We start from the raw sequence: 111313 nt of genomic DNA on the forward strand, positions 1-111313 counted from the left end.
CAATTTCCTGATGTTTCACAGCTAAGATGGTTTCAAGCATACTGGCGATTCTCCCTTTCTGACGCGATAGATTCATAGTACTCTTTGGTCCTGCCGGATTGAATGGCCTCGCGGACCTGCATGACACCGTCTTCCAGCGTTTCAGCTCTACCAGCCACATACAGCCCGGCTGCTGCATTCAACGTAACGATCGATGCCGCTGTTTCCCCCGCCCGGTTATAAAGGACGGCTTTAATGATGGCGGCACTTTCCTCAGTTTCTGTAATTTGAATGTCTTCAATGTTTCCTCTGGCCATCCCGAAGTCTTCCGGTTTGACTGTAAAGCGGCGGATGTTCCCGTCCTTCATTTCCACAAGATCGGTTTCCCCGGTAATCGTAATTTCGTCTAGACCGTCACGGCCGGTGGCGAGCAGGACGTGTTCGGAACCCAGCTTATAAAGGGTTTCAGCCATTTTCTCGGCATACGCTGTGTCATAAATCCCGATCAGCTGACGTCTTGCATTGGCCGGATTGGACATCGGTCCAAGCAGATTGAACACCGTACGGAACCCAAGCTCCTGACGTGCTGGACCGGCATGCTTCATAGCCTGATGATAAAGAGGAGCAAACATGAAGGTCATTCCCTTTTCCTCCAAGGCTTTCGCTCCCTGCTCCGGTGTCGTATCAATCGGAACACCGAGAGATTCCAGAACATCGGCGCTTCCACTTTTCGAGGAAACTTTCCGATTGCCATGCTTGGCGACCTTCACGCCCATACTGGCTAGAACGAGTGATACCGCCGTCGAAATATTGAAAGTGGATGCACCATCGCCGCCGGTCCCGCACGTATCTACGAGGGAAGCATCGTCCACATCCATCCTTGTCATGTTCTCTCGCATGGCGCGGACGAACCCGGTCATCTCCTCGACGGTTTCCCCGCGGTAGCTCATGACACTCAGTATACTCATCAACTGTCCGGTTGTGGCTCCTCCATTCATGATCGTGTTCATCGTTTCAAAGGCTTCCTGCTCGCTCATGGACTCTCCGGCTACAACCCGGCTCAACGTTTGTTTCATCTCGTCTCCACTCCTTCTCGGCTCGAAAATACCTGCTCTGCTAACTCGATCGTTCTCTTCAAGGCGCTGGCTTTGTTCAGTGTTTCCTGATATTCAGCTTCAGGATCGGAATCGGCAACCACACCGGCTCCGGCCTGAATATATAAATTTTTATTCGTTAAAGTCATTGTACGGATGGTAATGCAGGAATCGATATTCCCATCAAACCCAAGGTAAAGGATGCCGCCGCCGTAAAGATTACGCGGTGTAGGCTCCAGTTCACGAAGGATCTGCATGGCCCTGACCTTCGGTGCTCCGGATAACGTTCCGGCCGGGAAGGAGGAAATAAGGGCATCGATCGGTGAAACCCCTTCCTTCAACTGCCCCGTCACCTTACTGATGATATGCATCACCTTCGAGAAACGCCCGATCGTCATATACTCACGAACGTCCACACTTCCGAATTCAGCGACACGGCCGATATCGTTTCTGGCAAGATCGACGAGCATTCTGTGCTCGGCCAGTTCTTTTTCATCTGCAAGGAGTTCCTCTGCCAGCTGGTCATCTTCCTCCTGAGTCTGCCCGCGCTTCCTTGTTCCGGCAATGGGATGGATTTCAAGCTGCCCGTTCTGTACTTCAAGCAGCCGCTCCGGCGAACTTCCGATCACTTCGACATCCTCCATATTCAAGTAGAACATATAAGGAGATGGGTTCACTTTCCGCAGCACCCGGTAAAGCTCGAAGCCTGTACGGTCTGTAATGGTGTGGAAGCGCTGGGATAAAACAGCCTGGAAAACATCCCCGGCCCGGATGTACTCTTTGATCGTTTCCACATCCTGCCTGAATTTTTCCGGCTCATAGTTGCTGGAAAGGACGAGTTCCTGCTCTTCTCCCGATTCCTCCCCAAGCATCAAATCTTCCAAATCGCTGCCTTTTCTCAAACGACTTGTAATCTCCTTGATGCGTGCCTTCGTCGTATTATAAACTTCACGCGAAGTCTCTGGGTCGTCGACTCTTCCGAACGAAAGAATCGTCGTTTCTTTCGTTTTATGATGGTAGGCGATCAAGGTCTGGCAGAACAGCAGGTGGTAGCGGGCAAGATTCAGGTCATCCTGTTCCGCCGGTTCCACCGGTTCGAAATCTGAAATGGCATCGTAGCTGATGTAACCGACTCCGCCTCCTTTAAATGGAAGATCGATTTCCGGCTGCTTCACCTCCAGATCGCGCACCACTTTTTCATAAGCGGCCTTGAAGGTCTCTTCGTATGCTGTTGTCTCCAGACGGTAATCTTCAATAAGAAACCGGCCGCTTTTCTCTTTCACCTGGACCATGGGATCGAGTCCAATGAATGAAAAATTCGACCACGGGGATTCCGGGTCCTGGCTTTCAAGCATAAAGACAGCTTCATCTTTCAATGCATGAAACATATGAATGGGTGTAATCGTATCTGTAAAAAAGGATTGACTGATGGGAATGGTGCGGTACGCTTCCGCATCGGTTTGAAATGTTTCGTAAGTGGTCATTCGCTCACCTCTCCATAAAGGGTTTATGGAGAACGAGACGTTGAGGAATGAAAAAATGAGTGGATGAAATAAAGGGGTTCGGCCAGGCAACCAACCAGCTCCGTACGTCCAGCGGTTCCTCGCTCTTACTCGGCTCTGCTCTGCTCATCCTATTCCTCAACTCAACTCATTCTCTTCTCAACTAACTTTGTATTCATTTATAAAATACTTTCTCACAGTCTATAAAATTCAGATAATAAAGTCAACCGAAGAATTTCCAGCAACTCTATTTCCACCTTAACAAACCGCTGCGGTTCTTCAAAGCTATCTGTTTATAATATAAGAAACGCTGAACGGCTCCAGGAAAAGCACACCACAAAAAAAAACGGGATTTCTTTTGAACGCATCCGCAGCCAGTGACGTCTTATATACAGGCGGGAAGAGAGGAATGATTATGGAAGCCAACGATTTGACACGTGCCAGGAATGGAGACGAAGAAAGTCTTGCCCGGCTCCTGAAAGAACACTACTCCTTTGTGATGAAATATGTATGGAAAATGTGCGGCGATGAACAGCTGGCCTATGACGTCACCCAGGACACGCTCATGAAAGCCATCCAGAAGATTGACCAGTACCGGGGAACGTCCAAATTCTCCACGTGGCTGATCCGCATCGCTACCCATACGTATATCGATACACGACGAAAACAACAGAGAAACGAAAAACTGGAGCAGCAGGAAAAGGAACGACTAAAACTGCAGACCCCGCAGCAGCTTCCAGAAGAATGGTTGGACGTTCAGGAGGCTCTCTGGAACCTTGATGAAAAATACCGGATCCCCGTCCTCTTGAAACATTACTATGGGTTTGAATACAAGGAAATCGCTGACATGACGAAATCCAGAACCGGAACGGTGAAATCACGGGTGCATTATGGTATGGAGAAGCTGCGAAAGGAGTTGAATGAACATGGATGACAAGAAGAACCTTTCTCTTGAGGAAAAGCTGAAGCAGGGGTTCCAGCAGATGGATCAGCAGCTGGACACGGACGAACCCCCCCTCCTGTATTTCGAAACGCTTGTGAGAGAGGAAAGGAAAGCATGGCATGAGAGGCTGTGGAAGGAATTGATGCTGTTATGGACGGCCGCTCTTTTGATGATCACTGGGCTCGCACTCAGTTTTTATTTCGTACCGGCCCTGTTCATCATCATTCAAGGAACAGCCGCTGCCGTGCTGCTTGGGTATGTTTGGAAGGAGAAAAGAGAAATGGTGATGATCGATAAATGAAGCATTATGGACCTGAAGAAATCCCTGTCTGGGGGTGGGGAATCATTGCCGCCATCCTGATCACCCAGAGCACCCTGTTGTTCATCCAGGCAAAAAAACGCGGACGGACCCCCTGGCTGTGGGGCCTTGTCGGACTGATTCAATTCCCTTTCCCAACCATCGTATTCATCATCCTGTGCAAAACAATCTGGAAGGATCCAACAGCATGAAGATGATCCTCATTGCGGCAGGTACAGCCGCACAACTGGCAGCTTACGCTCTTATCCTGTTTGTGTCCATCTGGACGGGAATCGCTCTTCTACTCATCTCTTATGCAGCTTTCACACTCGTAATCATAAAGCTGTGGAAGGAAGCCAAGGAAGAAAAAAAGGAGGAACACTGGAATGATTATCGTGACTACTGAATTTGTTCCTGGATATGACGTTCAGGAAGTGAAAGGATTTGTGCGTGGCAGTACAGTCCAGTCGAAAAACGTGGGAAAAGATATTCTGGCGGGATTAAAGAATCTTGTCGGGGGAGAAATTAAAGATTATACAAGTATGATGGACAGCGCCCGTCAGCAGGCCATCGGACGATTGATTCAACATGCAGAGGAGAAAGGGGCTGATGCTGTCATTGCCGTCCGCCTGGAAACGTCCTCTATTACGAGTGCCGCTTCTGAAATCATCGCCTACGGAACAGCGGTCACCCTTGCAGAAAGGAGTCCACAATGACAGCGGGGGTTCTCCACATGCTCACGGACAACCTCCCTGTTCTCCTCCCGCTGATGGCTGTCCAGTTGATTTTAATGGTAACCGCGCTCATCAGCCTGGCAGGAACAAAAGAAACACGCGGCCCGAAGTGGATGTGGGTGCTGCTGATTATTTTTGTCAATACGCTCGGGCCTGTCGCCTACTTTATTTTCGGAAGGAGTGAGGAAGGATGATGCAGGTGAACAACCTCACGAAATCGTTCGGCCGGCACCCTGTTGTGGACGACGTATCCTTTCAGTTGGAAAAAGGCAGATGCATGGCTCTTCTCGGTCCGAACGGCGCAGGGAAAACGACCACCCTGCGTCTCATAGCCGGACTGCTCATTCCTGATTCCGGAACGATACACCTTGAAGGAACACCCGGGGATATCCGCGCTCACATCGGCTACCTGCCTCAGCATCCTCAATTTCATGGATGGATGACAGGACGGGAATTCCTGTTATATGCCGCCCGTCTTGCCGGCCTCTCCAAGCAGGAGGCAGGGCAACAGGCGGATAAGACGCTGGACCGGTTGGGGATGAAAGAGTTTCAGAACAAAAGAATCGCCCGGTACTCCGGAGGGATGAAGCAGCGCCTCGGCATCGCACAGGCGGTTATACACACCCCCGGCGTTCTCCTGCTTGATGAACCGGTATCTGCCTTAGATCCAATCGGGCGCCGGGAAGTTCTGGAACTGATGGAAGAGCTGAAACAGGAAACCCTCCTGCTCTACTCCACCCATATCCTAAACGACGCTGAAGAAGTGAGTGATGAAATTCTACTGATGCATCAAGGAAAGATGATTGAATCTGGGTCGATTAATGATGTGAAATCCCGCCATCCTATGGAAAAACTAACCCTCCAGTTTTCGATGGACACCGAAAATTGGAAGGATTATGTGAGCGCATGGCCCGAGGTCAATCGTGTGGAATGGCATAAACAGACCCTTCACCTCTATGTGTCGGACAGTGGGATGGTCAGGAAGAAAGTCCTGGAGGAAGCCTCACGAAACGAATGGCCGCTTGTCCACTTCGAAGTCGGACGGCCGACATTGGAAGATTTATTTATAAAGGCGGTGAAAAATCATGCAGTGGATCACCATCTATAAGAAGGAATGGCTTGAAATGATCAGGAATTACAAATGGATTTGGGTGCCTCTTGTCTTTATTCTCTTCTGTATCCTTGACCCCTTGTCCACCTATTATCTCCCGGTGATTATTGAAGCTGCCGGAGGTCTTCCGGAAGGGGCGGTCTTTGACCTGCCCACCCCTCCCCCTTCCGAGGTGTTCATGATGAGCATTTCTCAGCTGAACACGCTGGGTATCCTCGTCCTTGCACTCATCACGATGGGCACAATCTCCGGAGAGAAAAAATCAGGGGTGGCGGAGCTGATCCTCGTGAAACCGGTCTCTTACTTTTCTTACCTGACGGCGAAGTGGGCGGCTGCTTCCACACTGTTGATCCTCTCTGCTGCCATCGGCCTGACAGCGAGCTGGTATTACGTCCAGCTCCTTTTTGGAGATGTGTTCTTTACGGCCGCAGCCGGAGTGATCTTTTTCTACAGCTTGTGGATTTTATTTCTTACGAGCATCAGTCTTTTTATGAATGCCTGGTCACGTATCCCCGGCCTCGTCCTGTTTTTCACACTGGCAGCCCTCATGACCATGAGCCTGGTCACCAGTCTGTTTTCCAAGTACCTCGCCTGGAGTCCCGCACGGCTGTCCTCCTACCTTCGTTCTCTTCTCATTACGGGAAAAGTGCCTGCGGATTTATGGTACACCAGTCTCGTCACAGCCGCGCTTACCATCCTTCTCCTTTATGCAGGAACGAAACGTTTGAAGAAAAGCACCAGACTCTCCTGAATGTCAAAATTTACGGATCAAAAGGAAGAAGAGTTGTACTCCCACCCAATAGGGTATAGACTATTGTCAATAAAACTATTGGATTGTCTAAAGGAGAGATTTGCATGAAGCCGACTGCACTGATTACCGGAGCTTCCGGGGGAATCGGGTATGAACTTTCCCTGCTTTTCGCGAAGGCTGGTTATAACTTGATCGTTGTAGCAAGATCTGAAGATAAACTCGAGGAGCTGCGAAATGAATTGGACGGCCACCCCGTTACCATTCTTCCGCAGGATCTGTCAGAACCCGGGGCCGCCCAAATTGTTTACGACAAAGTCAAAGAACTCGGCTTGAACGTCACCGTGCTCGTGAACAATGCAGGGTTCGGCCTGAACGGCCTGTTTGAGGAGCTTCCGCTGTTAGACCAGCAGAAAATGCTGCAAGTCAACGTCAATGCACTCACAGAGCTCACCCACCTGTTTCTGCCGGAAATCAAAGCGGCACGATTCCGCTCCATTCCAAAAGGCATCCTGAATATCGCCAGCACTGCGGCGTTTCAGCCCGGGCCGAAAATGGCCGTATATTATGCATCCAAAGCCTACGTCCTTTCCTTCTCCGAAGCTCTTGTGGAGGAACTGAGGGACACGAACGTCACTATCTCGACGCTGTGCCCGGGCGCAACAGAAACCAACTTCTTCAAGACAGCTCAGGCAGAGCATACGAAGCTGGTCAAGCAGACGATGACACCGGAAGCTGTTGCTAAATCAGGGTTTGTCGGCTTTGTTAAAGGCCGCCGTGTCATCATTCCCGGGCCGGCCAACCAGACGATGGCTTATGCGGCGAAACTGCTTCCTCGTTCCTGGGCTGCAAAAGCCGCTCATTATATGGATCAATAATTCTTATGTCCCAGACCTTTCCTCCTGCCGCCATCTCCTTTATACTTGATATATTGGAAGAAAATTCTTAAACAGGGGGCAGAGGTATGAAGAAATGGATCTTATCCACCGTCCTTCTTCTGCTCGCAGCTGCCGGCACAGGCTGGTATTTGATGAGCACACAGGCTGAAGCAATGACAGAACAAGAAGTCAAGGAAGCCGTAGAAGAATCCGCTGAAGAAGCGGATGAAAAGCTTCAGACCTATGAGGAAGAAGGTAAAAATCCATTCGGTCATGAAAAAAGCCAAAGCGAACTGACAGATTCCGATTATCAAAGCTACATCCACTCCATGTCCCACCAGAAAGTGAAAGCCGATAAAAAGTGGGGATTTACAACTATCCACCCGGAACGTATTGAGTGGCTGCTTGAGGGACTGGATCAGACCACGCTTACTCATAGACAGACATATGAAGAGATCCTGACGAAATGGCACGCAGGTGATTTCTCAACGGCTGATGAGGACCATAACCGGATCTGGACGCTTCAGAACGGGAACGTCGGCAAAGCCACAGGTGTGCTCTCTCCTCAGGAAGAAGCCCAATTCATGCAGAAACGAAAAAACTGACCCCGTCTCCGGGGTCAGTTTTTTACATTTCTTCGGCTGCTTTACGAAAACCATAGAACGAGCGGTAGCCTGAATGAGAATAGTAGCCTTCCGAGCTTTCTGTAGCCAGCATGTCCACGCGGGCGTTCGGATAGCATTCATGGGCGGTTCTTACAAGCTGTTCGGCAATTCCCTGCTTGCGGCAGGATTCCTTAACGAGGAGTTCACAGATGTACAAAGTGGTCGTCCCGTCGGTCAATCCTCTCAAATAACCGACGAGTTCTCCAGATTCATCCACGGCCACGAGGGCAGGTTCCGAATTGATCCAGGCGCACAGCGTTTCTTCATTATGCTGCACAAGCCCCTCCCATCCTTCTTGTTGATTCAACTGATGAACACTATCAAAGTCTTGTTCGCGAAACGAGCGGATTTGAATGGATTCCATCGTTTCCTCCCTTTCTTTTCCAAGTTTTCTCCTGTTAAGTTTCCCAGTCTGTCTATGATGAAGCCTGATCTCTTTACTCTATTATACGATACAATTCCCTATTCGTTTCATTCTATGTGTCTTTTTTCCGTCAATGATGAGAGAAAAGTATGATAAAATAAGAACGATTGTTTTCTTATCGACACAAGGAGTGGAATGACTATGAAACGTTGGTTGATGCTGACAGGATTATTTTTTCTGGCTGCCTGTTCCTCACAAAATTTATCCTATGAAGATTTAACCGCTGCTTATCCCGAGGACTTCGCAGATCCTATCCAGAACCTTTCTGAAACACAGCAGGAAAACCTTGGCCTGCCTTCTGATATGCCTTTTGAAGTGACCATGGTGGAATCCTCTGTTGGAGAAAATGAAGCCGAGGTAACCTATACATCCGATACCGAGCAGAAAGCTGTCGTTACGACCTTATACAGTCCCGGAAACATCCTGCAGGAATCCGAACTGCAGGTACCATTGGATTCCGGAGCGCTGGCAGGCGTACTGGAAAAAGAGACACATGTGTTTGTGGAATGGTATGAAGGAGAAGAAGATATCATCTATCAGGTTGAATATTACGGCCCTGCTGAAGAGCGTTCGGAAAAAGCTGTGGAAATCGCCAATCATCTATAAAAGCTGCCGGGAAACCTTCCCCGCAGCTTTTTTATGTGGTCACAGACTGCCGTATTCATTGAACTTTTTCCAGTTTCTTAAACATCCGGCTGATCGGCCTTGGTGCCTTCAGGTTATCGAAGAAAACAAGGTACGTGTTCTTCTTTTCATCAATGGATTGAATAGTCCCGATGCCGAACACGGGATGATGGACACGTGTTCCTTTTTCAAACCCTTTTTGAGGAGCCTCTTGTTTTAAATGGTGAGAGGCCCGGATGTAATCCTCCGCTTCTTCTATAAGGGCTGGATCCAGGTCCCCGACACGCTCATATAAATCTTCGTTCACCTCAAAGATGAAGCGGGACGGATATTTTTTCTGCCCTCCATTTTGAAAGCCCTCCGACTCCGTCATATACAACGCCTTTTCGGCACGGGTAACGGCGACATAGGCAAGTCTCCGCTCTTCTTCAAGCCCACGCTCCTTCCGCTGACGGATGGTCCGCACACTTGGCATGACCCCTTCTGTCATGCCGATCACAAAAACATAGGGGAATTCCAGACCTTTGGCAGTATGGATCGTCATTAGTTTGATCGTATCCGTACGCTCTTCTCTGTCGTGATCGGTATACAAAGAAATCATCTGCAGGTACTCATCCAAATCGATATCTTCTCCGAGCGTCTGTTCATACTGGACGATGGAGTGAAGCAGTTCGGCCAGATTATCCAGGCGTTCCTGGTCCCCGTCTTCGCGGCGGTAGGCTTCATACCCCGTCTTCTGCATCGCTTCCTGCAGCAGTTCCGACACGTTCAATTCTTTCTTCCTCTCCTTGAGTTCCTCCATGGCACCAATGAATGCTTTGGCCCCTGTCCGCTGAAGCTGCTCATGATCCGCGTATTTTTTCAAGGTCTCATAATAAGAAAGCCTCTCTGCCTCTGCCCTCTGACGGATAAAGGCCATCCGTTTTTTACCGATCTGCCTTTTCGGCACATTGATCAGTCTTGAAAACGATAAGTCATCTCCTGCAGCGATCATTTTCAGATGAGCGAGCGCATCCTTGATCTCCATCCGGTCAAAAAATTTAAAACCTCCGAAAATAGTATACTCCAGGTTTTCCGCCATAAGTTCCTGCTCCACATAACGCGATAAATAACCTGCTCTGTATAAAACAGCCACATCACTGAGCCGCGCCTGCTTTTCCTCAACAAGACTTTGAATCTGCTGAACAATCCATTTCGCTTCCTGTATGTCGTTTTTTCCGTGGTAATGGACCGCTTTGACTCCAGGCGGGTGGACAGGAAGCATATCCTTATCCACACGGAAGTAGTTATTTTTAATCAGCGCATTGCCAAGGGAGAGGATTTCAGGGGTGGAACGGTAATTTTCCTTCAGAAAGACTGTCTGTGCCCCCGGGAAAAATTCGTCGAACTCGACCATATACTTCGGATCCGCCCCCCGCCATTCATAGATCGTCTGATCGGGGTCACCAACAACGAACAGGTTCTCATGTTCCTGTGCGAGCATGCGTACAAGTTCGAACTGCTTCAGACTGCTGTCCTGGAATTCATCGACCTGGATGTAATACAGACGGTCCTGCCATTTGGACAGTACATCCGGATATTGTTCAAAAAGGACAAAGACGAAATTCAGCAGGTCATCGAAATCCAGGCCGTACACGCGTTTTTGTTTTTTCAAATAGTGTTGTAGAATCTGCCCGTCCAGGTCACCGGATTCATCAGCCGCAGGCATGCCGCCGCGCATGATCATCTGTTGGACATAATGGGTATTTCCTTTCAATATTCCGATCTTGTCCAGAAGGCGCTTGAAGGTTTTCTCATTCATCTTCAACCCCATATCTTCAAATATCTCCCGCAGCAGTGTTTTCTGGTCTTCGACGTCTAAAATGGAGAAATTTTTCGGATAGAAGAGACGATGGATATCCTCTCGGAGCACACGGACGCAGAAGCCGTGATAAGTCGTAATGAATCCTGTATCCTGTTCGCCGCCGATCAGGCGCTTCACCCTTCTCCTCATTTCATGAGCTGCCTTATTCGTAAAGGTTACAGATAATACATGGGCCGGATCCACGCCCAGTTCATTGACGATAAACGCATACCGGTGCGTCAGTGCTCTCGTTTTCCCCGAACCTGCACCGGCCACGACGCGGATGTATCCTTCCGTAGAAACGACAGCCTCCTGCTGAGCTTCGTTCAATCCTTCCATCAGTTTTTCCATAGTGATTCACCTTCCAAGAACATTTGTTTGTATTATAGCACACTGAATCGGTTTGAAGCCTCAGTGGAACGGATATGGACCTGTGGAAGGAGAGGAAATTATGACCAGCGATATCACCCCTTTATTTGAAGAAAAGATCGTTCAGGACAACCACTTTAAAAACCGCTATGTGGTCGCACCGATGACAAGAGTCAGCGCGGCCAATAACGGGACAGCCAATGAGCGGATGAAGCAGTATTATGAGCGCTATGCTAAAGGTGGATTCGGAGCAGTCATCAGCGAGGGCATCTACCCGGACCGTACCTACTCCCAGGGATACTCAAACCAGCCGGGGCTTGCCGACGAACAGCACCGGGACGCCTGGAAGCCAATCGTCCGGGGCGTTCATCAGCATGGATCCCTGTTCATTGCTCAAATCATGCACGCAGGTGCCCAGTCGCAGGGAAACGCCTACACGGACCAAACCATCGCCCCTTCAGCTGTGGCCCCTAAAAATGATCAGCTGCCTTTTTACGGTGGGAAAGGCCCGTTCCCTACCCCGAAAGCAGCCACTCATGCGGAACTGGAAGAAATCAAGCAGTCCTTCGCACACTCTGCACGACTGGCTAAGGAAGCAGGGTTTGACGGCGTAGAGCTCCACGGAGCCAATGGTTACCTGCTGGATCAGTTCATGACCGATTATTTCAACCAGAGAGAAGATCAGTACGGAGGAACAACGACCAACCGGATGCGGTATATTCTTGAAGTCATCAAGGAAGTCAGGCGGGAAGTCGGCCATGATTACCTTCTCGGCATTCGGATTTCGCAGGGGAAAGCCTCCGATGGCGAACACCGCTGGGCTCTTGGTGAAACAGATGCTAAAACCATCTTCGGTAAACTCGGTGAATCTCCGATCGATTTCATCCATGTAACAGATAAAGACGGAACAGCCTCCAGCTTCGGAGAGGGTTCCCTTTCCATGGCTGCCGCTGCGAAGATGTTCAGTGGTCTTCCTGTCATTGCCAACGGCGGTCTTCATGAGACAGACAAAGCCCTGCAGCTGTTGAGCAGCGAAGAGGCTGATTTCATCAGTCTCGGTACAGCAGCGCTCCAAAATCCGGATGCACCGAACCGCATCCGTAACGGTCAGCATCTGGACCCCTTCGATTTTTCATCCATCATGCTGCCACAGGCGGAAATTAAGGATCACGAATTGAAAAAAGAAGTACGGAGATGAAAAAGGGGCGCATGTCTCATGCGCCTTAGCTTGTAGAGAAACCTAGTTTCTCTACAAGCTTTTTTTCTTTCCGCTGAATGTCCACATCAAACAGGAACAGTTCCGGCAGGGTACAAATACTTCCAGAACCCGAAGAAGACCACTTCCTTACTTCCGCTTATTTAAAAAGTAGTCTGCGGCTTGAGGAAGGTTTTTGAACGTCCGCACACCGGACAGACTGATCCGGTTCTGTGTGAACTGCATCACCACCTGTGGACGCATCCCAGCAAGAACCACTTCAATACCAAGCAGCTGGAGGCTGACAATCAAGTCTCTAAGCAGGTGCACCCATTCATCTTCTACGGACACGATTCCAGAAAATTGAACAGCCAGACGATTGATCCGCTGGTTTTGACAAAGCTCCGGCACACGGGTCAGGAGGACCTCCTTCTGCTCTTCCCTGAGGATCGGCTGCAGGGGAAGCAGGGCAAAGCCATCAGCCACTTTTACGATGTTCGCCGTCATTTCCTCAATGATGTGGATCAGCTGTTTCTCCCTGTAATAGGATTGGGTCCTGTCAAAAATCCTGGTTAGATTGTAGCCCTTCCCTTCATATGTAAATGGTCGGGTATGAACCTTGAATACATACTCCTCCCCCTGCCAATGCATCGGATAATCATCTACAATCAAAGGCCTTTGTTCTTTCGTTGAATTTGTCACCACCCGCCTCTCCGGATCGATATCCGGAAAGAGTGTGTGAAGGGACTCCCCCGCTGCTTGATTTCCCTGAAGACCAAACAATTCAATAAATGCCGGATTGACATAGGTAATGATATACTGATCATCAGAAATCAATACCCCTTCATCAAGAAGATCCATGGCCGCCTGTAAAATCATACATAAGCCTCCTCATTATATTTGGCTGGAATGAACGGTCTTAAAACAAAAAAGAGTGCGCCATCAGGTTCTGTTTGAACAATGATGACGCACTCTTTTTTATGCTTTTTCCATTTTGTCAGGCGTAGATATGATAGCAACGTGCTTTAAGTTTCCTATAGTATCAAATTCAATTTCCAGGCAGTCTCCCGGTTTCACAAAACCGATCAGTCGTTCTTTCAACACGTACAATTCATTCTGAAACTCTGAATCCTCTACAAGGATTGCGTATGAACCTTCGTATCGATCGAGTCTGTACTGATTCACCTACTCAAACCCTTTCTACTTGGAATTCTCTATAGAGACATTCCTTCCCTGTCTTCTGTCTCTTTTGAAGTATCATTCCCTTTGCACCCTATGACTAAACATGTCGAATTTACGGTGAACTGGACTGAAGAATTCAAACGTGGTAAACTAAAGACTAACGACCGTTAGTTTGTAGTCAGGAAGGATGATTGGATGACAAAAGAAACAATCAGGCAGGAAAGTTTACGCCTTTTCGCCAGACATGGCTATGAGAACACGTCGTTGACGATGATCGCCGATGCTGTCGGGATTAAAAAACCGTCTCTTTATAATCACTTTGACAATAAGGATGCCATCTTCCTCGATGTGCTTTATCACGTCGGAGATTTGGAAAAGGAACGGATCATGCAGCAAGCTCCACAACTGAAGGGAATGACGGTGAAAGCGCAGCTTCACCAGTTCTACCGGTTTTATTTAGAACGCATGGCCCATTCCACAGAAGGGCTTTTTTTTAAGCGTGTCACCTTCTTCCCACCTGAAAAGTTTACGGCTGAAATCAAAGAGGTATTCCTTATGGTGGAAGATCAAATGACCGCTGTCATTCAGCCGATCATGGAAAAAGGAATAGCGGAGAAGAAAATCCGCCCTCTTTCTACAGATACGCTGACTTCTGCTTTTTATACGTTAATTGACGGTCTGTTCTTGGAAGAAAACTACTATGATCAGGATGTGTTCGAACAGCGCCAGCTCAGCAGCTGGGAAATTTTCTGGCTCGGCATCCAGACACAACATCAGGAGGGATCGTAAAATGCCATGGGTCTATTTGTTTGTCGGCGCCTTGTTTGAGATCGCCTGGGCGGTCGGCTTGAAACTGTCCGAGGGCTTTACCGAGCCTCTATACTCCACCATCACCGTCGTCTGCATCATCATCAGCTTCGCTTTGTTTACAATGGCATTAAAAAGCCTGGATGTAGGCACAGGCTACGCCATATTCACCGGGGTGGGGGCTGTAGGAACAGCGCTGGTCGGTATGATTTTTCTCGGCGATGCCGGTGGTATCGGGAAGATATTCTTCATCGTTCTGTTGATTACGGGAATTATCGGATTGAAAATGACAGATTCCGCTTCATCAAGTCAGGCACAGGAGGGATAACATGGCTTGGATTTTCTTAATTCTCGCAGGAACAGGGGAAATGACTTCCATGTTCTTTTTAAAATTGTCGGATGGGTTTAAAAAGAAGCTGCCGACACTGGGTGCCGCCATTGCGATGAGCGGCAGTCTTTATTTCCTCTCCTTGTCTTTGAATGACCTTCCGATCGGCACGGCTTATGCGATCTGGACAGGAATCGGATCGGCAGGAACCGTTCTGCTGGGCATCCTCTTTTTTAATGAGAAAGCAACACCGAAACGGCTGTTGTTTATTGCCTGTATCCTTACCGGTATCATCGGTTTGAAATTGGTTTCATAATATCCATCAGAACCTTGTGTTCTTTTCAAAGAATGCTTACAATAAAAGAAGCAGGATGCTGCAGTATACCGACATTTTCTGCAGTGATGGAGGAATAGAAAGATGCGTAGAGTGTTAATGGCTGTCATGGTAATCATTGTGCTTGGTTTCAGTTATGTAGGATACACCAATATAGATCCTGAAGTAGATGCCAATCCTGAAATATCACAGGAAACGAAACAATATTAAAAAGCCTTTCCGCTTTGAAGCGGAAAGGCTTTTATTTTTATTTTCGGGGAAGATCCACGTTCAGATCTTCTGCCCACGTTTCTTCAAGGTATTGGTCACGCCCGGAATTTCCTCGGTAGTAGTCATAGCGGAGCTTGTTTTTCTTGTAATAATCCTGATGATATTCTTCCGCCCGGTAAAATGTCTCTGCTTCCACAATGCGTGTTACGATGTCCTCATCGAACCGTCCGGACTGTTCGAGTTCTCTGCGGGACTGTTCAGCCGTCTGTCTCTGCTCGTCATTAAGATAAAACACCGCTGATGTATATTGATACCCGCGGTCTACAAACTGACCTTCATCATCCGTCGGATTGATCTGCCTCCAGAAAACATCAAGGATCTGCGCATAGGAAATCACATCAGGGTCGAAATAAACTTGCACCGCTTCAATGTGGCCGGTCCCCCCGGCAGACACTTCTTCATAAGTCGGATTTTCCACATCTCCACCGGTATAGCCGGAGACGACACTATGGACGCCCTTCAATTTTTCAAACGGTGGCTCCATACACCAGAAACACCCTCCAGCCAGCACAGCTGTTTCGTACCCTTCCGGAATTTCTGATGCAGCCACTTCCTCACTCTCATAATTCCGCTCTGTTACATAGGAGTAAATCTCAGGGACAGCAAATGCTGCGCCTATAAGCAGAACGATGATGCCGGCCGTCCATATCCTTTTTTTCTTCACACAGAGGCCTCCCTTGTCGTGTTGAATTTCTTTAAGCATACCACGGAATAAAAATTCCAGACAGAATTCTGCTGTCTTTACTCTTCGTCCTCCAAGGTGAGCCCCTCCACATACTTGCGGTTCATCATCCGGTCGATTTTCCTGTATTCCTTCGACTTGAAAATGATATCAAAATCGTAATCTTCCGGGTAAAGCTCTTCGGCCGGGATATGCAGTTTCAACCGTTTATGATTGTACGTCTGCTTCTCCCCCTTCACTTGAACTACATAATTACCTCTTGCATCCGGGCCTGTGTAGACGATACCGGCCGCATCTGAATCAGGGACCTGCACATTATCGCCCATTTTGAAAGAAGGCGGCTGTTTGCTGTCGTTACGCTTCCGGTTCTTCTTATACCGGTTGCCGGCCACCTGACTGGCATAAGAGGAATGTTTGCGCTGTTCTTCCTCCAGCTTATAGGATGCCTCTTCCTTGTAGGTGATCTGATGAGCGTGGTTAAGAATATCCGGATGCAGTCCGAGCTTATAAGCGATGTCGAACGCCTGGCTCTCGCCGGCTGTACCCGTCTGCAGCTGATACGTCGGCTTCAACGTTTCCAGATCAAATGCCATCGCACCGTTGATGAACCCATCCTTTTCCTTCGCATAAGCTTTCATTTCACTATAATGAGTCGTAGCCAGAATATCCGATCCTTTGGCAGCCAGCTGATCCAGGATGGCTGTTGCAAGCCCCATCCCCTCTCCAGGTTCTGTACCGGATCCTATTTCGTCTAATAACAACAGCGAATGGTCGTTCGCTTTTTGTAAAATGTCAATCAAGTTCGTCAAACGTGAGCTGAACGTACTCAAATTCTCCTCAATGCTCTGACCGTCCCCAATGTCCACATAAATCGACTGGTATAACGGAAGAAGACTTCCCGGCTCTGCGGGAATGTGAAGTCCTGTCTGGGCCATCAGGCAGAACAAGCCGACGGTTTTCAATGTAACCGTCTTTCCGCCGGTATTGGGACCTGTAATAAGCAGCGCCTGTTCCCCTTCATTCATGTGAAGGGTCAGGGGCACCGCCTTCTCTCCGAGCATCGGATGCCGGCCCTGATTGATTTTCAACTCGTGATCGGTAAATACCGGTGTATGAGCCCCCGTCAGACGACTGTATTTGGCCTTCGCGAATAAAACATCATACTGATGCATCGTCTCGACTGCTATGGAGAGATCCTGTTCATGCTCCAGCACCGCTCCAGTCAACGTATATAAAATCTGTTCGACTTCCTGCTCCTCACTGAACGTCAATAGCTGCCGTTCTTCCTGAAGGCGGGTCACTTCTTCCGGTTCAACAAAGAGAGTGGCTCCAGACGCCGATTGATCCAGCACGGTTCCTTTCATTTTTGAGCGCTGCTCCCTTTTCACCGGCAGTGTCCACCGGCCGCCTTTATCCATGGGACGTGCCTCCTGCATGATGGACGCATACTTTTTAGCCAGGCTGTTCATTCGTTCCTTGATTTCCTCTGTTTTCTTCTCTCTTTTTCTCCTGATCTTTGCGAGCTCCTTTGAAGCATGGTCGTCGACCTGCGCATGGCGGATTGCTGAGGCGATATTTTCTTCAAGACTGGTCAGCTCCGTCATGGATTCTGCATAGAAAGCAATCCTCGGAGCGATCAGCTGCTGCCCCTTCATAAACCGCTTCAGTTTCGTACAATGATCCAGGAAAGAAAGCAGAACCATCAGCTGTCTCGGTTGAAGGTAGAGGCCTTTCTGCGCCTGCTCCAGCATTCCCTGAATGTCAGCGAGCGTATGGAGCGGGACACGGCTCTGGGTGGCGAGGATGGCTTTGGCTTCTTCTACTTCCTCGTGCATCAGTTCCAGTCGTTTTCGATCTTGAATCGGTCTTGATTCAATAATGGTCTGTTTTCCCAGTTCTGTATGGGCATGCTCAGCTGTACGGTTCAAAATTTCATGATATTCCAATACTTGGAAAGTTTGTTCGTTCAATGTGATTCCTCCTATATTTATCCATATAAAAAGCCCGCGGCAAGCTGAAATAAGCTCATCGCGGACTTTTGTGTGAACGTCGTCTGTTCCACGGGATACAAAAAAGCTGTGACTGAAAAGCAGCCACAGCTTCAAAGACGTATCTGTCCAGGCTATGCTTATGCTTGTTCTTAACTGTTCCTAAAAAGGCGGCACTTAAACAAGCATGCAACCGTGCACACTTTTTACACCTGATTAGAAACGTATCCAGTTCATGGATTAGTTAAGAACAACCACACTCATACATCATTCTCCTTTGTTATAAGGATCGTTCTGCGTGGAACAGACGATTCATCCTTTTTAATATAGGAGATTCGCGTTCATTTGTCAACGGAAAAGACATCCTGCAGTTTCCGTTCGGATGTCGGGGCGGTTTCTGCTCCGAGCGATCTACGGATGATTTTCATCGCATTATCGTTCCCTTCACGCGATTCCGAGGCCGAGAGATTCGAAGGAACCCACAGCTCATAATCCCTCATATACGCATCGTTCGCTGTAAACAGAACACAAATGTCTCCGGCGACTCCTGATAAAATCAACCGGCTCACTTCAAGCTGATTCAAAAGAATCTCCAACTGCGTCCCGAAAAAACCGGAATGCTTCGGTTTAATGATGAAGAAGTCATCCTCTTCCGGTTGCGTAAGCTCCACCAGCGGCTCTCCCCTGGACTGGCGGCATGTATCTATGATGTCGGAGGCGTTGTCCTGCCACAGACCGAAGTTGTCATTCACATAAATGACAGGAATCCCCTGCTCCTTCATTTCTTGCTTGAAGCTCTGCAGATCTTCAGCCGCAGGAAGAGCATACTCCAACAGGTCCTTTCCCCCGTCAAAATCCAATGTATTCATCATATCAATAATAAGAAGGGCCGTGGACGATTTCATGTTTAATCTCCCCGGTATTCTTCCGGCCCTGCAGGAATCTGGCGCTTATGGGCCGTCTGTTTATGTCTGTCTTTCAGCTGTTTCTCATCTTCGGGATCGATTTTCTCCCCGCGCAGATAAGCGTCAATCGTATCATAGGACATGCCGAGCTCATCTTCGTCCGTCTGCCCTTCCCACAACTCTGCACTCGGTTTTTTCTCAATAACGGAGGAAGGCACATCCAGCGCTCCCGCCATTTCCCGGACTTCTTCTTTTCTCAGGTTAATCAACGGTACGAGGTCAACGCCACCATCCCCGTACTTGGTAAAGTAGCCTGTATAATCCTCTGCGGCATTATCCGTTCCAACAACAAGATAATTGTAGTTGTTTCCAACGGCATACAGTGTACTCATGCGGAGGCGCGCCTTCAGGTTCGCTCCACCCAGCTGCGATTTATCCTCCTTCCAGTCCTCTTTCTCCTCAATCTGTCCTTTTACTGCCTGATACGTCGTTTCATAGGCGTCCGTCAGATTGATACCGATGTAATCAAGGTCCGCCCCTTCTACAACGGCCAGCGCATCCGTCTGTTCCTCCATCTCTTTGTTGATCGGCAGCAGGACACCAAGCGACTGTTCAGGGAATGCCTTTTTAACAAGGTAGGAGACGACAGCTGAATCAATTCCGCCGCTGATCCCGACAAGGGCTCCATCTGCCCCTGCTTCTTCGACTTTATCCTGCAGCCACCGGACTAAATAGTCAATACGTTCTTCCATCGTAAAAACTCCCTTCAAAATGTCATCTAACCCTCTTCTTCCTTTTACTTCCTTTTTATAAACCTGCTCTATAAACAAATGACTTTTCATTTTTAAAAAAGTAGGCAATAATGGAGACTAGTGATCCTCTTCAAGGAGTGAAAGATATGATACAAAATGAACAACACGTACTCGTGATCTTCCCCCACCCGGATGATGAAGCATTCGGCGTGTCCGGAACGATCTCCACTTATATAAATCAGGGCACACCATTAACCTACGCCTGCCTCACACTTGGGGAAATGGGAAGAAACCTCGGCCGTCCCACGTTCGCCACGAGGGAATCACTGCCTGACATCCGGCGCAGAGAGCTTGTCAAAGCGGCTGAAGCTATGGGCATCGAAGATCTCCGTATGATGGGGCTCCGGGATAAAACACTGGAATTCGAAGACGATACAGAGATGAAAAATATGGTCAGCCAGCTCATCGACGAGTTGAACCCATCCCTTGTCATCAGTTTTTATCCAGGATATGCCGTCCATCCCGATCATGAAGCGACAGCGCGCGCCGTTGTCCGGGCGCTGCGCGACATCGATGAAGACAAACGCCCGAAGTTCCACGCTGTTGCCTTCGCCAATGATACAGAGGAAAACCTGGGGAGTCCGGACGTGATTAACGACATCCGCGGTGTCCAGGAACAGAAAATGAATGCCATGCGCGCCCATATCTCCCAGACAGCTGCTATGCTGGAAATGCTTGAAGAAGGCATCAAGGTCAACGATCCGGAAGCTCTTAAATGGGTGACCGAAGAGAAATTTTATACGTATGACTGGTCCAGCGATCAGGTCACCTAAAACATAAAAGTTCTGCTCCATGGAGCAGGACTTTTTTTGTAGTTCGAACGATCCAAATCATTCTTACACTGGCAGATTTTCACCGATCTGTCTAAATTCAGGACTCCATGACCATGATGGAAATGATATTCTATAAAAAGGGTCAACATAAAGGAGATGATTTTTTGAAGAACGCAGCCATTTTAGTGACAGCCCTTATACTTACGATTTTTTTAACGGCCTGTGCTGATTCGGAGAACAGCGGAAGTGAAGACCAGGCCGCTCCCATACCTGAAGTTGAAGTGCTGCTCGAACAGCAGCCCTATCCAGTCAATGAACCCGTCGATATCCGCGCAGAAGTGACACAGGGAGAGGAGCCTGTCACTGATGCCTCTTATGTTAAGTTTGAAATCTGGAATACAGAGGAAGGGCAGGAAGACTCGGTAACGAAAGAAGCCGAACATACAGAAGACGGCATTTACGAGCTGTCCTATACGTTTGAACAGGAAGGCTCCTACCAGGTGATTGCTCATACGCAAGTCGATGATCTGCATACGATGCCCCAAAAAGAAGTACAGGTCGGCCATGGACAAGAGGGACAGGCCATGGATATGGAATCCAGCAAGTTCATGGTTCATTTGATGACAGAAGAAACATTCGCTGCCGGAAGTGAATCCATGCTTACGGCCCATATCAATCATATGGAGGAACCGTTCACAGAAGGTAAGGTGAAATACCTCATTACACCAGAAGCAGGTGGTGAGGAAACCGAAGTCACGGCTGAAGAAAAACAGCCGGGGGAATACCAAGGATCCTACACGTTCGAGGAAGCAGGAAACTATACAGTCACCGTCGTTTATGAACAGGAAGAGAAAGACCTTCAAGGTGAAAAACAGCAGACCATAGAAGTAATCGAATAAAAAAAGGACCACCGGGCTGCCCGGTGGTCCTTTCATTATTATACGTCCGTATTTTGAAGCTTTTTCTTCTTCGCCATTTTTTCGCGCTCGTTTTTGTTCAAGAATTTCTTACGAAGACGAACGTTCTCTGGAGTAACCTCACAGTATTCGTCATCATCAAGATACTCAATCGCTTCTTCGAGCGTCATTTGACGGGTTTTCTTGATTGTATTCGTCGTGTCTTTGTTCGCAGAACGAATGTTGGTCAAGTGTTTTTCTTTCGTGATGTTGACCGTCAAGTCGTTCTCACGGTTGTGCTCTCCGACAATCATACCTTCGTACACTTCTGTACCCGGTTCCACGAAGATGGTACCGCGGTCCTCAAGGTTCATGATGCCGTACGTGGAAGCTTTCCCTTTATCAAGAGACACAAGGACACCTTCACGACGTCCGCCGACCTGGCCTTTTACAAGGGGCGCATAGCCATCAAAAGTATGGTTCAAAATTCCATATCCGCGTGTCTGCGTCATGAATTCTGTCGCATAGCCAATAAGACCACGAGATGGTACAAGGAATTCAAGACGCACTTGTCCATTACCATCATTGACCATGTCCTGCATTTCACCTTTACGGTAACCGATGGATTCCATAACGGCACCCTGGTACTCTTCCGGTGTATCGATTTGAACACGCTCGACAGGCTCACAAGTCTGACCGTCGATTTCCTTCAGAATAACCTTAGGCTTGGAAAGCTGAAGTTCATAACCTTCCCGACGCATATTTTCCACAAGGATGGAAAGGTGAAGTTCACCACGTCCTGATACTGTGAAGGCATCAGGGGAATCTGTAGGGTCGACGCGCAGACTGACATCTGTTTCCAGCTGTGTCATCAAACGCTCTTCAATTTGACGGGAAGTTACATATTTACCTTCACGACCGGCAAAAGGACTATTGTTGACAAGGAATGTCATCTGCAGGGTCGGTTCATCAATACGAGGGATTTCCATCGCATCCTGGTGTTCAGGCAGACAGACCGTTTCCCCGACGTTAATATCCTCAAGACCGGACAGGGCAATGATGTCACCCGCTTTGGCTTCTTCGATTTCGACACGCTTCAAGCCTATGAAACCGAATAGTTTGGAAATACGGAAGTTCTTCACTGAACCGTCCTTCTTCATCAAGGAAACCTGCTGACCGACTTTAATTTGACCATTGAAGACACGTCCGACACCAATACGGCCGAGGTAGTCGTTATAGTCAAGCAGAGTCACCTGGAATTGAAGCGGATCATCTTTCGTATCGTGCGGAGCAGGGATGTTGTTCATGATCAGCTTAAAGATCGGATCCATCGTTTCCTGCTGGTCTTCAGGCTCATCGCCGGATGTACCGTTAAGAGCAGACGCATAAACGACTGGGAATTCAAGCTGTTCGTCATCCGCTCCAAGCTCGATGAACAGATCCAGTACTTCATCGACGACTTCGTCAGGGCGGGCGTTCGGACGGTCGATTTTGTTAAGAACAACGACTGGTGTCAGTTTCTGTTCCAGCGCTTTTTTCAAAACAAATCGAGTTTGTGGCATACACCCTTCGTACGCATCGACAACGAGAAGAACGCCGTCTACCATTTTAAGGATACGTTCTACTTCTCCACCAAAGTCGGCGTGACCTGGTGTATCTAAAATATTAATACGGGCATCGTTATAATTGATCGCGGTATTCTTAGCAAGAATCGTAATGCCGCGTTCTTTTTCCAAATCGTTAGAGTCCATAGCGCGCTCATCGACATGCTCGTTATCGCGGAAAGTTCCGGAATAGTGAAGCATCTGGTCAACCAGCGTTGTTTTACCGTGGTCAACGTGTGCGATGATGGCTATATTACGAATATCATCTCTGTGTTGCATGAAGCACACACCTCTTTCGTATCGCAAATATTATTCAACCGTTCTATTATAACACAACTGCTTTAGGATCGATACCAGATTTACTTAGAGTTAACGATAGACAGCTGGCTGGTTTTGCACCTTCCCGGCAGAATCACTTCTATTCCCCATTGCACCACAGATATGGAAACAAGTAAAATAAAATCAATTGGTCCAGGTTCCTTCGAAAAAGAACCGGATACACAGCAGCCAGAAATTAGGTGTCCATCATGAAAACAAGCCGGGACGGGGAATGGCTCAACGTCATCATCCCCTTTAAATGGGACGGTTTAACAATCGAAAAGATCCTGACAAAACAATGGCATGTACCGAGGAAACTGATGCATCGTTTCCGTTCCCAGAATGAGGTGATGCTGAACAACACCTTTCCTCATTACAAAACGACGAATGTCCACTCCGGGGATCACCTCCGCCTCCGGCTTTTCGGACCGGAGCCTTTAGAGGTAACTCCATCGTCCATGTCGATCGACCCCGTTTTTGAGGATGATCATCTGCTTGTCATCAATAAACCGGCCGGTGTGTTCACACACCCGAACCGGCCGGATGAACACGATACCCTTGTCAACGGAGCCGCCGGATATTTCCAAAGACAAGGTATACCCTCTACTCCGAAGTATGTCCACCGGCTCGACCGGGATACATCCGGAGCCATATTATTTGCCAAGCATGCACTGGCTACAGCGATGCTCGGAAAAGAAATCCAGGAAAGGAAGATCAAACGCTCCTACCTGGCCTGGGTTCACGGCAGACTTCTCCCGGAGCAGGGGACGATCATTAAACCGATCGGCAAAGATCCAGAACATACCGTAAAACGAATGGTCTCCGGGGACGGCCGGTATGCAGAGACGCATTATACCGTGTTAAGCTATGATGCCGGTCAGGACTGCTCCCTCGTTATGCTGCAGTTGGAGACAGGAAGGACACATCAAATCCGTGTGCACTTGAGCTCGATCGGATATCCATTGATCGGGGATACGCTGTACGGGGGAAAAGGGAATATCCACTATAAACAGGCTCTTCATGCAGCCAGGCTGACATTCGTCCATCCTTTTACTGAGGAAACGATTCATTGTTATGCACCGCCCGCCCCATCGTCCACGTTATTTACCAAAGCTCATATTGATTTGCTGAAACAGATAAAAAACCGCTCCTGATTCCAGGAGCGGTTTCAGCTTGTAGAGAAACCCCTGTTTCTTTACAAGCTTTTTTCTTTCTTACCGCCAGGAGCGAAAGCCCCCTTCCCTTTCCGCGGACGAGCGCCCGAGCTTCCTCGCAACACCCACGCTCGGCGATCTCGGACCACTCGTTCATCCGCAGGAGTGGAAGGGGCACCGCTTCTTGGGAGTTCTCTAACATCGAACAAGACTCTCCTTCACCCAGATCGCCCTTGTTGGATGGAGAACAGTCTTTTCCGTATTCCGGCAGGCAGCCATCATCAGCGCTTGTTCTTTCCCTTCTTTTCCACGCAGGCGGCCATAGCGCAACTCATGCCGTTCTTTGGAATCTGCGAACCTGCATAGGGTCCAGTCTTTCTCCTCTATATTCTAACGTCGACACGTGGAGCGTTCGGTGGTGATGCCTGCGTGAAAAGCACGGGCCGAAGATCCACTTGGGCAGACGATCTTCCTGACCAAGTCAGCTGAGGACGTGCCCGCGGCATTCATCCACCGATAAGCGGAATGTGTCACTTTACATGACAAATGGACAACTCTAACTGGTTGACACAGGCTTTTTCTTCAGCCAAAACCCGCTCCTGATTCCAGGAGCGGGTTTTGGCTCAACAAAGTTCCCGATGATTCCCTCTTCCGTCGATGGCCAACAGTATTTCATTCTTGCCTCCACCCCGGATGAGCTGATCGCTGGTAACGTCTGCGTCAGCTATCCAACGGTAGGCGGAACGTGGCTCTCTGTGAAAGTAAGGGGGTCTTGTTATAACCGTTTGTTTGGCACAAGGTGCGTTCAGCGTCTTTTATTTCTGTTCAATAGACTGATAAATGCTGTCGTACTTCCGGGCGCACTCCAGATCGAGTTCTGTCAGGCCCCCGGCATTCCAGGAGGTCAGTTTCAACGTCACCATCTTATAATCGATGCTGATGAACGGATGGTGCTGGATTTCCTCAGCATACTCCGCAATCAAATTGACAAAACGGACGCCTGTTAAAAAATCCTGGAATCGATAGCGTTTCGTAATGAATTTCTCATCGGTCAGCTTCCATCCATCCAGCTCAGCCACTCTCTCCAACTTGGCTTCTTCCGGAATACGCGTTTCATCCATCCTTATTCCTCCATTGATGATTCACTGTATTTCATAAATGCATCCAGATCGGCTGTGCATAATTCCACGGCATGTTCCCAGAACTCTCTTTCCTCGAGATTGACACCGAGATGTTTCCAGGCCAGTTCCTCTACCGGCATCTTCCCTGTATCCCTCAGCAGCGCTGTGTAACGCTCTTCAAATTCAGGTCCGGTCTCCAATGCCTTCGCATAGATTCCCGCGCTGAACAGATAGCCGAAGGTGTATGGGAAGTTGTAAAACGGAACATCGGTGATGTGGAAATGAAGCTTGGATGCCCAGAACGTCGGATCATACTCTTCCAGCGTTTCCATATAGGCTTCCTTCTGTGCTTCCACCATCAATTCATTGAGACGTTCCTGAGGTACGATTCCCCTTCTCCGTTCTTCGTAAAACCGTGTTTCAAACAGGAAACGGGCATGGATATTCATAAAGAAAGCCACACTGCTCTGTACTTTTTCCTCGAGAAGCGTCATCTTCTCTTCCTTCGTGGACGCTTCTTTCACGGCGGCATCGGCTACGATCATTTCCGCAAACGTAGAGGCTGTTTCAGCTACGTTCATCGCATAGCCCTGATTCAATACAGGAAGGTCATTCATGACATGCTGATGATAGGCATGACCAAGTTCATGAGCCAGTGTGGCGACACTGGAGGGGCTGCCGGAGTAGGTCATGAAAATTCTTGTTTCTTCACTATCCGGAAAGCTGGTGCAGAATCCACCCGGCTGCTTCCCAGGACGGTCCTCAGCCTCTATCCAGCCTTTCTCAAATGCCATCTCAGCAAAATCGGCCATTTTAGGGCTGAACTTCCTGAACTGCTCGATAATAAAGGAGGCCCCCTCCTGAAAGCTCTTTGTACTATCCGTCTTTCCGACAGGAGCTTCCACATCATAAAAACGAAGCTGGTCCACACCCAGAAGTTCTGCTTTTCTTCTCATATATGGAATGTAGGCCTGCTTATAATCGGTGATGACGTTCCACATGGTCTCAAGCGTCGCGGCACTCATCCGGTTGTAGTCGAGTGGCTCCTTAAGGACATTCTCCCACCCTCTATGCTTATAAGTTTGAAGGCGGAACCCAGATAAATGATTCAATGTTTCACTGAATACGTCCGCTTCGTTCTGCCACGCCTTCTGCAATTGATCAAAAGCTTCCTTGCGGACAGAACGGTCGGGGGAATCCAATTTATTGGAGGCCTGCCCAACCGATAAGGACCTGCCTTCCACTTTGACAGACAATTTAGCAACAAGCCGGTCATACATGAGCTCCCATGCGTCGTAGCCATCAACACTAAGGTCATTGATTAACGATTCCCGTGACGCATCCAGCTTATCTGCAGCCTTCTGTCTCCGCTCATCAAGCACGAAGGACAGTTCCTTCAGCGATGGCTGCTGTAGAAGTGAAGTCCAGATTTCATCATCAATGGTGATGAACGTCTCATCGAGCTGAACCAGCACATTATTCAGACGGGCTCCCAGTTCACTCCTCTTCGCCAGCCATTGACCAGCTCCAGTATCGTTCACATCCTGAGCCTGCAGACAGCTCGTAAAGGCACTGAATTCTTCAAGCTCTTTCACAGCCACCTGAAGAGCCTCTATCATGTGATGTAATGGTTCCGTTTCATCTGTACTGGACGGCGGCACAAAGGATGGAATAAGCGATTCAAGCTCCTCCAGATGAACCTCCAGCTGCTGGACATAGTTTTTTAATTCACTGGAATGGCTGCCGCCTTGAAAAAGACTGTCCAGATTCCACGTCATTGCATAGGTAGACATAAGCGTTTCCTCTCCCATCTATTATGGATTGCTTCTCCCATTATATCAGAGGTGCAAACTCCCTTTACGTGATGACACATAAAAATCACCGACATGAAAAAGTTACATTTTTGTAATATAAATGAAACCTTTTTGACTATTCAATCGTCATATAGAGTAGAACAAAAAAATACATAGGAAGATGACATTTATATCTTTAAGGAGCGATGACATTGAAAAAACGTATGGAATACGACCGAACAGAAATCGTGAGTGTAGCCGGAGGTTCCGTTTTTCTCACTCTTGTCCTTTATCTGGCCATCTATGTCATGTGATTTACAACGAGCGCCTCTCTCCCCTCAGGAGAAGGTGCTTTTTAGTTCCTTTGATTAGAAGTCCAGCCTCCACCTCATTATAATAAGAAGAAGAAAGAAACATGGAGGAGGAAATATTTTGTTTGAAAACCATCGCGGATGGCAGAACATGCTCCAAAAAGATCAGATATCTTTTGGACTGACGATACCGATTGAAAATTACGATAAAGAGACACCGCTCATGGACGATCAAGTCCAGAAGGCGCAGATGGCAGAAGAACTCGGTTTTCACTGTCTATGGCTGCAGGACGTCCTTCTTGAAGATCCAACGTTTGAAGACCCTGCAACCGGGCAGATCTTTGACAGCCTGATCTACTTAACCTACCTGGCCTCCCACACCCAGTCCATCAATCTCGGGACAGCCGCATTGGTCATGCCGCTCCGCCACCCTTTACGGACAGCAAAGGAGCTGGCAAGCATTGAACGCTTGTTTCCCGGACGTCTCATGGCCGGCCTATCCTCTGGAGACCGGCGGAAGGACTTTGAAGGATTGAACATCCCTATCATGGAGCGCGGGGCATGGTTCAGAGAAGCCTACGATTTCTTTGCGAAGGCCTTATATGAAGAGTACCCGGAAGCCTTCTCCTCTTTCGGCAAGCTTGATAAAGCCAACCTCGTTCCTAAGCCGCCGAACCGGATTCCTGTTTTTATGACAGGCTATTGTCAGCAGACGCTCGACTGGATTGCTGAACACGGAGATGGGTGGATGTTTTATCCTCAGCGTCCAGAACAGCAGAAACAGACGATTGACATGTACAGGGAAAAAGTGAGAGGCTTCCACGGCGATGTTTTCCGTCCTTTTTTCATGCCTCTTCCTGTCATTCTTTCTGAAAACCCTGAAGCCCCTGTCGAAAAAATTCCGGCCGGCTATCAAACCGGACGCGAAGGTTTAAAGGATATTATCGAACAGTACCGTTCCGCTGGTGTGAACCATATGATGTTCGGCCTTTCCAAAAACAAACGACCGACAACTGAGGTAATGCAGGAAATTGGCGAAGATATCCTGCCCTATTTCAAATGACACGGAAAGGAATGATGATATGAAACCGGAGATTATGCTTCTCGGCACTTTTCATATGGCTGTGGAGCCGGAAATGATCCATAAGCATAGAGATGAACTTTCTTCCCTGACCGCTTCCTTGAAAGAATGGAAACCGACAAAGATCGCGGTGGAAAAGTCTTTTTTCCTTGAAGAAGAACTCAACAAAAGGCTGGGGCAGTTCCTAACGGGAGAGCAGGCACCTGCGTACGATGAAGTGGAACAGATCGCTTTCCCACTTGCTGCCTCCCTTGGACAGAATCACCTCTATCCTGTTGACGAGATTGTGGATATGTCCACCCCTTCCCTTGAGCAGGTATTCTCCTGGGCGGGAGAGCATCAACCGGAGCTTCTCAAGGATATTCTTTCCATACAGCAGGATGTAAAGCAGATGGAGGATAAACAAACACTGGCCGGCTATTTCCGTTACATTAATCACGAGGGTTACAAAGAACAACTGCAGCGCGTCTATATGAAGTTGACCCGTGTCGGGGAGCGCCAGCACCAAATTGGTGTCCACTGGCTCAAACAGTGGCACCACCGCGACTTAGCCATGGCCGCCAACATCCTCCGCACAGCTGCACCCGGGGACCGTGTCCTTGTTCTCGTCGGTGCCGATCACCTTCATCTGGTGGAACAGTTTCTCCAGGAAAGCGGCGATGTGATCATCCAGGACGTCGTCCCCTACCTTCCAGAAAAAAAGAACGTTTGACCCCCTTTGTTCTGCGGGAAAGAAAAAACCCTGAACTCCAATGGAGTTCAGGGTTTCCTTATTTTTAATCCGTATCTTTATCTTCAAGAGCCTCGAGGGCGGAACGCTTTTTCTTTTTCTTACGGTTTTTCCAGCGCTTAATGTGAATGGTGGATGGCTCATAGTCGTCAGACTCACGAATATCCGTATTGGACGCCTTCATAAACGACCAGGCGAGCAGGAACATGATGATAATGAGCGGGAAACCACCGACGATACTTGCTGTCTGCAGCGTATCCAGTCCACCGAGGAACATGAGAGCGAGCGGCATGATACATAACGCGAACGCCCAGAATAAACGGTTCCAGCGGAGCGGTTCACCTTCTACACTTCTCTGTGTCACAGACGCAAGAATGTAGGAGGAAGAATCAAAGGTCGTGGCAAGGAAAATGATAGCCAGGACCGTAAAGATCAAGACAATGAAATCAGCCAGCGGCAGCTGGTTCATAATTTCAATAATGGTTGCCGGTGCCCCGTTATCGTTCATAAAGGCAATGGCATCAAATTGACCTGAAATCTGCAGGTAAAGTCCGAAATTCCCCATAATTCCGAAGAAAAGGACACATCCGATTGTTCCGTAAACCATCGTCCCGAGGATCATTTGACGGATGGTACGTCCTCTGGAAATACGGGCAACAAATAAACCGACAAACGGAGCGTACACGAGCCACCATGCCCAGTAGAACACGGTCCAGTATTCAGGGAAGCTCGTCTTCTCAAACTGGCCGAGGTTCCCGAACGGCTCCATCCATGTAGCCATGCGGAAGAAGTTATCTGCAAGAAGTCCGAGAGATGTGAACGTCGTTTCACTCATAAAACGGGTCGGACCGAAGATGAAAATAAACGCAAGCAGGAAGATGGACAACCATAAGTTCACATCACTAAGGATTTTAATCCCGCGTTTCAAGCCGGAATAGGCACTGATTGCGAAAATCAACGTACAAAGCAGCATAATCCCACTTTTCAGACCGAGCGTTACAGGGATGCCTGTTAAATCATTGACCCCCTGTGCAATCATCGGTGTTCCGAGCGCAAGCGTCGTTCCCGCCCCGCCTAGAAGTCCGAACATAAACAGGACATCAATAATTGTACCGACCGGGCCGTCCACCGTATCACCAAGGACCGGACGTACGGCTTCAGATACTTTCAACACCGGCTTTTTGCGTACATAATAGAAATAGGCAATCGGCAGTGCCGGCAGCGTGTAAATCGCCCAGGCGATAGGTCCCCAGTGGAACATGCCGTAAGTAGAAGCCCACTTGATGGCTTCCTTCGACTCCGGCTCTACGCCGAAAGGAGGTCCCTGATAATAATACGCCCATTCAATGACTGCCCAGTAAAGAATACTGGAACCGATCCCGGCAGCGAAAAGCATCGCAGCCCAGGAGAATGTACTGAATTCAGGTTTTTCTCCTTCATCTCCGAGTTTGATGGCTCCATTTTTACTGAAAGCGACATAGATTAAAAAAGCAAAAATGACAAATCCAAGAACCATATAAAGAACGCCGAAATTCTCTGTCATAAATGTATTGGCTTGAGACACCACTTCTTTCCCTGCCTCAGGGAAAACAATTAACGGAATGGTAACTCCGAGCAGTAATATTAAGGCCCCAATAAACGTAGGCCAGTCAATAAGCTTCATTTTCAAGTGACATACATCCTTTCCTATACCTTCGTTAAGTAGTTTGAACTGCAAGGGTTAAAACATGCAATGCGGGGGATAAATCAGAGGATTAAGTACTTCGTACAGAATGAATTGTACCAATTGTATAGACAGAAGGCAAATCTAGATGTAAATCTAATACCCCATCCCGGGTAGAATATTCCTATTCAACAGATTTTCCGCCGGCATTCGACCAGAATGGACACTTGACTGGATGAGGAAAGGAGGAAGAAAATGGACGGATTGAAGAAGGGAGTGGAAAAATGGTTCGGTCCCTTGCTTTCACCCCTGTGGACAGCCATTCCTATTGAAGTATGGCTGCTATTAAAAAAACCCCCGTTTTCGGGGGTTGAAGTGACGATGGTGATCATGGGCATTCTTTTTTTGGTGTTCGCAGGGGCTGTAGAAACAGCCGCTGAAGAACCCAGGTCCCGCGTCTTCGGCTTTCTATACCTGCTGGCAGCCGTCTTCTTTGCTGCGGCAGGTCTTTACCGCTGGCTCTTCTAAATTATATAAAGAACAACCACGGGAGAATCATCGGGATCATAATGATGATCGTTACAATCAGCCACGCACTGGGATTATCGCTTGTCACCTGTTTGCGGTAGGACATGGCCCAAGCTGTGAGGAGCAGGACCGTCATCATCATACTCCGCAGATGAAGGTCTCCGTCTTTATTATTCATAAATATGTACACGCCGCCTTCGACAATGATCAATATTCCGACTAAGATGTTAAAAATATGGGTGAACCAGCTATTCATCCGTCTGACTCCTTCCACTTATGGTTGCCTGTATCCTTTCCAAGTATAGTACAACCTTATTCTTTTAGGAAGAATACCATGGAAGGGGGACGAAGAAACGCCGCCTCAGTGTTTACAATTGATTGATCAGTCCCTCCAGCTGCGGAGTGATTTCAAGCCGCTCATGATCATTCTGCAGCACGTGCCAGAAATCTTTGTAAAAATAGGCTTCCAGCACGACCTCACGGGCACTGGATATGCGGAGTGCCCCCAGCACCTGTGCCCCTTTTTTCTCTCCTGCACTTGACGGACACTTCTTCATTGCTTTGAAAAACGACCGTATGTCTTCATCCGTGTCCATTTGGTAGGATGACCGTTCTCCATCCAAGTCATAATAAGTAAGCGTCATCGGACGTTGGTAATCGCTCCATGAGTGGTGGGTAATATCATCCTGTTCAAAAGATAAAGGGCTGAAAAAAAACGTGTGGTGTATGTACCAGGTCGACAACACAAGAAAGGCAGCCAGTACTGCTGACGTCAATAATTTTTTCTTCACACATGCCATCCTTCCTGATTATTTCTTTGTATAGACAGGACCTGTTATTTTTTCCGCCAGGATTTCTTTCTCTACCTCTCTATACGACATGGAAGGGAAAAACGTTTCATAAATCTCAACGTTCCCTTCCTTATCAGATGATTGTCAAATTAAAAAGGTATCGAGCGAATTTTGCAAAAACATGGTTTGCTTCGGGATTTATTTCCTCTACAATATAAAGAAACAATGAAAGGGGACCAGGCATGACGTCTACCAACCAGCACATCCAGCACCACACAGAAAAAAACCAAAACAAAGCGCGGCTTCTCATCAGTTGTACAGATCAACCGGGTATAGTGGCTGCCATTTCCACATTCCTTCATGAACACGGAGCGAATATCGTGGAGTCCAATCAATACACAACACACCCGGATGAGGGGACATTTTTCATACGCATCGAATTTGCCGCTTCGGATATGAAAGAAAAGGAAGAAACGTTCCAGGAAGGGTTCAAGGAAATTGCTGCCCAATTCCATATGAAATGGCGGCTGACATTTTTATATAAACTCAAGAACATGGCCATCTTCGTTTCCAAAGAACTCCATTGTCTTCGAGAGCTCCTTTACGAATGGGAAAGTGGTGGTCTTATGGCGGATATCCCTCTCGTCATCAGCAACCACAGGGAAGGAAAGGAGCTCGTCGAATCCTTCGGCATCCCTTTCTACCATATTCCCGCAAGTAAAGAGATCCGGCACGAAGTGGAAGAGGAACAACTGAAGCTTTTGAAGGAATACGACATCGATGTCATCGTACTTGCACGATATATGCAGATTCTTACTCCACATTTCGTGTCGACCCACCCATCGAAGATCATTAACATCCACCATTCGTTCCTACCCGCCTTTATCGGAGCGAATCCACATAAACGGGCGCATAAACGGGGCGTTAAGCTGATAGGAGCCACCTGCCACTATGTAACAGATGACCTTGATGAAGGCCCCATCATTGAACAGGATGTCATCCGTGTCGATCACCGTAACCACATCGACGATTTAAAAAAGAAAGGCCGGTTGATTGAACGTACTGTTCTAAACCGAGGGGTCAAATGGGACCTTGAGGACCGCGTCATCGTACACGAAAACAAAACCATCGTATTATAAATCGAAAAAAAACAGACCTCCTTCTGACAAAGACAGGAGGTCTGGTTTTTTTGTCTCATCCATGCATACAATGGTGTAAAACTTCTGGGGAGATGATGGAATGCTCCATACGGTAAAACCGGGAGAAACCCTCTATCAAATATCAAGAGATTACCGGATGCCGCTGACAACCATTTTAGCCGTCAATTCCATTCCTAATCCGGATGTGATCAGGGTCGGACAGAGAATTACAATCCCAGGGTACCCACCTGTAGAAACCCAGCCGTACCAGCTGGATGTTTCCATCAATGAACGCCTGCTGAGGCTCTACAAAAACGGGCAGTTCGTAAAAGAATATCCAGTGGCTGTCGGGCGGATGCTTTATGAAACACCGATAGGGGATTTTATTATCCTGAATAAAGCCCCCGATCCCGGCGGACCATTCGGAACGATGTGGATGAGCTTATCAAAAGAACATTACGGCATCCACGGAACGAACAATCCGTCCTCCATTGGAAAAGCTGTATCACGCGGATGTGTACGGATGTACAATGAAGACGTGGAAGAACTGGCGCTCACGATTCCGAACGGCACCCCCGTCACCATCCATTTATAACCTATCCCTGCACTTCAGACGTACTCTCCACTTCTGTTCCCTGCAGGGCCTGAGTGGCAAGCCGGTCGCATTCACGGTTGTCCTTCCTTGAGATCAGATGGTAGGACGCCTCTATGGACATGGCCCTAAGCTTCCCATCGATCCGATCCGCCCATTCATGAAGGGATTGTTCCATCGTCGGCCATTCCTCCTTCATTTGATTGATGACAACCTGGGAATCACCGATAAAGCTTACAGGGATATGCTGAACCCCCATCGCCTCCAGTTCCTGTACAGCAAAATAAAGAGCAGCGTACTCCGCCTCATTATTCGTTTCCATTTCCTCGACCGCGGCATTTTTCCTTAGACGCATAAACCGGCCGTCCTGCTCATAATAAATCGCGCATCCCAGACCACCCTTCCTGTCATTCCTGTCGAACCCTCCGTCAAAATACACTCGTATATGATGGGGCTCGGTGTCCACTTTGGCCATATACTTCTTCAGATCCTTCAATTTCCATGAAGTATCATAATCATCAATAAATGCGATATCCTTCAACCGTCCTGTTTTTTCAAGGTCTTCCGCTATAAGAAGCGCTTCTCCAGGAGAAACAGGTTCAGATTTGAAAAAGACTTCCGTTTTGTTTTTCGCACGGTATGTAATTTCTACGTGTATGTTCATAAGACTCCACCTTTCCACTTCGATGTAAGTTCCTGTTCTTATAATCTGCCTATTTCCCGTCTATCTTATCACTTCAAACGGAAGAGAACGAAAAAACCGGAGACTGATTGCCTCCGGTTTTCCCGCTTAATTATGGAAGGATTTTTCCTTTTCCCTCAGTTCGATCCTTCGTATTTTACCCGAGGTTGTTTTGGGAAGTTCTTCGATAAACTCAATTTTCCTCGGATATTTATAAGGGGCCGTATGCTCCTTCACATGAGTCTGCAGCTCCTGAACGATTTGACTGTCTTTTTCATACCCGGACTGCAGCACAACGAATGCTTTTACAATATTGCCCCGGACTTCATCCGGACTTGCAACTACGGCACATTCCCGGACAGCCGGATGTTTGACGAGCGCATCCTCTACTTCAAATGGTCCGATCGTATACCCCGAGCTGATAATGATGTCATCACTGCGCCCTTCAAACCAGAAGTATCCATCCTCATCTTTTTTGGCTTGATCTCCAGTAATATAGTAATTGCCTCTCCTTGACATTTTCGTCCTCTCTGGATCTTTATAATACTCTTTAAAGAGCGCCGGCGTATCCAAGTGTACAGCAATATCTCCCACTTCATCCGTCCCTACAGGTACCCCCATTTCATCCACGATTTCGACTTGGTTGCCTGGTGTCGGGCGTCCCATCGATCCCGGCCGGACTTCCATATCCTTCATAATCCCAACGAGAAGTGTATTTTCCGTCTGGCCGTATCCGTCCCTGACAGTCACTTGAAAATGCCTCTGGAAGGTGTCGATGACTTCTCTGTTCAAAGGTTCCCCGGCTGACACGGCACTGTGAAGATGGTTCAGACTGTACTCACTCAAGTTATCCACTTTCGCCATCAGACGATATTCCGTCGGCGTACAGCAGAGCACATTCACATCGTGTTTGTCCATGATATCCAGGTAGACATTCGGATCGAATTTCCCTTGATAAACGAGTCCCCTTGCACCCGTCCCCAGCACAGATAAAAACGGACTCCAAATCCACTTCTGCCACCCTGGACCAGCTGTTGCCCACACGGTATCTCCATCTTCAATGGCCAGCCATTGATAAGCCGCTGTTTTCAGATGGGCATATCCCCATCCATGCGTGTGAACGACCCCTTTTGGATTTCCGGTGGTTCCTGAAGTATAGGAGAGGAATGCCATATCTTCACGACCCGTGTCAGCAGGCGTCATCGTTCCGCTGTAATCTTCCATCAGACTGTCCAGGTGATGCCACCCTTCCTTCTGTTCACCGACGGAAAACCTCACAAGCTCATCGTATTCGCGGATCCCTTGAAACTGATCTGTATAAGGGGAATAACTGACAACGCCCCGGACTTCTCCATGACTGATCCGGTACTGAAGATCTTTCGTCCTCAGCATTTCAGAACTTGGAATAACGACAAGTCCGGCCTTCAAAGCCGCCGTGTAAACCTGATATGCTTCAATAAGGCGTGGGATCATAACCAGGATCTTATCTCCCTGCTTTAATCCACAGTCAAGGAAAGCGTTTCCAATTTTATTCGCACGTTCCATCAGGCTTTGATATGTAACTTCTTTCGTTTCCCCCTGATCGTTCAACCATAATAAAGCTTTCCGTTCGGCATCGTCTGCATACTTTTCCATTTCAGAAACGACGTTGTACCGTTCCGGGGCAATCAATTCTTCTCGATTCATGTGCCATCCTCCTCCATAATAACGTACTGCATTTTCAACACTCCCATTATACCAATTTATCTAAATCTTTCAAATATTGTTCCTTTTATTCAGAACAATTGACAGATAATTAAAACTTTTCATATACTGGTACTAACTGTAGAGAGGAGTGCGGCAGATGGAGTTTCGTCCAATGAAAAAGCAGCGTGTCATTCCAGGTTTCCCTCTCCTGTTCATTTCAGGAGTGATGTTGGCTTTATTTCTGTCCCTCTCCATCGTAACAAACAATTACAATTACACCGCAGCTTCCGTTGCAAGTGTGGTCATTATGAATGTAGCTCTCGCTTCCCCTTCCATCCGAAAAGACAGAAAAAAGAGCCTCCGGTGATGCCTTCCGGAGACTCTTTTTTGATGTTTATCTCTATATCCGTATCATGTTGATCTTTCATCCAAGTATGATCAGACACGACTGATCCCCGCTGCCATTCGACCGTTCGTGAATGAAGGGATGAGAAGCGCCGTCGGTTTCTCCAGGAGTCAAGCCAGTCGTTTGAAATTCTCCCCAAGAATTTCATTCATGGAGTGAACCGTTATAAACGCCTGCTCATCTACAGCCGTCATATATTTCTTGAGACGGGTATAATCTTTCCGGCTGAGAATTGTAGTGATGACTTCCTTCTGCTCCTGGTTAAACGCACCCTTTGCTTCATGAATGGTAGCACCGCGGCCGAGCTTATTGATGATAAAGTTACGGACAAGCTCACTCTCACGACTGATAATAACAATCTCCTTGTTATCCTCGAACTGCTGAAGCATATAATCGATCACAAGACCATTGAGGATGACACCAAAGAACGCATACATACCGACCGTAGGGCCGAACAGGAAGATGGAAGATGTGGCAATGGCAATATCAGAGAAAAGCACACCTTTTCCAACTTCAATGGAGAAGAATTTATTTAGAATCATAGCCAGGATATCGGTCCCACCTGTGGAAGCTCCCTGATGAAAAACGAGGGCCATGCCTGAAGCGGCAATAATCTGTCCGATAATCAGCTGAATCAGCAGATCATCACTCAGAGCTTCCTGCATAGGGAAAAAGGCTTCGAGGCCCCAAACCATAAATGAAAGTGCAAAACTTGCATAAATAGTTTTCACACCAAATTGGAACCCTAGGAAAATAAAACCGACGATAAATAAGACAATATTCAAGAGAATCATAATCATTCCAAGGGACAAATCAGGAAAAACCTTATTCAAAACGATGGATAAACCACTCACTCCCCCTGTAGCCAGGTCGTTCGGGGACAGGAAGAAGTGGACGTTGGTTGCTACAGCAAGCGCACCAAGATTCATCATTAGAAATGACCACACTTTTTTAAACATCTGAGAGCCTCCTTTATTGTAATTAATGATAGGATTTTGTCGAACGAAATTTGCAATACAATCGGGATTATAGAGCCCTTTCTGCCTTTTGTAAACAGCTGTTGATGTAAAAAAAGGATTTATTTTAAGTAAGCGGTTTAAGCGTAAATATTCAGCAAATTGAAATGGTTTTCCCTGATAAGGAAACATAAAAAAACGCCACGTTTTAAGTGGCGTTTTTTCGTTCATGCACGAGGCAGTTTGACAATGACCGTCGTTCCTTTTCCTTTTTCACTTTCATAATTTATCGTCCCGTTCAAATCCGATACGATCTTTTTCGTGACCATAACTCCTAGTCCTGTTCCTTTTTCTTTTGTAGTAAAGAACGGTTCACCGATTTTCGAGAGTTCCTGAGCACTTAAACCCGGCCCATTATCTCTAACGAAAAGCGTTAGATGAGAGCTCGACATCTGAATTTCAATCCGTACTTCACCACCAAGATCGACCGCGTCCACTGCATTTTTCACCAAATTGATTAAAATCTGGTTCATACGTTTCGGTTCCGTCCTGAACTTATCCTGTACAGGATCACAATCAAACAGCAGTAGGATCTGCTTTTCGTTCGCTTCCGGTTCAAGAAGGCGGAGTACATACGATACCAGCTGTTCCGGGTCCACTTCCTCAAGCTGGATGGAAGATTTAGGCTTTGATAACATCATGAAGTCCTGGACGATTGCTTCGATCCGATTGACTTCATCTAAAATGATTTCCTGATAATTATCCCTGAGCTCCGGATTAGCCGCTCCGATCTGAAGAAAACCTTTGATGGCGGTCAGGGGATTCTTGATTTCATGAGCAATACCTGCAGACATCTGCGTAATTGTAGACAGCTGCTGGGACTTTTCCTTCAGCTCAATCATTTCCTTGTATTCCGTTACGTCCTGATGAATACCGAGAATGAGCGACTTTCCGTTATAATCCACAGGGAAGCCTTTCGTACGGATCCATTTTTCTTCTTTTCCCTGGACACACACCCGATAGTCAACGACGAATTCCTCGTCCTTCATTTTCGAAAGGCCGTCTACAAAATGAGAACGGTCCGCTTCATGTACGTGCTCCAAAAGTGACTTGGGGTCTGAAAATGCCTGGCGCCTCGGAATACCGAACAAGGTTTGGAAGGCAGGACTGATATAGTGGACTTCCTCAAAGTGTGGATCACTGATCCAGAAGACATCCGTAATGTTATCAGCGAGTAGAGCAAAACGTTCTTCTGAATCTTTAAGCGCTTGCAAATGTTTGTTGTATTGAGTAATATCCTGCAGAAAAACAGTAAGGCCCAGTTCTGTTGGATGGACCGTCACTTTCACATCGAGCTGGGTTTCCTCAATAAAACCTTCGAATTCCACCGTTTCGTACGTTTCCATAGATCGCAGGAAATGCTGAAAAAATGGATAGTGCTCATCTATGGAGAAGATATCCCATAATTTTTTATAATAATTTTTGAAAAAAGGACGTTTGGTCAGCTCTTCCATTTTAGGATTGGCATAAACAACTTCCCAGTTATGATTAATGACGGCAAGGCCGTGTGGGAATTTATCGACAATGTGTGTCATGCGGTGCTGGATTTGAGAAGAGGAAAAGCTTGACAGCGGAACGCCTTCATAATTCGTAATGGATAAGGACGGCTTATCATTCTTTGAAGGCACATCAGCGGCCACCGGACCCGATGCAGAAAAATGATGGTCTTGTTCCGTTTTGGCAAGTGTAAAGGTGATTTGTCCGTTGGTCAGATGCACCATACGGCATTGAAACCTAAGATTAAAATTCTTATCTGTCAACTGGACAGAGGTTTCCCTCAGCCCTTCGGTCAGAAGCTGATGAAGAGATTGTTGAAGACGGTGCTGGCCTGTGTGGCGGAAACACCGGATCCACTGAGAGAAAGACAGGTCTGTTTCCTTCAAATGCAGCATATGAATCATTTCCTGATTCAATGTAACGGCTTGAAGACGCAGATCGAGTAAACATGCGGGTGTTCCATTTATACTGAGAACATCCAAAATCTCACCGCTATGAACTTGGTCTGAATACCTCTCTCTTATAACCAATAGTAAGACCTCTTTCCTTTTTGCCGCTCGTTTATTTCCAATACGGTTTTCATTATAACGCAAAATTAACAAATTTTGAATATTTTCTAACGATTTAGCCTTTATTTTTGCTTTTTAAACATTGTACGCTGAAAAGAACAACGATATGACAGCAATTTCACCCTTCAATACTGCGCCACAATGTTAACGAGGCGTAGCTCAAATAAGGCGACCACGGCCGGCTCCATGCTCCCATTTCTTCTATTGTCGGTTTACGTTCCATTTGAAAGTAGTGCTTCAACGCGTTTTGGATGCCGATGTCCGCTTTCGGGAATAAGTTTTCCCTTCCGAGCCCGAACATCATCCAGTTTTCTGCTGTCCATGGCCCGATTCCTCTGACTTTCACCAGACGTTTCATAATGTCATCGTTCTCCATAGCAGACAGCGCCGGCAGGTCCAGCTCCCCTTCTGCTATGCGTTTGGACGTATCGATCACATACTCGGCTTTCCTCTGACTGAACTGCAGTTCCCTCAGTGTTTCGTATGGCGTCTGAGCGACCGTTTCCGGATCAGGATAAAACCATACCCCGTCTTTCTGTCTGCCCAGTGTCTCTACGAACCTGGTACTCAGAGTATAAGCGAACTTCATATTCAACTGCTGGTGGATGATGACTTTCATCAAACAGTCGTAAAGGTGAAAATCCTTCACAATCGGTGTGCCCGGATGATTTCTGAATAATTGTTCCAAGTCGGTGTCCAAAAAATGCTGATGAATTCCCTCCAAATCAACATCCCATTGAAAAAGATGCTTGATGTAGTTCAGGAGCTGTGGTCTGGCTTCATCGCTGTCACTCTGCACAGAGAAAACAGGATCAAGGGTCGTCCCAAGGGCCTGCACTCTGACTATATGATGGTCCTCATTCAGCTTGACAGGGATGTCCACCCATCGTTCCTCTCTGTCCAGATGAATTAAAGGGTCCAGCTGCCAGCGGAGTAGCGTATAATCAAAATCGTAAAAGTTAACTGCCTTTAATTTTTCTTTCCACACGTGAGTTTCTCCTCCTTCAATTCCTTTAGTTTTTCTATTTTGTCAAGAATAGGAAAGAAGACCTGAGGCTTATCCGACCAATTCTCCCTTTATCATAGAAGCTTTGATGAAACTTAGCAAAACATTACAATCACAGACACCTGCTCTGATTTCATAAAACGAAAAGCCGCTGTACAACGTGTACGGCGGCATTCTATTTTATAATCCCCACACCGGGGCGGGGACAAGCTTTTTCATCAAGATTTCATTTAAATTCCCAAACCGATAGCCTCTTTTCCTGAGCTCATCAATCATTTGGGAAAGAGCTTCTGCATTATCACTGGAAACGGTGTGCAGGAGAATGACGGCTCCGGGGTGAATCTGATCCATAACGCTGCGGTAGGCGTACTCCCACCCTTTCTGCCTGTCAGTATGCCAGTCAACAAAAGCGACGGACCAGAACGCATGGGTGTACCCCAATTCTTCTGCCCATTTCAATGTCTGCGCATTGAACATACCTCGAGGCGGACGAAGAAAGGTCATAATATCCTGGTCTGTCTTTTCCTTGACAGCTTCCTCCACCCGCTGTAATTCCTTTTCCATTTCCGCTTTGGAACTCTGCGTAAAATCAGGATGGCTCCAGGAATGGTTTCCAATGATATGTCCTTCGTCAGCCATTCTCTTCAAAAGATCCGGCGCACTCTCTATATAATGCCCGGTCACGAAGAAGGCAGCCGGAACATCCTTTTCCTTAAGAACATCCAGGACCTGACCGGTATGTCCTTGTTCATACCCATTATCAAACGTTAAATAAACCACACGTTCTTCAGAAGGATCCATAAAAAAACCATGATGCTGTTCAATCATCGGCCCATATCTGCCTGGATCCGGTGTCATACCATTTTTGCTTTTATTATATCCCCAGCCTTCCGCATAGGTGGTTAAAGGAAAAAAACAGACCATTAGGACGGCTGTGATCAACTTCACTATCCTGCTCATGTGTATCCCTCGCTTTTTATTTAGTATGTGTGAAGGAAAAAGGAATATAAAAAAAGACAGGTGGGAAAATTCCCCACGCTGCCTTTTTACAAAAATAAAGATGCGGCCCATCCGAAGATGAACAATGGAATATTGTAGTGCAGAAATGTCGGTACACAAGTATCCCAGATGTGATTGTGCCGGCCGTCCGCATTCAACCCTGAAGTCGGACCGAGTGTACTGTCTGAAGCCGGAGAACCTGCATCACCGAGAGCTCCTGCTGTACCAATCAGTGCAGCCGTTGCCATCGGTGAAAAACCGGCAGCCACACAGATCGGAACGAACAGAGCCGCAAGAATCGGTATCGTTGCAAAGGAAGACCCGATTCCCATTGTGACAATCAGTCCGACCAGGAGCAGGATAAAGGCGATGAAAGCCTGGTTATCCCCCAGATAGTCGGAGCTGAGCTCTACAAGCGCCGATACAGATTCTGTCGCGGTCAATACATTGGCATAACCTGATGAGACAAGCATCACAAAAGCGATAAAACCCATCATTCCGATGCCGTCGTTGATGACCTTGTCGCCTTTATTGAATGGAACGACACGGAAGATAAACATCAGGATGATACCGGCCAGAGCAGCCAGAATCAGATTCGACCAGACCGCCTGAATGATAAGGGTCACAAGCATGGCTGCAAGCGTCAGAAGGTGTTTCAATTGGAAACGTGAATCAAGGACAACCTCTTCATCCGGCGTTTCTTTATCTTCTGGTACGACAGAAGGATCCCTCGGTTTCCGGTAAGTAATGAAGATGGCGATGAAAAGTCCGACGATCATTCCCGAACCGGGAATAATAAGGGATGAAGCAATACTCCCAATCCCAAGGTCAATGCCGTTCGTTTCCATGGATGTCTTGATCGTATCGTGGAAAATATAGCCGAAGCCAACCGGAATCATGACATACGGCGCCTTCAAACCAAAGGTTAAGGCGGCAGCTACAGCTCTCCGGTCCAGCTTCATTTCATCAAATAATTTCAAAAGCGGTGGAATAAGAATCGGTATAAAAGCAATGTGTACAGGAATGACGTTCTGAGAAAGACTGGCTACGAACGCAATGACAAAAACAATCATCGTCTGTTTATCCTTTAAAACACGCAGTAAAAATCCGACTAGTATGGATGTGATGCCTGAGTAGCTGATCGCAACCGCGAAAGCTCCCAGCAATATATAACTTAATGCCACATTCGCCTGTTCTCCCATCCCGTCAACAAGAAGGGTTAACGCATCTGTCAAGCTCTCCCCGTTCATGAGACCTGCGGTTAAACCCGCGGCGATAATGGCAACGATGACGTTCACGCGTAATAAACTTAACACGGTCATCACCAGGACAGAAACGACAACTGCCCATGCCATAAGACATTCTCCTCTCCAGTAGTTTCATGCATTAGCGATTTATCATGATAAAGTATGATGGTGAAAAAATCAACCCTCAGGAAAATAGAGAGTCAATTCTGAAAGCTGCTTATTCGTCCATGCTGCGCTCAAGGGATTCAAGCATAGAGATCAGGCGGTCAATGTCTTCCACTGACGTCTGCTCAGGATCCAGGTTATCTAAACGTCCCATAAAATCTTCCAGGCGCTGCTTCAAGTTGGACATCTTCTCCTGCTGCGTCATGTAACGATTCAGCTCCTTTATCTGTTTTACGTCCAGTCCATCATAGTACAAGTATCTGCCTCTGTCCAGAACCGGCTTCACCCAGCTGTAAAAAAGCGCCGTCTGTACGAAAACAAATGTGTTGTTCTCGTACAGACGGCGCGTCTTCTCATTTTAATTCGAAGGAAAAGCTGACGTGATCCTGAATGGGGATCCAGGCTCCGATGCCCTGCCGGGTCACGTTTTTAACGGAGAGTGTCTTCTTCGACCCCTTCAGCTGGATGTAAACATCACCGAAAGCTACTTCTCCTTTTTCATTCACGGCCGGTGCAAACGCATGAAGGACCCCTACTTTGTTGGTCGGGATGCCGTACGTATTATTCTGCTTTGTTCCTTTACCAATCACGGTGTTAAAGGATAACGGAAGTTTTGTGTTTTTCTGAGCTTCCAGAAGAATCAGCTTCATCATCTGGTCGCTGTGGCTGATCCGTGAGGTCAGACCACCCTTGACTGCTTTTTCTTCTTTTTGAAGATAACTCAGTTTCTCCTGCTTTTCTCCTCCGTGGTTGTTCAGTTCATTTGTATTGATCTCCTGATACTCCCAATTGATATTGGTTTCTTTCGAATCATAGGAAAGCGGCCACCTTCCAAGAAATATGTCTCCTCTGTACCCAATCGCCAGTGGAGAAGGCTTCAAGGACGTTTCATTCAGCATTTCAATCAACTGGGGATTGGTAATGCGGACCTCCGTATTCTCCATCAGCTCTTTCGTAATTTCCTCCGCTTCCAGCAATTCCTGATCATCGGTAGAGTTCGGATACGTGTTGTCTTTGGATATGTTTAAGACGTGATTCGGAATGGAGCCTTCTTCTTTTTCATTCTTCTTAGGTTCAGCCGAGGCAGAACCGGCAGCAAACCAAGTAAGAATACAAATAAACAGCAGTAGTCCCAGCCATTTTCTATTCACATCAAGGGCCACCTTTCACTTTTTTTATAGCTTGTGAAAGATGGCCCGTAGTATACATTATTCTGCTGCAATTAGCTTGTTCATCATATAGCTCGCTTTGCTGTCGAAAAACTGGATGCATGGCCCGATCCCCAGAAGAATTACAATGGTACCGATACCAATAGGGCCACCAAGCACAAGAGCCAGCACGAGAGCAAAAGACTCGGTCATGGTTTTAGCTTTGGTAATGCTGTAGCCGAAACGCTTCTGGAGAGCGACCATAAACCCGTCAACAGGATTCAAGGAGAATTTCGGCTGCAGATAAAGCGATACGCCGATGGCAATAATTACAATTCCGAGGATTAAAGTGATCAATTTCATGAAGAATGCTTGAAGCACCAAGGTGTCAAACACCTGCAGCATCCAGAAATCGATGAATTTCCCAAGTACTAATATAGTAATCACCGCAGGCAGGTCCGGCTTCTCTTTTGCAATCAGTGCATTGGTTACAATCAGAAAACCACCAATGACCATAACCCACGTTCCAATTGTAAGTCCGATCTGTTCCGTCAGCCCGACATTTACGGCATCCCACGCTCCAGCTCCCAGATTCGATTTAATCGTTAGTGTGACGCCCATCGCAATGACAATCAACCCTGCAAGATAAAAGAATCCTTTAATGACTAATGTTCTCATGGTCTCCCTCATTTCTTTATTTCAAAGTTGCTTTGAACCGAAAACCTGTACATAAGACACAAAAAAAGAGCGTGAATCCGGCTGTCGGACTCATGCTCTTTATATTTTACTAGCTTAACTGGATACACTCAAGCGTTTCTTCCACATTTATACTATTTTCTACTGATTGAACCATCGAGCAGTTGTTCCGGGAAATTTCCAGGTTTTTCAACAGCTTGTCCTGATTCAAGTGATACCCTTTGACAACGAAGTGCAGGTGGATCTTTTCGATACGGTTCGCCTCATCGGGATTTCTCGTTACTTCCGCAGATACCTGTATATCTTCGTAATTCATCCGCTGTTTATCGAGGATTTTCCTGAACACCCCAAGGCTGCACCCTGCAATCGAAGACACCATCAATTGAAACGGGCGGAAACCATTGGCTTCATCGCCGGAAATGTCCAGCTGTCCATATTCCAAAGAAGTACGGATGCCGTTCTCTCTTAAATGAAACTCCATCAGTTTATTCACTCCTTTCGCTTAACGGCTTTGCGTTCATTATATAATAGATCGTTCTGTAAAAGAAACCACACCGTCTTTCCGCCCGACCTTGCCTGTTTGACACCTTTTCCGATACGATAAGCGTGTAGAACAGGAGGATGACTATGGTTTCTAATCGCACCAGGTTTTGGATTTTAATCGGTCTTGTCACCATATCGGGCTTTTCCCAAGGCATGCTTCTCCCCCTCATCGCGGTCATCCTTGAGCAGAACGGGATTTCGTCTTCTGTGAACGGGATACATGCAACGGGGCTTTACATAGGAATTTTATTATCGTCCCCTTTTATGGAAAAACCACTCCGTCGGTTCGGCTACAAAGCCATCATACTGTTCGGGGGAGCGCTCGTATTCGTTTCACTCGCGCTCTTTCCTTTCTGGCAGGCGCTGTGGTTCTGGTTTATGCTCCGGGTAGCTGTCGGAATCGGTGACCAGATTCTCCACTTCGGTACCCAGACATGGATCACCGCTTCCTCGGACCCGCAGAACCGAGGGCGCAGCATTGCCTATTATGGTTTGTTTTTCAGTGTCGGATTCACCCTTGGTCCATTAATGACCAACCTGTTGGAATTCGGGATTTTCGTTCCGTTTCTCCTGTCTTCCTTCTTAAGTTTCATGGTGTGGCTGCTGCTCCTGCGCGTTCGCAGCGAAAAGCCGCCAACCGAGCAGGCCACTGCTTATGGGACAAGTTCATGGAAACGTTTCGGCCGGAGTATCCGTCTGGCATGGCCGGCCTTTTTGCCGCCTCTTGCCTATGGCTTTCTGGAAGCCACCCTGCATGGGATTTTCCCCGTGTACGGCATGCGGATCGGACACGATGTGAACATGTTATCGTTCATCATCCCTTCCTTTGCTGCGGCCAGTTTATTTTCGCAGATTCCTCTAGGCATATTAAGTGACCATATTGGGAGAAAGAAAGTGATAATAACGGTCGTGACGGGAGGCATTGCCGCCTTTCTGCTCGCTGCAGCTTTTGAAGGATCGATCCCTTGGCTTTTTGCCTCCTTCGCCTTAGGCGGGCTTTTTGTGGGCTCTCTCTTTTCCTTGGGGATTTCCTATATGACCGACCTTCTACCTAAGGAACTCCTTCCCGCGGGAAACATTCTCTGCGGGATGTCTTTCAGTATCGGAAGTATTCTAGGTCCATTCTTATCAGGATTCGTTCTGGACCTGTGGCCGGACCTTTCATTCTTTTATGTCATCGTATCCCTGTTGGTTGTCGTTCTGACAGCGATATTCTTGTACAAACCTCTTCCGTTAGAGAAAAAACAGGCAGCCCCATCCTAAGAGCTGCCTGTTTGTTTATTCTGCGAGTGCTTTATAAAGCACTTCCAGATTTTGTTCCATCAAGGAGAAGTAATCTTCTCCATTCTCTACATCTTCTTCCGTCAACACAGCAAGATTATGGAACTGTAGAGGCTCTGCACCGATTTCATCCTGAATGACTTTTGATACTTTAGGAGTGACATTTTGTTCAAAAATCACGTAGCGGAGCTCCTCTTCCTCTGCCAGTTCAATGATTTCCTCCAAGTCTTTCTGGGAAGGTTCATTCGTCGGACTCAGTCCGGACACTGCAATCTGGTCGATGCCGTAAGCTTCCTCCCAGTAGCCGTAGGCCGCATGAGAAACGATGATTTTGTCTTTCGGCTGTGATTCCACTTGTTTATGAAACTGCTCGTCCAACGCTGTAAGTTTTCCTTTTAAGGCCTCGAAGTTTTCTTCATACAGGTCTTCCTTTTCAGGATTCAACTCAATAAGCTGCTCTTTAATACCTTCAGCGAGTTCAATGGATCGAACCGGGTCGAGCCAGACGTGCGGATCATTCTCCCCATGATCATGTCCTTCGTGGCTGTCTTCATGCTCCGCGTGCTCTTCCTCTGTTTCGCCCTCATGACTGTGTTCATGCCCGGCATGCTCTTCTTCTGTTTCGCTCTCATGACTGTGGTCATGCCCGGCATGCTCTTCTTCTGTTTCTCCCTCATGGTTGTGGTCATGCTCAGCATGTTCTTCCGCTGTCTCACCTTCATGGCTGTCTTCCGCTCCATGATCATGAACACGCTCTTGCAGGTCCATATCGCCGGCCGCTTCCAACACGGTTGTCCCCTCAGGTTTCAAAGCTTCAGAGATTTTCTGGGCGTACCCTTCAAGGCCTGCTCCGTTGTAAACGAACAAATCGGCCCCGGCCATATCCACCATTTCTTTTGTTGTAGGTTCGTACGTGTGCGCGTCAGACCCTGGCGGAAGGATCGTTTCCACATCTACCGTGTCTCCCCCGATTTCACTGGTGAAAAATTGAAGCGGGTAAACTGTTGTATACACCTTGAGAGTGTCCCCGCTCTCTTCTCCTTCCTTCCCATCCCCTGAAGTTTCTTCACTTCCACAGGCACTGAGAAGAAAAACTGCTGTTAATAAAAACGATAATATACCAAATTTCTTCATATGATTTCGTCCTCTCCAACTTGTTCTGCCCAAATCTTAGCGTAATCATTACGGTTTGTAAACAGTAACCATTACCTTTTAATCAATAAAGGAAAGGATGCCTGTGAAGACACCCTTTCCCATCTGTTTAATGACACCGCGGACATTTGCCATAAATTTCAAACTTATGGTTTTCAATATCATAGCCTTTCAAATTCTCATGCACGTTTTCCATCGGACAAAAGGCGATGGATTTAGTTTTTCCACAGTCTGTGCAGATGAAATGATGATGGTGGCCGTCCGTATCACAGCTGAGGCGGAAATGCTTTTCGCCCCCCAGTTCTGTCGACTCCAGAATATCAACCTCCGTCAGCATATAAAGGTTCCGATAGATCGTATCATAACTGACGCTCGGGAAATATCCCTGAAATTCCTTAAGAATTTCCTTAGCCGCAATATACTGGTCCTGACCAGAAAAAATCTTCAGCATACGTTCGCGCTGCTTGGTTCGCTTATATCCCTTTTCCTTCAATCTCTGCAATGCTGTTTCCACATTCATGAAGCCTCACCCTTTATCCATTGCTGGTTTCTAACATTTTTATAAATAATAGACATTACCAGAATCAAGATGGCCATGACGACAATCGTTCCACCCGGAGGTACGCTCAGGTGGTAGGAGGAGTACAGCCCGACCATGACAGAGACTTCCCCAAACGCGATGGAAAGCCCGATCGTCTGCTTAAAGCTTGTGGCAATCCGGAGTGCGGAAGCCACAGGCAGCGTCATCAGCGCTGATACGAGCAGAATGCCGACGACCTGCATGGCGGAAGCAATCACAAGCGCCACCATAACAATAAATAATAAATGAATCCAACGGCCGTTCACCCCTGATACCGACGCATGTTCCTCATCAAACGATAGAACGAACAATTCCTTATAAAAGAAAATAACGATAAAAATAACGATCACGGTTACCAATAATACCGTCCACATACTGTCGCGGCTTACCGCTGTAACACTTCCGAACAAGTAACTGAACAAGTCCGTATTAAATCCGTCCGCCAGGGAAATCAAAATGACACCAAGTCCAATCCCTCCGGATAAAATAATAGGGATCGCCAGTTCTTCGTAGTGTTTATATACTTTTCTCAACCGTTCAATCAAAATGGCACCGGCTACAGAAAACGCCATGCCCATATAAACCGGGTTCCAGTCATCGATGGATGATACTCTCTTTTCCAATAGAAGACTGGCCGCAATCCCTGTCAGTGTGATGTGGGACAAGGCGTCAGCAATCAACGATAAGCGTCGTACGACTATGAACACTCCAAGGAGAGGAGCGACAATGCCAATCAAAAGACCTGTAATCGCTGCATTCTGTAAAAACTCAAATTGCATAAAACTTTCAAGCACGCTCTTTTTCCTCCTTAGTGACTGTGATTGTGAGTCAGCTGCTGAACGGCGTATCCATAAAGCTGATTCAAATCCTCTTCACTGAATTCCTTGTATTCCTCCGACTGTCCATGGAAATGGACCGTCTTGTTCATGCACACCACATGGGTGGCATGGTCTGTAATCGTTCCAATATCATGGCTGATCATCAGCAGCGTAATGCCCCGCTCCTTGTTCAATCTGCCGAGCAGGTCATAAAATTCGGTGACATGCTTAGCATCGACTCCGACGGTGGGCTCGTCCAGAATCATCAATGATGGATCACTGACAAGAGCTCTTGCTATGAACACACGCTGCTGCTGACCGCCGGAAAGATCACCAATGCCGGCATGCGCGTATTCTTCCATCTCCACTGTGCGCAGAGCATCCATCGCTTTCTCTTTATGTTTTTTATTGAAAAATTTAAACGTGCCTATCCTCGATACGAGACCGGTCTTTACGACCTCCAGAACTGTTGCGGGGAATCCGGAATTGAAACTGTTCGCCTTTTGGGAGACAAAACCGATTTCCTGCCAGTCTTTATACTGTTTCAGTGGTCTGCCGAACAACTGGATCGTTCCTTTATCAGGCTTCTCGAGTCCGAGCATCAATTTAATGAGCGTCGACTTCCCTGATCCGTTAGGTCCGACCAGTCCAAGGAACTGGCCTGATTTAATCTCAAGATCTACATCCTGAACGACCGTTTCTCTCTCATATTTAAAGGAGACATTGTCCAACTTTACAATGGTTTGTTCACTCATGGTCCATCCCTCTCAAGATAATAATCATTACGATTTAAAATTCTTTCCCTATCATATAGGAGGTTGCCTGAGGAATCAAGAGAGAAGTACCCTATTTTTCTTTATGTAAAGCAAAAGACCAGGACAGGGAACCCTGCACTGGTCTTTGAATATTATAAATACCGGTTGTTTCTTCTTTCCAGATAATCCTGCAGTGCTGAGAAAATCATCGTCAGCGGCCAGTAGATCAATGCTGCTGTAATATACATGGTCATGGAATCCACTGTCCGTCCTGCTGCAATCTGTGCTTTATTCAAAATTTCCGGAACGGAGATCATGGCTGCAAGTGAGGTGGCCTTCAACAAATCAAGAAACACATTTCCTAATGGTGGAATGGCGATCCTCGTCGCCTGCGGCATAATAATCCTGCGTATCGTCTGCCAGTACGTAAATCCAAGAGCACGGGCGGACTCCCACTGCCCGTTGGACACACTGTTTAAGGAAGCCCGGTTGATTTCAGCAATATAAGCAGCACTGTTGGTTCCGAATCCGATAATGGCAGCCGTCGTTGCCGGCAGTTTCAATCCTACAACCGGCAGTCCGAAATAAAGGACAAATAAATAAACGAGGATAGGCGTTCCTCTCATGAAGGAAATATAAAACCTCGCCGGCCATCGGAGCCAGATACGACTGGACCCACGTGCCAATGCCAGGAAAAAACCAAGAATGAGACCGATGGCCATTCCAATGACTGCTACTAATAAAGTAAGAGGCACACCTTCCAGGATAAAAGGAAGGTTGGACCAGGCCCGCTCTGCATTAAAGAGTTTCTCGACTTGTATTTCGTTTACTTCAATGCCAAACATTTCCTAACCCTTATAAATCCAGGCCTTCGATTTCGCGGATATCCTCTTCCGGTTCCTTCGAAGCATCCTGGCCGCCGAAGAACTCTTCGGACAATTCTGTTAATGTTCCATCTTCCTTCATTTCAGCCAGTACGGCATCCATTTCCTCTTTCATTGTTTCTGCTTCTTTCGGCATCACAATAGCTGAGTTCGTCGGATGGAATTTCAAATCTGGATGAAGCTGAACTTCAATATCTGTTAAAGCCTGCAGGGCCAGGGACTGTAAATAGTAGTCATTGATAATGAAGTCTGTGTTTCCATTCTCCACATCACGAAGGTAGACATCATTGGTGACATTTCCGTATGTTTTCGTATCCGCACCGAAATGTTCCGCAATCTGGGAGAATACCGTTGTCGCTCCACCACCATGGGTCTTGCCTTCAAGGTCCTCCAGTTTTTCAATGCCGGACAAATCAGACTCCCGCACAATCATCGTGGAATAGGAGTATTTGTAAGGTTCACTGAACGTAAATTGTTTTTGGCGCTCCTTCGTAACTTCCATATCATTAATAACGGCATCAATCCGGCCGCTGTTAATCGCAGAAAGCAGTCCATCGACACCATATTCCTCAAATTTCAATTCAAGACCAAGGCGGTCGGCGACTTCGCGCATGATCTCCACATCATACCCGGTCATTTCATCGGAGCCTTCCGGGTAGTAGGAAGCCGGGAAAAGTGTGCCGGATGTCCCGACGACGATTTCTCCTTCTTCCTGAATTTCACTCCACTTACTGTCAGAAGCTTCTTCGCTTCCATTATTTGAACCACTGTCCCCTGTGTCTTCACTTGATCCACAAGCAGCCACAATCACAGCCAGCAGTAACATGCTCATAAGTATAAAAGCTTTGCGCATCGTTCTTTCCACCCTCCATTTTTATTCGTGTCACCTGTTTAATATAGCAACTTGACACCTGTCAAATCAACTGTGCTGTCCATTTTTATCGGCTGGGAAATTTTTTGTGGACTTTTCCGTCCAGTGTGCTATGATAATACCATACTCAGATTATAATGATTATAAAATAATAAATCTTATAATTAATTGTGAATGACTTTCATTTTCAATTATGTAAAAGGAGCTGAGAATCAAGTGAATGAAACCCGCACGTTTCCTTACCCGAAACATTGGAAGGAACTGAAATTCCCAGGACATATGAAAGAGCACGCCGAACTGATTGCCGCTCTTGTCAGTGGTATGCTTCTGCTTTCTGCCTGGATAGGAGAAAACTACTGGTCTCCCCCTGTGTACATCACTTTGTACCTTTCCGCCTTTATCATTGGTGGATTTGCCAAGGCGAAAGAGGGATTAGAAGAAACGCTGGAAGACCGGTCATTGAATGTAGAGCTGCTGATGATCCTGGCCGCTGTTGGATCGGCCTCCATCGGTTACTGGACTGAAGGTGCCATCCTGATTTTCATTTTTTCTTTAAGCGGAGCTATGGAAACCTATACGATGAATAAGAGCCATAAGGAAATCTCCTCCCTCATGAACCTGCAGCCGGAGCAGGCGCTGCTTGTTACAAATGGACATCAACAATGGGTGCCTGTAGAACGATTAACCGTCGGAGATGTCATTCGTGTGAAGCCAGGGGAACGTGTTCCGGCTGACGGAGTCATTTCTGAAGGAACATCCACTTTGGATGAAAGCACGATCACAGGAGAGTCCATGCCTGCTTCCAAGGGAATGGATCACGAGGTCTTTGCAGGTACGATGAATATCGATGGAAGCCTGCTTGTAGAAGTGACAAAAGAGTCAAAGGAAACCTTATTCCAGAAAATCATTACCATGGTTCAAAACGCACAAAGCGAAAAATCGCCTTCCCAGCTGTTTATCGAACGGTTTGAAAGCACGTATGTCAAAGCTGTGCTTGGAGCAGTAGCTGTCATGATGTTTCTGCCGCACTTCTTATTTGGATGGACCTGGATGGAAACTTTGTACAGGGCGATGATTCTGCTTGTGGTCGCCTCCCCATGCGCACTGGTCGCCTCTATTATGCCCGCCACCCTTTCAGCTATTACCAATGGGGCACGTCAGGGGATACTATTCAAAGGCGGCGTCCACCTTGAACACTTGTCCTCCATCAAAGCTTTCGCCTTTGATAAAACCGGGACCCTCACAAAAGGGCAGCCGGTCGTAACGGATTTCGTCACCACGGACAAAGAGGCCGCTGATGACCTGTTATCTGTGGCAGCATCCATTGAGCAGCAATCCAACCATCCTCTCGCAAAAGCCGTCGTGACCTTTGCCGCCGGGCAGAAAGTTCCTTTTGTAAACGTTGAGGACGTAAAAAATCACAGCGGTAACGGTGTAAGCGGCTGGTACAAAGGTGAGGAATGGGCGATTGGAAAAGCCGATTTCATTGGACGGGACGACTGCTCCAGTTTTGAGGGAGGATTGTTTTCCACATTAGCTGCTGAAGGGAAGACCGTCATCTTCGTAAAACGGAACGGGCTCGTTTCGGCCCTTCTTGCCTTGAAGGATACGGTAAGAGAGGATACGAAACGGGCGGTACAGATACTGAAGGATCAGGGGATTTATACAATTATGCTGACTGGAGATAATGCTGCCACAGCGGAGGCCATTGCTCGAGAAGCAGGACTGGACCAATACATTTCCGAATGTCTTCCTGATCAAAAGCTGGAGGAAATCAAGCGGTTGAAACAGCACTTCCCTCACGTCGCTATGGTCGGAGACGGCATTAATGATGCTCCGGCACTGGCAGAGGCTGATGTAGGAGTTGCTATGGGAGAAGGTACAGATGTCGCCTTAGAGACAGCTGATGTTGTCCTTATGAAAAATGATCTTCCGAAAATCGCGCGTGCCATGGAACTTTCCAAACGCATGAACCGGATTATTAAACAGAACGTCATTTTTTCTATCACCGTCATTATGCTGCTGATCATGAGTAACTTTCTCCAGTGGCTGGATCTTCCGCTTGGCGTCATCGGCCATGAAGGAAGCACGATTCTTGTCATCCTGAACGGACTCCGCCTCTTGAAAAATTAAAAATGTAAACAGCCAGCGCTGTTCCTGGAGGCATTACAGCCGAACGCTCCTCTTCATATCCATGCTCCTTTTCTGACTGGATCATTTACAAAAGATAAGAGCTGCGAGCGTTTTATACGGCCCTGAAACGAAACGATGATAAGACAAATTCAGCAGAATGCCTGTAAAAAAAGCTGTCGGGTGTAACCCCGACAGCTTCTTTTCATCCCCATGTATCTTCTGTCCTGCGGTGGTAGGCCATGGCATTGATCTCACCACCGAGAATAATGACGATCCCGGAAAGATAAAGCCAGATCATCAGGACGATCACCCCTCCAAGACTTCCATACATCGCTGAGAAGTTTCCCAGATTGCTCACATAAAAGGAGAACAACAGCGATACAAGCTGCCAGCTGATGGTAGCAAAAACGGCTCCTCCTACGGTATCCCTGTATTTCAACCGCTTATTCGGGGCCGTTACATAAAGGAAGGAAAGAACGACATAGAAAATGACCGAGGAAATGACCCAGCGCAGTCCATTCCATAAGCCGATAAAGCTTTCGGATAAACCGAAATAAGAAAACAAATGAACTCCGATGGCCTGCCCCGCTACCGGAAGCAGAAAAGCGATCCCGATGACAACGACCATAGCGATGGTCAAGACGATGGCGATCATTCTTGAAACGATAAAGGACCGGCTCTCCTTCACGCTGTGGGCTCTGTTAAAGGCACGCATAATCGCATTGACTCCGTTCGATGCAGCCCAAAGTGTTCCTATCAGCCCAATGGATAACAGGCTTCCGTTTTCATCTGAAAACAGGGAGGTGACGTTTTCCGTAATGATCTCGAACGTATCTGCAGGAGCATACGCACTTACGAATGTGAGAACGCGCTGTTCATCAATATGTAGATACCCTAGAAGCGTGAGCAGGAATATCATAAATGGAAATAATGATAACAGAAAGAAGTAGGCAAGCTGGGCAGCCATGCCGCCTACATCATCCTCCCCGAACCGGGTGAAAAGTTCCCGGAAGAAATTCTTGATGACTTTCATGATATTCCATCACTCCTGAAATCAGGAAGCGTTGTCGGAATTGTCCGCAGCTCTCAACTGGTCGTTGACCTCCTGATTGATTTCCCCTACTTTATTTAGCATACTCTCTGCCTTGTCTAATAATTCAAGAAGATCTTCGACTCCTTTGTTCAACTGCTTGGAAAACGATTCATAGCTTACCCGCAGAGAGTGAACAGCTTCTGACGGACTTGCAGCAATCTGACGGCACTTGGATCCGGCGGCTTTCGATTTCCGGCCAACCATTGTGCGTGTATCTTTATCAATCAAGGCAGCTGCAGCACCTGCCGCAGCACCGATCAGAATTCCCTTCCATAATGTCTGTCCCATGTTTCTTCCTCCTCAAAGTTTATATTCTTTTTTTATCGAGGCCAGCAGTTCGGCACATCCCTGCTGGACAAGGTCATAAACGTAATCGAAATTCCCTGTGTAGTACGGGTCGGGCACTTCATCCACATCCAACTGCGGAAGATAGTCCATCAGCTTGGTCACAGTGACTCCATCTTTCTGCCGGATGCTGTGAAGATCCTGAAGATTTTTCTGGTCCATGGCAACAAGGTAGTCGAACTCATCCCAGTCCGTTTCCCTGACCTGACGAGCGGTCATGCCTTCATAGGAGACATTATTCCTATCTAAAATGTCCTGTGTTCCCTCATGAGGCTGTGACCCCGTATGCCAATGACCGGTCCCTGCGGAATCTACAGATATCCGATCGCTGAGGTTTTCTTTTTCCACCAGGTTCCTGAAGACCGCTTCAGCCATCGGCGACCTGCAGATGTTGCCGAGACAAACAAATAAAACTCGTATCATGTTGGTTCCTCCATCATAGTATTTCTAACTGTACTAATTCTATAAGGTGACACATAATCCTGCCTGGTGCAACTATTCTTCCATTTCATTCCCTTTACGTCTCTCCCTGAACCGCTTTTCGACACCATTTTATAAAAAGAGGTTGACAGACGCTCTGAATTTTCGGAATATTTTATACATGGAATGTTTTTATCTTTTTTTATCTTTAAGGGGGATGACAATGGGAGAACAGAGTGCACTTCATAGTTTTTTAAGTGAACTGAGTGGTCTGGTCTGGGGCCCCGTCCTGCTGATTCTGCTGGTAGGTACAGGGGTTTATTTGACTTTACGACTCGGTTTTCTCCAGTTTAAAACACTGCCTTATGCACTGAGGCTCGCTTTTAAACCGGACAAAAAGAAAAAGCCGGGTGAAAAAGGGGATATTTCCCACTATCAGGCTTTGACGACCGCGCTTGCGGCAACCATCGGTACCGGGAACATCGCCGGGGTGGCGACAGCAGTCGTGCTTGGCGGACCGGGAGCCGTTTTCTGGATGTGGATTACAGCGGTCTTCGGAATGGCGACGAAATACGCGGAAGCCGTCCTTGCCGTTAAATATCGAATTGAAGGAAAAGACGGACAGATGTCCGGCGGCCCCATGTACTATCTGTCCCGCGGCTTAAAAACCAAATGGCTCGGAAAACCGCTCGGCATTTTATTTGCCCTCTTCGGGGCCGTCGCTGCATTTGGAATCGGAAATATGGTGCAGTCCAACTCCGTTTCAGACGTTGTTGAGGGGACCTTCAACATCTCTCCATGGGTGACGGGAATTGTACTGACGCTTCTCGCGGGACTGGTTCTCCTCGGGGGAATCAAGAGTATTGGTCGTGTCACAGCCTTGTTCGTCCCAGTTATGGCCGTTTTTTATGTAATTGGGGCCTTAATTATTCTTGTGCTTAATGCCGATTTGATCCTGCCGGCCTTTGGGACCATCTTCTCGGATGCCTTCACAGCTAACGCCGTGGGCGGCGGTATTCTCGGAAGCGTGATCCGTTACGGGGTTGCCCGGGGCGTATTCTCCAATGAAGCCGGACTTGGATCCGCACCCATTGCAGCCGCTGCAGCAAGAACCGACTATGCCGGACGTCAGGCGCTCGTATCAATGACCCAGGTCTTTATTGACACCATTATCGTTTGTACAATGACTGGGCTGACCATCGTCATGGCCGGTCAGTACCAGGACGGACTTGACGGCGCGGATCTGACCTCTGCATCCTTTGAGCTTTTCCTGGGTGAATTCGGGGCTTATGTTGTTACCATCGGTTTGATTTTCTTTGCTTTCTCCACGATCGTGGGCTGGTCCTATTACGGAGAAAAATGCTTCGGTTATTTAACAAACCAGCGCTTCATCGGTTTGTACAAAATTGTATTTGTAGCGTTTGTTCTCGTGGGATCCGTTTCTCAGCTGAGCACCGTATGGGTCTTCGCTGATGTAATGAACGGATTAATGGCCTTCCCGAACTTGATCGGCCTGCTCCTGTTATCCGGGGTCGTAGCGGCCGAGACGAACAAGTTCCTGAAAGTAGCGAAACAGGAAAAACAGCAGGAGAAAGAACAACGCCAGGTCGGATAATGCCGTCTGCGTACAGTCACCCTTTCTCAACAACTTGAAGCCCGAAGCAGATCCTGCTTCGGGCTGTTTTATGTCAGCGGCCGTATGCACGCCTCGTCTTCATTTTTGGCTGAATTCACATGTGTACTGACTTCATACATCGATAAATCATCCATCGTAAGCTGATCCAGGTATTCTTTCGCCTGATGTGCCTCCCACTGCACAGGTGTAATCCACCCGTCCTGCTGGTCCTGTGGAAGAATGACCGGCATGCGGTCGTGCACAGGAGCCACGTCCTCATTTGCTTCCTGAGTCAGTATGGTACACGTATAGAGGGGGTCACCGGCGCCTTTCCATTGATCCCATAAGCCGGCAAAAGCAAACAGTGTCCTGTCTTCTGGTTGAATCCGAAGCGGCTGCTTCCCACTCCCGGTTTTTTTCCATTCATAAAAGCTGTCCGCTATAATCAAGCATCGTTTCCTGCTCATCAGCTTCCGGTAACTCGGCTTCTCATGAGCGGTTTCACTTCTGGCATTGATCATCTTATAGCCGATTTTCGGGTCTTTCGACCAGGATGGAACAAGCCCCCACTTCATGAAACCGGCCCGCTTTTCTCTGCCGTCATGAATCACAGCCAGTACCTGCTGTCCTGGGGCGATATTGTATCTTGGCTCATAACCATGAATCGGTTGGGAAATGCCGAACTCTCTAAGGACCTCCGCTTCTTCAGCTAAAAGTGTATACCTTCCACACATCGGGCATCCTCCTTTTTTCCAGTATAAAGGTTTCCCGATCCTTCAATACCCAGCCTGTTCGTGCTGCATCATGGAAAACTATTGAATTAAAATCCGAATTTATTGTCGATTTTCCGTTGGTACTTCTGAAAAGCGGAGGATTCACTCCATTTTCGCTTTTCCATGAGAATGTCGAACCGGATCTGCTTTTCAGTGATCTTCTTTTTGTAGTGCGCCGATAACTGAGGGTCTTTGATTTCCGCGAGAATATCCTCAAGCTCACTGATTTCCTTTTTGAGCACCATTTCCTCCGGCAGCATGTTGGCATTTTTCAAGATCCGATAGCTGTTCCTTACTTCCTCCGGGAGGTGTGCGAATTCGTCTTTGGGAAGGGGTTTCCCGTGACCGGGCAGATGATCGAAATCCCCATCTTTCAAGGCCTGCTTGATTTTCTCTTCAACAAGATGTGCATAATCCACCGTCAACGCCCCTGTTCCACTGATTTTTCCGCATACAGCCGCATCGCATTCATCTCCTGGTCTTCTACCGGCTCGTATGCATAGGTGATCTTCCTCGATTCCTTCGGCTGGGCGATCTGGGCATAGACTTCACCAGAAAGAGAAAGACCAGCCTCTGCCGCTTCTTCCACAGATTGAGAATAGACGACCGTCTGAATACCGGAAAAATAAATGGCCGTCAGACACATCGAACAAGGTTCACCACTGGCATAAAGGACACAATCACTTAAATCGACCGAACCTCTTTGCTGCTGGGCCCGTCTTATCGCCAGCATTTCAGCATGGCCGCTCACATCAGGATGTTTGTGCAGTTCATTGACCCCTTCGGCTATTACCTCCCCGGCAGAAACCAGAACAGCTCCAAAGGGATGACCGCCCGCTTCTACATTTTCACAGGCGAGTTCCAGTGCACGTTTAGATAATGAATTCATAGCGTTCCTCCTAAAGACGTTTTTTCAAAGACTCTTTCAACCCTTCTGCAAGAGGTTCAAGATGGATGACCTTTTCTAGAAGCTCTTTATTATCCCTGTCGTGGTAGCGAAGCTGATTCACATCATCCACCGTCACCCCGGCAGGATGAGCTTCAACAAGGCTGAGGTAATCCCCGGCCTGCACGGTTCCTTCTTTTAACACCCTCAAGTAAAAGCCGGTAAACCCTTCTTTCATGACCTGGGCGGGGAAATCATCAATTCCATGGGTACGGGCGATGATATAACAAGGTTTGCGCGGCTCAGAAATTTGAAGAATAGCTTCCCCCATCTGGAAGATGTCTCCAATATGAACCTCTTCCTCCGACACGCCTTCCACGGTTATATTTTCACCAAAAGAAGGGAAAGCAAACGACTGACCAGAGTGCTCTTCCCAATGTCTGTAATGCTGGGCGGGATAAAGACAGACCGCCTTATCTCTCCCTCCATGGTTCTTTTTATCAGCCTGCTCGTCCCCTTCAAAGTTCCAATACGATAAAAAAGCTGGTGTGGAAACCGGCTTTTTGCGATACGCACTCTCTAATTCACCTTTATTCGTCTCATACGTTTCCGGCCGGCCGACATTTAAAGTTAAGAGCTTATACTTCATAAAACTCCCCTTCCCTGTACTTTTGGATCCACGCCGGCAGGTAATCGTACTGCCACGCATCCATCGGGTAATCAACAAACACATCCTCACCGTTTTCATAGAGCGCCTGAATCAGTTCATTCATACTGGTGAAATAAAAGGAATACAAAAACTCATAACTAAACGGCTCCTTCGGCATGGCATGATCAGCGCACACCTGGGGGTCGCTGTAATTCAAGTACGTACGGCACGGAATCGGACGTACTTCATAAGCCATACAAAGCTGGGTTTCCGGATCAAGCATCGGACAAGGCAGATTCAAACGCTTGTAGGCCAGTTTCGTATCCGGGTCTTCATAATCCATAGCGAGGGCTTCCTGAAGCTTTTTCTCCTGGGCAGGGAAGTAACTCTCCCAATGGTCAAATATCCTTTGTCTGCGCTCAGCAGAAAACTGCTCGATGGACCGGAAAAGCAGCTTCGCTTCCAATTTCGTCAGGACAATTGGAAAATAACAGCAGAACGCACACCCCATAAAACAATTCGGTTTCATCGAAGCGAAATCCTCCATACGCTCAATTTCATGGTCCACTTCAGATAAAAGCCGTTCAAATCCTTCGAGAATCACAGCCTCTGTCTCTTTTTCACTATCAAGCAGATCATCTACAATCTGGTCAAAAAATCCCGGGTCCACTTCGTACGATTGGTTGATACGCTCTGACTTTTTAATAATATCTTCATGTTTCAAAAATCTCATTTTCAAACTCCTCTATCTATCCATAGTCTTATTATACATGTCACAGAGACTTTCCTACTATAAGCAGAGTCCACGAATTTCCTGTTGTTTAACCCCCATAAAACTCCTATGATATGAGAAGACATATAAGAGAATCTGTCATCTTTGGAGGTACGTCTAAATGTTATCAAATGCTGAAATCGGTATCGACCTCGGTACTGCAAACATACTTATCTATTCCAAGTCTAAAGGAATTCTGCTGAACGAGCCATCTGTCGTTGCTTACAATACTGAAACCAAGAACGTTGTTGCTGTCGGAAAAGAAGCGAAAGAAATGGTAGGAAAGACCCCTCGGAACATCATTCCTGTCCGCCCGCTTCGCGACGGTGTTATTGCCGACTATGACATGACGGCACAAATGTTGAAAGAGCTGTTGAAAAAAGTTTCCAAAAAATCAGGAATATCTATGCGCAAACCAACAGTCGTTATCTGTACGCCATCCGGATCCACGTCTGTGGAACGCCGTGCCATTCACAATGCTGTCAAAAGCTACGGCGCCAAGCATGTACACCTGATCGAAGAGCCGATTGCTGCAGCGATCGGCGCGGATCTGCCCGTAGATGAACCGATTGCAAACGTTGTCGTCGACATCGGCGGTGGAACGAGTGAGGTTGCGATTATTTCCTTCGGCGGCGTCGTTTCCTGCAAATCCATCCGTACAGGTGGAGATGTGATGGATGAGGAAATCATCCAATACGTACGCAAAGCCTACAATGTCCTGATCGGTGAACGGACCGCAGAACAGATTAAAATGGAAATCGGCTATGCCTTGATCGATCATCCGGAAGAAACGATGGAAGTCCGCGGCCGCGACATGGTCACAGGGCTGCCGAAAACCATCGAATTGAAATCAACGGAAATCCAGCAGGCTCTGAAAGAATCGCTCGATCAGCTTCTGGAAACCATCCGCGCCACCCTCGAAGAATGTCCGCCGGAATTGAGCGGCGACATTGTCGATCACGGTGTCATCCTTACAGGAGGCGGATCGCTCCTGAACGGCATGCAGGAATGGCTGTCCAACGAAATTTCCGTTCCCGTACACATGGCCCCAAGCCCGCTCGAATCCGTAGCCATCGGAACCGGCCGCTCCCTCAAAATGATCCAGAAACTACAAAAAGCCAGTAAGTAATTCAGAAATGCGGAAGTGCCCTGGTAGTCCCGACAAGCATAAGACAAGCAGCGCAGTGGAGTGATCTTCCTCCACGGAGGTGATTGTCTTATGACCTCGAGGGACTGGGCACTGCAGCTGGACATCGCAGAAATGCGGAGCCACCCCGATAGACTCGACATGCATAAGACAAGCCCTGCAGTGAAGTGATCTTTCTTCACGTAAGGGATTGACTTATGTCACGAGAGTCTGGGTGGCAAGGCTGGACATCGCAGAAATGCGGAAGTGCCCTGGTAGTCCCGACAAGCATAAGACAAGCAGCGCAGTGGAGTGATCTTCCTCCACGGAGGTGATTGACTTATGACCTCGAGGGACTGGGCACTGCAACTGGACATCGCAGAAATGCGGAGCCATCCCATTCAAAACCCTATATCCCGAGAGCGGGAACCTGCCAAGCCTTCCGATCAAACCCCGGGAGGCTTGGTTTTTATCCGCGTAATTAAAGGACTCTCCCCCGTTCATGTCGAAATAAGGCAGTAAGGAATATCCGTTACTTTTCACTTTCCATGAATTGAAAGGTTTTAAAATTTCCTATAAGGTTAAAAAAGTGGATAGAACATGTGAAAAGGAGACTAACGAATGAAACTATCAACAATATTAAAATGGGTGACCGGAGGATGTGAGGCACTTCTTGCTATTCCATTCATCGGGGGATTATTTGTAGTCGGAAGCGGATGGAACGCCCTTCTCTTTATGTTTGTGGCGCACTTGATTACTCTGATCTTTGCCGTACGGGACAATCGGACTTATGCAGGCAGTGTACTCGGGTTAATCACAAGTGCCCTTGCGTGGATTCCTGTTCTCGGCTGGATCCTGCACTCCGTTACCGCCATTTTCCTATTAATAGACGCCGGACGAGCGACCAGTTTAGATAAAAAAGCATAACTAAAGGGGGCATTCAATGTTTACTATTATTTGTTTTTTCAGAGTCGAACAGCGAAATATAGACAAGTTTTTGAAAATCACCAAAAAGTCTGGAGAAATCCTTGAAAATCACGGGACCCTTGAGCACAACATTTATTTTGCCCGCGAGTTAACAGGACGACAAGGTTCCATGGGGCTGCTGAACCTGGTGGAAATGGAAGAGAATGAGGAACTATTCCTCGGCCAATCGGTTTTTGAAAGTGAAGAGCACTATCATAATGTTATGAAAGAAGTCGGTTTTGATGATATGATCCACTATCTGGATGGGAACATCAAGGATATTGTAGAAATGAACCGTGTCGTTACATCAAGCTTTACAACAGAACGCGTTGCAGAAACCAATTAATCACGGAGGTGCAGATCGATGAGAATCGTTGTATTAGGTGCAGGTGCTCTCGGCGCCTATTTTGGGGCGCGCTGGGAGGAAGCTGGTCATGAAGTGATCAACCTCGTCCGGGAAGGCCGTGCAGAACAGCTGGAGAAGAATGGTTTGCAAATACATAGCGAAATGGGCAGCTATGAGTCGGACACTCCCATCATCGCCAGAAGTCCAGAGGAAATCCACGAGCCTGATTTGGTGTTTCTTGCGGTTAAAGGATATCACCTCCACGGGACGATGGACTGGCTGAAGGCCCTTGTCCAAAAAGGAGCCAAAGTATTTCCAGTCCTCAATGGTATGGAACACATCAGCATCCTCCAGAAAGAGCTGGGGGAAGAAGCAGTCCTCGGCGGGCTTTCTTATATCATAGCCACCCTGGATGATGCCGGGCATGTCGTCCATACAAGTGAATTCCATGATTTAGTATTCGGTCCTCTTCATCCATCCCAGCAGGCCGTCTGTGAAGAGCTGGCTCTTGCCTGCAATCAGGCAAATATGACCGGGACATTAAGTCCGAACATCCTTGAGGATATGTGGAAAAAGTACATGTTCATTACAGCTTTTTCAGGAATTACAACGGCTGTCAATCAACCCATCGGTGTTGTCCGCAGCTTTCCACAAACCCTGCGTATTGCCGAGCGTATGCTTTCAGAGATGAAAGAACTGGCAAATGCCCATAAAATTAACCTGACAGAGGAACACGTTCAAAATGGCTTCGAAAAACTGCGCAGCCTTGGAGAAGATATGACGTCTTCCATGCACCAGGACCGCAGGAAAGGCCTGCCTTTGGAAGTAGAGCACCTGCACGGAGGCGCACTGCGTCTCGGCAGTGAAGTCAATCTGTCCCTCCCCTGCATCGAAACGGTTTTCGGAATGATCAAACCCTATGAAACGTTCCAGCAATAACAAATACCGCAGCGGACACCTGCCAGGTGCCTGCTGCGGTATTTTATTTCGCATAATCTTGGACTTCCGGACGCTTGCCGTACTGAAGCTCCCGGATGGACAACCCAAAATCCATCTGCAGGTGAGGATAATCCTTGAAGTTTTCCCAGTCCCCTCCCCACGTGAATCCAAGATCCTTAGCTATATCTACAACTTCCATCCAATCCGATTCCCCGTTGTCATTTCCGTCATAATTCATATCCCAGACGACACGCCCGTCTTTCGTTTCAATGGCAAAGTCGATGGCAAGACCGTAATTATGATAAGATTCCCCGCCTTCTGCATAGGTTACAATTCTGCCATCTTCGGACCTTCCCTGCTCATAGAGAGCATCCTGCTCCCCGACTGAGCGGTGACCATCTGTAATGACGACAGCAATCCCTTTCTCTTCGGCATGGTTGACAAGTTTCCCTTTATTCTCCTGAACAGCAGGATGAAGGGTGTCAGGAATTGGCACATCCTCTTTCTTCAAAAAGGAAGGCCCCGCTTCATTTTCAATATATGGAATCACATAAAAGAACAATAGACCGATTCCGATGATCCCAATAAGGAACTTCAGAAAGTTTACTAGAATCCGCACACATGTCTCTCCTCTTTCTCTTTAACTAGAGAATACCACAAACCCTTCCCCACCGAAACGAATCACACTCTGCCAATGTTTTGCATAAACAAAGCAGACGAAGACAGGAAAAACTCTTTTCGAATTTATGAGGAGCAATGATATAATAACAGGAGATTCGACACAGGCCGGGAGAAGGATGTACATGAAACGACTACTAAGAAAACCAAAGCGCACACTCTATGAATTGTTGATGGTCGGCCTTGCCGCTCTGTCCATTGCCACCATATGGCAGCAGACAGGCTACAACAGTGTCATAGTCTGGTCCACGTGGTCGATTTTTTTCCTCGACTTTCTTTATCGTTTGATAACCAGTGAAAAGAAGTGGGAGTTCATCAAGAAAAACCCCTTCATCGTTATAGCGGCTGTTCCTCTGGATGCAGTCTTCCAAGTGGCGCGGGTCGCCCGGATTCTCCACCTGCTCCGCCTGAAATCCATGACAAAGTACTATACCATGCCTTTTATCCGCTTTCTAAAGCGCCAGCATCTTTCAGGAGTCCTTGGAATCACCTTCCTTCTTATCTTCCTGCTGATTATCCCTCTAAACTTGTACGAACAGGAGCTGGAAACCTACGCAGATGCGATGCAGAGCGCTGTTCTCTCCCTCACTTTTTTCGGAAAATCCGGATTTGAACCAGAGACAGCTGCCGGTCATATCATCATTGTCATCTTCACCATCCTCGGCGTCATCATTCACGGATTAATCATCAGCACCGCTGTCGATTACATCATGCAGATTCCATTTATCCAAAACATCAAACAGAAGTTCACCAGCAAATAAACCGTGGGCACCCGCTCGTTCCTGTCCGCGGGCATTTGCCGTCTATGGCACGATCCACATAAACAGCTTGCGTCGGACAGGCACAACTTCATTAAACCTCTATCTAAAAAGGGAAGGTCTTCTATTTCACAGGAGAGCTTCCCTTTTTGTCCTTCAAAGCGGAAAATCTACAAGTTGAAGAGTCCAGTGTGTCATAGGCGTTTAAGGAATGGTAGAAAAAGGAATAGATAAGCAGAATACAATCATCGATGGAGGTGGACAGCTGTATGGCTGAAAAGAACAAAAAACAGAACAACCGTCTGGCAGAGGATGATCAAAGCTTCAAGGAAAAGCTGGAGAAAGAAAAATTGCTGGATAATGTCCCCGACGAAGAAATGCGTCAAAAACTCGCTCACGACGAAAAGAAACACAAAAAAACCAAGAACGATTCACTTACGGAAGAAGAATTTGATGAGGACATGAAGCCTGATCAGAAGGACTAGGTTTATTTTTCAATAAGCTGGGGAAAGCTTATCTATGTACCGACGCCGCCGTTCAATCGTAAATCAATTAAACATCATGGTAGACGATACTCAAAACGATATTTGACATACATTAACTTCTAATCTATACTAGGTATTGATGCTCGTTAAAGAGCAATTCGGAAAAAGAAAGAGTGATTTGTATGAGACTGGCATTCTGCTACGTTTTGATACGACTTAATCACACTGGATCAGCTTCGGAGCTGTAAGGATGCAATAGAGGTAGGGATTGCGTCGTTTAAGTTGCTTAAAAACTACCATGTAGAATTAAACAACCGCGGCAATACCGTGGATCAATCTATCCACGAAGACTTGTTTATCTAACACAAGGTGAAAAACTTCAGATATTTTCCGAAAGTACAAAAGCGCACCGAGGGTATTCCCCGGTGCGCTTTTTCCATAGGAGTGACGTTTAATCCTTTTCTCTCATGGTAATATAGCCATAGAGGGAAGGAGTTTTGATGATGACCGATTACTTAAGCCGTATAGAGCCTGAAGAAGTACGCTTCTTTATGGATGTTACAGAATTTAAATCGATCGTTTTGGAAATGCTCGGTGAAGCACGGCACGTTGTGCAGGTGGAAGTGAGCTACGAGATTGTAGAAAATCCCGGCGCATCTTCTTTAATTCGTCCCATGATCCAATTGACGGAAATCAGCCGCTTTACAGAAGAAGACCGGCATAAAGTCTTACAATCCGGTTTCTCCATTGATCGTGAGCCTTTTGTTAACGGGGACTATGCGATGGAACAAATTTTCGGAACCGAATATACAATCGCTCATGCCGAAGAAGATGATGACGGGGCTTTTTTCACCATAGAAATGCCTTATCGATATTATTCTGCATTGGCAAATCCATAAAAAAGGTGCCGTCTTTAGACGGCACCTTTTGGCTTGTCAGCCTTTTATTCGTGAATATGCTTGACTCTTCCAACCTGTCCATCCTGCAGACGCACTTTAATGCCGTGCGGATGAGACGGAGATTTAGTAAGAATGTCCTTCACTTTCCCTCTTGTCAGCTTTCCTGTCCGCTGATCCTGTTTCAAAACGATATCCACTTCTGCTCCAGTCTGGATATCACTGCGTTTTTCTCCACTCATCGAAATCCTTCCTTCCATCTGACCATTATCCATTTATCTTACCACAGGCCTTGGAAAGAAAACATAGCAAAAGCACCCGGATCCGGGTGCTTTTCACTGATCAGCTGGAATAATTGAATTGATTCTGAATGGTCCCTTTTTCCGTATGAATGATGGCCGACGTCCCTTTGTTCTGGGCAATCTCCTTCGCACGATCGATCGCATCCTGCTTGTTCTCGTAGATTTTCGTCGGTTGTTCGGCTCCTTCTGCTTTGACAGCCCAGCCGTCCTCATGAGGAACAACGTGTTCTGCCTGGTTCTTAGATTCAGCCACAATGAATTCCTCCTTTAACTAATGTATAAAAACAATATCCTGTTTCCACCCATTTTAAACATAAAATTCCATTTTAAAAAGATTGTTTCCTCTGAATGGTCCCGTCCTTCTTATGAATAATCACCTGCGTCCCTTTATTTTCAGCGATTTCTTCTGCCCGGTTGACTGCTTCTTGTTTGGTTTCATAAACATTGGACGGCTTTTCTGCATCCTCCGCTTTGACAGCCCAGCCCTGCTTGTGAGAAAGGACATGTTCGCCTTTGTCCATCAATTCCGGACGCGCTTGCGACTCTCCATCCTCTCCCTTTTCTCTGCTCCTCAGTGCCTTGTCACTCATCTGCTTTACTTCTTTCCGTTCTTCCTCGTCCGCATGACTGCTCCATTCCTTCGCCTGTTCAATGGCAATCGGAAGGGCTCTTCCTTCCTCATACCCTTCGTCCAGCATAGCATTGGCGATATCTATGGCCTTTTTCCGGACCGTTGTATCCAAATTCTTCAATGAACTTGGATAATCGTCGTTATCCCACGGCATCCTTGATCCCTCCATTTCCTTGTTTATTCCTTTATTCCCTTCCACCCCTATCCTTTAACCCTTTGCTGTAATGGATTCTTAAATTGAAAGCGGCCTTAAAATAGGCTACGATAAGAGGTAAGGATTTTTTCAGCCTTACGACAAAACTCAAGGAATAAAGGAGGTTATTGTATGGATTGGTCCCTGCATCCCTTAGGTGATCAGGCGGTTTTGATTGAATTCGGAAACGAAATCAGTGAAGAAATCAATCAGACTGTGCAGGCGGCAGCAAGCAGCCTCGACGAATGGCAGCCGGAATGGATGATCGAGTACATTCCCGCTTTTACGACGGTGACACTTTTTTATGATCCTCTTTACATAGCCAATCATAAAACCTCACAGAACCAGCTCCCCTACGATTGGGTTCACCATCAGGTGTCTCAATTTTTGTCCACTTTAACAATCAAGGCATCCGGGTCGGCCCGGACGGTTGAAATCCCTGTCTGTTACGGTGGAGAGCTCGGTCCGGATCTGGCTTATGTGGCTGAGAAGAATGGGTTGACAGAAGAAGAAGTCATTGAAAGACATATGAACGGAGACTACTTGGTTTATATGATCGGTTTTGCACCCGGTTTCCCCTATATCGGCGGTATGGACCCAGCCATTGCAACACCCAGGAGGAAAGATCCTCGTTTGAAGATCCCATCCGGTACGGTCGGGATTGCCGGCGCCCAGACAGGCGTCTACCCTTTGGAAACACCCGGAGGATGGCAGTTGATCGGTCGAACACCATCGAAAATGTTTGATCCATCAAACGAAGAATCTCCCACTCTTCTACAGGCTGGAGACCGGATTCAATTTAAAAGGATTACCCAAAAAGAGTATGAAAACCTGAAGGAGGGCGGAGAATGATACATGTATTGAAACCCGGACTCCTTACGACTATTCAGGACTTTGGCAGGTACGGACATCAAAAGCACGGCGTCATTGCCAGTGGAGTGATGGATCAGGAAGCTTACCGGATTGCCAATCTTCTGGTCGGCAATGAACAGCACGCCCCTGTTCTTGAAGTTACGTTAATGGGTCCTGTACTGGAATTCCAGCAGGACGTCTGCCTGTCCATCTGCGGCGGCGATCTGACTCCAATGATTAACGGAGAACGTGTAGGGACATGGAAACCTCTTTACATAAAACAAGGCAGTGAACTTCGTTTTGGAAAACCAAAGACCGGATTTCGTGCCTATTTGGCTGTGGCAGGCGGATTTGATATCCCTATTACAATGAACAGCGCGTCGACTTACATCCGCGCCGGCATCGGCGGACATCAAGGACGACCGCTCGAGAAAGGGGATGTTCTTGAACCTTCTCCTTTTTCTCCCTTCTCCAAGCGTGTGATGGAGCAGCTGAAATCAGACGCCGGCGACTCCAGTTTCCACGAGGCTTCCTGGTACGTCGGACATGACTTCAACCACAATGGATATACAAAGGATCCAATCCGGATTATGCCGGGGCGGGAATATGATTGGTTTGATGAAGAAAGCCGGGGCCGCTTGACGAGTGAGACATTCAACATTGACTCCAAATCGGACCGGATGGGCTATCGGTTGACCGGATGCCGGTTATCAGCAGTTGAAGAACGTGACCTTCTCTCAGAGGCTGTAACCTTCGGGACGATTCAGGTTCCGGCCGAGGGAAACCCGATTATTCTTCTCGCAGACCGTCAGACGACCGGCGGCTACCCAAAAATCGCTCAAGTCGCTTCTGTCGACCTTCCAAGGCTGGCGCAGATGCGTCCTGGAGAATCTTTTTCGTTTACGATGATCACCCATGAGGAAGCTCAGCGCTTGTATCTGCAGCAGGAGAAGGATATTAAGCTGTTAGCGCGGGGCATTGAAATGAAATTAAAATAAGGGGGAATACGCATGTACGTTGTTGATTTGAACTGTGATATGGGAGAAAGCTTTGGGTCCTACACAATCGGACGGGACGAAGAAATGATGAACTATGTGACTTCCGTGAATATCGCCTGCGGCTATCACGCTGGTGATCCATCCATTATGAAGAAAACCGTACGCATGGCCATCCAGTATGGTGTAGGAATCGGTGCACACCCGGGCCTTCCGGATCTGGCTGGTTTCGGCCGCCGACCAATGGAGATTTCACCAGAGGAAGCGTATGATATGGTCGTTTACCAGGTCGGTGCGCTTCAAGGGTTTGTCCAGGCGGAAGGCGGGCAGCTCCAGCATGTCAAACCACACGGCGCCCTTTTCAACATGGCCGCAAAAAACCGCCCGCTGGCTGACGCTGTTGCCAAAGCAGTTCATGACGTGGATGCTTCACTCATCCTGTTTGGGCTGGCCGGCAGTGAATTAATCCACGCAGGTAAAGCTGCCGGGTTGAAAACAGCAAGTGAAGTCTTTTCCGACCGTACCTATCAGGAGGATGGCTCTCTCACTTCACGCCGGGAACCGAATGCCTTGATTACCGATCATGAAGAAGCGGTGAATCAGGTGATTCGCATGGTCAAAGAAAGAAAAGTCTCAACGCTTCAAGATATCGATATCGATATCGAAGCCGAAACGATTTGTATCCACGGGGACGGCGCAAGCGCTGTTGACTTCGCAAAATACATACGGGAGGCTTTCCAGGAATCAGGCATCCAGCTTGAAGCTATCGGATCGGTCTTATCACGATAAGTAGAAAGGAGAACAACATGAAACAACAATCGACCAGAAGTCTCCTCTTAGGGGCCGCTTTCCTTATGGCGACCTCCGCCATCGGTCCGGGATTTCTAACACAAACGACACACTTTACCGAACAGCTTGCTGCGAGTTTCGGTTTTGTCATCCTCATATCCATCATCATTGATATTGGTGCGCAGTTGAACATCTGGCGGATCATCGCCGTTTCGGAAAAACCGGCACAGGATATAGCGAACAGCCTCCTGCCGGGTCTCGGCGTTTTCTTATCCATTCTCATTGTAGCCGGAGGTCTCGCTTTTAATATCGGTAACATTGCCGGTGCCGGACTGGGGACCAATGTCCTCTTCGGCATCTCCCCTGAGATGGGTGCTCTGTTCAGCGGTATTGTAGCCGTCGCCGTCTTCCTCGTTCGGGAAGCTGGAAAGGTGATGGACCGGTTCGCTCAAATTGCCGGTTTTATCATGATCGCTCTTACCATCTTTGTTATGTTCTCAGCCAACCCGCCTATCGGGGAGGCGGCTGCCAAAACATTCGCCCCGGATACGATTGATTTCCTGGCGATTATCACGCTTGTCGGTGGAACCGTCGGTGGATATATCACGTTCGCAGGGGGCCACCGCCTTCTTGACGCCGGTGTAAAGGGACAGGAATCTCTGGGGCAGGTAACGAAAAGCTCCGTATCGGCGATCGGAATCGCTTCCGTTATGAGGATTTTCCTTTTCCTCGCTTCTCTTGGAGTGGTCGCTTCCGGTGTCACCCTCGATCCATCCAACCCGCCGGCCTCTGTATTCCAGGCCGCAGCAGGAAATGTCGGATATAAGATTTTCGGAATTATCATGTGGGCGGCCGCTGTTACATCAGTAGTCGGTGCCGCTTATACGTCCGTATCCTTCATCCGTACATTCAGTAAAACCATCGAGAAGTACCACAAGTGGTTCATCGTCGGGTTTATTGTCATTTCCACCACGGTCTTTGTTTCCATCGGGAAACCTGTCAAAGTTCTGATTCTTGTCGGGTCTTTGAATGGTCTGATCCTTCCGATTGCTCTCGGGGTCATGCTTGTGGCCGCCTATAAAACAAAAATCGTCGGCGATTACAAACATCCGCTCTGGCTTACGATCTTCGGAGCCCTCATTGTCATTGCAATGGCTTATATGGGCGGTGTATCCTTGATTCAAGGTATTCCACAGCTTTTTGAATAAATAGAAAAACGGGCGGTCCACTGGGTTCCGCCCGTTCTTTGTAACCAGCTGCCGGTTGGGAAGCGGCATCAAAAAAAGAAAAGGAGAGGATGTTATGAGCGAACGTGAAACGTGGGCAAACGTAGATGAATACGTCATCGACCGGCTGATTCCTGAGGATGAGGCAATGGCTTCCATTACAGACTTGAATGAAAAAGAAGGCCTGCCTTCCATCGGTGTCTCCGCTGCGCAGGGAAAAATGCTCTACCTTTATGTCAAAATGAAAGCAGCCCGCAGAGTGTTGGAAATTGGAACGCTTGGCGGATACAGCTCAATCTGGATGGCCAAAGCACTGCCGGAAAATGGAGTGCTCACCACTCTTGAGTTTAACCCAAAGCATGCCGAAACGGCTTCCATCAATATGGAAAACGCTGGTGTGAAGGATAAAATCTCCATTCACGTCGGGCCTGCTCTCGAGACGCTCCCTATGCTCGAGAATGACGAACCCTTCGACTTTATTTTCATCGATGCCGATAAGGAGAACAATCCCCACTATATCGAACACGTATTGAAACTGTCCAAACCAGGAACAACCATCCTGGTCGACAACGTCATTCGGAACGGTAAAATCCTCGAGGAAAACAGCGAGTCCCAAAGTATCCAAGGAATCCGGCAGATGTTCGACCTTCTCCACAATCATCCGCGTCTGGAGAGCACCGTCTTCCAGACAGTTGGAAACAAAGGGTATGACGGTTTCCTACTTGCGGTGGTCGAATCATAACGGACTTTCTCCTAACTATAAAACCTGAAAGATGATCGATTGACAGCGGTCATCCTTCAGGTTTTTTTCGTTTCACCAGCAAACAGTTTAGGAAAAGCGCAGGTGGATCACTGTCCGGTCGTCAATCGGAAGCTGGTGCTTCTCTAAATAGGAAGTAAGATCGCTGATATAGGAGCGGATCCCCTCCTGCTTCATTCGTCTGCATGTCTCTTCCAAAGAAAGTTCAGGATGGAATAAACCGTCACTTACAAGCCATAGATCCTCGAGCCCTTCAACTGGATAGGAGCCTGAATCCAGATGGGTCATCACCTCCGGCATACCGTTGGCTACCGTATAACCTCCTGGTGTGTTAGCCAGGCCCCGGTTATACTGAAGCTTATGTAGAAGCACGTCATAATACGGCTCTTCCTTGACCTGCAGTCCATTTCCTCTGTCTTTCTCTCTTTTCGATTTTGCACGGGCGCTGATTCCTGCGACGGTATCTGTCGTGAGGACATGAACAGCCCCCTTTTTATCACCGGCCATAATCATGCAATCTCCCAGATGAGCATAGTGGAAATGCCTGTGTTCCAATTTAATCGCAGCGACACACGTCGACCACCGCTCCTCTCCTCTGGACGTATCCACTCCGGCAGAAACCATCTCTTCAAACAAACGGGTGTTGGCTTCCTCCACTGTTCTTTTCAAGGAAGCATCACCGTCCATGTTCTGCATGTGTTCCCTGAAACGATGGGCTGCAAGATAGGCGCCGTTATGACCATCCTCATCTTCAAACGAAACAAGTGGCGTAGCTCCATCAAACACGCCGAAAACACCGGCGGCCTCATGAAGAACATAGGCATCTTCGCTTTCTTTTTTGGCGGGACTTTTCAACTGGACAGCTTCTACCTGATACTTCATAGGTCCACCGTTTGTTTGACCCAGTCTTTTTTAAGCATGCCGTAGACCACATGATCTGTATACTCATCATAGAGGAGGGCGGCGCTGCGGATGAGTCCTTCCTCTACAAAACCGAGACGCTCAGGGACAGCCCTGCTTTTTTCATTCTGCTCCGCCGCACGGATCTCGATCCGGTTCATCCCAAGCGTATAAAAGGCATAATCGAATAATACCCGGCAGGCGCGTGTCAACAGACCTTTCCCTTTAAATTCCTCTCCCATCCAGTAACCGATGCTGGTCCTTTTGTTGTTGTAATCCAGTTCGTGGAAATCAACGATACCGGCGATCCGCCCTTCCCAAAGGATACAGACCGTCCAGCCGTTATGTTCCGCATATCTCTTTAGGCTGCTTTGGATAAACCCCCGGGTATCCTCCACCGTCTTCGTGAAATCAATCCACGGAAGCCACGTTCGAAGGTGATCCCTGGATTGGTCCGATAATTGAAAGAGTTCTTCAGCGTCTTCGTGTCCAATTAATTTCAATGACAACTGATCATCAACTGTATAGGTAAACAAGATAAAAGCCCCCTTTATTTCTGCGTGTCCTGTGTATTCGACAAGTTTCCAATTGATTCCTCCCTGTCCTTGGATCAGCTTCAAAAAAGGGACCGATTCTCAGAGGCACCTTTGAAGATCGGGGAAAATAGAAAAGCTGCCGGGGATTTCCCGACAGGCTTAAACCGGCATTATGGCTTAAGTACAAGCTTTCCTTTCGTTTTTCTCCCCTGCATCAGTTCATGGACTTTGGCTGCTTCCTCCAATGAATACACACCGCCTACCGTCAAATTTACATCGCCGGTATTCACTAGTTCCAATAAATGGTGAAGGCTTCGTTTGAACATTTCCGGTTTCTTCATAATCTGCGGAAGGAAGAAACCGATGACGGATAAGTTTCGGTTCATCAAGCCGGAAGGATACATTTTTGCCGGATCTCCACTGGCTACCCCATACACGACTACACGACCGAACGACCGCATACACTTCACCGTTTCGTGGAAAATGTCTCCTCCTGCCATTTCCAAAGCAACATCGACCCCGCGTCCGCCCGTCATTTCAAGAACATCGTCCCGCCAGTTTTCCTTCGTATAGTCCACCGCTTCATCGGCTCCAAGTTCAAGAGCCAGCTGCCGCTTCTCCTCTGTACTTGCCGTTGCAATGACTTTCCCTGCACCAAACTGTTTCGCCAGCTGCACCGCAAGCGATCCTACCCCTCCTGCTGCTGCATGAACAAGCACCGTTTCTCCGTGCTCCATCCGTCCCATCGTCGTTAAAATGTGATAAGCAGTCAGTCCCTGTAGAGGAATGGCCACAGCCGTTTCATCGTCCACCTCTTCAGGAATCGGAATGAGGGAGACAGCCTTCGCTTTCGCATACTCCGCATACCCACCGGATTCAATCAAAGTCACGACACGGTCCCCTTCGTGCACATCCTGGACGTCAGATCCAACAGCCTCCACAACCCCGGCCACTTCAGCACCAGGGATAAATGGGAGAGGTGTCGGAACCACATAGGCCCCCTCTCTACGGGCCGTATCGGCATAGTTGACACCAACAGCCGATACTTTGACCAGCACTTCATCCTCAGCCAGGGACGGCTTTTCAATGTCCACTTTTTCAAGGACGGATGGACTTCCATATTCTTTAAATTGAATAGCTTTCATCATTCTTCCCTCACTTCCCTGTAAACTGTGGTTTCCGCTTTTCCTTAAATGCAGCCACACCTTCTTTATGATCCATTGTTTCCACCATCATCGTTTGAGAAATCCGTTCCTGCTCCAGGATAGCGGCAAGGTCGGATTGATCGGCTTGATCCACAATTTTCTTCATCATACCGATGGCCCTCCCCGGCCCTTTAGCCAGACGAAGCGCATAATCCATCGCTGTCTCTTCCAGCTCACCAGCTGGAATCACCCTGTTGACGAGGCCCCACTCTGATGCTGTCTCGACTGGAATCGGTTCGGCAGTAAACAGCAGCTCTTTCGTCCGGTAGGGACCGATGAGACGGGAAAGGAAATAGTGACCGCCGCCATCGGATATCAAGCCGACCTGCGCAAAGCTCAAAACAAACCGACTTTCTTCAGCTGCCAGAATCTGATCACAGGCAAGAGCGAGGTTGAACCCTGCTCCGGCCGCATACCCATGGACGACCGCTACGACCGGCTTCGGTACATCTTTGATCTTCAGAATCAGTTTATTCAACTCACCGACATGATCATACAAATGCTGGGCCGAAGCTTCGCCCATGCTTTTCACATCGCCTCCTGCCGAAAAAGACCGCCCTGCTCCGGAAAGCGTAATCACTTTCACTTCCTCATTCCTGGAGGCCTCTTCCAAAGCTTCCATCAAACCACCGATCATTTGGTCAGAAAAAGCGTTCAGACTTTCCGGACGGTTCAGTACACAGGACATGACGGGTCCATTGATATCCACAGCTACATGCTCATTTCCTAATTTCATCTTCATCTCTCCTTTTAAACTTTATAGTGACCGGATTCTACCATTTGTTCAGCAAGGCGGCGGTTCCGATCCAGGCTTCCTTCAAAGGAATACACACTCAACAGGGCTGCAGCACTCCTCAATGCCTTCGTCCGTTCTTCTCCTTTAAGGAGAGAAGAAAACAAGCGGCTCACAGACAGGCGGACATTTTCAATGGACCTCTCAATGACGGTCTCAGCCAGCTGCAGGTGAAGACTTGAGGTTCCACTGCCTTTTTTGGCACGAAGAACGGTAGATTCGGAGCGGTAGATTTCAATGGCTATGTCTGCCAGTTCCATCAATATTTCCTGTTCCTCTTTCATAGCGGATCCATGAATTTTATAGGCAGCTCCAGCGGAAACGAGATATAAATCTTTACACAAAGCGACCGCCTCTTCGAGCTTCGGCACAGGACCCTGCTCCCGTTTGTAACCACCTGTTTTCAGGGATTCATCGGCTTGTTTCACTAAGGTATGTGTATCTATTTCCGCTTTTCCGGCTGTTTGGAAAAAGGCACCCGGGATGAGGAGACGATTAATTTCGTTGGTTCCTTCAAAAATGCGGTTGATGCGCGCATCACGATAAGCCTGTTCAACCGGATATTCCTTGATGAACCCTGCCCCTCCGTGAAGCTGAACCGCTTCATCGACGACACGATCCAGTGTTTCAGATCCGACAATCTTGCAGATGGCTGCTTCCATACGATGCTCGTTCATCGCTTTGGACACAGCTTGTTTGTCTTCTGTATCATAGTGGTCCGCGAGTGCTGATTCAATATGCCCCGCTGTCCGGTACATGACCGATTCAGCCGCATATAAGTCCGCGGCCATCCAAGCCAGTTTCTGCTTACTTGCCCTGAAATCTGTGATCGCTTTTCCAAACTGCCGACGCTCGGAAGCATGACCAAGAGCGAGCTGAAAGCTGTACTTTGCCGCACCAAGTGTAGCAAACCCTAAATTAAACCGACCGAGATTCAACACATTCAACGCAATCAAATGCCCCCGGCCGACGTCCCCCAGAAGATTCTCCACCGGGACCTGACAGTCTTCCATTACAACTGAGCAGGTGGAGGATCCTTTGATTCCCATTTTGTCTTCTTCCGGGCCGATCGACAGCCCTGGAAAATCCTTTTCTACGATAAAAGCTGTAAAATGCTCTCCATCCACTTTCGCGTACACGATGAACGTATCGGAAAACGCAGCATTCGTTATATAGATTTTCGTTCCATTAAGCACATAATGCGATCCGGTGTCATTCATGACAGCTGTCGTTTTTGCGGATAAAGCGTCCGATCCTGCTTCCGGTTCTGTCAGGCAGTAGGCACCTATAAAAGCTCCAGAGGCAAGTTTCGGCAGGTATTTCTTCTTCTGTTCCTCCGAACCGAAGTAAGTAATGGGCAGAGTGGCGATACACGTATGATTGGAATGGGCCACACTGTAGCCGCCGGCGCTCCCCAGCGCTTCTCCCACGATGCCTTTGCTGATTTTATCAAGCCCGAGACCACCGTACGTTTCCGGAATGCTGTGAGCCAGGAGCCCCAGCTCCCCTGCTTTTTTCATCTTCCGGTCAACGAAGTCATAATCGCCCCGTTCGATGCGTTCCCTATATGGACGCACCTCTCCTTCAATAAACTGCCGGGCGGTCCGGCCGATCATCCGGTGCTCTTCCGTCTGATCTTCCGGGGTGAAAACCGCCTCCGGATCAATATCGGAAGTGAGGAATCGACCACCTTTCCATTCATCTTTAACTGGATGCATAATACCTCTCCTTCACTTGTCCTGTTATTTTGTCGTAAGCAAGAACCGCTTCAACCACTCCTTCCTGTGCAGCGAAGTCGATTTCCACAGGATCGAGACCATGTTTCATTAACCAGTTTCCAATCCGGCAGGAACGAAGCAATTCCCGGCCCTCACCACCGCCCTTATAAAAATGCAGGGATGTTAACGCCCCATCTGAAAGCTCCCAATGTCCATCCTGCTGCATATGATGGACAAGACTTCCAGCTCCATAAAAATCCTCCATTGTAAACAAACCGCTTGATCCAGAGCAGATGATCACAATCGTTTCCCCGCCGTGAGATTCGTTCAGATGCTTGGCTGTTGCCGGGTTGTTGAGCAGCGATGAGGCATAAAGATCTGCCGCTTGTTGAGCCTTGTGAAGCGCGACCGTACCATTCGTAGTTGTCAAAATCAGATGTTTACCCGCAACAAATGGTTTCAGCTGATTTCGTAAAGGCGGATAAAACCCCTCAATCGTCCGCCCTTGATCCTCGCCGGCAAGAAGAAAGGGCTGGTCAAATGCCTCGGCTGTTTTCCGAGCTTGCTCAGGACTGTAAACAGGGAGCACAGACAACGCCCCATCAGCAATCGCGGCCGTCATTGTCGACGTTGCAAAAAGCACGTCAAAAACCACAGCTGTTTTCCCGGCCAGCTTTTCAGGCTGGATGTCTTCCTTTTTGAAAATGACTTCGATTTTCCCCATACCTACAACCCTGCCGTTTCTTCCGCATGATGAATCAAGTTATTGACAAAATGATTCATTTGAGCAAATCTTGGATCCTCTGTCTGACCATTTTTATACCGGAAGTAAATCTGCTGGATAATTCCAGCCAGCTTAAAGTAAGCAAATGTCAAATAAACATGGATGTCGTCGACATTCCGGCCGCTTCTTAAAGAGTAAGCGTTTACAAACTCATCCCTTGTAAAAAAGCCATCCTTTACTGTGACCGGCGGTCTGCCCAGCCCTTCCTGCAGCATCGGTGGATCATCGGATTGGATCCAATAGCTGAGCGCTGCTCCCAGGTCTGCAAGCGGATCTCCGACCGTTGTCATTTCCCAGTCAAACAGCCCGACCATTTCAGCATGGTTCTGCCTGCTGAACATGGCATTGTTCAACTTGTAATCATAATGAATGACAGAAGCTCCCCCGGATAAAGGGATATGATCCAAGAGCCACTTCTTCAACCGTTCACCTGAAACAACATCGTCCGTCCGCGAACGGTCGTACCGTTTGATCCATCCGTGTACTTGACGCTCCATAAATCCATCAGGCTTCACCATATGGACGAGTTCTGTTTTCGAATAATCCACAGCATGAAGTTCGGCAAGCTTGTCCACCATCGTCTGTGAAACCCGCCGTCCGAGCTCCGCATTTCCTTCTACTCCTTCTGGAAACTGTTTATCATAGACGATTCCTTCTCTGCGTTCCATTATGAAAAAAGGGGCTCCGAGCAGATCACCAGATTCAAAGAGAAAAGGTCTCGGAGCCAGTGGATAAACTGGATGCAGCGCCTGGAGCACGTTGTATTCCCGCTCCATATCGTGGGCCTTTGGAGCAACCGGCCCAAGCGGCGGACGCCTCAGCACAACCTTCCAGTCTTCTCCCGCAGAAAGCTCATACGTTAAGTTGGAGTGTCCGGCGCCGAACTGTCTGATGGTAAGCTCCTCGCCCGGCATGTTCAAACGTTCTTTCAAAAAGGGAATCAATATCTTATAATCCAGCTCTTCACCTTTACGCACTGCCTGCGTATCTTTCGTTTCGGCCATCCGACCCCTCCTATTTCACAACGGGCTTATGCTCCTCCAGACGCTGTCTCATTTCGTCTGTAAATGGCAGACTTCTCTGTTTTTCAAAATCGAACTGCACGATGACTGAACTTCCCTCAGCTACGACTTCCTGTGAATCTTTCTCCACCATCTCCTGTATCAGATGAAAACTGGAGTTTCCGATTTTCGCTACGCTGCTCTTTATGATCAGTGTCTGATTGAAGTACACCTGCTTAAGAAAGTCACATTTGGCAGAAGCCAGAATAAAATTCCACTCCTCCCCGACAAGCTTCAGTTCTTTGAAAAATCGAATGCGGGAATCTTCCATGTAAACAAAAAAATTGCTGTTGTTCACATGACCGAGCATATCCGTCTCACAAAATCGTACCGTTACTTCTATCTCGTGCATGCCCTACTCCTCCTACTGATTCACCTTCGTTTCATACGTATAAAAGCCCTTCCCTGTCTTCCGGCCCAGTTCACCCGCTTCCACTTTCTCCGTCATCGTTCTTGGTGGAAGGTTTGCAGGATCGCCGGTTTCGTTGTACTGCTGCTGCATCACATAACAACCGACGTCGATGCCTGACAAGTCCATGAGCTCGAAAGGACCAATCGGATGACTCAATGCCTTGCGGGTGATTTTATCAATATCCTTGAAGTCCGCGTATCCACCTTCATACAGGCTCACCGCCTCTTTCTGGATCGCAAAAAGAATGCGGTTGGCGATAAATCCTGATATCTCTTTTTCCAGTAAAACAGCCGTACGGTTCAACGCCCGGCAGACGTCCATAGCCGATTCTGCCGTCTCCTGTGATGTATGCTCCCCTTTGACCACTTCCACACAGTCCATAACGAGGGGAGGGTAAAAGAAGTGCATGTTGCAGACCTTATCCGGACGTGAAACCACATCAGCGATTAATGAACTGACCATTGTAGAAGAGTTGGTAGCCAGCACGGTATGAGAAGGGACAATCTCATCAAGCTGGGCAAATACTTCCCGCTTCACATCCAGCTTTTCCACAACGGCTTCGATAACAAGGTCAGCCTCCCCCGCCGCTTCCCGCAAGTCGGTCGTAAAGGAAAGACGCTCAAAGGCTTCCGCTTTTTCCTGTTGAGAAATTTTGTCCTTGTTCACCCATTTCGCCATGATCTGCTCCAGCTTGTCCTTCGCTTGTCCTAAAGCATCGGGACGGACATCCTGCACGTACGTATCGAAACCGGCAAGGGCTGACAGCATAGCGATTTGATGTCCCATACTCCCCGATCCAATTACTGTGATCTGTTTCATCTCCATGCGATTCCTCCTCTATAAACTTGACACGCATCCCTTTTATCGGATGGGCGTCTGTCCTTTACAAAACAGCTCTTCTCAGCACGAAGCATGCATTCCGCCATCAACGACGAGCACATCCCCTGTCACATAATCAGACGCACGGGAAGCCAGGAAAAGAGCCGCTCCTTTCAAATCCTCTTCGGACCCGAAACGGTTGAGAGGGGTGCGGTCCAGAATGAATTCTCCTCCCTGTTCCAGTAGTCCTTTCGACATTTTGGTAGGGAAAAATCCAGGAGCCAGGGCATTCACTTGAATATTGTGGGCTCCCCACTTTACAGCAAGGTCTTTCGTGAAGGTGATCACAGCCCCTTTACTCGCGTTATATCCGATCGTATCCATGAATCTGGGATCTGCCCCGCCAAGTCCCGCTACAGAAGCGATATTAATAATCTTGCCTGACTTTTGATTCACCATGACCTCTCCGACCTTCTGAGACATTAAGAACGTCCCTGTCACGTTGACATTCATTACTTTTTGGAAGGCTTCCAGCGGCATTTCCAACGTTGGCGCCCCCCAGCTTGCCCCGCTGTTATTGACGAGAATATCGATGGTGCCGAACTTTTCCACCGTTTTTTGAACGGCATGCTCGATGTCTTCGACGTTTGTTACATCACAACCATAAGCGGCAGTCTTGACTCCGTATTCTGCTTCAAGCTGCCGGGCGGTTTCCTCACATGCCTCTCGTTTCCGGGAGCAAAGGACAAGATCCGCCCCTGCCTCTGCAAATCCTTCGGCCATCTGTTTTCCAAGCCCTCGTCCCCCACCGGTTACGAGCGCCGTCTTCCCCGATAGATCGAACAACTCCTTCACATGCATCAGCTCACTCCTTAATAGTACAGGTATGTAACATACCAAACGGTTAGTATGTTTTCATTCTACTCCCATTATTCTGAAAATTCAACCAGAAAATGAATGAACATTCACCTTTCATACGTGTGCATGAGAAGGGGGCTGTCTCTTTTATATAGAAGAAAAAACTAAAAGAATGCCAGTGTACGCTGGCATTCTTTAAACGGAAGGTCTTCCTTGTATATGCAGGCTGCAGCTGCCGTTTTCCTTCCGCTGTCCTATACCTTATGCATCCGCCTCTTCCCACGGATTGGCCATTGTCCTATATCAGGCTCTAACAGGACGGAAGCACAGCCCTTTTTTCCAGTCCGGAATAGACTATAAGAGATCGAATAGAAAGGAGGATACTGCCTTTGAAACACGATTCTTGCAGTTGCTGCTCCGTGACAAGGACGGTGGCAGCCATCATAAAAGCCCAGAAAATAGTAGCCGGTCGTCACTCTGAAACCAGCTGCCGCACATCCATCGCAGCTCTGCGCGGTGATCATCAGCATCGACAAGGAAATACGACCATTCCGTTTATGTTGTACTGCAGAGATGGACAACGCTTCTGTGGTAATGGGATCAAAGAAAAGGAGGGCAGCTATATATGCTTTACATCTTGCATATTCAAAGCGGTCAGACTCTCCCCCGACCACTCCTGTGCTGTTCTGGAGCTGCTGATTCCACACGAAAATCCTTCCTGTCACAGCTCTTCCCACTCCTATACAGCATCCGGAACATGTATGACAGTCGACCTTTCATGCTTCAGCTCGATCCGATGTTTAGGAACCACTACTCCAAGGAAAACATGGTAGACGTGGATGAATAGATCGGCACCAGTCCGGAAAGTTGTTTTATTTCCTTATTCAGCCGCCTAAAGATGGAAAATATAAGGGATACCTTATATAATAAAAGTATCTATGATGCTCTCCGGATTTTATGAGAGGCTCAAGTAGAGAGAGGAGCTTCCCCATTGAAAGCCAACCTAGCATTTCGAGAATTTCTATTGAAAAAAGCATCGATTCTAACAGAAGAATGGTATAATTCCCTCGATCAAAGTTCGGTTTCGGGCGTCTATGCCTCCCGTGATCAGGCAACCATTGAAAATTTAAAATCCCAAAACTTTGCATTTCACAAACATCTGGCCGAGATCTTCACTCTGGATAAAGAGGCCTTTCTCGCTCACATGAATGACTGGATCGTGGAAATTGGACGGGACCCCCACCATCTCGAGACTCCTACACATGAAATCATGCGGGAATTCATGCGTGTTCGTATCCAATACTTGGATTTCCTCAAGGAATTCATTGAAACCCAGGATGTCGACGTAGACAGGGATAGAGAAACACGCTGGACCCGTCTCCTGGTGGATGCCTTCGATCAGATCATGTATCAGGTCGTCGAGGAAAAATCCAATTACTTGAACCGTACGATTGAAAAACAGCAGTCGACCATCAATGAATTGAGCTCCCCATTGATTCAACTGTCGAATGAGCAGGCGCTCCTGCCTCTTGTCGGGAACATTGATACCGACCGGGCCGCTGCGATCCAGGAGAATATACTGAGAAAATGCACCGAGCAGGATGTAGACTTGCTGTACATAGACTTGTCAGGAGTCTATCTCGTGGATACGATGGTTGCCCAGCAGATTTTCCAGCTGATTGACAGCCTCCGCTTGATCGGAGTATCTTCAACGGTCGTCGGCATCCGTCCGGAAATTGCACAGACCGCCGTTTCCCTCGGCCTCGACTTCAGTCACGTCACGACGACAGCGACGTTATCGCAGGCGATGGCCGGTCAAACCTTTTAAAAAACCAGCTTCCTGATTAAACAGGAAGCTGGTTTTTTAATTCGAAGATCATGCGCTCCAAAAACGGAAGGGTATCTTTCTTCCCTTTCCACACCTTTTGAAGCCAGGCAGACTCCTCTTCTAATAGGTGAATAAGAACGTTTACAGCTGTAGGATGCTCCCTCAGAGACAAGTGCTGGTAAACCTTTTGAAGTTTCTTTTTAACCCCGGCAGGCAGGGACTGATCTGCCGTTTTCAATCCAAGCTGCGCACGATCGGGAGCATAATGCTGGAGAAGAACCTTCGCTGTATTCAAAGCCAGGTCATTCAACACTTTACATGCCCACATATCATTTCCACGATCGGAAGCTTTTTTATACTGCAGCAAAAAGAAGGTGACATCATCAACCGCATCCTGAAAATCACGTTCATCTAAATAAAGCTGCTGTTCCTGTTGATGCCTTTCCATTCGCCCTTCAGGATCGTACAGTACACGAACGTAATCCTTATGGATCAGTGTTTCTTCTGTAACTGTAAATAAATCCACGTGCAGGAGATTATCATAAACTGCAATCACCTGAGGAGCAATGATGAAGATTTCATCATAAAACAAAAGGGGTTGATAACATAAAAGATGCGTTTTTCTCTTCTTTAAAAATGCATGCTCCTCTTCTTCATCCACAAGGACGTAAAGATCCACATCGGAATGGACATCTTCTTCCCCTCTGCCCATGGACCCTTTTAAAAAGACAGCCTTTACGAGTGCATCTACTTTCAAGCTTTCCAACAATACCTCTACAGCCTCTCCCTGTCTCATCGCCAGCCCTCCTGTAAAATGCGTTTCCAACATCATACAGTTGTTGAAGTTTAAAGTAAATGACCACAGGAAATGGGAGGAATAACAGGCCAGTCCTATATCCTATGCGCCTCCTTGATCAGAAGGGCTCTTCCTTATTCAGTCATCCGAGCCACCATGTGTTCCATCTTTAACTGGAACGTTTTTTCCTTATCCCTGCCTGTTCCAACACATTTTTCAGTTACATAAAAAAACAGGCTGCCGAGAGAATATCCTCGACAGCCTGAAAAATTGACCTCTGTTTATCGGGTTTGACCGTTTCCTTTCATAAGGAACTTGATCGTCGTCAATGCCGGCAGCCCCATTGGTCCGCGGGCATGAAGTTTTTGCGTGGAAATACCGATTTCCGCCCCAAATCCAAGGGCCCCGCCATCTGTAAAGCGTGTGGATGCATTGTGATAGAGAGCCGCTGCATCAACAAGCGCAAAGAAGTGATCGGCAGCTTTTTGGTCTTCTGTGACAATGGCTTCCGAGTGCTTCGTTCCATACGTTTCAATATGCGCGATTGCATCTGTCAGATTGTCTACAGCTTTCACCGCTAGATCTGTGCTCAAATATTCTTCAGCCCAGTCTTCTTCTCCAGCTGGAACAGCGCCTGGAATCGTATCAACGATGTGCTCATCGCCATGAACAGCAATATTGTTCTCTTTCAATGCAGCGATTAAGGCATCTTTATGCTCTTTCAACCAGTTTTTGTGAACAACCAGCGTTTCTGCTGCGTTACAGACAGCCGGACGATCGGTTTTTGCGTTGATCAAAATGTTCAGCGCTTTTTTCACATCCGCCTGCTCATCAATATAGATATGGCAGTTGCCGACACCTGTTTCAAGAACAGGGACCGTGGCGTTTTCTACCACAGCCTGAATCAATCGTCCGCCTCCACGTGGAATCAATACGTCGATGTGCTCTTTCATTGTAAACAGCTCGTTTGTAGCTGCACGATCTGTAGAAGCGATGAACTGTACAGCTTCCTTAGGCATTTTCGTCTCTTCGAGTCCTTTGTGAATGACATCTACAATAGCCTCGTTGGAGTGGATAGCAGACGAGCCACCTTTCAGGACAATCGCATTGCCTGATTTCAAAGCGAGTCCGGTAGCATCGACGGTCACGTTCGGACGTGCTTCATAAATCATACCGATCACACCGAGGGGAACGGTCACTTTTTCTACCTGCAGTCCATTTTCCAGCGTCCAGTCTGTCAGGACCTGCCCTGTTGGATCTTCCAGTTCTGCAACGTCACGAAGTCCCTGGGCAAAATCCTCCACGCGTTCTTTGGACAAGGAAAGACGGTCCATGAACGCATCAGTGAAGCCTTGCTCACGTCCATTGGCCAGATCTTTTTCATTGGCCTGCAGAATGCTTTCGTATTCACGTTCAAGTACATCAGCCAGATGAAGCAGCGCTTCATTCTTTTCTTCTTTTGAAAGGATCATCAGCTGTTTGGATGCTTTTTTCGCTTCCATTGCCTGTGCTTCCACATTTACATTCATAGTTACAGTCATCAAAGACCTCCTTGAGTATTTTAAACGCCTACGGGCATGGATACTTCGAGATGGCACACAAAATCTTTCTGTTCAACGGCAGCCTTATCATAAGACTCGAGTTCAGGTTGTGTCAGATTGATCATGTTCTTCATTTGTTCAGAAGAATAGTTGACTACGCCTAAGCCGATTTCTTCACCATCCAAATCATGGATTCGTACGACAGCACCTTTTTCAAAGCGCCCTGTGACATGGTGAACATTGGCCGGCATCAAGCTCTGTTTCATGTCGACAACCGTTTCTTTTGCACGGTGGTCAATAATTACTGTGCCCTCCGGTCCGGAGTTAAAAGCAATCCACTGTTTCTTCTGATCGAGGTTCTCAGCATCAGTCGTAATTTCAAAGTACGTACCTACAGCATCCCCGTAAACCGCATCATAGACGATGTTCGGTGTATTAGCCTTTCCTAGGAAAGAAGCGATACCGGAAGCCATGGAAATTTTGAAGGCATCAATTTTCGATTTCATGCCGCCTGTTCCGACCGCACTTCCCGGATCACCTGCTGCAGCTTCGATTTCAGGGGTAATCTCGTGGACTTTATCAAGCAGTTTTGCATCGGAGTTTTTTCTAGGATCAGCATCATAAAGGCCATCAATATCTGAAAGGATAATCAGCTGATCAGCATCGACAAGGCCGGCGACCTTCGCTGAAAGGGTGTCGTTATCTCCGAACTTCAGTCTGTCGATCGTAATCGTGTCATTTTCGTTTACAATAGGGATAATTCCGCGTTCTAGTAGGACATTGATGGTGTTACGTGCGTTGTTGTAGCGGTTTTCATCAGAGAAATCACTGCGCGTGATGAGGATTTGGGATCCCATATACCCATGGGATAGGAATAGATCAGAGTACGATTCCATGAGCAGACCCTGACCGATGGATGCGGCTGCCTGTTTTTCCGGCAGGGTGCTCGGACGCTCCAGGCATCCCAGTTTCCGGTAACCCGCGGCTACCGCGCCTGAGGAGACAAGGAGGACTTCATGGCCGTCGTCCTTCAAACGGACAACTTCATCGACAAGTTTTTCAAGTTTACGACGGCTGATTTCACCGTGCGCACTGGTTAATGAACTGCTTCCAATTTTAATAACGATTCGTTTCTTAGTTTGACTCAACATATCACTCCTGTTTAACAATTTTGCGTCTGTCAGCTGTATTTATCTACTGCCTACGAGAAGTCCTTCAAGTTCTGCACTCAATTCTTTGGATCGGGAAGCGGCACCGCGTACGGCTTCTGAAATCGCCTGACCTCCGCCGCTGGCTGCAAGCGCATCGAGTCCTGCTGCCGTTGTACCATTCGGTGAAGTTACGTTCTCCCGCAGTTCTGCCGGGGATTCATCACGTTCCAACATCATTTTGGCGGCACCAAGCAGTGTCTGTGCTCCAATTTCACGAAGCGTTTCCGGATCCATCCCTTCTGAACGGCCCGTTTCTTCGATATGCTCCATCAAATAATAAAAGTACGCAGGTCCGCTTCCAGCGATTCCAGTGAAGACGTCCATTTTCTCTTCTTCTATGACGAAGACTTCACCGATTGAACGAAGCAGAGCTTTCGTAACTTCGACCTTCTCCATGTCTGCGAACTGCCCGGGGCACACGGCCGTGGCTGATTCACGAAGCATGCTGGAAGTATTCGGCATCACACGGACCACCTGCTGGCGGTCATTGAGACGATCTTCCATATAAGAAGTAGAAATACCGGCAAGAACAGATACAAGAACTTGGTCCGGGGTCAATTTATTTTTCAAGTCTTCCAAAACAGCGTCAATATCTTTCGGCTTCATTGCCAGAATGAACTGATCCACTTCAGCGAAATTCAATTCATCTTTTAATACTGTACGGACGCCGTATTTATATTGAATGTGGTTTAAACGTTCCTGATTACTTCGGTTGGTTACAATGATCTGTTCAGCTGGAATATTACCCGACTCCACCATTCCTGAAATCATCGCCTCTGCCATAGATCCTGCACCTAGAAAAGCAATCGTTTGTTTAATCATTTGGGTTAATCTCTCCCGTTCGCATTTTTGTTCGCTTTTTCTCTAAGACGTTTTTCATCATAACACTGGCAAAAACAGATTCAAGGGCTTTTCTACAAGTCGGGTCTATATTCGTCAATTAGTCCGTGTAAACGGTTTCAAAGAGAGATATTTCGCAGTCATCGCTTCTCATCGGAAATAATCTCGTCTCATGGATGTATTTGCGGCTTGAATTTTTAAGAAATGCTCGACAAAACCGAATTGTTGGAATAATTATTCATTTTTCATTCCCCACTCATCTGAAAAACCGCCCTCCCTTTTTCATGCATAAAAAAAGCTGCTTCTGGTCAAAGGACCAGAAGCAGGCATTCAGCTTTCGTTTATAAAATGATTTAATTTAGCGAGCTGCTGATTGAGTTCACCGATCGGCACGAAGCGGGCTTTCCGGAAGAGCTCTTTTCCTTCCGAATAGACAAGAACGGCCGGTACAGTCATCACAGAGTAATGACCGGCAACCTGGGGTACTTCATCTGCATTCACATGGCGGGCTTGTATGCTTGGATAATCAGCCAGCAGATCCTCCACTTGAGGTAGAAGACCATGACAAACGGAGCAGCCCGGTCTGGATACATAAACAATCGAGAGCATTTCCTCATTTACAAAAGCATCTAAATCTTCAATGGAGTGTATAGAATCCATTTGTCTCACCTCGAGTTCATTATATCAGCTTCTAAACTAAAATTCCTTCCACGCGCCTCTTCCTACTGAAGACGGCGAGGGAAAGGCTGCTCATGATGTTTGTTTTCGACTTCCTTAAACAAATCCTCACCGGACGGGCTTTCTGAGGAAGGCTGGACCGCTTGATCCGGATGCAGCTTGGAAGCCAGCAGATGCAGCTGCTGCTTTAAGTCTTCCACGTCCTGCTTGGTCGCAGGCTGCTTCCTTTCTTTCAGCTCAAAGCCGAGCTGGCCGTTGGGTTCAAGAGTGGCCGATTTCAAATCCTGAATACAGGACACATTCGACTGCCGGAGCTTCATTTCCAATTGGTCCACAGTGAAACGCAGCTTCTTTAAGTTTTTTTCATTCAGCTGGCCATTTTCAATAATCGAGACAGACCTCCCCGTTAAAAACTTCTCCATAAAATCAAGTTTCACCTGGGAATATTCCATCACCATCAAAGTTAAGACAAGCACACCGCCAACACCAAATGTAACCCAGATGTTCTCTCCTGCGACAGGCTGGATCAGCAGCGACCCAATGGCAATCATGATGACGGTCTGGGACAAGGTCATCTGCGAGATTGACTTCCGACCGGCGATACGAAGAATAATCGTACCTGCGAGGATGATTAAAACAGCTTTCCATATCCAATCCATAAAAAAGACACCCCGTTTCCATACGAAGGCAGAAGAACCGATGTATAACCCGAACCAACTCCTCAAAACCGTCCGTTTATGTACCTCATCGTTTCCTATATCCTTCATACGTTGTCCTGAACGGATGAAAATATCCCCCCTCCACGGCAGGATTGCGGAGATAAAAAAAGCTTGTAGAAAAACAAGGTTTCTCTACAAGCAGAACATCGTTCCCCTATTCTTTGTTCCGATAAAGCTTCCAATAGCTGTAGTCGTGGACAGCGGTCCCTGCATAGCCGGGATGGCCGGAAAAGCTTTGGTTCAACCCGTTCAACTCCTGTTCCATCTGACCGGGTGAGCTGTCGTAGAAAGTCGTATAACTGCCTTCATCCGTCTTGATGACATTCACAGCAATAACCACCGATTTATCTTGATTCGCTGCCTGTTCGATGAGGGGGGAAGCAATATGTTTAATCCCGTTACGTCCTTCCGTATAATCCCTGTAAGCCATAATCGTCATAGAATCCAGTTGAGACAGCATCCACGAGCTGAGCGATCCACTTTCCTCCGGCACTTGTAAATCATTCACCCAAAACGGAAAATCTCCACTCAATTGAAGATCCTGGCCTGTTTTTTCCACTTCTTGTCTTAAGAATGTGACATTATCCATCCATTGAGTTATGACTTCATCCCTGTCCGCATCCCACTCGGGCAGAAGGTAAGGCTCAATATCCATATGGATCCCTTTGAATCCTGCTTCACTTGGAACGTCTTGATTATAATCCTTGACCGAGGATATAAAGGCAGCAAGACTATCCTGATGTTTGTCCAGCGCCCAGTTGGGATCACCACCAAGGGCATACACTTGGATATTATGAGCGGAAGCTTCTTCTATAAACGCCTCTACACGCTCCCTGTCGAATCCTTTAATACTGATGTGCAGATAGATTAAATTCACTTCCTGCTCTTCAGCGAAAGCGATATTTTCCTCTATGCTTCCTTCCATCTCGTCCAAATCCCAGATCCAGGTAGCCTTCACTTTTGATGGTTGACTCATGTATATGCCCACCCCAATGATGAGAAGAAACAGCATCACTGATCCGATGATGCTGTTTCTTCGGGAGAATTTTCGTTTAAAGAAAGACCTTTCACCATTGAAAGGTCTTTCCTTCTGTAATTTAGTTAACATAGGGCAGAGAACTGATATCATTTGTTCTTGAGAAATTTTTCACTTTTGTACGATCCGCTGCTTGATAATTCTCCAGATCCACATCCGGACCAATGATGCAGTTCGTTCCTATTTTCGTTTTCCCTCTTAAATGCGTCCTCGGTTCAATCACCGTATCGATGCCGATGGTTACGTCAGCACCTATGTAAGTAGAGAAGGGATCAATAATCGTTACCCCATTTTCCATATGAAATTCAATGATGCGTTTCTGTAAAATTTTCTCCGCCTTCGCAAGCTGGGTTCGATCATTAATGCCGAGTCCTTCGTCAACGTCCGGCATACGGGCTGCTGAGATTCGCTCCCCTTTTTGCTGCAGGACCTCAATGACATCCGGCAGATAATATTCCCCCTGCTCATTGTCCGTTGACACAAGATCCAAAGCTTCAAATAACAGCCCGTTATCGAAACAGAAAATACCCGAATTCACCTCGTTGACGGAACGCTCCTGCTCGGAAGCATCCTTTTCTTCAACAATCCGTTCCACCTGTCCCTGCTCATTACGAATAATCCTTCCATAACCCGCGGGGTCATCCGGCTGCATCGTCAGAATCGTAGCAGCTGCGTTTGTCTCCTGATGGAGTTCCAGACAATCGGCTAACGTTCCGCTGGATATGAGCGGCGTATCTCCTGTAATGATCAGCGTGCTGCCTTCACGATGACCCAGCTGTTCATGAGACATTTTCACGGCATGAGCTGTGCCGAGCTGTTCCGCTTGATAAGCATACTCTACGGTCGAACCCAGCTGTTCCTGTATTCGTTCACTCTGATGACCCACAACGGTAACGATCTCATCGATGGAAAGCTGCTTCAGCTGATCAATGACATGTTCCACCATAGGTTTTCCACAAACCTTATGAAGAACTTTCGGAAGATCGGATTTCATCCTTGTTCCTTTGCCCGCAGCTAATACTACAGCAAACGTTTCACTCATTTTTCTTCCCCCATTCGTAGTTATTCCTCGATCGGCTGGATGATTGGTCTTAACTGCTCCATCACCTCATCAATAATCTGACGGTCCGTTTGGATGCTTTCGTTCTCCACCTTTTCATAAACCCCAAGCATCAGCCCTTTTAAATTACTTTTATTCAGTTTTGTCTGCTGCCGTTCCATGACCTCCATCATTTGGATACCTACTCGACCGTAACGCTCTTCGCAAGGTTTCTTGGTTTGTCGACGTCGTTACCAAGAGCGAGCGATGTATAATAAGCGATCAATTGTAAAGGAACGACTGTCAGCAGCGGCGTCAGAATGGATGGAGTGTTCGGAATATAGCACGTTTCATCTACATACTCCCATATATCCAGATTCCCTTCTTCTGCGACCCCCAGCACCTGCGCTCCACGGGCTTTTACTTCCTTGACATTCCCGAGCATTTTCTCACTCACTTCATCTTGTGTAATGAGAGCAACGACTGGTGTCCCTTCTTCGATCAAGGCCAGCGTTCCGTGCTTCAATTCCCCTGCTGCATAAGCTTCCGAATGAATATAGGAAATTTCCTTCAGTTTCAACGATCCTTCCAACGCGACCGCATGATCCAGTCCCCGGCCGAGGAAAAAGACACTTTTGGCATCATTGATGGAATCACTGTACCAGCGGATTCCCTGAGAGTGCTCCAGCATGCCCTCGATTTTCTCCGGCAGTTCGATGATGGACTCAATCAGCTGCTTGTAGTTTTGTTCGGTGATGGTTTGTTTGCTTTCAGCAAGATACAGACCTAATAGGTAGAATGACAGCACTTGTGTGGTGTACGCTTTTGTAGAAGCTACAGCAATCTCTGGACCGGCCATTGTCAAAATCACTTCATCTGCTTCACGGGCGATGGAGCTTCCGACAACGTTCGTTATGGCCAGAACATTCGCTCCAAGGTGTTGACTTTGACGCAGCGCGGCCAGAGTATCTGCTGTTTCTCCAGATTGACTGACAACAATGACCAATGTCTTCTCGTCTACGATCGGGCGTCGATAGCGGAATTCCGAAGCCACTTCAACATCGACTGGAATACGTGTCAGTTCCTCGATTACATGCTTACCGATCAACCCTGCATGATAAGCTGTCCCACAGGCTACAATCGTAATTTTGTTCCATTGCTGAATGGTTTCAGGTGACCACTGCAGTTCCTCGAAGTCCACACGTTTCGCTTCCTGATCAAGACGACCGGTCATCGTTTTCCGAAGTGCCGTCGGCTGTTCGAAGATCTCTTTCAGCATAAAGTGATCATACCCATTTTTCTCAGCCTGTTCCATATCCCAGTCCACACGGAAAATATCGCGTGTCAATTCTTTTCCTGTCTCCGTTTCCATCAACGTGACACCTTCTTTTGAAAGGATTGCCATCTCGCCGTCTTCCAAAATATAAACATCACGTGTATGTTCCAGCAGAGCGGGGATGTCGGAGCTGATCAGGGATTCTCCATCGCCGGATCCGATGATGAGGGGACTGGCTTCACGCACAGCATACAACCGCTCTGGATCATGCTCAGAAACTATTCCAAGCGCGTAGGCTCCTTCCAGTCTATCCACCACTTTCTGGATGGTCGATACTATTTCTCCATCATATAAATGAGAGAATAAGTGGGAAATCACTTCGGAATCCGTTTCAGAAGTAAAGGAATAGCCTTCCTCCTTCATTTCCCGCTTAATTTCCATATAGTTCTCAATAATGCCGTTATGGACGACAGCAAATTTGGATTGCTCATCCAGATGCGGGTGGGAATTCTCATCGGAAGGGCGTCCGTGTGTAGCCCATCGGGTATGACCGATTCCGATCGACCCAGAAAGCGGAGCCCCCTCCAATTTTTCTTCCAACACTTCGAGTCTTCCTTTAGACTTCTCATGCTGAAGGGTTTCCCCGTTGTTCAATGCGATACCAACAGAGTCATAGCCGCGATATTCCAGCTTACGCAGTCCTTCTGTTAATACACGCTGTGTTTCTTTATCTCCAACATATCCCATGATTCCGCACATAGTCGTTCATCCCCTTTATAATAAGTAGTTTTTGAAACTTTCTTTGATTGATTACAGAGCAATGGATTCGTGCTGTTTCTTGTTCACTTTCGAAGCCGTCCCAAGTTTATGAATGTGTGGTTGATCGAAGGCTTGGAAAGCGTTCCTTGTATCTACAATCGGAACTCCTAATTCCGCCAGTTCATGATAATCAAAGTCACTGTGATTCGTGACCATGACAAGGCAGTCGTACTCTTTCAGCTGTTCTTTATCATAAGGAACCGAGTGGACGACGTCACCATCATCATCCAGGAAGCTGTGGGCATGGGGATCGTGATACTCCACCTTCGCTCCGTTTTCTTTATATAGTTCATAGAGATACAGCCCCGGCGATTCACGAAGATCACTGATATTCGGTTTATAGGCCATACCGAGAATAAGGATTTTAGAATCATTGATGGACTTCCCATGAATGTTCAATACCTGTGACGTCTTTCCAACGACAACGTCCGGCATGTTGCTGTTGATCGACTGGGCCAGATCGATGAACTTACTATAGAAGCGGAATCCTTTGGCTTTCCAGGACAAGTACATCGGATCCAGAGGGATACAGTGACCGCCGATTCCAGGTCCCGGTTGGAACTTCATAAAGCCGAATGGTTTCGTTGCCGCTGCATCAATCACTTCCCACACATCGATATCCATACGTTCACACATCATTGCAATCTCATTGACAAAAGCAATATTGACGCTTCGGAACGTATTTTCTAGAAGCTTGGACATCTCTGCAACTTTGGGTGACGTAACAGGAACAACGTTTGGAATGTAATTTCTGTAGAGAAGCCCTCCGACTGTATTACATTTTTCTGTCATGCCGCCCATAACTTTTGGCATGTTATGCGTGTTGAAGGACTGATTCCCTGGATCCACGCGCTCAGGTGAATAACAAAGGAAGATATCTTCGCCTTCGACGTATCCCATACGATTGAATTCTTTCAAAATCAGTTCTTCGGTCGTCCCCGGATATGTGGTGCTTTCCAGCGTCACGAGCATTCCTTTTTTCATAAAGGGCTTCATGCTGTTGATCACGCCTGTAATATAGGAAGTATCCGGATCCTGGTTCTCACTTAATGGGGTAGGGACACAAATGCTGACCGCATCAAGGTCTTTGACAACTTCATAGTCACTTGTTGGAAAGAACCGATCTGTGGCAAGCGCCTGCTGCAAATCCTCATCCGCAATATCGTTGATGTAGGAATGCCCTTCACGCAGCGACTGAATCTTCTTCTGATCCAAATCGATGCCACATACGTTGAATCCTGACTTCACCATTTCGACAGCCAGTGGCAGCCCGACATACCCCATACCGACAACTCCGATATTTGCTTTCTTCATTTCAATCTTCTGAGACAGCTGTTCAAAATATCCCATTCCTGATCCCTCTCTTTTATAAGATTTATTTAGAAACGCTCACGAGTCTTTTCATCCGTGCTTCAAGCTCTACAAGTGAAAAGGGCTTGGTCATATAATCGGAGACACCATAATCAAACGTGCGCCTCACATCTTCTTCCAATTGTTTATTTGTAAGAACTATGATCGCTGTCGACTTTTTGGAGGCTTCGTCGATGTTCTTGATTTGATTGATGAACTGATAGCCTCCCAGAGCGGACAGATTGATTTCCGTAATGACGAGATCCGGCAGGACATTTTGATAGACATCCACGCCCGTTTTCCCGTCTTCTGCTGTATGGACGACATAGCCTTTTCCCTGCAGGTAGTTTGTCAATAACTGAACTAAGCTTTGATCACTATCAACAAGCAGCACGGATTTCGTTGATGGACCCTTTTCCTTCTGTCCTTGATAAACATGGATATCGTTCGTTTCGTGGTTTCCATCAATGATTCTCCAAAGCATGTCAAACATCATTTGTTCTGCGTGGTCGCTGTTTTCAGGAAAGCTCCCCACCCATAAATCTCCGGTGAGCTGGCGGTTCCGGCTTAACACATCTTTCACGTGCAGCGATAGAAAATGGGTATACGCCAAGGCACAGCCATCAAGCAGGATGCCAAGAATCTTCTCCTGTGGATCGTAACTGACTTGAAAGGCGGTACCCGGCTCTTCCTTTTCCAAATACGCTTCCATTTCCCCGACCTCTGCTTCATTCATATCTGCACGGGCCAGAATGATCCCGCACTTTAATTGGCTGCTCTGATAATAGTGAAGAAAATGATTGAACGATTGAATGATCCGGGAACCAATATGAGTCGCTGCCATTTTCCACCCTCCTTTTTTCGTTCGGTTATGCGGCCTTTTCCTTGTCTTCGTCTTCGTCTTCATTCCAACTGGTTCGTACCATCGTTCCCCAGGAGTTGTTTTTCCGCATAAAGTCGATGTGACCGAGGAACCTCCATAAAATCCCCAGCTGACGGTATCCGAAGAACATCAAAACCGTGTACAAAATCATCTTGAAATAATCGCGGACTCTCGGGTAGCGCTGAAAGGCCATTTCCTCCAAAAGCAGCGAACCTAAGCCAAGCAGTGTTCCGTACAGAACATTAATCAGCATGAAGATTCCCATGAGCTTCCATCCGGTCATGTCCATGAAGCTGTAACCGAGAATGGCGAGAAAACCTGTAATTCGGAAATAAGGGCTCAAAGTTTCAAAAATAATGTTATATGGGATCGTTAACATACCCATGATCTTGTATTTCGGACGCAGGAACATGAAGCGCCCTTCTTCAATCATATTTTTCAAATTTCCACGGCCCCAGCGTTTACGCTGACTGCCGAGAATCTTGAACGTGTCGGGAGCCTGCGTCCAACAGACTGCATCCGGACAAAAATCGATTTTGTAGGGAAGCTTGTGATCCAGCATGTAGCGGTGAAGCTTAATGATAATGTTCATATCCTCCCCAGGGTAACCCCCGCGGTAGCCTCCGACTTTTACAACGTATTCTTTCTTAAAGACACCGAAAGCACCGGAAACGATAATCAGTCCATTGACGTCACTCCAGCCGATCCGTCCGCCTAGAAACGCTTTTAAGTACTCTACGGTCTGGAACATCGGCAGTAATTTTTTCGGAAGATTGACCTGCTTCACCATCCCGTTTTGGATACGGCAGCCGTTGGCAATCCGCACGTTCCCACCAATCGCCACATTCTCCTCAGGATTTTCCATATACTTTCTGGCAATCCGGATCAGCGCATCTTCTTCGAGTAAAGAATCCGCATCGATCGATGAGATCAGTGAGTAATTCGATAAGTTAATGCCGGCATTCAGGGAATCTGCTTTTCCACCATTCTCTTTATCTACAAGATAGAGAGTTGGATAATCCGGATTGTAGTAAACCCCTTTGACCTCAGCTGTAGCAATCGTATCTTTGATCATATTCGGGGGATGATATTTTAATTGGAACTCCTCGATTAAGGTATCGAGGGTTTTGTCTCCCGATCCGTCATTCACCACAATCACTTCAAACTCCGGGTAATGGAGGGCCAGCAGGGATCTGACATTTTCCTTGATAGTCAGCTCTTCATTGAAAGCTGGAACAAGGATGGATATGGGCGGGACATGTTTGGATCCGGACAGGGCCTCATACTTTGAGTAGAAGGTTTCCTTCATAATTCCTAGTATTCTCCGGAAGGAAAATAAGATAATTCCGAAGTAAATGGTGTTGATCGTAACTACGTAATACATGGCAAAAATTCCATAGAACAGCAGGATCTCTCTCATTCTTCATCCTCCTTCCTTACATGACGTTTGTTAATGTCTGGTGATTTTCAAAATACTTCTTGTACAGAAACTCTTTATGGTTGTGACTCATGATATCCTCGACATGGGAAGATGGGGAGGTTGACTGCTTCAAATTTTCTTCGATGAATTCCATGGCCACGGCCCTTCCATGCTCACTTCCATCTCCAACAGCCAATTGGCACAGGGCCTCAAACCCTTCGTCTCCCATACGGACTAGACTCGCTGCACTCGCACGAGCGACCATCCAGTTTACATCTTCCAGCCGGGTGGATAACAAGGGAATGTATTGAATGAGACCAGATCTCCCAATCCATTCAGCAAAAAGTCTGCGGACCTCCCAGTCCGGGAAAGCAAGATAAAATTGAACATCCTCTTCAGATAAGTCAACCGAGGAAATCAGCAGTTTAGCTGCGTTCATACGAATGTCACGATCATCCGATTTCGTCAGTTCCTGAATACGGTCAGGCAGATCAGCCTTCACGCTGTTCTGAAGACCAATAAGCCCGAGCTTCACATATTTGGGATTCTTTTCATGCAGGAATGTGATAAATAACTGTGTTAAATCAAGTTCAGATTCCTTTGTGATGTCTGCTGTCAAATGAACATCCTGCTTCCCATTCTCAATAAGGAAACGGAGCAGATCGCCCATCTCACTTAACTGTGTGGCCGTTTGGGCAGCCGCCCGTGCATAGATGAAGGAGGAAGAATCCACACGCTTCTTATACAGCAGGGAAAGCAGAGAGGATGTGGCTTCAGGTGCCCTCAATGCTCCAAGGTGATACGCGGCATCCAACCGGACAAGCGGCCGATGACTGCCCAACCGCTTTAAATTGTGTTCGACCAGCCCGAGATCCCCGCACAGCCTTAACAGCCGCTGCCGGTAAATCCCATCCAGCTGATTGATCCATTGGACAAGCTCGCTCTGCAGCACTCGTCGTTCAAAGGTTGTCAGAGAGCCGCCGGGGGGTCTTAACCGGTCTTCTTCTCCTAAGTGCATTTGTACATATTCCAGATAATCTTTATGTCGAACCAGACATTGCGCTCTCCGCTTTTCTACACGTTTTTTATTCCATTTCAAACTTAACGTCGCCATAATGAATGCGGTCATGAGAATGAGTAAAACCCCAATCATGTAGTAAGCGATTTGAACGTTGATATACATGGAGAACCTCCTTCCTTATTGTTCCAATCCCTGTAAGGCTTCTTTCATCATGTAATAGCTCGCCTTTCTTTTTTCTTCATACGCTGTTTCCTGCCATTCCTTCCATTCGTAGATCGGATACGGCTCTGTAGAAACTGAGCTGCTTAACCCACGGATTTCCTCTGATTCTTTATCATAGATCCAGGGGAGGAGGCGGATGCCATCCACCGTCTCTTTAGGAAGATCCCCTTCCATCTGCTCAGAAGAAGGATAACCGACCGCCTTTTTTGTACTCGGATCTGAGAACCCTAACAGTCCCCAGGGGATTTTCATCTCCAGCACACGGCCTTTGATTTCCCAGTCGGCCTCTGCCTGATTCACAAGGGAAGCGCGGTCCATCTGTCCCACCTCTACGGCTTCAAATGGAATTTCCTCTTTTGTCAAAGGATGCCTCAATGGTAGACTGACAGCCATTTTCCAAGGTTGGAAGGTTCCCTCCTGACCGCTGCCGGAAGCTTCTTCATAGAGACGCGTATGGAAATCATAGGTGGATTCGATCAACACTTCACTTTTTTCCCATGCACTGAGACGTATCATCGTCTCCAGTCCTTCTTCCAGTTGGATGCCGTGGAGGTGTTGAGGAGGATCTGTTCCTCCCTCCACACTATCGACACCGACATAAACAGACTGCTTCTCCAAGTCGATGTCCTCTGGTAATCGCGCGGAAATGTACACATACCCTTCGTCATGGGTCACATTCAAATCAGTGAGCGGTGCAGGGATTTTCTCCACGTCTTCCTTCTCCAGTTCCTTCCAATCCTTGAGATCACCATCAATCTCCACATCATCAGCTTTTTCCGGGTACATGCCTAAAACACCGTAGGATTGTTCAGCAGATAACGTGTTATACCAGAACGCCTCCCTGTGATCTGTACTCAAAGGCATGGCATTCCACGTTTTCTTAAACCACTCATCCTGCCAGGTGAAAAGCAGAGCCCCCGAGAATTCCTCGATGTATATATGGTGAAGCTGATCGACAGCATGTTTTCCCTGCTCTTGTTCACTATGTCCGCCCTGATCCCGGCCTAAAGGACCATTGTGAGCACTTCCTCTGGATGAAGGAACTCCGAATTCACTGATCATGACAGGCAGTCCTTCATGATAATCTTTCAAATCTTTCAAGTATCCGAGGTATGTATCTACCTTTCCATCTTCATTTTTTACGTCATCGTACTCATCGGTGAACCTTAAAAAGTCCGGATAGTACGGGTAAGCGTGATACGAAGCAAAATAGCCGGCAGCCCAGTTCGTTTCCTCAATATGTGTGGGATCGACACTCACCATATCCTCTCTTTTCTGGGGTTCCTGCGGATGCTCCAGAGGATCGGTTGTCATCCAATTGGTAAAGGTCATCGGATGCTGCCACCCTCTTTCACTTTCCTGCTCTGCTGTGTAATCCAAAAGTTCAGCTAACCAGCTTTCAAAGGGGGAGGCATCTTCGGTGGTTCCAAAATATGTGCCACTGAAAGCTGGATCATCGCTGTGTTTATCATTAGTCTGTTGAACAAGATCAGGATTCCATTCCGTTCCAATATGCCAGGCAGCCAAATAAGGGCCGGCATCCGCCGTATAGTTCCCGCTTGCTTTCCCATCCTGCTCAGGTATCCGGATGTCTCCATAAACCGCTCCTGCAGCATGATCAATCTCTTGCTTAAAAGCCTGCAGCACACGGTTGGATAAAGCATCTCCCGTGTCATCCATGATATTCACCGGAGACCAGACCCCCTGCATGAAATAAAGAGGATCCCCTTGGGTATCTTCGTTGTATTCCACCAGCGCTTCGTAGAAAACAGGAGGATGGATCGTATAAATCCGAATCGTGTTCACTCCCATTTCATCAATCATTTCAAACCAGCGGAGGTAGTCGTCTTTAGAAATGGGAAGTTCTCCCGGGAAATGGCCGGGCAAAGTGGCTCCCATATTTATCCCTTTAATAAAAAGCGGTGACCAGCTTTCATCCTGATAGACTTCGAATTGCTCGCCCTGCGTACGAAATGTCAGCTGGCTCCCATTTTGGAGCTGTTCGCTTTCCGTCATCTTTGTTGATCCCACTAAAAACCAACTGCCAGCCACTGTTATAAAAAAGAGAACAGCGAGCCCTTTCCCCTTCCATCTCATTTATCCCCCTCCTTCAAATTTTGCTTTAGGGAAATTTTTTTTAGTGTTGCAAACTTAATGTAGAGCGTTTAGATTGTTAGTGTATTGCCTCGCTACGTTTATAACGCTAACACGGGGGTCCGGACACTTCATCGAAAACCCAGTTTCGGAACAGCGAATTTCTATTTCGGCACCCTCCGCAAAAATCCGACAAAATCCGCGCCCTTTTTATCAGGGGGTCGGGCTTCGGATTCAGAAGCGGGGATAGATGAACCGCTTTCAAAAATACCTGGTTCATCAGTTGCGGGACCCCCGGATAAAGAGAAAGAAACAGAAGGGTACGTTTGGCAGAAATCTGGTTAAAAACTCATCACTTACACACTTGGAGGTAAACAATGAATCGAATCCTATGTCTATCTTTAATGCTCACCGCTCTCTCGCTCCCTCTCTTTGGCTTTTCAGAGTCAGAAGAATACAAGAGGGCCATGTGGGTGGAAAAAACGGAACTAGGCGAAGAACAAGAATCCATTCTGGAGACCGCCGGGCAGAACAGCATCAATGTTTTATATCTGAAAGGAATAGAAGAGGATCCACAGGTAACGGCAGACTTCATTCAGGAAGCAGACAGCAAAGGGATCGAGGTCCATGCCCTTGGCGGAGAACCTTCATGGGCCCTGGGGGAAAATCAGGGGAGATATGATGCTTTTGTGGATGAGGTAATGGAATACAACCAATCCGTCTCATCGGACCAGCAGTTTGCTGGTATTCATTTCAAAGTCCAGCCCCAATACTTGGAGGAATGGTATGACGACCAGCCCCGGGTCCTTCGTGAATGGAAAGCGAATATCACAGCAGGGATTCAATCGGTCCCGGAAGACAGGGCACTTGAAATCAGTCATTCCATCCCTTTTTGGTTGGATGAAATGGAAACACCCGGACAGTCTGACGTTCCTTTTCATGAATGGGTGATTCAACAATTTGACCATACGACCATTCTTGCCTTCCGGGATACGCTGGAAACGACCAATGGAATCGAAGCCTTGACCGAGAATGAATTAGAGGCCGCAGACCAGGCAGGACGACAGATCCTCATCGGCATAACGACAGCAGAAACAGGGAGGAATTGGACGACCTTTTATGAAGAGGGACCGGAGAGTATGCATATGCACCTCGATCTGATAGATAAACACCTTGGGGAGCACAGTTCCTATGCGGGTTATGCCATCGATGATTATGCGAATCTAAAACAGCAGGAGGAAACACCTTCCGAAGAGGACATGGAAAAAGAACAGAAGCGAGGAACATACGTATGGGAAGCGGAAACCCTTATCAATGAAAAAGATAAAATCCTGGATTTCGCAAAAGAAAACAATATTAATCTGCTCTATACACGTCTGGATCTATCCCAGCCCTACAGCGCCTATTCCCACTTCGTGGAAGCCGCGGATGCAGCCGGAATCGAAGTACATGCCATGGGTGGACACCCTTCCTGGGCCTTGAAGGAAGAAGAACACCGGATTTTAAAACTTGTGGATTATGTGAAATCCTACAATCAGGAGGTAAACGAAAACCAGTCCTTTGATGGCATCCACCTGGATATCGAGCCTTATGTAGAACCATCATGGTCCACAGATCAGGCATCTGTATTGAAACAATGGATGGGCAACTTGGAACGCTTTGTACAAGAAACAAAAGAAGACTCGGACTTGGAGGCCAGTATGGACATGGCCATGTGGTTTGATGATATAGAAACCCCGGGATCCCCGGAAACGCCTTTTAATGAATGGGTAATCGAATTGATGGATCACACCTCAGTTATGGCCTTCCGTGATCAAGCAGAGGGCATCATTCCAGCTGCTGAGAATGAAGTCAATTTTTCTGAAGAGCTTGGAAAAGATCTTCTTATTTCCGTAGAAATCAAAGAAAATCCTTCCCACCCACATATTTCGTTCTATGAGGAAGGAAAAGAGGTCATGGAGAATCAGCTTTCCCTCGTTGATGAGGCATTCCGTTCCTATTCCTCCTACCAGGGCTATACTGTCCATGCCTATCGATATTGGGACGATGCCAAAGAATAAGTGAAGGATGCAGTTGAAGATTCGTCCGAGCATCTAAGCGACCTCGGGAAAAAAGACAGGCTGTGAAAAATAAAAGGGGGATCTTCTATGTAATAGAAGATCCCCCAGCTTGTAGAGAACCCCCGTGTTCTTCTGCAAGCTTTTTTTGTGCAGTTCGTGCGGGCGAATACCACTCGCTTTCCGCGGACGAACGCCCGAGCCTCCTCGTGAAAACCCACACTGCGGGGTCTCGGGTCGCCCGTTTTTCCGCAGGAGTCTCCTGGTATTCGCCCGCCCTTCACCGAAAAAGACTCTCCTTCACCTATCTCACCCTGGATAGGTGAAGGGCAGTCTTTTTCATGTTTTGGCAGGCCGCCGTCAGTAACGCTTGTTCGCGTACATTCTTTTTCCGCGCAAGCGACAATAACGCAGCCCGTGCCGTTCTTTTGAATCTGCAAACCTGCTTAGGGCACACCCTCTCTCCTACCTATTCTAACCCGGCACGAGGAGCTTTCATTGGTGAAGGATGCGGGAACAGCAGGGGCTGAAGAACCACTTGGGCAGGCGGCCTCCCTGACCAAGTCAGCGGAGGGCGTACCCGCGGCATTCATTTACCGATAAGCGGAAAGTGACCCTTCATACAACAAATGGACAACTCTAACTGGTAAACACAGGCTTTTTCTACAGCCAAAGAGGGATCTTCTATATATAGAAGATCCCCCCTAAACTACGCCCATAGGTTTATAGATGACGCTTCTTGAGCTGATTCAATCCATATCATCCGTGATAATCCCCCACTGCTTGGATTTCAACACAGCTTCCGCTCTTGTCTTTACCTGCAGTTTTTTGAAGATTTCCGTTAAGTTGTATTCAATCGTTCGTGGACTCTTAAAATAAATCTGAGCGATTTCCCTGTTGCTTTTCCCCTTGGCAACCTCTTTGAGGATTTCCTGTTCTTTGGACGTAACGGAAACGTCACGATCCGGCAGCTCATGTTCAGGCATTTCTTCAACACGGACCTCATTTTTTCTTAGTTGTTCGAGAAGGGAGACGGGAACGATTGCTTTCCCCTTCACCCCGTAACGGATCGCTTCAATCAATTCTTCCCGCGGAGCCGTCTTGCTGATGAACCCCGAAGCTCCAGACTCCACTAATGTATTGAAATAAGGACCTACATCGTGACCTGTATAGATGAGTACCGGCGAAGTATGTCCTTCAGCCCGTACATGTTTGGTCAGCTCAATGCCATTCATCCCTTTCATACGCAGATCGAACAGCAGAATTGAAAAGCTCTGCTCCCTTAAGATTTCCAAAGCTTTCCCAGGACTGTCTGCAATGGTTACAACCATATCACTCTCTCTTTCAATGATTAATTTGGACCCTTCACCAATAGCCGGATGATCATCCACCAATAATATCGAAACCATCAAACCTCTCCTCTTCTCCAACCTTTTTCCAATCGTTTCCTTCATCCCTCCGCCTGAATTAAGATGGCGGCTTCAACGCCTGATCCTTCCTGTGAAAAGAATTCCATACTCCCTCCGAGGCTGTTGACTCTCTGTCTGATTCCCGTTAAGCCCATGCTTTTTGTTGACGGCTTCTGTTGATTATTCTGAACGCCCACTCCATCATCCTTATAGGATAGCATTACCATATCTCCATCATTCTTCAGTTCAAATTCAATTAATTCCGCCTTCGAATGCTTGGACGCATTATTCAACAGTTCCTGCGCAATGCGATAAAGCGTGAGAGCTTGTTCATCCCCAAGATCAGCTGTGAAATGATTATATCGATAGTCAATATGAAAGTCCTCCCGCTGACGATAATGGTCAATCAAGTAGGATAATGCTTCCACAAAACCCGTTTCCTTAAGAAAAGGAGGACGGAGAAAGGTGCACGTTTCCCTAATCTGACTGACAACCCCCAGCAAACCTTCCTGTACGTCAGAGAGTTCATCTTTTACATGACGATCCAAATGATCCAAGGCGGCTATTTCTTCTACTTTCCGATACCACACCAGCTGTTCCTGAAGAGCAGAATCATGCAGGTCGGCGGAAAGTCTTGCTCTTTCCTCTTCTGAAAGCTTAAACATGAACCGAAGCATCCACGAAGGTACACGTCGTTCATCCTGGATCGAACTTTTTAAATCTTCGGTCACTCCTTCAATCAATTGAAAATTTTCATATACGATGCTTGTATATTGGACGATGGTTTTCAGCCAACGCTGCTCATCCTGGTTGAACGGTGTCCGGTTGACTTTTTGTTCAATCCATAATATATCGACCGTATCATGCTTTTCACTAAGCACATACCCTAATCCATCTTCTAATAGAAACGGCATTCCTATGGACAACGACGTTCCTTTATAGGAGATATACGTCTGAATCAATGGGTAGGGGATGGATTCATCTCCCGCAATGAGGTTCATCTCATTTTCTATTTTGTCATAGGAGAACAGGCAGGCATGCTCTACTGGAAGCACCTCTTTGATTTCACGGAGCAGCCGGTCATCCAGCTCTTCTTTTTTTAATATTTTTGCTACATCATAGGAAAACCGATCAAGACTCAGCTGATAGTTAAACTTATCTCCAAACCATTTGGAACGAAGAGAAAACTTTTCTTCAAAATAGAAAAACAAAATCAAGAGTCCGTAGGTTAGAATCCCCAGTCTGATCCACTGCAGGTCATCCAGATTCGTAAAGAAAACGAGCAGAATCATAACCACAGCCGTCAACAGGAAAGAAATGACCGCATAGTACCGCAAACGGCTGTTAATAAAGTCAATATCAAATATCCGATCCGTCAGCACGAGATAAAGAAAAAAGATCGGCAGAAAGATGAGGAATACCGCGGTTACAGGCGCAGGAATCAGTTCAACGCCGACAACTGCATTAGGCAGCGCCGTCAAGAAGATAAAAGGAAAAAACGAGACGATGATTCCGAAAATCGCATTTTGAAAAATCGACTTATGTATGGTTTTCCGAAAGGTCAGATAAGAATACAGGAGAACACTCAAACCGATAAGAATCTCCATGGAAAAAAGAATCAGCTGCGTATTGCGGATCACTTCATAATGCCCCAGAGACATCCAGAAAATAGATATGATATCCATAAGAACGACAACCAGATTAATGGAATAGACCGCAGCCAATAGGCGCTTTTTAATCAGATGAATCTCGTATTTCAAGAAATATTGATAATGAAAATGCAGAAACAGCACAGGAACCATCATCAAGCTGAAACTGTTGATGATCCTCGCAAGAGTATCCGTTCTCGCAGAAGCGCCTGCACTTAAATACCCAATACCAACAGCCAGAAGAAAGGCGATCAAATAAAACGCAACCGGGTCCCCCCGTTTTTTTACATAGACTTGTAATGAAAACGAAAATAAAACGAAAAATACAACCGTCGGCAGTATGGTATGATAAAGCAGCGTATTATAGTTCATCGGGTTTTGGACCTTATATTCCAACTCGGTTCCTGCTCTCATGACCTTCATCTGGTTAAGGTTACCGATCACCCCGTAATTTTGAATGGAGTGATACCTGGCTGCCTCCTGGTGATTGACTTCAATAACACGATCTCCCTCTTTTATTTTCCGGTGAGCAGCCCAGCCAATCGAATCCACTTTCGTCACGATCAAGGATCTTTCTTTATTCTCACTGACATCGATACCTACATATGTTTTCGTCATCGTTACGAAAATTAAATAAAGAGCAACAACAAAGATAAAACTAAAATAAAAGATAAATCTCTTACTTTTTATTCGAGCCATTTCCATTCCCTTTCTTTTATAACGTCAAAAAAGCCAGAGTATCTCTGGCTTTCAGGATCTCTATCATGGATTACTTCCAGTAACACATTCTCCACTCTATGCCCTGAAGGTCTTCGGATGCGAACACATCAATAAGGGCTTCCTTTTCCACTTCAGAAACACCCGGAAGGTCGGCTTTTCCCTCTTTCACAGCATTCATAAGCGCTGGATTTTGTACAATCTTCTGAACCAATTCAAATAGCATGATTGTTTCCTCCTTATGCAAGATCCATCTTTTATAAATCTTCAATCCTCTTCCTCATTTGTTCCTTCCAAGCCTGCCCTGCCTGAAACACGTCCAGCTCCCGTAACGCCTGCCGTTGATATTTCCGGATCAGCACCTGGATATATGGTTTGACAGGGGACCGGGATACCCACTCAAACAACGGCTGCTTTCTATCTGTGATAAACGATTGATCGACACGGCCTTCATAGTAATCACGTATCCAGCCGGCTTCCTCACTGCTTTCCCGCAGGAGCAGAAATACAGGGAGGGTCCACTTCTTGTTAATGAGATCATTTTTAGCATCGAAACGCACAATGTCCTGCAGGTCATTCACTAACTGAGCCGCAATTCCAAAACTCTCCGCATACAAACGAACGCCTGAAAGGTCTTCATTCTCTTGAAAAGCTGCTCCGGCCATACAGGCACATGCCATCAGCGAACCGGATTTCCGCCTGATCATCCTTAGAAATTCTTCTTCCGTAGAAGCGGATTCATTCAGGTCGGCGTGCTGACCATTCACCGCCTGCAGGACCTGCTGGTGCATGGCCTGAAGAGCATCCGAAGATGTTTCTTTTTGAAAAGGGGACTCATGCATCAGCTGCATGCTCAGCATCAAAAACCCCGTCGAAATATTCATGGACGAGGCAGAAGACACCTGACTCCAAGGTTTATCGCCAGCATCTTCATCCTGAAGATCATCCAGGATATCAAGAGCCAGTATTAAAAACTCGATAGCTGCCGATAGAACATACACCCCTTCATGCTTTTTCCTGCTATGGATATGAAAGTGCAGCTGCGTCAACGGCGAAAAGGAAAACCCTTCTGCTTTCTTATAGGAGATAAACCGCTCAGCCATCCGGGCAAGGACGGCTTCGTTCAAATGAGTCTTCACCGCTTGAACCATCATGCTGTGTAAACGGTCGGGTGAATAACTCGGAATCATTCCCATACGTCACCTCCCTTTCCAAAAAATGTGTCGAAATCTGATTGCAAAACAACACTATCACATCAAGAATAAACGTCAAAAGGTAGTAAAGTATTATGTAATTAGATAGAAAATTCCTCCCCCATCTTTCTATGCGTACATCCTCCGCTCGTTGGTGATGGATTTACTTTCTCACAGGCTTACATAGAAGTGTTATCGATTTGTCATACAAATGTTATCTTTTTGTCATAATCAAAGTTTCCTATTCCTGCTTGAAAGATGTTTTTCAAATACTCCTTAAACAGCACAACAGACGTACATCGCTGTCCCATACGTTCGAGCATTCATGAATATTTTGTATAAACAAATGATAAGCCGGCTTTACTTATCAGGCAGTCTTGCCTGAACACCATCGAATGGTTCATTTTCTGACAGGATAAAAGAAACCGCTCTCATTCATATGCGCCTTTTTACACACGTTATTTTCCATGAACGGGATCATTATAAATTTATGGGAATTAAAAGGGTTTATATACCCAGTTTAAAATGTGAAAATTTATGAAATTTATTCCAGAACCGATCGTTATAGAGGCCTATTTACTGTATTTTTACAAAACGCGGCTTCTTACGTTGGCGCGTATCACGTCCCGCATTCCACATGGACCCTTTTTACATGAAACATTGCATCGTCGCTGGAAATCCGATATAATCTTTTCAACTATTCAAAATCAATGACAAAGAGAGTAGCCGGCGGGAAGGTCACAGCGAACCGGGGGTGGTGGAAGCCCGGATGTCCTTCTGTCGGTGAACCGGACTTTGGAGATGGTCTTCTGAAACACACGTAGGAAGATCCGGGGACACCCCGTTATCAAATTCAAGCGGCTGATTTACATTCAGCTATAAGAGTGGCACCGCGAGTCCAGGCCTCGTCTCTTTTTTTAGAGACGGGGCCTTTTTATATGGAAAAGGAGGAGCATAAATGGAAAAGCAAATGACAGCACTTCAAATATCTCACATACTCGGAGAGGATTATCCACGCGAATGGGTGGAGTCCATGTTGGAGGTACCGAAAAAGGCATCCTTTGGGGATGTCTCCTTCCCCTGCTTCGCTCTAGCCAAGTCGATGCGTAAAAAACCAGTCATCATTGCAGGAGAAATCGCCTCCAGACTGAACCACCCTGTTTTTGATCAGGTAGAGGTCCAGGGTGGTTATATCAACATCTTCTTTGACCGCTCGTTCATTACCGAACATACGTTGAATCAAGTTCTTGAGGACCCTGAAGCTTATGGCAGCCATACCTTTGGGGAGGGGAAAAACGTAGTCTTAGATATGTCCTCTCCGAACATCGCCAAACCCTTCTCCATGGGTCACCTCCGCTCCACCGTCATTGGAAACGCCCTGGCCAATCTCATGGACAAGTGCGGCTATACTCCCGTAAAGGTCAACTACATCGGAGATTACGGGACACAGTTCGGGAAACTTCTGGCCGCCTACACCCGCTGGGGCGATCCAGATGTCGTCGAAGCTGATCCAATCAAGGAACTGACTAAGCTATATGTGACATTTCACGAAGCTGCCGAGGAAGAACCTTCCCTCATTGAAGAAGGCAGAGAATGGTTCAAGAAGCTGGAATCCCAGGACCCGGAGGCGCTCACCCTTTGGAACTGGTTCCGCGAAGCCTCCCTGAACGAATTCAACACGTTATATGAAATGCTTGGAGTGGATTTTGATTGGACTCGCGGTGAGGCTTATTATACGGACAAAATGGAGCCTGTCATCAAACTTTTGGAGGAAAAGGGTCTGTTGGAAACATCAGAAGGAGCGGATGTGGTTCAACTGGGCGATACAATGCCCCCTTGTCTGATCCGTAAAAGCAACGGCACCACTACGTATGCCACCCGTGATCTCGCTGCCGCCATCGACCGCTATCAGTCTTATCCTTTCGAAAAAAGTCTGTATGTTGTTGGCAGTGAACAGTCCCTTCATTTTCAGCAGATGAAGCTTGTATTGAAAAAGGCCGGGTTTGAGTGGGCAGACCGATTGGAGCATGTCTCGTTCGGGATGATTCTGCAGCATGGAAAAAAGATGTCTACGAGAAAAGGGAAGACGGTTTTGTTGGAAGAAGCTCTGAAGGAAGCCGTAGCGCAGGCACTCTTGAATATGAAAGAGAAAAATCCCAACCTCACGAATCCTGAAGAAACAGCGCGCCAAGTCGGAGTTGGAGCCGTGATTTTTCACGATTTAAAGCAGGATCGACGTCATGATATTGAATTTTCTCTCGAGGATATGCTTACTTTTGAAGGAAATACCGGTCCATATCTGCAGTACACTCATGCCCGCGCATGCTCGCTTTTACGTAAAGGCGGATTTTCGGCAGACACTCCGCAGCCGGCGGTTGACGACCCTGAAGCCTGGCCATTAGTAAAGGCGGTCCGTGCATTTCCAGAAATGACTCAAATGGCCTGTACGACCAATGATCCCTCTAAAATTGCCCGTTACCTGCTGGACCTTGCCCGAACATTCAATCACTTTTATGCCAAATCAAAAATTATCGGCTCCGCTTCCCAACAGGAACGCCTGACGCTCGTTTACGCATTTGCCGTCGTACTGAAGGAAGGGCTGCGTCTGCTTGGAATGGCTGCGCCGGAACATATGTAAATCAGGAACATTTCCAACATCCGCCCGCTTTCTATTATAATGAAGGTAAGACTTTAATCAGGGGGCGGATGTTCAATGTATCCTTTGTACTATGCCATCATCATTGTTTTGTCGATTACCGCTTTGGTCAGTACGGTTGTCATTGCCAAAAACATGGACAAGTCGGAAAACCAGCTGACCCCGGAAGAGGATCTGCAGCACTTGAAATCCGATAAAAAAGATCAAGGAAGCATTCCTTTACTCTCCACGATCTACGCGATCACTTTTGTGATCACTATTATTCTTTGCTGGATTTTTATTTTCTAGGGCCTGTTTCACTCACCACCAGGGCCCTTTTTCCAGTGCCATGCATTTTCTCCAACGGGCAGGATATGGATCCAGGTTATCCAGTCCTTTCACTCCCCTTCCTCTGCACATTGACTATTTTTTACATAAATTGCGCAGAATGCACACATACTCTATTTAAAAACATGTTATCTTTCAAGCAGGTCTATGAATATCCTAATAACAGAATGGTCACAGCTGCTTGGATGGAGACAGTTTCACGGCAGGACAATCAAGGATTGCCCAAGGAGAAAAAAGGGAATACACTTATCCCCCACACTCCACTGCCTAGAAATAAAAAAGGAGATGGCACATGTGCACCAGCTCGATTTGTTTCAAAACCTCACGCATAAAAAAATGGGATTTGCAGAAGTGTTCTCACATATTTTAACATTTATGAAACGGGAGCCTGTCGGGAATTACCGTTTAATGGTAGGAACAGATTCACAAGTCCACCCTTCCCGCACGCTGTTTATTACCGGAGTCGTCATTCAGCGGGTAGGAAAAGGGGCCTGGGCCTGTTACCGCAAAGAAGTCATCCCCAGGGAAATGACTACCCTGCATGAGCGGATTTCCTATGAAACATCTTTAACAGAGCGGGTTGCCTCCCTTTTTACAGAAGAACGGAA

The 111313-nt window shown here is 47.3% G+C and carries 121 protein-coding genes, 1 pseudogene and 1 other annotated feature (2 of these 123 only partly in view); of the genes and pseudogenes, 46 read left to right on the forward strand and 76 right to left on the reverse strand.

What is annotated here, in order from left to right:
• The 3 genes in view from trpC to trpE are tightly spaced (each overlapping or abutting the next) and all read right to left on the reverse strand, a layout consistent with a single transcriptional unit that may run on beyond the window.
• A protein-coding gene (gene trpC, locus ACXAJH_RS12790; protein ID WP_474994164.1) for an indole-3-glycerol phosphate synthase TrpC crosses the window boundary here: on the reverse strand, positions 1 to 40 show its beginning. It extends 722 nt beyond the left edge of the window; the window shows 40 of its 762 coding nt (coding positions 1–40); the start codon lies at positions 38 to 40; the stop codon falls past the left edge of the window.
• On the reverse strand, positions 33 to 1055 hold the full coding sequence (gene trpD / locus ACXAJH_RS12795) for an anthranilate phosphoribosyltransferase (RefSeq protein ID WP_474994166.1): 1023 nt from the start codon (positions 1053 to 1055) through the stop codon (positions 33 to 35). The genes trpC and trpD overlap by 8 nt, the downstream gene beginning before the upstream one ends.
• The gene (gene trpE / locus ACXAJH_RS12800) at positions 1052 to 2557 is read right to left on the reverse strand and encodes an anthranilate synthase component I (protein WP_474994168.1); all 1506 of its coding nucleotides are present in this window, start codon (positions 2555 to 2557) and stop codon (positions 1052 to 1054) included. The genes trpD and trpE overlap by 4 nt, the downstream gene beginning before the upstream one ends.
• Positions 2558 to 2990: 433 nt before the next feature.
• Here trpE and sigY point away from each other — a divergent pair, with 433 nt between their 5' ends.
• The 10 genes from sigY (at position 2991) to ACXAJH_RS12850 (ending at position 7892) form a co-directional block, all read left to right on the forward strand.
• Entirely contained in the window at positions 2991 to 3509 is a 519-nt protein-coding gene (gene sigY / locus ACXAJH_RS12805) for an RNA polymerase sigma factor SigY (RefSeq protein WP_474994169.1), read from the forward strand.
• Entirely contained in the window at positions 3502 to 3819 is a 318-nt protein-coding gene (locus ACXAJH_RS12810; protein WP_474991251.1) for a YxlC family protein, read from the forward strand. The genes sigY and ACXAJH_RS12810 overlap by 8 nt, the downstream gene beginning before the upstream one ends.
• A complete protein-coding gene (locus tag ACXAJH_RS12815) occupies positions 3816 to 4028 on the forward strand; it encodes a sigma-Y antisigma factor component (protein WP_474994171.1) in 213 nt (70 codons plus the stop codon). The genes ACXAJH_RS12810 and ACXAJH_RS12815 overlap by 4 nt, the downstream gene beginning before the upstream one ends.
• A complete protein-coding gene (locus ACXAJH_RS12820) occupies positions 4025 to 4222 on the forward strand; it encodes a hypothetical protein (RefSeq protein ID WP_474967634.1) in 198 nt (65 codons plus the stop codon). The genes ACXAJH_RS12815 and ACXAJH_RS12820 overlap by 4 nt, the downstream gene beginning before the upstream one ends.
• Positions 4203 to 4532 (forward strand): YbjQ family protein, encoded by a 330-nt coding sequence (locus ACXAJH_RS12825; RefSeq protein ID WP_474967633.1) that lies wholly within the window; start codon positions 4203 to 4205, stop codon positions 4530 to 4532. Before ACXAJH_RS12820 ends, ACXAJH_RS12825 begins: the two co-directional genes overlap by 20 nt.
• On the forward strand, positions 4529 to 4744 hold the full coding sequence (locus ACXAJH_RS12830) for a PLD nuclease N-terminal domain-containing protein (protein WP_474967632.1): 216 nt from the start codon (positions 4529 to 4531) through the stop codon (positions 4742 to 4744). Before ACXAJH_RS12825 ends, ACXAJH_RS12830 begins: the two co-directional genes overlap by 4 nt.
• Entirely contained in the window at positions 4741 to 5658 is a 918-nt protein-coding gene (locus ACXAJH_RS12835) for an ABC transporter ATP-binding protein (RefSeq protein ID WP_474994172.1), read from the forward strand. The genes ACXAJH_RS12830 and ACXAJH_RS12835 overlap by 4 nt, the downstream gene beginning before the upstream one ends.
• The gene (locus tag ACXAJH_RS12840; protein ID WP_474994174.1) at positions 5636 to 6412 is read left to right on the forward strand and encodes an ABC transporter permease; all 777 of its coding nucleotides are present in this window, start codon (positions 5636 to 5638) and stop codon (positions 6410 to 6412) included. Before ACXAJH_RS12835 ends, ACXAJH_RS12840 begins: the two co-directional genes overlap by 23 nt.
• A 104-nt stretch (positions 6413 to 6516) precedes the next feature.
• Positions 6517 to 7287: an SDR family NAD(P)-dependent oxidoreductase gene (locus tag ACXAJH_RS12845; RefSeq protein WP_474967629.1), complete on the forward strand. Its 771-nt coding sequence runs from the start codon at positions 6517 to 6519 to the stop codon at positions 7285 to 7287.
• An 86-nt stretch (positions 7288 to 7373) separates the two neighbouring features.
• The gene (locus ACXAJH_RS12850; RefSeq protein WP_474967628.1) at positions 7374 to 7892 is read left to right on the forward strand and encodes a DUF6241 domain-containing protein; all 519 of its coding nucleotides are present in this window, start codon (positions 7374 to 7376) and stop codon (positions 7890 to 7892) included.
• A gap of 22 nt (positions 7893 to 7914) precedes the next feature.
• Here the strand turns inward: ACXAJH_RS12850 and ACXAJH_RS12855 are convergent, their stop codons facing one another.
• The gene (locus tag ACXAJH_RS12855) at positions 7915 to 8316 is read right to left on the reverse strand and encodes a GNAT family N-acetyltransferase (RefSeq protein ID WP_474991248.1); all 402 of its coding nucleotides are present in this window, start codon (positions 8314 to 8316) and stop codon (positions 7915 to 7917) included.
• Positions 8317 to 8517: 201 nt separating this feature from the next.
• Here ACXAJH_RS12855 and ACXAJH_RS12860 point away from each other — a divergent pair, with 201 nt between their 5' ends.
• Positions 8518 to 8982, forward strand: a complete 465-nt coding sequence (locus ACXAJH_RS12860; protein WP_474967626.1) for a hypothetical protein — start codon at positions 8518 to 8520, stop codon at positions 8980 to 8982.
• 55 nt (positions 8983 to 9037) lie between these two features.
• On the opposite strand, the gene ACXAJH_RS12865 is transcribed toward ACXAJH_RS12860, so the two are convergent.
• The gene (locus ACXAJH_RS12865) at positions 9038 to 11194 is read right to left on the reverse strand and encodes an ATP-dependent helicase (protein WP_474994175.1); all 2157 of its coding nucleotides are present in this window, start codon (positions 11192 to 11194) and stop codon (positions 9038 to 9040) included.
• A gap of 100 nt (positions 11195 to 11294) precedes the next feature.
• Here ACXAJH_RS12865 and ACXAJH_RS12870 point away from each other — a divergent pair, with 100 nt between their 5' ends.
• Complete coding sequence (locus tag ACXAJH_RS12870; protein ID WP_474994177.1) at positions 11295 to 12410, forward strand: NADH:flavin oxidoreductase; 1116 nt, start codon at positions 11295 to 11297, stop codon at positions 12408 to 12410.
• Between the two features lie 147 nt (positions 12411 to 12557).
• Here ACXAJH_RS12870 and ACXAJH_RS12875 read toward each other — a convergent pair whose 3' ends face one another.
• Positions 12558 to 13286 carry a PAS domain-containing protein gene (locus ACXAJH_RS12875; RefSeq protein WP_474967623.1) on the reverse strand — a complete coding sequence of 243 codons (729 nt, stop codon included), beginning with the start codon at positions 13284 to 13286 and terminating at the stop codon, positions 12558 to 12560.
• Between the two features lie 99 nt (positions 13287 to 13385).
• Positions 13386 to 13592, reverse strand: coding sequence for a hypothetical protein (locus tag ACXAJH_RS12880; RefSeq protein ID WP_027956119.1), 207 nt, complete (start codon positions 13590 to 13592; stop codon positions 13386 to 13388).
• A gap of 192 nt (positions 13593 to 13784) precedes the next feature.
• Between ACXAJH_RS12880 and ACXAJH_RS12885 the strand changes: the two genes are divergently transcribed.
• From ACXAJH_RS12885 to ACXAJH_RS12900, 4 genes are all read left to right on the forward strand, one after another.
• Complete coding sequence (locus ACXAJH_RS12885) at positions 13785 to 14378, forward strand: TetR/AcrR family transcriptional regulator (RefSeq protein ID WP_474967622.1); 594 nt, start codon at positions 13785 to 13787, stop codon at positions 14376 to 14378.
• Between the two features lies 1 nt (position 14379).
• Positions 14380 to 14724 (forward strand): DMT family transporter, encoded by a 345-nt coding sequence (locus tag ACXAJH_RS12890; protein ID WP_027956121.1) that lies wholly within the window; start codon positions 14380 to 14382, stop codon positions 14722 to 14724.
• 1 nt (position 14725) lies between these two features.
• Positions 14726 to 15040 carry a DMT family transporter gene (locus ACXAJH_RS12895; RefSeq protein WP_474967621.1) on the forward strand — a complete coding sequence of 105 codons (315 nt, stop codon included), beginning with the start codon at positions 14726 to 14728 and terminating at the stop codon, positions 15038 to 15040.
• 102 nt (positions 15041 to 15142) lie between these two features.
• Complete coding sequence (locus ACXAJH_RS12900) at positions 15143 to 15268, forward strand: hypothetical protein (RefSeq protein ID WP_474967620.1); 126 nt, start codon at positions 15143 to 15145, stop codon at positions 15266 to 15268.
• 37 nt (positions 15269 to 15305) lie between these two features.
• Here ACXAJH_RS12900 and msrA read toward each other — a convergent pair whose 3' ends face one another.
• From msrA to nadE, 4 genes are all read right to left on the reverse strand, one after another.
• Positions 15306 to 15992, reverse strand: coding sequence for a peptide-methionine (S)-S-oxide reductase MsrA (gene msrA, locus ACXAJH_RS12905; RefSeq protein ID WP_474994179.1), 687 nt, complete (start codon positions 15990 to 15992; stop codon positions 15306 to 15308).
• 77 nt (positions 15993 to 16069) lie between these two features.
• Complete coding sequence (locus ACXAJH_RS12910; protein ID WP_474994181.1) at positions 16070 to 17980, reverse strand: endonuclease MutS2; 1911 nt, start codon at positions 17978 to 17980, stop codon at positions 16070 to 16072.
• 359 nt (positions 17981 to 18339) lie between these two features.
• Positions 18340 to 18903 carry a cysteine hydrolase family protein gene (locus tag ACXAJH_RS12915; RefSeq protein ID WP_474967617.1) on the reverse strand — a complete coding sequence of 188 codons (564 nt, stop codon included), beginning with the start codon at positions 18901 to 18903 and terminating at the stop codon, positions 18340 to 18342.
• 2 nt (positions 18904 to 18905) lie between these two features.
• Positions 18906 to 19655, reverse strand: coding sequence for an NAD(+) synthase (gene nadE, locus ACXAJH_RS12920; protein WP_474994183.1), 750 nt, complete (start codon positions 19653 to 19655; stop codon positions 18906 to 18908).
• Between the two features lie 146 nt (positions 19656 to 19801).
• Between nadE and bshB2 the strand changes: the two genes are divergently transcribed.
• Together bshB2 and ACXAJH_RS12930 are read left to right on the forward strand one after the other, a co-directional pair.
• Positions 19802 to 20488, forward strand: a complete 687-nt coding sequence (gene bshB2 / locus ACXAJH_RS12925; protein ID WP_211225375.1) for a bacillithiol biosynthesis deacetylase BshB2 — start codon at positions 19802 to 19804, stop codon at positions 20486 to 20488.
• Between the two features lie 164 nt (positions 20489 to 20652).
• Positions 20653 to 21387: a FixH family protein gene (locus tag ACXAJH_RS12930; RefSeq protein ID WP_474991244.1), complete on the forward strand. Its 735-nt coding sequence runs from the start codon at positions 20653 to 20655 to the stop codon at positions 21385 to 21387.
• A gap of 38 nt (positions 21388 to 21425) precedes the next feature.
• Here the strand turns inward: ACXAJH_RS12930 and typA are convergent, their stop codons facing one another.
• A complete protein-coding gene (gene typA, locus ACXAJH_RS12935) occupies positions 21426 to 23267 on the reverse strand; it encodes a translational GTPase TypA (RefSeq protein WP_027956129.1) in 1842 nt (613 codons plus the stop codon).
• Between the two features lie 248 nt (positions 23268 to 23515).
• Here typA and ACXAJH_RS12940 point away from each other — a divergent pair, with 248 nt between their 5' ends.
• Positions 23516 to 24460: an RluA family pseudouridine synthase gene (locus tag ACXAJH_RS12940; protein WP_474971952.1), complete on the forward strand. Its 945-nt coding sequence runs from the start codon at positions 23516 to 23518 to the stop codon at positions 24458 to 24460.
• 815 nt (positions 24461 to 25275) lie between these two features.
• Here ACXAJH_RS12940 and ACXAJH_RS12945 read toward each other — a convergent pair.
• A complete protein-coding gene (locus ACXAJH_RS12945; protein ID WP_474967613.1) occupies positions 25276 to 25581 on the reverse strand; it encodes a 4a-hydroxytetrahydrobiopterin dehydratase in 306 nt (101 codons plus the stop codon).
• Positions 25582 to 25583: 2 nt separating this feature from the next.
• On the reverse strand, positions 25584 to 27374 hold the full coding sequence (locus tag ACXAJH_RS12950; protein WP_474994185.1) for a M3 family oligoendopeptidase: 1791 nt from the start codon (positions 27372 to 27374) through the stop codon (positions 25584 to 25586).
• Positions 27375 to 27836: 462 nt separating this feature from the next.
• Here ACXAJH_RS12950 and ACXAJH_RS12955 point away from each other — a divergent pair, with 462 nt between their 5' ends.
• Both ACXAJH_RS12955 and ACXAJH_RS12960 read left to right on the forward strand, forming a co-directional pair.
• Positions 27837 to 28748 carry a TIGR03571 family LLM class oxidoreductase gene (locus ACXAJH_RS12955; protein WP_474970355.1) on the forward strand — a complete coding sequence of 304 codons (912 nt, stop codon included), beginning with the start codon at positions 27837 to 27839 and terminating at the stop codon, positions 28746 to 28748.
• A 19-nt stretch (positions 28749 to 28767) separates the two neighbouring features.
• Positions 28768 to 29478, forward strand: a complete 711-nt coding sequence (locus ACXAJH_RS12960) for a DUF5694 domain-containing protein (RefSeq protein ID WP_474967611.1) — start codon at positions 28768 to 28770, stop codon at positions 29476 to 29478.
• 64 nt (positions 29479 to 29542) lie between these two features.
• On the opposite strand, the gene ACXAJH_RS12965 is transcribed toward ACXAJH_RS12960, so the two are convergent.
• Entirely contained in the window at positions 29543 to 31165 is a 1623-nt protein-coding gene (locus tag ACXAJH_RS12965) for a BCCT family transporter (RefSeq protein ID WP_474967610.1), read from the reverse strand.
• A 249-nt stretch (positions 31166 to 31414) separates the two neighbouring features.
• On the opposite strand from ACXAJH_RS12965, the gene ACXAJH_RS12970 reads away from it, so the two are divergent.
• A complete protein-coding gene (locus tag ACXAJH_RS12970; protein ID WP_474967609.1) occupies positions 31415 to 31687 on the forward strand; it encodes a hypothetical protein in 273 nt (90 codons plus the stop codon).
• A 1-nt stretch (position 31688) separates the two neighbouring features.
• On the opposite strand, the gene ACXAJH_RS12975 is transcribed toward ACXAJH_RS12970, so the two are convergent.
• Positions 31689 to 31943, reverse strand: coding sequence for a hypothetical protein (locus ACXAJH_RS12975; protein WP_474967608.1), 255 nt, complete (start codon positions 31941 to 31943; stop codon positions 31689 to 31691).
• Positions 31944 to 32055: 112 nt separating this feature from the next.
• Positions 32056 to 32478 carry a hypothetical protein gene (locus ACXAJH_RS12980; RefSeq protein ID WP_474967607.1) on the reverse strand — a complete coding sequence of 141 codons (423 nt, stop codon included), beginning with the start codon at positions 32476 to 32478 and terminating at the stop codon, positions 32056 to 32058.
• Positions 32479 to 32720: 242 nt separating this feature from the next.
• On the opposite strand from ACXAJH_RS12980, the gene purU reads away from it, so the two are divergent.
• Together purU and ACXAJH_RS12990 are read left to right on the forward strand one after the other, a co-directional pair.
• On the forward strand, positions 32721 to 33617 hold the full coding sequence (gene purU / locus ACXAJH_RS12985; protein WP_474967606.1) for a formyltetrahydrofolate deformylase: 897 nt from the start codon (positions 32721 to 32723) through the stop codon (positions 33615 to 33617).
• A gap of 100 nt (positions 33618 to 33717) precedes the next feature.
• Complete coding sequence (locus ACXAJH_RS12990) at positions 33718 to 34212, forward strand: L,D-transpeptidase family protein (RefSeq protein ID WP_474967605.1); 495 nt, start codon at positions 33718 to 33720, stop codon at positions 34210 to 34212.
• 1 nt (position 34213) lies between these two features.
• On the opposite strand, the gene ACXAJH_RS12995 is transcribed toward ACXAJH_RS12990, so the two are convergent.
• Both ACXAJH_RS12995 and mbcS read right to left on the reverse strand, forming a co-directional pair.
• Positions 34214 to 34873: a reverse transcriptase-like protein gene (locus ACXAJH_RS12995; RefSeq protein WP_474994187.1), complete on the reverse strand. Its 660-nt coding sequence runs from the start codon at positions 34871 to 34873 to the stop codon at positions 34214 to 34216.
• A gap of 126 nt (positions 34874 to 34999) precedes the next feature.
• Positions 35000 to 36577, reverse strand: coding sequence for an acyl-CoA synthetase MbcS (gene mbcS / locus ACXAJH_RS13000; RefSeq protein WP_474967603.1), 1578 nt, complete (start codon positions 36575 to 36577; stop codon positions 35000 to 35002).
• A gap of 157 nt (positions 36578 to 36734) precedes the next feature.
• On the opposite strand from mbcS, the gene ACXAJH_RS13005 reads away from it, so the two are divergent.
• On the forward strand, positions 36735 to 36944 hold the full coding sequence (locus tag ACXAJH_RS13005; RefSeq protein ID WP_474967602.1) for a hypothetical protein: 210 nt from the start codon (positions 36735 to 36737) through the stop codon (positions 36942 to 36944).
• A gap of 149 nt (positions 36945 to 37093) precedes the next feature.
• Here the strand turns inward: ACXAJH_RS13005 and ACXAJH_RS13010 are convergent, their stop codons facing one another.
• The 9 genes from ACXAJH_RS13010 to ACXAJH_RS13050 all read right to left on the reverse strand — a co-directional run bounded on the left by ACXAJH_RS13010 (position 37094) and on the right by ACXAJH_RS13050 (position 45807).
• A complete protein-coding gene (locus tag ACXAJH_RS13010) occupies positions 37094 to 37942 on the reverse strand; it encodes a YitT family protein (RefSeq protein WP_474967601.1) in 849 nt (282 codons plus the stop codon).
• Positions 37943 to 38166: 224 nt separating this feature from the next.
• The gene (locus ACXAJH_RS13015; RefSeq protein WP_474994189.1) at positions 38167 to 40026 is read right to left on the reverse strand and encodes an ATP-binding protein; all 1860 of its coding nucleotides are present in this window, start codon (positions 40024 to 40026) and stop codon (positions 38167 to 38169) included.
• 157 nt (positions 40027 to 40183) lie between these two features.
• Positions 40184 to 41053 carry a DNA-3-methyladenine glycosylase family protein gene (locus ACXAJH_RS13020; protein ID WP_474967599.1) on the reverse strand — a complete coding sequence of 290 codons (870 nt, stop codon included), beginning with the start codon at positions 41051 to 41053 and terminating at the stop codon, positions 40184 to 40186.
• A 198-nt stretch (positions 41054 to 41251) separates the two neighbouring features.
• A complete protein-coding gene (gene pdaA / locus ACXAJH_RS13025; protein WP_474967598.1) occupies positions 41252 to 42031 on the reverse strand; it encodes a delta-lactam-biosynthetic de-N-acetylase in 780 nt (259 codons plus the stop codon).
• Between the two features lie 86 nt (positions 42032 to 42117).
• Positions 42118 to 43425 (reverse strand): Na+/H+ antiporter family protein, encoded by a 1308-nt coding sequence (locus ACXAJH_RS13030; RefSeq protein ID WP_474994191.1) that lies wholly within the window; start codon positions 43423 to 43425, stop codon positions 42118 to 42120.
• Between the two features lie 109 nt (positions 43426 to 43534).
• A complete protein-coding gene (locus tag ACXAJH_RS13035) occupies positions 43535 to 43687 on the reverse strand; it encodes an SE1561 family protein (protein ID WP_474970354.1) in 153 nt (50 codons plus the stop codon).
• Between the two features lie 148 nt (positions 43688 to 43835).
• Complete coding sequence (locus ACXAJH_RS13040) at positions 43836 to 44633, reverse strand: YfkD famly protein (protein WP_027956150.1); 798 nt, start codon at positions 44631 to 44633, stop codon at positions 43836 to 43838.
• Between the two features lie 57 nt (positions 44634 to 44690).
• Positions 44691 to 45308, reverse strand: coding sequence for a YczE/YyaS/YitT family protein (locus ACXAJH_RS13045; protein ID WP_027956151.1), 618 nt, complete (start codon positions 45306 to 45308; stop codon positions 44691 to 44693).
• Positions 45309 to 45417: 109 nt separating this feature from the next.
• Complete coding sequence (locus ACXAJH_RS13050) at positions 45418 to 45807, reverse strand: OsmC family protein (protein WP_474967596.1); 390 nt, start codon at positions 45805 to 45807, stop codon at positions 45418 to 45420.
• Between the two features lie 146 nt (positions 45808 to 45953).
• On the opposite strand from ACXAJH_RS13050, the gene ACXAJH_RS13055 reads away from it, so the two are divergent.
• Complete coding sequence (locus ACXAJH_RS13055; protein ID WP_474967595.1) at positions 45954 to 47132, forward strand: MFS transporter; 1179 nt, start codon at positions 45954 to 45956, stop codon at positions 47130 to 47132.
• Between the two features lie 15 nt (positions 47133 to 47147).
• Here ACXAJH_RS13055 and ACXAJH_RS13060 read toward each other — a convergent pair whose 3' ends face one another.
• From ACXAJH_RS13060 to ACXAJH_RS13085, 6 genes are all read right to left on the reverse strand, one after another.
• Positions 47148 to 48284: a metal ABC transporter solute-binding protein, Zn/Mn family gene (locus ACXAJH_RS13060; protein WP_474994193.1), complete on the reverse strand. Its 1137-nt coding sequence runs from the start codon at positions 48282 to 48284 to the stop codon at positions 47148 to 47150.
• A gap of 127 nt (positions 48285 to 48411) precedes the next feature.
• Positions 48412 to 48822: a Fur family transcriptional regulator gene (locus ACXAJH_RS13065; protein ID WP_474967593.1), complete on the reverse strand. Its 411-nt coding sequence runs from the start codon at positions 48820 to 48822 to the stop codon at positions 48412 to 48414.
• On the reverse strand, positions 48819 to 49676 hold the full coding sequence (locus ACXAJH_RS13070; protein WP_027956156.1) for a metal ABC transporter permease: 858 nt from the start codon (positions 49674 to 49676) through the stop codon (positions 48819 to 48821). The genes ACXAJH_RS13065 and ACXAJH_RS13070 overlap by 4 nt, the downstream gene beginning before the upstream one ends.
• Before the next feature lie 14 nt (positions 49677 to 49690).
• The gene (locus tag ACXAJH_RS13075) at positions 49691 to 50455 is read right to left on the reverse strand and encodes a metal ABC transporter ATP-binding protein (protein WP_027956157.1); all 765 of its coding nucleotides are present in this window, start codon (positions 50453 to 50455) and stop codon (positions 49691 to 49693) included.
• A gap of 152 nt (positions 50456 to 50607) precedes the next feature.
• The gene (locus ACXAJH_RS13080) at positions 50608 to 51300 is read right to left on the reverse strand and encodes an amino acid ABC transporter permease (RefSeq protein WP_474967592.1); all 693 of its coding nucleotides are present in this window, start codon (positions 51298 to 51300) and stop codon (positions 50608 to 50610) included.
• Between the two features lie 10 nt (positions 51301 to 51310).
• Entirely contained in the window at positions 51311 to 52192 is an 882-nt protein-coding gene (locus ACXAJH_RS13085; protein WP_474967591.1) for a transporter substrate-binding domain-containing protein, read from the reverse strand.
• Positions 52193 to 52489: 297 nt separating this feature from the next.
• Between ACXAJH_RS13085 and ACXAJH_RS13090 the strand changes: the two genes are divergently transcribed.
• Entirely contained in the window at positions 52490 to 54343 is a 1854-nt protein-coding gene (locus ACXAJH_RS13090; protein ID WP_474970353.1) for a heavy metal translocating P-type ATPase, read from the forward strand.
• Between the two features lie 202 nt (positions 54344 to 54545).
• On the opposite strand, the gene ACXAJH_RS13095 is transcribed toward ACXAJH_RS13090, so the two are convergent.
• Genes ACXAJH_RS13095 through ACXAJH_RS13105 form a run of 3 tightly spaced genes read right to left on the reverse strand, consistent with a single transcriptional unit; the run spans position 54546 to position 56204 of the window.
• Positions 54546 to 55376, reverse strand: coding sequence for a YihY/virulence factor BrkB family protein (locus tag ACXAJH_RS13095; RefSeq protein WP_474967590.1), 831 nt, complete (start codon positions 55374 to 55376; stop codon positions 54546 to 54548).
• A 21-nt stretch (positions 55377 to 55397) separates the two neighbouring features.
• Positions 55398 to 55724 (reverse strand): hypothetical protein, encoded by a 327-nt coding sequence (locus tag ACXAJH_RS13100; RefSeq protein WP_027956162.1) that lies wholly within the window; start codon positions 55722 to 55724, stop codon positions 55398 to 55400.
• Between the two features lie 12 nt (positions 55725 to 55736).
• The gene (locus ACXAJH_RS13105; protein WP_474967589.1) at positions 55737 to 56204 is read right to left on the reverse strand and encodes a low molecular weight protein-tyrosine-phosphatase; all 468 of its coding nucleotides are present in this window, start codon (positions 56202 to 56204) and stop codon (positions 55737 to 55739) included.
• Between the two features lie 220 nt (positions 56205 to 56424).
• On the opposite strand from ACXAJH_RS13105, the gene ACXAJH_RS13110 reads away from it, so the two are divergent.
• Positions 56425 to 57816, forward strand: coding sequence for an alanine/glycine:cation symporter family protein (locus ACXAJH_RS13110; protein WP_474994195.1), 1392 nt, complete (start codon positions 56425 to 56427; stop codon positions 57814 to 57816).
• Between the two features lie 68 nt (positions 57817 to 57884).
• On the opposite strand, the gene ACXAJH_RS13115 is transcribed toward ACXAJH_RS13110, so the two are convergent.
• The 5 genes from ACXAJH_RS13115 to ACXAJH_RS13135 all read right to left on the reverse strand — a co-directional run bounded on the left by ACXAJH_RS13115 (position 57885) and on the right by ACXAJH_RS13135 (position 60857).
• Entirely contained in the window at positions 57885 to 58550 is a 666-nt protein-coding gene (locus ACXAJH_RS13115; RefSeq protein WP_474991227.1) for an SOS response-associated peptidase, read from the reverse strand.
• Positions 58551 to 58636: 86 nt separating this feature from the next.
• Positions 58637 to 59008: a DnaJ family domain-containing protein gene (locus tag ACXAJH_RS13120; RefSeq protein ID WP_474967586.1), complete on the reverse strand. Its 372-nt coding sequence runs from the start codon at positions 59006 to 59008 to the stop codon at positions 58637 to 58639.
• Between the two features lie 2 nt (positions 59009 to 59010).
• Positions 59011 to 59478, reverse strand: coding sequence for a nucleoside deaminase (locus tag ACXAJH_RS13125; protein ID WP_474994197.1), 468 nt, complete (start codon positions 59476 to 59478; stop codon positions 59011 to 59013).
• A gap of 10 nt (positions 59479 to 59488) precedes the next feature.
• Entirely contained in the window at positions 59489 to 60124 is a 636-nt protein-coding gene (locus ACXAJH_RS13130) for an MOSC domain-containing protein (RefSeq protein ID WP_474994199.1), read from the reverse strand.
• Positions 60114 to 60857, reverse strand: coding sequence for a YkgJ family cysteine cluster protein (locus ACXAJH_RS13135; RefSeq protein ID WP_474991220.1), 744 nt, complete (start codon positions 60855 to 60857; stop codon positions 60114 to 60116). The genes ACXAJH_RS13130 and ACXAJH_RS13135 overlap by 11 nt, the downstream gene beginning before the upstream one ends.
• 160 nt (positions 60858 to 61017) lie before the next feature.
• Between ACXAJH_RS13135 and mreBH the strand changes: the two genes are divergently transcribed.
• The 4 genes from mreBH to ACXAJH_RS13155 all read left to right on the forward strand — a co-directional run bounded on the left by mreBH (position 61018) and on the right by ACXAJH_RS13155 (position 64273).
• Complete coding sequence (mreBH, locus tag ACXAJH_RS13140) at positions 61018 to 62025, forward strand: rod-share determining protein MreBH (protein ID WP_027956173.1); 1008 nt, start codon at positions 61018 to 61020, stop codon at positions 62023 to 62025.
• 618 nt (positions 62026 to 62643) lie between these two features.
• Positions 62644 to 62949, forward strand: coding sequence for a hypothetical protein (locus ACXAJH_RS13145; protein ID WP_474967582.1), 306 nt, complete (start codon positions 62644 to 62646; stop codon positions 62947 to 62949).
• Positions 62950 to 62965: 16 nt separating this feature from the next.
• Positions 62966 to 63334, forward strand: a complete 369-nt coding sequence (locus tag ACXAJH_RS13150) for a DUF1428 family protein (protein ID WP_206934166.1) — start codon at positions 62966 to 62968, stop codon at positions 63332 to 63334.
• A gap of 18 nt (positions 63335 to 63352) precedes the next feature.
• Positions 63353 to 64273, forward strand: a complete 921-nt coding sequence (locus ACXAJH_RS13155) for a ketopantoate reductase family protein (protein WP_474967581.1) — start codon at positions 63353 to 63355, stop codon at positions 64271 to 64273.
• 43 nt (positions 64274 to 64316) lie between these two features.
• Here the strand turns inward: ACXAJH_RS13155 and ACXAJH_RS13160 are convergent, their stop codons facing one another.
• Positions 64317 to 64892: a M15 family metallopeptidase gene (locus tag ACXAJH_RS13160; protein ID WP_474967580.1), complete on the reverse strand. Its 576-nt coding sequence runs from the start codon at positions 64890 to 64892 to the stop codon at positions 64317 to 64319.
• 184 nt (positions 64893 to 65076) lie between these two features.
• Between ACXAJH_RS13160 and ACXAJH_RS13165 the strand changes: the two genes are divergently transcribed.
• The 3 genes from ACXAJH_RS13165 to ACXAJH_RS13175 all read left to right on the forward strand — a co-directional run bounded on the left by ACXAJH_RS13165 (position 65077) and on the right by ACXAJH_RS13175 (position 67093).
• Positions 65077 to 65712: a hypothetical protein gene (locus ACXAJH_RS13165; RefSeq protein ID WP_474967579.1), complete on the forward strand. Its 636-nt coding sequence runs from the start codon at positions 65077 to 65079 to the stop codon at positions 65710 to 65712.
• Positions 65713 to 65978: 266 nt separating this feature from the next.
• On the forward strand, positions 65979 to 66194 hold the full coding sequence (locus tag ACXAJH_RS13170; protein WP_474967578.1) for a hypothetical protein: 216 nt from the start codon (positions 65979 to 65981) through the stop codon (positions 66192 to 66194).
• Positions 66195 to 66697: 503 nt separating this feature from the next.
• Positions 66698 to 67093 (forward strand): hypothetical protein, encoded by a 396-nt coding sequence (locus ACXAJH_RS13175; protein WP_474971956.1) that lies wholly within the window; start codon positions 66698 to 66700, stop codon positions 67091 to 67093.
• Between the two features lie 44 nt (positions 67094 to 67137).
• Here the strand turns inward: ACXAJH_RS13175 and ACXAJH_RS13180 are convergent, their stop codons facing one another.
• The 3 genes from ACXAJH_RS13180 to ACXAJH_RS13190 form a co-directional block, all read right to left on the reverse strand.
• Entirely contained in the window at positions 67138 to 67332 is a 195-nt protein-coding gene (locus ACXAJH_RS13180) for a YwbE family protein (protein ID WP_474971957.1), read from the reverse strand.
• A 100-nt stretch (positions 67333 to 67432) separates the two neighbouring features.
• Positions 67433 to 67645 (reverse strand): DUF2188 domain-containing protein, encoded by a 213-nt coding sequence (locus ACXAJH_RS13185; protein WP_474967573.1) that lies wholly within the window; start codon positions 67643 to 67645, stop codon positions 67433 to 67435.
• Between the two features lie 73 nt (positions 67646 to 67718).
• Complete coding sequence (locus ACXAJH_RS13190; RefSeq protein WP_474971958.1) at positions 67719 to 68177, reverse strand: DUF2188 domain-containing protein; 459 nt, start codon at positions 68175 to 68177, stop codon at positions 67719 to 67721.
• 171 nt (positions 68178 to 68348) lie between these two features.
• Here ACXAJH_RS13190 and pxpB point away from each other — a divergent pair, with 171 nt between their 5' ends.
• The 5 genes from pxpB (at position 68349) to ACXAJH_RS13215 (ending at position 72820) form a co-directional block, all read left to right on the forward strand.
• Positions 68349 to 69068, forward strand: coding sequence for a 5-oxoprolinase subunit PxpB (gene pxpB / locus ACXAJH_RS13195; RefSeq protein WP_474971959.1), 720 nt, complete (start codon positions 68349 to 68351; stop codon positions 69066 to 69068).
• On the forward strand, positions 69065 to 70066 hold the full coding sequence (locus ACXAJH_RS13200) for a 5-oxoprolinase subunit C family protein (RefSeq protein WP_474971960.1): 1002 nt from the start codon (positions 69065 to 69067) through the stop codon (positions 70064 to 70066). The genes pxpB and ACXAJH_RS13200 overlap by 4 nt, the downstream gene beginning before the upstream one ends.
• Before the next feature lie 12 nt (positions 70067 to 70078).
• Positions 70079 to 70852, forward strand: coding sequence for a LamB/YcsF family protein (locus ACXAJH_RS13205; protein ID WP_474994201.1), 774 nt, complete (start codon positions 70079 to 70081; stop codon positions 70850 to 70852).
• Between the two features lie 17 nt (positions 70853 to 70869).
• Positions 70870 to 72060, forward strand: a complete 1191-nt coding sequence (locus ACXAJH_RS13210) for an NRAMP family divalent metal transporter (protein WP_474967568.1) — start codon at positions 70870 to 70872, stop codon at positions 72058 to 72060.
• Between the two features lie 94 nt (positions 72061 to 72154).
• Entirely contained in the window at positions 72155 to 72820 is a 666-nt protein-coding gene (locus ACXAJH_RS13215; protein WP_474967567.1) for an O-methyltransferase, read from the forward strand.
• A gap of 87 nt (positions 72821 to 72907) precedes the next feature.
• On the opposite strand, the gene ACXAJH_RS13220 is transcribed toward ACXAJH_RS13215, so the two are convergent.
• The 10 genes from ACXAJH_RS13220 to ACXAJH_RS13265 all read right to left on the reverse strand — a co-directional run bounded on the left by ACXAJH_RS13220 (position 72908) and on the right by ACXAJH_RS13265 (position 81927).
• Positions 72908 to 73720, reverse strand: a complete 813-nt coding sequence (locus tag ACXAJH_RS13220; RefSeq protein WP_474967566.1) for a protein phosphatase 2C domain-containing protein — start codon at positions 73718 to 73720, stop codon at positions 72908 to 72910.
• A complete protein-coding gene (locus tag ACXAJH_RS13225; protein ID WP_474967565.1) occupies positions 73717 to 74274 on the reverse strand; it encodes a GNAT family N-acetyltransferase in 558 nt (185 codons plus the stop codon). The genes ACXAJH_RS13220 and ACXAJH_RS13225 overlap by 4 nt, the downstream gene beginning before the upstream one ends.
• A gap of 170 nt (positions 74275 to 74444) precedes the next feature.
• Positions 74445 to 75419, reverse strand: coding sequence for a quinone oxidoreductase family protein (locus tag ACXAJH_RS13230; protein WP_474967564.1), 975 nt, complete (start codon positions 75417 to 75419; stop codon positions 74445 to 74447).
• Positions 75420 to 75429: 10 nt separating this feature from the next.
• Positions 75430 to 76215: an enoyl-CoA hydratase/isomerase family protein gene (locus ACXAJH_RS13235; protein ID WP_474967563.1), complete on the reverse strand. Its 786-nt coding sequence runs from the start codon at positions 76213 to 76215 to the stop codon at positions 75430 to 75432.
• A 14-nt stretch (positions 76216 to 76229) separates the two neighbouring features.
• Positions 76230 to 77990, reverse strand: a complete 1761-nt coding sequence (locus ACXAJH_RS13240) for an acyl-CoA dehydrogenase family protein (RefSeq protein WP_474967562.1) — start codon at positions 77988 to 77990, stop codon at positions 76230 to 76232.
• Entirely contained in the window at positions 77977 to 78714 is a 738-nt protein-coding gene (locus ACXAJH_RS13245; protein WP_474967561.1) for a 2-phosphosulfolactate phosphatase, read from the reverse strand. Before ACXAJH_RS13245 ends, ACXAJH_RS13240 begins: the two co-directional genes overlap by 14 nt.
• A 2-nt stretch (positions 78715 to 78716) precedes the next feature.
• Positions 78717 to 79778, reverse strand: a complete 1062-nt coding sequence (locus ACXAJH_RS13250) for a phosphotransferase family protein (RefSeq protein WP_474967560.1) — start codon at positions 79776 to 79778, stop codon at positions 78717 to 78719.
• Positions 79779 to 79788: 10 nt separating this feature from the next.
• On the reverse strand, positions 79789 to 80187 hold the full coding sequence (locus ACXAJH_RS13255; RefSeq protein ID WP_474967559.1) for an acyl-CoA thioesterase: 399 nt from the start codon (positions 80185 to 80187) through the stop codon (positions 79789 to 79791).
• Between the two features lie 12 nt (positions 80188 to 80199).
• Entirely contained in the window at positions 80200 to 81072 is an 873-nt protein-coding gene (locus ACXAJH_RS13260) for a 3-hydroxyacyl-CoA dehydrogenase family protein (protein WP_474994203.1), read from the reverse strand.
• A 75-nt stretch (positions 81073 to 81147) separates the two neighbouring features.
• Positions 81148 to 81927 (reverse strand): SDR family oxidoreductase, encoded by a 780-nt coding sequence (locus ACXAJH_RS13265; RefSeq protein WP_474994205.1) that lies wholly within the window; start codon positions 81925 to 81927, stop codon positions 81148 to 81150.
• Positions 81928 to 82355: 428 nt separating this feature from the next.
• On the opposite strand from ACXAJH_RS13265, the gene ACXAJH_RS13270 reads away from it, so the two are divergent.
• Positions 82356 to 82757: a CotY/CotZ family spore coat protein gene (locus ACXAJH_RS13270; protein WP_474972324.1), complete on the forward strand. Its 402-nt coding sequence runs from the start codon at positions 82356 to 82358 to the stop codon at positions 82755 to 82757.
• A gap of 158 nt (positions 82758 to 82915) precedes the next feature.
• The gene (locus ACXAJH_RS13275) at positions 82916 to 83752 is read left to right on the forward strand and encodes an STAS domain-containing protein (protein WP_474967556.1); all 837 of its coding nucleotides are present in this window, start codon (positions 82916 to 82918) and stop codon (positions 83750 to 83752) included.
• Between the two features lie 16 nt (positions 83753 to 83768).
• Here ACXAJH_RS13275 and ACXAJH_RS13280 read toward each other — a convergent pair whose 3' ends face one another.
• The 15 genes from ACXAJH_RS13280 to ACXAJH_RS13350 form a co-directional block, all read right to left on the reverse strand.
• On the reverse strand, positions 83769 to 84548 hold the full coding sequence (locus tag ACXAJH_RS13280) for a nucleotidyltransferase domain-containing protein (protein ID WP_474967555.1): 780 nt from the start codon (positions 84546 to 84548) through the stop codon (positions 83769 to 83771).
• A gap of 281 nt (positions 84549 to 84829) precedes the next feature.
• The gene (locus ACXAJH_RS13285) at positions 84830 to 86089 is read right to left on the reverse strand and encodes a glutamate-5-semialdehyde dehydrogenase (RefSeq protein ID WP_474994206.1); all 1260 of its coding nucleotides are present in this window, start codon (positions 86087 to 86089) and stop codon (positions 84830 to 84832) included.
• Positions 86090 to 86109: 20 nt separating this feature from the next.
• The gene (gene proB / locus ACXAJH_RS13290) at positions 86110 to 87240 is read right to left on the reverse strand and encodes a glutamate 5-kinase (protein ID WP_027956205.1); all 1131 of its coding nucleotides are present in this window, start codon (positions 87238 to 87240) and stop codon (positions 86110 to 86112) included.
• A 39-nt stretch (positions 87241 to 87279) separates the two neighbouring features.
• The gene (gene proC, locus ACXAJH_RS13295; RefSeq protein ID WP_474967553.1) at positions 87280 to 88122 is read right to left on the reverse strand and encodes a pyrroline-5-carboxylate reductase; all 843 of its coding nucleotides are present in this window, start codon (positions 88120 to 88122) and stop codon (positions 87280 to 87282) included.
• Positions 88123 to 88470: 348 nt separating this feature from the next.
• On the reverse strand, positions 88471 to 88800 hold the full coding sequence (locus ACXAJH_RS13300; RefSeq protein ID WP_474967552.1) for a thioredoxin family protein: 330 nt from the start codon (positions 88798 to 88800) through the stop codon (positions 88471 to 88473).
• Between the two features lie 62 nt (positions 88801 to 88862).
• On the reverse strand, positions 88863 to 89477 hold the full coding sequence (locus tag ACXAJH_RS13305; RefSeq protein WP_474994207.1) for a DUF421 domain-containing protein: 615 nt from the start codon (positions 89475 to 89477) through the stop codon (positions 88863 to 88865).
• A 214-nt stretch (positions 89478 to 89691) separates the two neighbouring features.
• The gene (locus ACXAJH_RS13310; RefSeq protein ID WP_474971968.1) at positions 89692 to 90513 is read right to left on the reverse strand and encodes a hypothetical protein; all 822 of its coding nucleotides are present in this window, start codon (positions 90511 to 90513) and stop codon (positions 89692 to 89694) included.
• Positions 90514 to 90634: 121 nt separating this feature from the next.
• The gene (gene glmU, locus ACXAJH_RS13315; RefSeq protein WP_474967549.1) at positions 90635 to 91615 is read right to left on the reverse strand and encodes a bifunctional UDP-N-acetylglucosamine diphosphorylase/glucosamine-1-phosphate N-acetyltransferase GlmU; all 981 of its coding nucleotides are present in this window, start codon (positions 91613 to 91615) and stop codon (positions 90635 to 90637) included.
• Positions 91616 to 91635: 20 nt separating this feature from the next.
• Positions 91636 to 91806 (reverse strand): hypothetical protein, encoded by a 171-nt coding sequence (locus ACXAJH_RS13320; RefSeq protein WP_474967548.1) that lies wholly within the window; start codon positions 91804 to 91806, stop codon positions 91636 to 91638.
• Positions 91807 to 91814: 8 nt separating this feature from the next.
• Positions 91815 to 93647, reverse strand: a complete 1833-nt coding sequence (glmS, locus tag ACXAJH_RS13325; RefSeq protein ID WP_474994208.1) for a glutamine--fructose-6-phosphate transaminase (isomerizing) — start codon at positions 93645 to 93647, stop codon at positions 91815 to 91817.
• A gap of 51 nt (positions 93648 to 93698) precedes the next feature.
• A complete protein-coding gene (locus ACXAJH_RS13330) occupies positions 93699 to 95057 on the reverse strand; it encodes a nucleotide sugar dehydrogenase (RefSeq protein ID WP_474967546.1) in 1359 nt (452 codons plus the stop codon).
• 25 nt (positions 95058 to 95082) lie between these two features.
• Positions 95083 to 95901: a response regulator transcription factor gene (locus tag ACXAJH_RS13335; protein WP_474967545.1), complete on the reverse strand. Its 819-nt coding sequence runs from the start codon at positions 95899 to 95901 to the stop codon at positions 95083 to 95085.
• 25 nt (positions 95902 to 95926) lie between these two features.
• Complete coding sequence (locus ACXAJH_RS13340) at positions 95927 to 97360, reverse strand: glycosyltransferase family 2 protein (RefSeq protein ID WP_474967544.1); 1434 nt, start codon at positions 97358 to 97360, stop codon at positions 95927 to 95929.
• Positions 97361 to 97376: 16 nt separating this feature from the next.
• A complete protein-coding gene (locus ACXAJH_RS13345) occupies positions 97377 to 98543 on the reverse strand; it encodes a HEAT repeat domain-containing protein (protein WP_474994210.1) in 1167 nt (388 codons plus the stop codon).
• Positions 98544 to 98558: 15 nt separating this feature from the next.
• Positions 98559 to 100700 carry a hypothetical protein gene (locus tag ACXAJH_RS13350; RefSeq protein ID WP_474994212.1) on the reverse strand — a complete coding sequence of 714 codons (2142 nt, stop codon included), beginning with the start codon at positions 100698 to 100700 and terminating at the stop codon, positions 98559 to 98561.
• Between the two features lie 470 nt (positions 100701 to 101170).
• Here ACXAJH_RS13350 and ACXAJH_RS13355 point away from each other — a divergent pair, with 470 nt between their 5' ends.
• On the forward strand, positions 101171 to 102757 hold the full coding sequence (locus tag ACXAJH_RS13355; protein ID WP_474994214.1) for a hypothetical protein: 1587 nt from the start codon (positions 101171 to 101173) through the stop codon (positions 102755 to 102757).
• Positions 102758 to 103058: 301 nt separating this feature from the next.
• Here the strand turns inward: ACXAJH_RS13355 and ACXAJH_RS13360 are convergent.
• From ACXAJH_RS13360 to ACXAJH_RS13380, 5 genes and pseudogenes are all read right to left on the reverse strand, one after another.
• Positions 103059 to 103195, reverse strand: a pseudogene (locus ACXAJH_RS13360) (transposase); the annotation flags it as partial.
• 308 nt (positions 103196 to 103503) lie between these two features.
• Complete coding sequence (locus tag ACXAJH_RS13365) at positions 103504 to 104163, reverse strand: response regulator transcription factor (protein ID WP_474967540.1); 660 nt, start codon at positions 104161 to 104163, stop codon at positions 103504 to 103506.
• 41 nt (positions 104164 to 104204) lie between these two features.
• On the reverse strand, positions 104205 to 106511 hold the full coding sequence (locus ACXAJH_RS13370) for a sensor histidine kinase (RefSeq protein ID WP_474971974.1): 2307 nt from the start codon (positions 106509 to 106511) through the stop codon (positions 104205 to 104207).
• 70 nt (positions 106512 to 106581) lie between these two features.
• A complete protein-coding gene (comX, locus tag ACXAJH_RS13375) occupies positions 106582 to 106755 on the reverse strand; it encodes a competence pheromone ComX (protein ID WP_474967538.1) in 174 nt (57 codons plus the stop codon).
• A 31-nt stretch (positions 106756 to 106786) separates the two neighbouring features.
• A complete protein-coding gene (locus tag ACXAJH_RS13380) occupies positions 106787 to 107725 on the reverse strand; it encodes a polyprenyl synthetase family protein (protein WP_474994216.1) in 939 nt (312 codons plus the stop codon).
• A 698-nt stretch (positions 107726 to 108423) separates the two neighbouring features.
• Positions 108424 to 108638: a binding site (T-box leader), on the forward strand.
• Positions 108639 to 108680: 42 nt separating this feature from the next.
• On the opposite strand from ACXAJH_RS13380, the gene argS reads away from it, so the two are divergent.
• From argS to ACXAJH_RS13395, 3 genes are all read left to right on the forward strand, one after another.
• The gene (argS, locus tag ACXAJH_RS13385) at positions 108681 to 110360 is read left to right on the forward strand and encodes an arginine--tRNA ligase (protein WP_474971976.1); all 1680 of its coding nucleotides are present in this window, start codon (positions 108681 to 108683) and stop codon (positions 110358 to 110360) included.
• Between the two features lie 75 nt (positions 110361 to 110435).
• Positions 110436 to 110666, forward strand: coding sequence for a hypothetical protein (locus tag ACXAJH_RS13390; RefSeq protein ID WP_474967535.1), 231 nt, complete (start codon positions 110436 to 110438; stop codon positions 110664 to 110666).
• A gap of 375 nt (positions 110667 to 111041) precedes the next feature.
• On the forward strand, positions 111042 to 111313 hold the 5' portion of the coding sequence (locus ACXAJH_RS13395; protein ID WP_474970351.1) for a ribonuclease H-like YkuK family protein. Its footprint extends 211 nt past the window's final position; the window shows 272 of its 483 coding nt (coding positions 1–272); its start codon is at positions 111042 to 111044; the stop codon falls past the right edge of the window.

Source organism: Halobacillus sp. ABD4_316, assembly GCF_056161385.1.

What these genes read in the sequence shown, in the direction of transcription:
- trpD (WP_474994166.1), bottom strand. Translation starts at nt 1,055, where the DNA reads ATGAAACAAACGTTGAGCCGGGTTGTAGCCGGAGAGTCCATGAGCGAG.
- trpE (WP_474994168.1), bottom strand. Translation starts at nt 2,557, where the DNA reads ATGACCACTTACGAAACATTTCAAACCGATGCGGAAGCGTACCGCACC.
- sigY (WP_474994169.1), top strand. Translation starts at nt 2,991, where the DNA reads ATGGAAGCCAACGATTTGACACGTGCCAGGAATGGAGACGAAGAAAGT.
- ACXAJH_RS12810 (WP_474991251.1), top strand. Translation starts at nt 3,502, where the DNA reads ATGGATGACAAGAAGAACCTTTCTCTTGAGGAAAAGCTGAAGCAGGGG.
- ACXAJH_RS12815 (WP_474994171.1), top strand. Translation starts at nt 3,816, where the DNA reads ATGAAGCATTATGGACCTGAAGAAATCCCTGTCTGGGGGTGGGGAATC.
- ACXAJH_RS12820 (WP_474967634.1), top strand. Translation starts at nt 4,025, where the DNA reads ATGAAGATGATCCTCATTGCGGCAGGTACAGCCGCACAACTGGCAGCT.
- ACXAJH_RS12825 (WP_474967633.1), top strand. Translation starts at nt 4,203, where the DNA reads ATGATTATCGTGACTACTGAATTTGTTCCTGGATATGACGTTCAGGAA.
- ACXAJH_RS12830 (WP_474967632.1), top strand. Translation starts at nt 4,529, where the DNA reads ATGACAGCGGGGGTTCTCCACATGCTCACGGACAACCTCCCTGTTCTC.
- ACXAJH_RS12835 (WP_474994172.1), top strand. Translation starts at nt 4,741, where the DNA reads ATGATGCAGGTGAACAACCTCACGAAATCGTTCGGCCGGCACCCTGTT.
- ACXAJH_RS12840 (WP_474994174.1), top strand. Translation starts at nt 5,636, where the DNA reads ATGCAGTGGATCACCATCTATAAGAAGGAATGGCTTGAAATGATCAGG.
- ACXAJH_RS12845 (WP_474967629.1), top strand. Translation starts at nt 6,517, where the DNA reads ATGAAGCCGACTGCACTGATTACCGGAGCTTCCGGGGGAATCGGGTAT.
- ACXAJH_RS12850 (WP_474967628.1), top strand. Translation starts at nt 7,374, where the DNA reads ATGAAGAAATGGATCTTATCCACCGTCCTTCTTCTGCTCGCAGCTGCC.
- ACXAJH_RS12855 (WP_474991248.1), bottom strand. Translation starts at nt 8,316, where the DNA reads ATGGAATCCATTCAAATCCGCTCGTTTCGCGAACAAGACTTTGATAGT.
- ACXAJH_RS12860 (WP_474967626.1), top strand. Translation starts at nt 8,518, where the DNA reads ATGAAACGTTGGTTGATGCTGACAGGATTATTTTTTCTGGCTGCCTGT.
- ACXAJH_RS12865 (WP_474994175.1), bottom strand. Translation starts at nt 11,194, where the DNA reads ATGGAAAAACTGATGGAAGGATTGAACGAAGCTCAGCAGGAGGCTGTC.
- ACXAJH_RS12870 (WP_474994177.1), top strand. Translation starts at nt 11,295, where the DNA reads ATGACCAGCGATATCACCCCTTTATTTGAAGAAAAGATCGTTCAGGAC.
- ACXAJH_RS12875 (WP_474967623.1), bottom strand. Translation starts at nt 13,286, where the DNA reads ATGATTTTACAGGCGGCCATGGATCTTCTTGATGAAGGGGTATTGATT.
- ACXAJH_RS12885 (WP_474967622.1), top strand. Translation starts at nt 13,785, where the DNA reads ATGACAAAAGAAACAATCAGGCAGGAAAGTTTACGCCTTTTCGCCAGA.
- ACXAJH_RS12890 (WP_027956121.1), top strand. Translation starts at nt 14,380, where the DNA reads ATGCCATGGGTCTATTTGTTTGTCGGCGCCTTGTTTGAGATCGCCTGG.
- ACXAJH_RS12895 (WP_474967621.1), top strand. Translation starts at nt 14,726, where the DNA reads ATGGCTTGGATTTTCTTAATTCTCGCAGGAACAGGGGAAATGACTTCC.
- ACXAJH_RS12900 (WP_474967620.1), top strand. Translation starts at nt 15,143, where the DNA reads ATGCGTAGAGTGTTAATGGCTGTCATGGTAATCATTGTGCTTGGTTTC.
- ACXAJH_RS12915 (WP_474967617.1), bottom strand. Translation starts at nt 18,903, where the DNA reads ATGAAATCGTCCACGGCCCTTCTTATTATTGATATGATGAATACATTG.
- nadE (WP_474994183.1), bottom strand. Translation starts at nt 19,655, where the DNA reads ATGGAAGAACGTATTGACTATTTAGTCCGGTGGCTGCAGGATAAAGTC.
- bshB2 (WP_211225375.1), top strand. Translation starts at nt 19,802, where the DNA reads ATGATACAAAATGAACAACACGTACTCGTGATCTTCCCCCACCCGGAT.
- typA (WP_027956129.1), bottom strand. Translation starts at nt 23,267, where the DNA reads ATGCAACACAGAGATGATATTCGTAATATAGCCATCATCGCACACGTT.
- ACXAJH_RS12940 (WP_474971952.1), top strand. Translation starts at nt 23,516, where the DNA reads ATGAAAACAAGCCGGGACGGGGAATGGCTCAACGTCATCATCCCCTTT.
- ACXAJH_RS12945 (WP_474967613.1), bottom strand. Translation starts at nt 25,581, where the DNA reads ATGGATGAAACGCGTATTCCGGAAGAAGCCAAGTTGGAGAGAGTGGCT.
- ACXAJH_RS12950 (WP_474994185.1), bottom strand. Translation starts at nt 27,374, where the DNA reads ATGTCTACCTATGCAATGACGTGGAATCTGGACAGTCTTTTTCAAGGC.
- ACXAJH_RS12955 (WP_474970355.1), top strand. Translation starts at nt 27,837, where the DNA reads ATGCTCCAAAAAGATCAGATATCTTTTGGACTGACGATACCGATTGAA.
- ACXAJH_RS12960 (WP_474967611.1), top strand. Translation starts at nt 28,768, where the DNA reads ATGAAACCGGAGATTATGCTTCTCGGCACTTTTCATATGGCTGTGGAG.
- ACXAJH_RS12970 (WP_474967609.1), top strand. Translation starts at nt 31,415, where the DNA reads ATGGACGGATTGAAGAAGGGAGTGGAAAAATGGTTCGGTCCCTTGCTT.
- ACXAJH_RS12975 (WP_474967608.1), bottom strand. Translation starts at nt 31,943, where the DNA reads ATGAATAGCTGGTTCACCCATATTTTTAACATCTTAGTCGGAATATTG.
- purU (WP_474967606.1), top strand. Translation starts at nt 32,721, where the DNA reads ATGACGTCTACCAACCAGCACATCCAGCACCACACAGAAAAAAACCAA.
- ACXAJH_RS12990 (WP_474967605.1), top strand. Translation starts at nt 33,718, where the DNA reads ATGCTCCATACGGTAAAACCGGGAGAAACCCTCTATCAAATATCAAGA.
- ACXAJH_RS12995 (WP_474994187.1), bottom strand. Translation starts at nt 34,873, where the DNA reads ATGAACATACACGTAGAAATTACATACCGTGCGAAAAACAAAACGGAA.
- mbcS (WP_474967603.1), bottom strand. Translation starts at nt 36,577, where the DNA reads ATGAATCGAGAAGAATTGATTGCCCCGGAACGGTACAACGTCGTTTCT.
- ACXAJH_RS13005 (WP_474967602.1), top strand. Translation starts at nt 36,735, where the DNA reads ATGGAGTTTCGTCCAATGAAAAAGCAGCGTGTCATTCCAGGTTTCCCT.
- ACXAJH_RS13010 (WP_474967601.1), bottom strand. Translation starts at nt 37,942, where the DNA reads ATGTTTAAAAAAGTGTGGTCATTTCTAATGATGAATCTTGGTGCGCTT.
- pdaA (WP_474967598.1), bottom strand. Translation starts at nt 42,031, where the DNA reads ATGAGCAGGATAGTGAAGTTGATCACAGCCGTCCTAATGGTCTGTTTT.
- ACXAJH_RS13030 (WP_474994191.1), bottom strand. Translation starts at nt 43,425, where the DNA reads ATGGCATGGGCAGTTGTCGTTTCTGTCCTGGTGATGACCGTGTTAAGT.
- ACXAJH_RS13035 (WP_474970354.1), bottom strand. Translation starts at nt 43,687, where the DNA reads ATGACGCAGCAGGAGAAGATGTCCAACTTGAAGCAGCGCCTGGAAGAT.
- ACXAJH_RS13045 (WP_027956151.1), bottom strand. Translation starts at nt 45,308, where the DNA reads ATGAGAACATTAGTCATTAAAGGATTCTTTTATCTTGCAGGGTTGATT.
- ACXAJH_RS13050 (WP_474967596.1), bottom strand. Translation starts at nt 45,807, where the DNA reads ATGGAGTTTCATTTAAGAGAGAACGGCATCCGTACTTCTTTGGAATAT.
- ACXAJH_RS13055 (WP_474967595.1), top strand. Translation starts at nt 45,954, where the DNA reads ATGGTTTCTAATCGCACCAGGTTTTGGATTTTAATCGGTCTTGTCACC.
- ACXAJH_RS13060 (WP_474994193.1), bottom strand. Translation starts at nt 48,284, where the DNA reads ATGAAGAAATTTGGTATATTATCGTTTTTATTAACAGCAGTTTTTCTT.
- ACXAJH_RS13065 (WP_474967593.1), bottom strand. Translation starts at nt 48,822, where the DNA reads ATGAATGTGGAAACAGCATTGCAGAGATTGAAGGAAAAGGGATATAAG.
- ACXAJH_RS13075 (WP_027956157.1), bottom strand. Translation starts at nt 50,455, where the DNA reads ATGAGTGAACAAACCATTGTAAAGTTGGACAATGTCTCCTTTAAATAT.
- ACXAJH_RS13080 (WP_474967592.1), bottom strand. Translation starts at nt 51,300, where the DNA reads ATGTTTGGCATTGAAGTAAACGAAATACAAGTCGAGAAACTCTTTAAT.
- ACXAJH_RS13085 (WP_474967591.1), bottom strand. Translation starts at nt 52,192, where the DNA reads ATGCGCAAAGCTTTTATACTTATGAGCATGTTACTGCTGGCTGTGATT.
- ACXAJH_RS13090 (WP_474970353.1), top strand. Translation starts at nt 52,490, where the DNA reads ATGAAAGAGCACGCCGAACTGATTGCCGCTCTTGTCAGTGGTATGCTT.
- ACXAJH_RS13095 (WP_474967590.1), bottom strand. Translation starts at nt 55,376, where the DNA reads ATGAAAGTCATCAAGAATTTCTTCCGGGAACTTTTCACCCGGTTCGGG.
- ACXAJH_RS13100 (WP_027956162.1), bottom strand. Translation starts at nt 55,724, where the DNA reads ATGGGACAGACATTATGGAAGGGAATTCTGATCGGTGCTGCGGCAGGT.
- ACXAJH_RS13105 (WP_474967589.1), bottom strand. Translation starts at nt 56,204, where the DNA reads ATGATACGAGTTTTATTTGTTTGTCTCGGCAACATCTGCAGGTCGCCG.
- ACXAJH_RS13110 (WP_474994195.1), top strand. Translation starts at nt 56,425, where the DNA reads ATGGGAGAACAGAGTGCACTTCATAGTTTTTTAAGTGAACTGAGTGGT.
- ACXAJH_RS13115 (WP_474991227.1), bottom strand. Translation starts at nt 58,550, where the DNA reads ATGTGTGGAAGGTATACACTTTTAGCTGAAGAAGCGGAGGTCCTTAGA.
- ACXAJH_RS13125 (WP_474994197.1), bottom strand. Translation starts at nt 59,478, where the DNA reads ATGAATTCATTATCTAAACGTGCACTGGAACTCGCCTGTGAAAATGTA.
- ACXAJH_RS13130 (WP_474994199.1), bottom strand. Translation starts at nt 60,124, where the DNA reads ATGAAGTATAAGCTCTTAACTTTAAATGTCGGCCGGCCGGAAACGTAT.
- ACXAJH_RS13135 (WP_474991220.1), bottom strand. Translation starts at nt 60,857, where the DNA reads ATGAGATTTTTGAAACATGAAGATATTATTAAAAAGTCAGAGCGTATC.
- mreBH (WP_027956173.1), top strand. Translation starts at nt 61,018, where the DNA reads ATGTTATCAAATGCTGAAATCGGTATCGACCTCGGTACTGCAAACATA.
- ACXAJH_RS13145 (WP_474967582.1), top strand. Translation starts at nt 62,644, where the DNA reads ATGAAACTATCAACAATATTAAAATGGGTGACCGGAGGATGTGAGGCA.
- ACXAJH_RS13150 (WP_206934166.1), top strand. Translation starts at nt 62,966, where the DNA reads ATGTTTACTATTATTTGTTTTTTCAGAGTCGAACAGCGAAATATAGAC.
- ACXAJH_RS13155 (WP_474967581.1), top strand. Translation starts at nt 63,353, where the DNA reads ATGAGAATCGTTGTATTAGGTGCAGGTGCTCTCGGCGCCTATTTTGGG.
- ACXAJH_RS13165 (WP_474967579.1), top strand. Translation starts at nt 65,077, where the DNA reads ATGAAACGACTACTAAGAAAACCAAAGCGCACACTCTATGAATTGTTG.
- ACXAJH_RS13170 (WP_474967578.1), top strand. Translation starts at nt 65,979, where the DNA reads ATGGCTGAAAAGAACAAAAAACAGAACAACCGTCTGGCAGAGGATGAT.
- ACXAJH_RS13175 (WP_474971956.1), top strand. Translation starts at nt 66,698, where the DNA reads ATGACCGATTACTTAAGCCGTATAGAGCCTGAAGAAGTACGCTTCTTT.
- ACXAJH_RS13180 (WP_474971957.1), bottom strand. Translation starts at nt 67,332, where the DNA reads ATGAGTGGAGAAAAACGCAGTGATATCCAGACTGGAGCAGAAGTGGAT.
- ACXAJH_RS13190 (WP_474971958.1), bottom strand. Translation starts at nt 68,177, where the DNA reads ATGCCGTGGGATAACGACGATTATCCAAGTTCATTGAAGAATTTGGAT.
- pxpB (WP_474971959.1), top strand. Translation starts at nt 68,349, where the DNA reads ATGGATTGGTCCCTGCATCCCTTAGGTGATCAGGCGGTTTTGATTGAA.
- ACXAJH_RS13200 (WP_474971960.1), top strand. Translation starts at nt 69,065, where the DNA reads ATGATACATGTATTGAAACCCGGACTCCTTACGACTATTCAGGACTTT.
- ACXAJH_RS13205 (WP_474994201.1), top strand. Translation starts at nt 70,079, where the DNA reads ATGTACGTTGTTGATTTGAACTGTGATATGGGAGAAAGCTTTGGGTCC.
- ACXAJH_RS13210 (WP_474967568.1), top strand. Translation starts at nt 70,870, where the DNA reads ATGAAACAACAATCGACCAGAAGTCTCCTCTTAGGGGCCGCTTTCCTT.
- ACXAJH_RS13215 (WP_474967567.1), top strand. Translation starts at nt 72,155, where the DNA reads ATGAGCGAACGTGAAACGTGGGCAAACGTAGATGAATACGTCATCGAC.
- ACXAJH_RS13220 (WP_474967566.1), bottom strand. Translation starts at nt 73,720, where the DNA reads ATGAAGTATCAGGTAGAAGCTGTCCAGTTGAAAAGTCCCGCCAAAAAA.
- ACXAJH_RS13230 (WP_474967564.1), bottom strand. Translation starts at nt 75,419, where the DNA reads ATGAAAGCTATTCAATTTAAAGAATATGGAAGTCCATCCGTCCTTGAA.
- ACXAJH_RS13235 (WP_474967563.1), bottom strand. Translation starts at nt 76,215, where the DNA reads ATGAAATTAGGAAATGAGCATGTAGCTGTGGATATCAATGGACCCGTC.
- ACXAJH_RS13240 (WP_474967562.1), bottom strand. Translation starts at nt 77,990, where the DNA reads ATGCATCCAGTTAAAGATGAATGGAAAGGTGGTCGATTCCTCACTTCC.
- ACXAJH_RS13245 (WP_474967561.1), bottom strand. Translation starts at nt 78,714, where the DNA reads ATGGGGAAAATCGAAGTCATTTTCAAAAAGGAAGACATCCAGCCTGAA.
- ACXAJH_RS13250 (WP_474967560.1), bottom strand. Translation starts at nt 79,778, where the DNA reads ATGGCCGAAACGAAAGATACGCAGGCAGTGCGTAAAGGTGAAGAGCTG.
- ACXAJH_RS13255 (WP_474967559.1), bottom strand. Translation starts at nt 80,187, where the DNA reads ATGCACGAGATAGAAGTAACGGTACGATTTTGTGAGACGGATATGCTC.
- ACXAJH_RS13260 (WP_474994203.1), bottom strand. Translation starts at nt 81,072, where the DNA reads ATGGAGATGAAACAGATCACAGTAATTGGATCGGGGAGTATGGGACAT.
- ACXAJH_RS13265 (WP_474994205.1), bottom strand. Translation starts at nt 81,927, where the DNA reads ATGCATGTGAAGGAGTTGTTCGATCTATCGGGGAAGACGGCGCTCGTA.
- ACXAJH_RS13280 (WP_474967555.1), bottom strand. Translation starts at nt 84,548, where the DNA reads ATGAGACAGGGAGAGGCTGTAGAGGTATTGTTGGAAAGCTTGAAAGTA.
- ACXAJH_RS13285 (WP_474994206.1), bottom strand. Translation starts at nt 86,089, where the DNA reads ATGACTGTAACTATGAATGTAAATGTGGAAGCACAGGCAATGGAAGCG.
- proB (WP_027956205.1), bottom strand. Translation starts at nt 87,240, where the DNA reads ATGTTGAGTCAAACTAAGAAACGAATCGTTATTAAAATTGGAAGCAGT.
- proC (WP_474967553.1), bottom strand. Translation starts at nt 88,122, where the DNA reads ATGATTAAACAAACGATTGCTTTTCTAGGTGCAGGATCTATGGCAGAG.
- ACXAJH_RS13300 (WP_474967552.1), bottom strand. Translation starts at nt 88,800, where the DNA reads ATGGATTCTATACACTCCATTGAAGATTTAGATGCTTTTGTAAATGAG.
- ACXAJH_RS13305 (WP_474994207.1), bottom strand. Translation starts at nt 89,477, where the DNA reads ATGGATTGGATATGGAAAGCTGTTTTAATCATCCTCGCAGGTACGATT.
- ACXAJH_RS13310 (WP_474971968.1), bottom strand. Translation starts at nt 90,513, where the DNA reads ATGAGTCAACCATCAAAAGTGAAGGCTACCTGGATCTGGGATTTGGAC.
- glmU (WP_474967549.1), bottom strand. Translation starts at nt 91,615, where the DNA reads ATGAGTGAAACGTTTGCTGTAGTATTAGCTGCGGGCAAAGGAACAAGG.
- ACXAJH_RS13320 (WP_474967548.1), bottom strand. Translation starts at nt 91,806, where the DNA reads ATGATGGAGGTCATGGAACGGCAGCAGACAAAACTGAATAAAAGTAAT.
- glmS (WP_474994208.1), bottom strand. Translation starts at nt 93,647, where the DNA reads ATGTGCGGAATCATGGGATATGTTGGAGATAAAGAAACACAGCGTGTA.
- ACXAJH_RS13330 (WP_474967546.1), bottom strand. Translation starts at nt 95,057, where the DNA reads ATGGGATATTTTGAACAGCTGTCTCAGAAGATTGAAATGAAGAAAGCA.
- ACXAJH_RS13335 (WP_474967545.1), bottom strand. Translation starts at nt 95,901, where the DNA reads ATGGCAGCGACTCATATTGGTTCCCGGATCATTCAATCGTTCAATCAT.
- ACXAJH_RS13340 (WP_474967544.1), bottom strand. Translation starts at nt 97,360, where the DNA reads ATGAGAGAGATCCTGCTGTTCTATGGAATTTTTGCCATGTATTACGTA.
- ACXAJH_RS13345 (WP_474994210.1), bottom strand. Translation starts at nt 98,543, where the DNA reads ATGTATATCAACGTTCAAATCGCTTACTACATGATTGGGGTTTTACTC.
- ACXAJH_RS13350 (WP_474994212.1), bottom strand. Translation starts at nt 100,700, where the DNA reads ATGAGATGGAAGGGGAAAGGGCTCGCTGTTCTCTTTTTTATAACAGTG.
- ACXAJH_RS13365 (WP_474967540.1), bottom strand. Translation starts at nt 104,163, where the DNA reads ATGGTTTCGATATTATTGGTGGATGATCATCCGGCTATTGGTGAAGGG.
- ACXAJH_RS13370 (WP_474971974.1), bottom strand. Translation starts at nt 106,511, where the DNA reads ATGGCTCGAATAAAAAGTAAGAGATTTATCTTTTATTTTAGTTTTATC.
- comX (WP_474967538.1), bottom strand. Translation starts at nt 106,755, where the DNA reads ATGCTATTTGAATTGGTTCAGAAGATTGTACAAAATCCAGCGCTTATG.
- ACXAJH_RS13380 (WP_474994216.1), bottom strand. Translation starts at nt 107,725, where the DNA reads ATGGGAATGATTCCGAGTTATTCACCCGACCGTTTACACAGCATGATG.
- argS (WP_474971976.1), top strand. Translation starts at nt 108,681, where the DNA reads ATGGAAAAGCAAATGACAGCACTTCAAATATCTCACATACTCGGAGAG.
- ACXAJH_RS13390 (WP_474967535.1), top strand. Translation starts at nt 110,436, where the DNA reads ATGTATCCTTTGTACTATGCCATCATCATTGTTTTGTCGATTACCGCT.